Origin of the sequence: Cytobacillus sp. BC1816, assembly GCF_051353635.1 — a bacterium.
GTDB lineage: Bacteria > Bacillota > Bacilli > Bacillales > Cytobacillaceae > Cytobacillus > Cytobacillus oceanisediminis_C.
Genome location: NZ_CP195611.1, coordinates 4,454,951 through 4,570,293, shown reverse-complemented (window position 1 = coordinate 4,570,293; position 115,343 = coordinate 4,454,951). Strand labels below are relative to the sequence as shown.

The window sequence follows — 115,343 nt, the reverse complement described above, 5'->3', positions numbered from 1 at the left end:
CGGGAACTGGATTTGCCCTATTTGTTTGTGACGAATAATTCGTCCAGAACACCTGCCCAGGTAGCGGAGAAGCTTGTGAAGTTTGGCATCCCTGCTGAAGAGGGGCAGGTTTTTACAACGAGCATGGCTACTGCTAACTACATATATGAAAAGCAAACCGATGCTTCGGTATATGTAATCGGAGAAGAAGGAATAAGGGAAGCGCTGGCTGAAAAGGGGCTAAGCTTTGCTGAAGAGCATGCGGACTACGTTGTGGTGGGGATTGACCGCTCCATTAACTATGAAAAGCTATCCATCGCCTGTCTGGCTGTCCGGAATGGAGCAGCATTCATTTCCACAAACGGAGACATTGCTATTCCGACAGAAAGAGGGCTGCTTCCGGGTAATGGGTCACTAACCTCTGTCATCACTGTATCGACACAAACAGAGCCTGTGTTTATCGGAAAACCTGAATCGATAATCATGGAGCAGGCTTTAAAGGTGCTAGGAACAGCTAAGGAAGAAACCCTGATGGTTGGGGATAACTATGATACAGATATTTTAGCAGGAATGAATGCCGGTATGGATACCTTGCTTGTCCATACGGGTGTAACAACGAAAGAGTTATTAAAGGGTTATAACAAAAAGCCTGACTATGTGCTCGATTCATTAGCGGATTGGGACTTTAAATAGAAAAGGATGGAGAAAAGCTCTCCATCCTTTTTTATTCCGCATTTTCGGCACTGTGTGCCAGCCTGCTCGAAGCTGCTGCAGCGATAGCTCCTACAATATCATCGAGGAAGGTATGGCATCTTCCTGAACTCTTATCGTTCAGATCCTTCAGAATGCCAGGCTTCAATTTATCGATATACCCAAAATTGGTAAACCCGATGGAACCATATACGTTTACAATAGATAAGGCCAATACTTCATCCGCTCCGTATAAACCCTCATCTGTAGCGATAATCGACTGCAGCGGCTCTAAAAGTTTCTTTTCCTCAGCCAGCATATCAAGCTGAATACCCGTTAAAATGGCGTTTTGGACTTCTCTTTTTGATAAAACACGCTCAACATTATGAATGCAATCTTTCATTTGTAAATCGGGGTGATATTTCTCTTGGAGGAAGAACACTAAATCAGCTATATCCTGAATTTCTACCCCTCTTTCATGGAGCCATTTACGTGCTGTCTGCTCTGTAACGTTAACTGCTTTTTTTTCTTCATTCATTGGCTTCACCTTTTCTGGTTATTAAATAATTGCGTGAAAGTCCAGTCCTAGCGTAAGGTCCTGTGTTTTAGATCTTTCCACTATGTATATACCCTTTTTTTATCAAATATGCCCGATGCCGCTGAAACAGAAAAATTTCATTTCCTATATCATTTCCAAGGTACACAGTCTTATCCAAGAAAACAACAAGTTTTAAAGTCTTCTATCATATATATCCTTTAAGGATCTCTCTAAAATGAGGTGGTATAATGTTTAGAAAACTTTTGAAAGAACAATTTGGCATAGAAGCAGAGGATACGATGAGAATCGGAAAATATGATGCGTGCCGAAAGCAGGGACAGCTCTATTTGCTTGTGCCTGCGGGTCATACAGATGAAGAAGAACTCAAAGAACTGGACCAAATGGCTGAACACCTTTCCAATTGCGGGGATAGGAACATAAGCACTTTTTTGAAAACGAAGGAAGGTAATCAGTCAATTGATTGGAACGATAGCCGCTTTTGCATTCTGGTTAATCGGCATACACTGAGCAGAAAACAAAATCAGTTTGGGCGAAAGCTGGCAAAGTTCCATTACAGAGGCAGGAGCATTTCGTTTCCAGTGAAAAAAACGAGCAGAATCGGGCAGTGGAAACAGCTTTGGGAACAGCGGCTGGACCAAATGGAAAAGGTGTGGAATGAGATGCTCTTTCAAAAGCCTGAAAATGATTTTGAGAGAATGTTTTTAGAGTCGTTTCCATACTATATGGGGCTTGCTGAAAATTCTATTCAATACCTTGTGGATACAGAGCTTGATGACGAACCCGGATTGGCAGACAGCGGAACCGTTTGTCATATAAGACTAACATCGGCCACCTGGGGAGACAGTTATTATATGAAAAACCCATTTGACTGGGTATTTGATCATTCATCCAGAGATTTGGCGGAATGGACGAGAGAGAAATATTTCCATAATATAAAAACGTATCAGCCGGATCTGCGGCAATTTTTATCCGAATATCAAAGTGTAGGGCCATTATCCTCCTTTTCATGGCGGCTATACTACGCTCGTCTATTATTTCCTCTCCATTATTTTGAAACAATAGAAAATTATTATGGTGCAGATTCTGAACAGCAGAAGCTTGGGCTTCAGGAGCGCCTGCAGAAATATCTCTGGCAGTCTGATGATCATGAGCGTTTTCTGGGCGGATTTTTTGAATTTGCCGAGGTCCCCTTCAAAAAGCTCAGGATTCCTCTGGTGAATTGGATCAAGAGCTGAAAAAAGGCAGGGAAATGCCTCTTTCTTGGCGAATGGAACATAAAGCTGAGAATGTAAAGAGGGGATATTTTAATGAAACCATACGTATTTATCAGCAGGAAGCTGCCTGAAGATGTTATTGCCATTTTAAAAGAAAAGTACAGAGTTGAAATGTGGGATCGAGAAGATGTGCCGGTTCCTTACGGTGTATTCTTACAGGAGGCAAGAAAAGCAGATGCCCTTTTAACTATGCTATCAGAGCCGGTGAATGAGGAAGTTCTAAAAGCAGGGGGGAAGCTGAAGATCATAGCCAATATGGCTGTCGGCTATGATAATGTGGATGTTGAGACAGCAAAAAGTCTCGGAATCACGGTGACCAATACGCCAGAGGTATTAAATGATTCAACTGCCGACCTGACGTTTGCACTTGTGCTTGCTGCTGCACGCAGAATGGTGGAGGCTGCTGAGTTTGTGAAGAAAGGCAATTGGAAGAGCTGGAGTCCGCTGCTTTTGGCAGGGCAGGATGTGCATCATAAAACAATCGGAATTGTAGGGATGGGGAATATCGGGAAAACAGTTGCAAAGCGTGCAGCTGGATTTGATATGGAGATATTATATCACAATCGTTCGAGGAAGCCGGATGCGGAACAGGAACTGGGAGCCCAATATGTCAGCTTTGATGAATTGCTCGAACGCTCAGATTTCGTTGTCTGCCTGACTCCTTTGACAGAAGAAACAAGGAATTTATTTAACCGAAATGCTTTCCAGAAGATGAAAGACATGGCTGTTTTTGTAAATGCCTCTAGAGGGCCGGTTGTGAATGAACATGATTTATATGAAGCACTGAAGGCAGGAGTTATTGCAGCGGCAGGATTGGATGTTTTTGCGGAGGAGCCAATTGGCGAAGACCACCCTCTGCTGGAGCTGAGGAATGTAGTGGCTATGCCCCATATCGGAAGTGCCAGCATTGAAACGCGCTATGCCATGATGCAGCTGTGTGTGGAAAACATTGATCTAGTCCTTTCAGAAAAGAAACCGAAGACACCAGTCAAATAGAAGTGATGAAGGCACCCCAAAGCAGGGTGCCTTTATTGATAGATAAAAAAAATAAAAAATAAAATCGCAATATAACAGTGTGTTAAGCGCTTCCACTCATTATTTTCGGAAAATTGCCTATTGTAAAAACCCCGCTCGAACCCTATAATGTCTACTATACAAATACAAATGTACTTTCATAGCGAACACTGAAGGGGGAGCTAGCGTGGAATCAATCTCAATCGGTTTATTAGGATTAGGAACAGTTGGATCAGGTGTGGTGCAAATCATTGAGAAGCACCAGGATAAACTCATGCACCAAGTCGGCTGTCCGGTTGTTGTAAAGAGAGTTCTTGTTAAAGATGCAGATAAAGAAAGAGCCGTTAAAGTGGACAGGGATCTGCTGACGCTAAATCCTGAAGACATTTTAAATGATGCTGATATAGATGTAGTAATTGAAGTAATGGGCGGCATAGAAGAAACAAGAAATCACTTAAAGAAAGCTTTGGATAATGGCAAGCATGTGGTGACGGCAAATAAGGACCTAATGGCTGTTTATGGACCTGAATTGCTGGCTGCTGCCACGCAAAATGGGTGTGACCTCTTTTATGAGGCAAGTGTGGCCGGCGGCATTCCCATTTTAAGAGGGCTGGTAGATGGTTTGGCTTCAGACAGAATTACAAAAATGATGGGAATTGTGAATGGGACAACAAACTTTATTTTGACAAAGATGAGCAAGAATGGGAGCGCTTATGAGGAAGTTCTGAAAGAAGCCCAGGAGCTGGGATATGCGGAAAGCGATCCGACTGCAGATGTGGAGGGCCTGGATGCAGCAAGGAAAATGGCTATCCTGTCAACACTTGGTTTTTCCATGAATATTGACCTTGATGATGTAAAGGTTAAAGGCATTACAGATATTACAGAAGAGGACCTGCGGTACGGCAAGCAGCTTGGATACACCATGAAGCTGATCGGGATTGCCCATCGGGAGGGGCAGAAGGTGGAGGTAAGCGTTCAGCCGACTTTGCTGTCCGAGTCTCACCCGCTTGCATCGGTTCAGGATGAATATAATGCTGTATATGTTTACGGTGAAGCGGTAGGGGAAACAATGTTCTACGGACCTGGGGCGGGCAGTCTGCCTACAGCTACAGCAGTGGTATCGGATCTCGTGGGTGTCATGAAAAACATGCGTCTTGGGGTAAATGGAAAAAGCGCGGTAGCCCCTCAATATGATAAGAAATTAAAAGGTGCAGATGAAATTTATTCGAAGTATTTCTTAAGATTGCATGTCAAAGATGAGGTAGGGACTTTTGCAAACATCACATCCATATTTTCAGAGCACCATGTCAGCTTCGAAAAAATCCTGCAGCTTCCTTTAAAAGAAAAAGGGCTTGCAGAGATTGTGCTGGTTACCCACCAGGCATCTCTTAAGGATTATGAGGATATATTAGTAAGTTTAAGAGATTTACCGGCAGTCCAAACAATCAAAAGTTCGTATCGTGTGGAAGGGAGTGCCAGAGTATGAGATGGGAAGGCCTTATAAAAACATATAAAGATTTTTTGCCTGTTAATGAAAATACACCAATGCTTACCTTAAATGAGGGCAACACTCCCCTGATCAGGCTGGATAAACTCTCAAGGGACTGGGGCGTTGACCTTTATGTGAAAACGGAAGGAGCAAATCCAACAGGGTCATTTAAAGACAGAGGCATGGTTATGGCTGTTGCAAAGGCGAAAGAAGTAGGAAGTGATGCCATCATCTGTGCCTCCACCGGCAATACCTCTGCAGCAGCCGCTGCATATGCAGCCAGAGCCGGCATGAGATGTGTGGTTGTCATCCCTGAAGGAAAAATCGCTATGGGAAAGCTGGCGCAGGCAGTTATGTATGGAGCGGAAGTTGTATCTATTGAAGGCAACTTTGACCAGGCACTGGCAATGGTGCGGAAAATAAGCGAAACAGAACCTATTACTCTCGTAAACTCGGTTAATCCATATCGTCTAGAGGGCCAGAAGACAGCGGCCTTTGAAATCTGCGACCAGCTTGGTGGCGCCCCGGATATCCTTGCCCTGCCTGTGGGCAATGCAGGTAATATTTCTGCCTATTGGAAAGGGTTCAAAGAATATAATGAGCTGCGAGGCACTGGTCTTCCAAAAATGCATGGAGTACAGGCTGAAGGTGCAGCGGCCATCGTTCATAACCGTGTGTTTGAAAATCCCGAAACGATCGCCACAGCCATCCGAATCGGAAATCCTGCGAGCTGGCTCTTAGCCAATGCAGCATTATCAGAATCAAATGGGAAGATTGAAGAGGTCAGCGATGAAGAAATTCTTTGCATGTATCGTAAACTTGCTTCTTCTGAAGGGATTTTTGCTGAGCCAGCTTCATGTGCTTCGCTTGCGGGAATATATAAACAGCTTCGCAATGGGGAGATTCCGCATAAAACAAAGGTTGTGGCCATCCTGACTGGGAATGGGCTTAAGGATCCTAATACAGCCATTGATTGCAGCCCTGTGAAGCCAGTTTTGCTTCCTAATGATGAAAAAGCAGTAGCGGATCATATTAAAGGAGCCGTTCACATATGAGCGAAGGTGAAATGGTTGTCATCAAAGTACCGGGCAGCACTGCAAATCTTGGGCCAGGCTTCGACTCGATCGGTCTCGCATTAAATTTATATTTGACGCTTGAAGCCGAGAGGGCAGATAAGTTTCAAATGATTCCTTTATCAGAGCCGCTAAGCATCTACCCTGCAGATGAATCGAATTTTATTTTTCAAGTTGCAATAGATACCGCAAAGAAATATGGAAGAGAGCTTCCAGGATGCAAAGCTAGAATTGCAAGTGATATTCCCTTAACGCGCGGACTTGGATCAAGCGCTGCAGCCATTGTAGCGGGAATTGAATTGGCTGACGCTCTTTGTGATCTTCAACTGAGCCAGTATGAAAAGCTTGAACTGTCATCACGAATGGAGGGGCATCCTGATAACGCTGGAGCTTCCCTTCTCGGAGGCCTTGTTATTGGCTGCATGTCAGAGGAAGAGGTTTCTGTTCAAAGCATTAAAAATATAAAATTTGAAGTTATAGCAGTGGTGCCAAAAGAAGAGCTCCTTACAAAGGAATCCAGAGGAGTCCTGCCTGAAGAATGGTCTTTTAAAGAAGCCGTACAGGCTGGGGCAGTCGGCAATGTCATGGTAGCAGCACTGCTTAGCGGAAATTATTCCCTGGCAGGAAAGATGATGAGTGAAGATTTATTCCACCATCCTTACCGAAAGAAAATGGTTCCCCATTTGGAGGCCATAGAGAAAGCAGCACCAGGACTCGGAGCATTTGGAGTTGCCTTAAGCGGTGCCGGACCGGCGGTTCTCTGCCTTGCTGAGTCGGAAAGTGCTTCAGCAGTGGCTGAAGGGCTTCAGCGGGCTTTCCCGGAAATGGAAATCCTTTGCCTCAAAATTGATCAGGAAGGCAGCACTGTTTTAAAAAAAAGCCTAGCTGAGCTGGAGTTCGGCCATACAGTATAAATAAAAAAAAGCGATGTCATGCCGACATCGCTTTTTGTAAGGTAAAATTAAAATACTTGTTCTACTTCGACTACACCAGGTACTTCTTCCAAAAGAGCGCGCTCAATACCGGCTTTTAACGTAATCGTTGAACTTGGGCAGCTGCCGCATGCACCAAGAAGGCGCAATTTAACGATGCCATCTTCAACATCCACCAATTCACAGTCCCCGCCATCGCGAAGAAGGAATGGGCGTAATTTATCTAATACTTCCTGAACTTGTTCAGTCATAGTCGTTTGTTCTGCCATGTGAAATCGACTCCTTTCCATATATTTATTATAATCAAATCAGTCTTAAAAATCTATTCCAAGAGCGTAATTTCCACTCACTAGGAGAATATTTATTAGGTTTGCTCTTTGTTAATGTTGTAAAATGAAGGTAAGAACAAGTTTTGCTAGGGGGAAAGAAGATTGAAAAAAGAGATTGAAATCACTGTGTATGGTGCGGAACAGCTTTGTCCAAGCTGTGTGAATCTCCCATCATCCAAGGAGACATATGAATGGCTGGAGGCGGCTGTATCCCGCAAATTTGCCAATCAGCCTTTTAAAATCGTGTATGTTGACATTCATAATCCGCCCGAAGAAGAGAACAAAAAGGAGTTCGCCTTGAGAGTGATAGAGGAGGATATGTTTTACCCGGTTGTCCTGATTGAGGATGAAATTGTCGGTGAAGGCAATCCGAAATTAAAAACGATCTATGCGGAAATGGAAAAGTACGGATACCAGGCAGTTTAATAAAAAATGGGCATCGAAAGGGATGCTCATTTTTTTATTTGGAAAGATTTTTTATATTATCAGCTGATTCTGCTGCATTAGAGGTTAGATTCTAACTTTTTTTGACAGTAGTGATTTCACCTTTTTGTTTTCGGCTGGATATTGCAGTCAAATTTTCATCTCTCCGGCATTTATATCAGAATACCGGTCAGATTTTGATTTTATCGGTCACTTTCTTTCAAATCAATTTTTCAGCAAAGTCATGGTGCAAATATAAATTAATCTTTATCGTTATCCGCTATGGGTTAAAACATAAAAAAAAGAGCCCGCAATGGGCCCTCTTATCCATTATGGTATTTATACATCCATAAAATCCCTGATTTTAGCAGGCGGGCAACGCGTCCTGTGATAGGGCGTTCTGCGACTAGACCGAAGCCGTGCTTTTTGCCCAATGATCCAAGAACTCCTTTAAGCTTGATTACCGGCAATGTTTCAGGGAGTTCCTCACCTTTCCAGCGTTTCAATAGGATTTGAACGATTTGCTCTGCCTGCCCTTCAGCAAGCTGGGCACTTGGTGCATGCGGAAGGCTTGCACAATCCCCGACGACATAGACATGTTCATTTCCAGGGATATTGTGATGCTTGGTTAAAACTACACGTCCTTGCTGATCCTTTTCCACATTCATATCACGAACCACTTTGTTTGGCTGGATGCCGGCGGTCCATACGATGGCATCACAGTGGATGGCTTTGTCATGATTATAAAGGGTTTTTTCTTCTACTTTAGTAATGTTTGACTGGTTAATTATTTCTACATTATGTTCTAAAAACCAATTTTCTACATATGTGCTTAATCTTTCAGAGAACGCAGAAAGTATGTGCTTCCCTCTATCGAACAATTTGACTTTCAAATCTGGACGGCTTTCATTCAATTCAGAAGCCAGTTCGACTCCGCTTAATCCTGCACCGACAATTCCAACAACAGAGCCTGGTGAAAGATTATTTAAAGCTTCATACGTTCTTCGGGATTTTTCTATTGTTTGAATGCTATATGTGTGAATGTCGGCTCCCGGGACATTATGGTATTTATCTTCGCATCCAAGGCCTATTATTATATCATCATACGAAACAGGTTCTTCGCCTTGAAGATATACCTTGTTTTCCTCGATGCTGATTTTTGTCACTTCACCGTATTTAATGGTCAATCTTTGATGTTCAGGGAAGGATACACGCACATGCTGATCGGAAATGGTACCTGCAGCAAGAGCGTAATATTCAGTTTTTAAACAATGATAAGGCACACGATCTATTAGTGTAATGGAGACATCATCAGGAAGCTGATTAGGCAAAAGTCGGGCAAGCGCCCTCATACCGCCATAACCTCCGCCAAGTATCACAAGATTTTTCATAGTATATTTCCCCTTTATGTCCGTACTGTTTACTTTCGCCGAACTCAAATAACGTTAATTAGTTATCTTAAAAAAATAAATAAATGATATTAATAACCTCAAACCCATAAAAAGTATAACGAAATTGTGTCAAAATCACAACACATATCAGCAGGAAACTTGACAATAAACGACATGAAGTGGTAAATATGTGCACTTTTAAAGGAGAGAATGGAATCCATTTCTTGCACAATTCAAGTAAAAAAGGTAGCATTAACATGGTAGAGAGGTGAAAGATGTGATTAAGCCAATCATCGAATTTTGCATCAGCAATTTGGCCAGCGGCTCTCAAAAAGCGCTTGAAAAGCTGGAAAAGGATTATGACCTGGATGTCATAGAATATGGCTGTCTTGGGTATTGCGGCAAATGTGCAAGCACTCTTTTTGCGCTTGTGAATGGAGAAGTGGTTACTGGAGAAACGCCAGATGAACTGGTTGAAAATATATATCAATATCTGGATGAAAATCCTATGTTTTAATATAGAAAAGGAGCGATTAAATTTCGCTCCTTTTTCTTGTTTCAAAAGTTAGAAAACAATAATTTGAATAACTGTCTAGCTCCAGTGCCTGCCCCTAGAGAAGCCGGGGGCGGGCAGGGTTCTTCTGCTTTCCTTAATTGGCGGCAGCTTTTTGTTCCTGTCTCATCTCATACCACCGTTCTCTTGCCATTTCAATTAATTTAGGCTCAGTGGAGCGGCTTTGCAGTTCAATTACTTTCGAAAAGTATTTAACAGCCTGTTCAGACTGATGTGTCCTTCTGGATAACTCTCCGATCAGATAGAAAATCCTCGTTTCAGAAATGGATGATCCTTTAAAATCATCAGACATATAAGACTCCGAATATTCTTTTAGAGCAAGTTTCAAAAATCTTTGTTCCTGATTATCATTCTTTATACTCCGGAAGAGCCAGGCCAGTCTGATATATAAACCAGCCATAATAATATGCTTCTCCCTTTTTAAAGTTCCGCAATAAATAGCAAGCTTATAGGTGTTGATTGCAACAGTGATGGTGCGGTCCCTGCAATAATCCTGGGGTATCCAGGCATCCACAACTTTAGAATTGATCATGTCCAGGGCTCCAGGCGGAAAATAAGGGGAAAAGTCCTCTGATTCTGAGTAGCCGCAATGAGGGCAAGTATTAATATGATATAAAAGAGGATTCATGTATTCATCAGAATAATTTGGGCAAAAGTCACTGTCATAATTAAATACCTTTACAAATCGGGAGCGGATTTTTTTTGTGGTGAAACTTTCTTTGCAGACTCTGCATCCGCAATTTTTATCATAAGTAGGCTTTAATTGCTGCATAGAATGCCACCTCCGAAGATAATGATTATGACTATTATACCATTAATCGTTTGATTTGAGGGCATAAAGAACTATTTGTTGAACACTGTTCAGAAAAGACAATAAAAAGAAAAAGCCTCTTAAGTTGAGCACATACCTTTTAGTGTATATACTATTAATATAGAAGTATCCTTACATGTACAGGAGGGAATAACATGGAACAAGTTGTGGATATAACAGAAGCAGCAGCTTTGCATATAAAAGAAATGATGAAACAAAATGAGGAAGAAGATGCATTCTTGCGTGTAGCCGTTAAAGGAGGCGGGTGCAGCGGACTTTCCTATGGAATGGGGTTTGCCCATGAAGTCGAGGAGGATGATATCCAGGCAGAGCACTATGGTATCCAGGTTCTTGTCAGCAAGGAAGACGCACCCATCTTAAAAGGCACAAAAATTGATTACAAACAATCTATGATGGGCGGCGGATTCACAATAGACAATCCCAATGCCATTGCATCCTGCGGCTGTGGATCCTCTTTTCGTACCGCTTCAAATACAGGTACTCCGGAAGAGTGCTAAATACAGCATTTTACGCTTCAAGACAGTTACTGGACCAATTTCGAACTATCTCTCTGCTGCCTAATTAAAAGGACGGTCCCTGAAGGGCCGTCCTTTTCTATCGAAAACTTCGTTAACTGTCCAGCGCAGACAGCCAGTCTCCTCGATGTATCGGAGGTAAGCAAGGCGCTTCCGCTTTTCTTTATTTGCCAAACATGGAAGAGCTGTGCATCGGCTGAACTTTCGCTTTTGGATCGATGTAGGATTTTGCGTGGTTTACTGCAGTTGGCGCTTCACCGAAACCACAGGCAATAAGCTTCACTTTTCCATCGTATGTACAGATATCACCGGCAGCATATATGCCTTCGATATTTGTTTCCATTCTTGAGTTTACAACAATGGAGTTCTTTTCGATTTCAAGACCCCATTCTTTAATTGGGCCAAGGGAGGAAACGAATCCGTAGTTTACGATCACAGCATCAACATCGAATACCTCTTTTTCCTTTGAAGTAACACCTTCCAGGACGACTTGTTTGATTCCTTCGCTGTCACCGATAAGCTCAGCAGGCACATAAGGTGTTTTGATTTCGACTTTAGAGTTCTGAAGATTTTCTACACTGTGCTCATGCGCGCGGAATTTATCGCGGCGGTGAACAATCGTTACTTTTTCAGCGATAGGCTCAAGCATTAATGCCCAGTCTACTGCAGAGTCCCCGCCTCCGAAAACAACTGTTTTCTTGCCGGCGAATTGATTTAAATCATCAATGAAGTAATGCAGGTTCCTGCCTTCGTATTGAGCTGCGCTGTCAAGTTCAAGACGGCGAGGCTGGAACGCGCCATTCCCGGCAGTGATAATGATGGTTTTGGAGTAATGTACTTCTTTATTGGTTGTAAGCTTAAATGTTCCATCAGCTTGTTTCTCTAATTTTTCGACAGATTGTTCAAGTGATACAGTAGGCTCGAATTTAGCCATTTGTTCCTTAAGGTTATCAATTAATTCCTGGGCGCGGACTTTCGGGAAGCCGGCAACATCATATATGTATTTTTCAGGATAAAGAGCAGATAACTGTCCCCCAAGCTGCGGCAAGCTTTCAATAATCTTTACTGATGCTTGTCTCATGCCCCCGTAGAAAGCAGTGAATAAACCAGTTGGCCCCCCGCCAATGATGGTTATGTCATACACCTTTTGATCTTCTTTCATGCAATATCCCCCCGCGTATGTATTGAAATTCCACTCTTTATTCTAACATAAATCGTTTAAAACCTCATCAACCGAGGTAAGTATTATGAATAATTGGAAGATTTAAAATGAAGAAGGTGAATTAAAAACCCGTATATTCCCTTAAGTTTTCCTAAGATTTTTAAGTTTTTCGTCTATTTTTTTAGGCTTGAAAAACTATATGAAGTAGAATAAGATGTAATGGAGGAATAATGTTAATATTTTATGACAATTTTGTTGAGTTTTTTTGAACTAGTTCGTGAATAACATCACAAAGTTTTTTTATGTTTTTTGCTATAAAAAATATAAAGCAGTGGAAGATAAGAAAACATTAGAAAATACTTAAAAAAGGTGGAAGTGATACACTTGAGAAAGCCAAAGATTGTTATCCTCGGTGCAGGCTACGGCGGTTTGATGGTTGCAACCCGTTTGCAGAAATCTGTAGGAACAAACGAAGCGGAAATCGTTTTAGTGAACAAGAATGACTACCATTATGAAACAACATGGCTGCATGAAGCATCAGCCGGAACACTTCATCATGATCGTGTACGCTATGATATAAAAGATGTTATTGACCGCAACAAAGTTGAATTCGTTCAGGGAACTGCTCTGGAAATTAAAACAGAAGAAAAGAAAGTCATTTTGGAAAGCGGCGAAATTGACTATGATTATTTAGTTGTTTCTCTAGGAGCTGAGCCGGAAACATTCGGTATTAAAGGACTTAAGGAACATGCATTTTCTATTGTCAATGTAAATGCTGCGCGTCAGATTCGCGAGCATATTGAATATCAATTTGCTACGTACAATACAGACGCCGAGAAAAAAGACGAACGCCTGACAATTGTAGTCGGCGGAGCAGGCTTTACCGGCATCGAATTCCTTGGAGAATTGGCAAACCGTGTTCCTGAGCTTTGCAAAGAGTACGATGTGGACTACCACAAAGTGAAAATCATTTGCGTGGAAGCAGCGCCAATGGTTCTTCCTGGCTTCGATCCTGAGCTTGTTAATTACGCTGTTTCTCACTTGGAGAAAAAAGGCGTACAATTCATGATTGGAACAGCTATTAAGGAAGCTACGCCTGAAGGCATCATTGTTGGTAAGGGCGAAGATGAAGTAGAAGAAATCAAAGCTGCAACTGTTGTCTGGGCTGCGGGTGTACGCGGAAATTCTATTATTGAGAATTCCGGTATTGAAGCAATGCGCGGACGTGTAAAAGTACAGCCTGATTTGCTTGCTCCTGGCCATGATAATTTGTTTATCATTGGAGACTGCTCATTAATCATCAATGAAGAAATTAACCGTCCATACCCTCCTACTGCACAAATCGCTATGCAGCAGGGTGAAGTATGTGCAAGAAACATTACTGCTTTAATCCGCAATAAAACTGAACTTGAAACATTTACTCCAGATATTAAAGGTACTGTATGTTCTCTTGGTGAACACGATGCCATCGGTGTTGCATTCGGTAAGAAAATGGTTGGTACGAAAGCTTCATTCATGAAGAAGATGATCGATAACCGTGCTCTTTACATGGTTGGCGGGCCTTCACTTGTATTGAAAAAAGGTAAATTCAACGTTCTTTAATAAATCGGCTATCATATATAGTAAAGGGATGGACTACCTAGTCTGTCCTTTTTTTAATGGACAAATTTTCGTGATAGAATTAGTTAAAAAGGAGGCTATAGGATGGGAGTGGAACATAAACGGGGAAAGGTATGGCTGGCGGTTTCAGGGCTCGTTATTTCACCCGAAGGGTATTGGCTTGTCGTTAAAAAGAAATATGGAGGCCTTAAAGACAAATGGTCTCTGCCTGCCGGATTTGTCGAGCCGGGCGAAACAGCTGATGAAGCTGCAGTTCGGGAAGTAGAAGAAGAGACAGGGATTAAATGTTCAGTGAAAGGCTTACTTGGATTGCGAACAGGTGTGATCAAAGGGGAGGTCAGCGATAATATGGTTTTGTTTTTGCTGGCAGCCGAGCCTGGACAATCATTAAAAGTTCAGGAAAGTGAACTTTTTGACGTGCAGTATCGCGATCCAAAAGAGCTCGCTGATGACCCGGATGCGTCAGTTCTTTTAAAATACATATTGGATCCTTCTGAATCCTCCATAAAACCTTTAATTAACGGCATTAATCCCGGAGATACTTTCGGATACACAGCATATAAATTATTTTTATAATTTTCTGAAATTTTGAGATAAAACGAGAAATAAGAAGAAAACAATGCTTGTATGCGTTTCCAACGACGGTTTTTCATGAAATATGGTGCTTTTCATTTCTTCATATCCTTGGTATATTATCAGAAAATTCAGTTGAAAAATTCAAAAGGAGATGGATGAAATGACAGCTAAGAATTATGAAAATAAAGAGTGTATGTATTGTTCAGGGAAAGGGTATTTTCAATTATTGTTAGGTGGATCTGAAACCTGCAGCTGCTGTGGCGGTACAGGAAAGAAAAAGGAATAAACCAAAAACTTCGCGGAATGCGAAGTTTTTTCTTTTCAAAAGGATAGAAGTGTATAAATTCATAAGTTAAATAACTGAGCAGCCTATCCCCGAGGTGCCGGGGGGTGGGCAAGGCGCTTCCACTTTTTAATTAGCGGCATGCTGGCACCACCCGCTTTTCTTGTTGACTCCCCAATCAACATTAAAGTACACTAAATATTGATGTGCTAAGGGAGGAAACAAGTTCATGCAAATGACGATTTTCGTTTTGCCTATTTCGATGCTTCTATTTTTTGTGCTGTTTTTTGGGATAGGTTTTATATTAAATATGTTATTAAGAATGTCTTGGATCATGGCTATTATTTATCCTATTATCGCCATCTTTATCATCGATAAAGTTCGTTTTATTGAGTATTTTCGGGACCCGTGGGAATCGTTTTCCAGTCTTGGCGCTGAATTATCCAGCCTTGCTCTGGCCGACATCCTCATATTAAGCAGCGGAATGGCAGGCGCCATCGTTGCCGGAATTACCATTAGGCTTCTACGTAAAAAAGGATATCGGATGTTTTAAATTTATTGTGTTGTGAAATCTCTGCTGGCGGCAGGGATTTTTTATTTTTTTGATTAGTGTGATCAAATCGCCCAAGCCTATGGTATTACTGGCTTAAGCCTGTCTGGAAATGGATGCCCGGAGGCTTCTGCTCCCGTTAGTTATGAATATTTCTCTCAAAGATGGGAAATGAATAACTTTGGGAGGAGTGTAATAGATGAGCAAATTAAAAATATGGATGAAACGTTCAGTAATGTCAGCCTTATTTGCAGGTGCATTATTGACAACCTTCCATTCGATTTCCGGAGTGGAAGCCCGATCAATTGTTCAGCTGCATCAAAGTGATGCTGAACGAGCTGGCGAAGATGGAAATTCAAAGTTTGACCATACATTAAAATCGGTTGGCGTAGCATTTAAGTTTTTGAAGCAGGCAGTGAGTCTGGAACCTAAGATTTCTGCGAGTGAAGCTGTGGCAATTGAACAGCCGCCGACACTGGAAGATTCGATTGACTGGTCGCAGTATCAGAAAAAACAAGTAATAGCTACTGGATATACGGCATTTTACGAGTCGACAGGCAAAAATCCGGATCACCCGTCCTTTGGCATTACATACTCAGGGGTTAAAGTTAAAAGAGATTTATACTCTACAGTTGCAGCAGATTTAAATGTTTTTCCGATTGGAACGATCCTGTTTGTCCCGGGTTATGGATATGGTGTTGTAGCCGATAAAGGCGGTGCCATTAAGGGGAATAAATTGGATCTCTATTATGAAACGGTTGATGATGTTTATAATAACTGGGGAAAGAAAACACTCGAGGTTTACATCGTTGAAATTGGCGATGGAACCCTGACCGAAGAAGAATTAAAGTTACTGAATGAAAATGAATCCATGCAGGTATTTAGACAGCAATATATTAAATCTGAGAAAAAATAAATACGGAATGCAGGCAAATCCGCGGGAATAATCGGATTTGCCTTTTTATTTTTACATCATAGAAAATGCCTGCGGGTGAATTTTTTTAGCTAATTTTATGGCTCCTTCAATCAGCCGAGGTGAAGGCCTGCAAAAAAGTTCTTCTTCCAGAACCAGAATTCTGTTCTGCTTAACTGCGTCCATTTCACTCCAGCCTGGACGTTTCAGGACAAGTTCTGGATTTATCTTTTCTCTTCTGACACCCACCCAGGCGAGACAGACATAATCCGGCTGCCGATTCAGGACATCCTCCCAATCGGTCTGGACACTCGCAAGCTCAATGTCCCTGAATAAATTCATTCCACCGGCAATTTCACTGATTTCCGTCAGCCAATTGACCTTGCCGGGTGTAAATACGGGCTTAGGCCACCATTCCCAATAGAGGCTTGGTTTTTTTTCAATCCTGCTTGAGATGAGCTTAAGTGCCTCTATTTTTTCCGCAAACTCTTTAGCAGCCAAAATGCCTCTTTCAGGCTTACCGATTTTTTCAGCAGTAAGAATCAGGTCCTGTTCAATATCTGCCAGGCTTTGAGGATTTAACACAATGTGGGGAATCTGCCTTTTTTCAAGCTCCGCTACATTTTTTTCCATGCCGGGAACACTAAGGGATGCCAGCACAAGATCAGGCTTCAATTCCTCTACTTTGTCCATATTAATAGACAAGTCAGGGCCCAGCCGGGGCAGAACGGATATTTGGTCCGGCCAATCGGAATAATCGTCCACTCCCGCGAGCATATCAGTAAATCCCAAGTATTCCACTAATTCCGTGTTGCTTGGGCATAAGGAAAGGATTTTCACTATAAATCACACCTTCAGGAAAATAAATAATGAAGTGCTAAAGTCAATAGGATTCCAGTCAGGCCGCCAAATAGAACTTCTATCGGCTTATGGCCAAGCAGCTCCTTCAATTCTTTCTGTTTTTCTTGGCCTTCTTTCTTCTGCCATGTCTTTGCTTCTTCAACAAATTTATTGAAGTCGGCTACAAGCTGGTTTAATACAATCGCCTGTTCACCAGCCTGACGTCGTACTCCGGTAGCATCAAACATTGTGATAATGGCAAATACGGCTGAGACAGCGAAAACAGCGGATTCCATTCCGGTCTCTAATGCAACTCCGGTTGAAAGGGCAGTTACTGCTGCTGAATGTGAGCTGGGCATTCCTCCAGTACTTGTCAAAAGGGACCAATCTACTTTCCGGGTGGCAATAAATTGAATGGGCACCTTTACAAATTGGGCAAAGAAGATGGCTGCCAATGCAGACCATAAAGGAAAATTTGTCAATAATTCCATATGAGACCACCTCATGAGTTGTATGATACTCCCGCTGCAGCTTCAAATAGGCATTTTTTAAGGAACTGCCGAAAGCTATACTAACTAATATTCTCCAACAGATTGTTCCTTCCTGCAAGCTGATCTATTTTAAGTTTTTGTTAAACGATGCTTTTTTTGAAAATACGAAGTTGCTGTCAGGGAAAGCAAAAGAAGCCACTCAAAGGCATTCACTGCTGCTGCACTTTCAATTGGAATATCAATGGCGCTTCCGATAATCATCAATACAGCTCCGGCAAAAAACCAGAACCAGCCCTGTTTGCGCCAAATAACAACAGATGCCGCCAGCAGCACAGCAGATACGATCAGCACCATAATGGGAGGGCTGTCTGGTGCCTCTGTATCTGAATAGCTAAGAACACCATATTCCCACCTTGCTTCCAGTTTAAGTCCAAATACCTCAGAAGAAAGTTCCAGAATAATTAATCCTGCAGTAAGCAAATAAGCAATCCATTTAAATGTGCCTGTTTTGGCCCATTCTAAATCTGCTTGTTTTAAAGTATTCCAGGAGTATAGAACAAGCAGCGGAGTGAAAAAGGCATGAATCAAAAAACGGGCATAATTCAGATGCTTTAAAGTATTGCCCTCCCCGATAAAACGGCCAGCAGCCAGAATTCCGTTATCGTAAATTAATCCGAGAAGTACAGGAAGCAGGAAGACAGCACTAATGAGGCCACTGTCCCTGACAGTGCTTAGCGCCCAGAAGAACAACAGGATATATCCTGCTGAGAAGGCGGCAAATAATAGAGGATCCATAGCATTCTCCTTTCTGTCTCTATTTTCTTTACCCAATTATTAAAGAATATACTTAAGGATTGTATGTATAGGATAATCTCTATTCTTTTTGTTAAAATGAAAGTGATAGGAAGTCCAGAACATGGGGTGGTTTCATGGAAGATTATCCTCTTGAATACTACGAATTCTTTGTCAGCTTCAATGAAGGTGACTATTACACATGCCATGATCTTCTAGAGGAAATGTGGATGACGGACAAAGGAAATTTATTTCTGAAAGGCCTTCTGCAAATGAGTGTCAGCATCTATCATTATGAATACGGCAATGTCAAAGGAGCAAGACTGATGATGCAGGCGGCGCAGGAATACTTGCAGTCTTACCGGCCTATACACTGGGGGATTAATCTTGAGCATGTGTATGGGTTTATTGAAGAATGCCTTTCTATTTTTCCGGAAAATATCGATCGGCTGCCATTTGAAATGATAGAATCCCTTCCTAAACTGCCGCAGCTGGTACTATATTTGGAAGATTAGCAAAAATAGAAACGCCATAAAATTAGATAGTCGAAATAATTCAGTATTTTCGATATAATAAGATGAAAAAGATATTATGGGGGTGCCAGAATGTTTTCAGTAAAGAAAGAATTTGACTTCTCAGCCGAACAGGAATGCCTGATCGTTGGTGTCTTCGATAAACCAGCCAGGTTTGAAGGTGTACTGTCCCGTGCAGATGACCAATTTGACGGCCAGCTGACAGAACTGGTCAAAAGCGGGGATATTTCTGCCAAGAAAAAAGCCATTGCAAAAATACATACTTTTGGAAAAATTGGGGCCAAACGATTAATTACAGTAGGCCTTGGAAAAGAAAAAGAATTCAGCTTTGAAGGATTGCGTGAAGCATTGGGCAGGGCATTTAAGGAAGTGAAATCGTCCAAGCTTCAAAATGCGGGTGTTTATCTTGATACATTTATCGGAGGAAATGTAGATGCGCTTGATGCAGCCCATGCAGCCAGCGAGGCGTTTGCGCTTTCCACCTATAAGTTTGAAGATTACAAACAGAAATCGAATGAACCCGAAAAAGATATTGAAAGTATTGCTGTTTATTGCGAAGCCGCAGAGGAGGAAGAGGTAAAGGCTTCCCTAACAGTAGGGTATGCACACGGGAAAGGAACGAACTCAGCCCGTACATTGGTCAACCTGCCAGGTAATATGCTGACCGCCACTGATCTGGCAAATTACTCTTCTGAACTGGCATGGAGATACGGATTTGAAGTGGAAATACTTGAAAAAGAGGATATGCTTAAACTGGGGATGGGTGCTCTTTTGGCAGTTAATCAGGGATCAGCAGAGCCTCCTAAGATGATTGTCATTAAATATCAGGGCAAGGAAGAATGGAAGGATGTCATCGGCCTGGTGGGCAAAGGGATTACCTTTGATACAGGAGGCTATTCCATTAAACCGAAGGATGGCATTGTCGGGATGAAAACCGATATGGGCGGTGCGGCGGCTGTGCTTGGCGCAATGGAAGTCATAGGCGAACTGAAGCCTGAACAAAATGTTGTCGCTGTTATTCCTTCAACAGATAATATGGTGAGCGGAACAGCGTTTAAGCCGGATGATGTCATCACATCCATGAGCGGGAAAACCATTGAAGTTCTTAACACGGATGCAGAAGGGCGTCTGGTTCTTGCTGATGCAGTAACATATGCAAAGCATCATGGAGCGGACTACCTGGTGGATGTTGCAACTCTGACTGGAGGTGTCATTGTTGCACTGGGGGAAGAAACAACAGGTGCATTAACCAATAATGAAGAGTGGTTTGAGCAGGTGCTGGAAGCATCCTATGAAGCTGGCGAACCAATCTGGCGCCTGCCTCTTTTTGAAAAAGATAAAGAAAGAATCAGAAGCAGTAAAGTTGCGGATCTTAACAATTCACCAGGACGTGCCGGCCATGCCATAATGGGCGGAGGATTTGTCGGTGAATTTGCCGAGAACACACCATGGGTGCATCTTGATATTGCCGGTACAGCCACAACAGCAAAAAGCCATGATCTTGGACCAGACGGCGCTACAGGCGTTATGGTGCGTACATTGGCACTGCTGGTTGAAAGATTTGAAGCAAAATAATGATGAATTCAGAACTCTGGAGAGATCCGGAGTTTTTTTTATGCAGTTTTTAGCTAAAATTCGCATTGGAACGGTAAGAAATGAGTTTTACCGGCTGGTTAACCCGAAATAACTGCCAAAACCCTCATCTTACCGGCCAAGATCGGCAATTTACCGGCCCAATTCCTAAAAAATACCGGCCAAAGCAGTGTCTGGCGTAAACTCCCATTTCTGAATCTGCCCGAAATCATTGACACGAAAAGTGGAAGTATGATAGTTTTATATTTGTATTTTAGTTCTCTACCGATTTAGCAGAGTAAAGTATAATGAAATATACGTATAGAAAGAGGGTATCATCATGAATGCAGTTATACTTGCAGTTTTAATCATGCTTGTTCTCAGCCTTCTGCGTGTCAATGTTGTTCTTGCCCTTGTGGCTGGCGCATTGGCAGGCGGGCTGGCAGGCGGTTTAAGCATAGATAAAACAATAGAAGTTTTTTCAAATGGGCTCGGCGGCAGTGCAGAGGTTGCATTAAGTTATGCGTTATTGGGCGGATTTGCCTTAGCCATTTCCGCAACCGGACTTCCGAATCTATTAGTAGAATGGGTCCTGGCAAAGGTCGGAAAAAACGGGGAATCCAGAGGGAAAACCTTATCAAAGGCACTCATCATATTTTCCATTTTATTAATGTCTATTTTTTCTCAGAATCTGATTCCAATTCATATTGCGTTTATTCCGATATTAATTCCGCCTTTATTGAAGGTTATGAATGAGCTCCAGATGGACCGCCGGCTGATAGCATCTGTATTGACATTTGGTTTGACAGCTCCGTATATTTTGCTTCCTGCGGGATTTGGACAAATTTTCCAAGGGATACTCGCTGAAAATATGGAGAATAGCGGGCTGGCAGTAGAAATGGCAGACATCCCGAAAGCCATGCTTATTCCTGTTGCCGGCATGGCAGCTGGTCTTATAGTTGCATTATTTGTTTATCGTAAAAAAAGGGATTATCGTCCATCAGAATTAATGGAGACAGAGAAAGGCAATTATTCAAAAAAGGGCATTATTTTTGCCTTCATTGCGATTGCAGCAGCTCTCATTGTGCAGCTGCAGCTGGATTCAATGATCTTTGGGGCGCTGACAGGTATTTTCGTTATTTATATCAGCGGTGCTATTAAATGGAACGAGGCAGATCAGCTTTTAACAGAGGGCATGAAGATGATGGCATTTATTGGATTTGTCATGCTGGCTGCATTTGGATTTGCCGATGTATTAAAAGAAACTGGCGATGTTGAAAGCCTTGTTGAACAGGCAGCCGCAATCATTGGCGATAATAAATCACTTGCAGCATTGCTTATGCTTCTAGTCGGCTTACTTGTTACAATGGGGATTGGGTCTTCATTCTCAACCATCCCGATTATTGCAACGATATTTGTGCCGCTTTCACTAGAAGTTGGCTTCAGCCCGATCGCAACAATTGCTCTAGTAGGGACAGCCGCGGCTCTTGGTGATGCCGGTTCGCCTGCATCAGACAGCACATTGGGGCCAACAGCGGGCTTAAATGCAGATGGACAGCACAATCACATCTGGGATACTTGTGTACCAACATTCCTTCACTACAACATTCCGCTCATCCTGTTTGGATGGCTGGCGGCAATTATCTTATAAATGTAAGCAGCTTCCATAATGGGGCTGCTTTCTCTTTGCTTTTATCAATCCATCAAGTAGGGTACGATAAAGGAAAAAGAACAGAGGTGGCTTCAGTGTATTTTGGAAAAATCAGAAAACAGACCTCAAGCCGGGTACCGCCAAATCAAAATGTGACGACTGCCTTTCCTGTACTGCACTATGGAAATGTACCGCACTATAAGGATATGCATGAATGGAATCTGCAGATATTTGGGGAAGTTGAAAAGGAATTATCCTTTTCGCATGAGGAGGTAATGAACCTTCCTCAGACACAGTACAAAAATGATATCCACTGTGTTACGGGCTGGTCAAAGCTTGATAATGTTTGGGAGGGAGTCTCCGCCGCTGAAATTGCCAGGCAGACAGTTGTAAAAGAAACCGCCCAATTTGTAATTCTCCATGCGGAAGAAGGGTGGACAACGAACCTTCCCATTAAAGATTTTTTAAAAAGCACTAGTCTGCTTGCCCATACTCATAACGGTGAGCTCCTGACTCCTGAGCATGGATTTCCACTAAGGGCTGTGATTCCGCATCTTTATTTTTGGAAAAGCGCAAAGTGGATTAGAGGCATCGAGTTTTCTGAAACTGACAAACCTGGTTTTTGGGAGAAAAATGGCTATCACAACTATGGTGACCCCTTCCTTGAGCAGCGATTCAGCTGGGATGATTAATAAACATAAAAGCGTTACAATGCCGTAACGCTTTTATGCCTTAAAATCCAAATAGCATAGTAAAAATATTTTTCTTTTTTAATTTCTTCCTGGGTTTCTCCTGATCAAAAACCAAAAGGGTGTCAGCGGGGATGCTTCGGCTCTTTACAGCTGTCCTAGCTTCAAGAACGTCAATCCGCTTAAGCAGGCGTGCATTCTCCTTTTGCAGCTCTTCTATTTCACTGCGGTGCTGCAGCAGCTGATAGGAGACAACATCATCCGCTTTTCCGTTCAGCCGCTGCTCAAGCTCGCTGATCTTCAAATAAATTTTCTCCATGGCTGGTTCAGCTGTTTCCCCTTGGACCGTACCTTTTCTGGCCTTTTTGCCATTTACCGTAACGTCCTGCAATATAATCCCCTGGTTCAGCTGGTCCTGCACCTGCTTTAGCAAGTTAATGTCTTCTTCGGTAAATAAGTAATGGCCTAATTCATTCCGTTCCGTCCGGAGCCCCAGTTGTTTAACCCATCGCTGAATAGTGCTAGGCGAAACTCCTAACAATTTGGCTGCAGCACTTGTATTCATTCTGATCCCCTCCCGTTTTCACAATTGATTCTATCCGGATAACGGAAAGTCCTTCATGGCTGACAAAACAAGTTTTCTTTCGGCAAAGAAAGTGCGGATTTTACATTTTTTTATCATCCTGATTTCCTTCTTTTGAATTCAGATGTAAACATTTTTCTGTCATCCAGCCTATTGTTCCTCCAATAAGGGCACCGCCCATTACATCGGAAGGGTAATGGTGGCCTGCCCAGATACGCGCGAAACCTGTAAGAGATGAAACCAACAGCAAAATACGGCCTATAAATCGATTGCCGTAAAAAATGACGATAGAAGCAGCAAACGACACTACTGTATGTTTGCTTGGAAAACTGGAATCTTTTTTGGCTGGGATCAATATGCCAACCTTGTTTTTTATGAAGGGGCGGGGCTTAAAATAACAAATTTTAATGATCTTGTTAACCAGGATAGCGATCAGGGAAGCTATAGCAGCTTTTTTTGCGGCTGTTTTGGAGGGACCTTTTGCCAGCCACATGCATGCCAATACGAATAAAAATAAATACCTTGCCCTATTTGATATAAGAATCATTAAAAAGTCCATGAAAGCAATACGTCCGGACAACCGGTTGATTGCCTTAAAAATCTTCATGTCCATTATTAGTCTCCTTCTGTTCTTGTCATTGGGCAGATGCCTCTCTCAGGCGCTCTTTTTGGAGGGGACTTCTGCCTTTTGTTCTTTTTTTATTATTTGCAACTCAGAACTTAAAAACACAATTTAGTAAAGATATTAAAATTAATAAAACCATGCAGCAATTGCATGGTTTTAAAAGCTATACATAGAATAAGTCTTTAAACACAAATGAAGCAAAACCCATATAGGCACTGATAGTGTGGTCACTTATAATATAACTTGGATAATTCCATAAAATCATTAAGATACCTCCTTTAAAAGTGAATCCCCTGCAGAGACAGGGGAATTTGAATATTATATTTGTCCTGAGCGCGACGACAGCCATTTGTCCAGATAGTCAGGAACTTTTCCTTCAGAAGTAAGATTGGCATGCCCCCCCTGAAGCAGATGGAAAGTTTTATCAGTACTTGAAGTCAGGTTCATGATAGGAAAAATCTGTTCTTTTGGGACAAGGCGGTCATGATCCGAAGCGACAGCGAGTAAATTGGCTTTGATATTGCGTAGCACTGCCTTCCTTTCACCGACGGTTAATGTGCCATTCACAAGCTTGTTTTCTTTCAAAAGATCATGATTGATTTGCTTTAGTGCTGCCCCGGCAAATGGAATATGGCCATCGGTCCAGTGGCTGAAACGTTTCCACCGGGAGGCGTATGCTTCATCGTCAGCCCTGGCCAGAAGCGACAAATAAGGGGAGTAATAAATAGGTGAAGTAAATAGCCGCATTCCTGATTTGATGGCAAAGGGTGGTATAAGTCCCCATGCTTCAAAAATGGAGTCCAGGCTGCCTTCTCCATTCCGCAATTCTTCTGCCCATTTATCAAAGACAGGGATGATGCTGAAGTCAACTGGTGCGACTGACAATACTAAGTTTTTGACCGGCTCATCCGCAATGGCCGCATAAATGGCTGCAAAAGTGCCGCCCAGGCAAAAACCCATGACGGTTATTTCTTCTGCTTTGGCGTGATATAAAGCTCTTTTTACCCCCTTTTGGATGTATTCAGTAATATAGTCGTCCATCGTAATCTCTTTGTCCTCATAACCCGGAATCCCGAAATCCAGCAAGTAGACATCGTATCCGCTGTTGGTCAGAGCCTCAATTAAACTGTTCTGCGGACCAAGATCTAAAATAAAGGGCTGATTGACGAGCGAATATACAAGGAAAACCGGAATTTTGTATTTTTTACTGGAAGGGGCATAGTGCCAGAGTGTAGCCTTATTTCTTTTCCAAACTGCAGTCCTTGGAGTTGAATTGGTGTCCGGATCGGGCTGGAGAATGGTCTTAAAGAATCCATTCAGTTTTTTGGAAGCGGTATTATGTTCCATTTATTTTCCCGCGCTTTCACTGCTGCTGGAAGATTCCGATTCCTGATTCAGTGACTGCGTTAAATCAGATAGGACTTGAAGAATATTATCTGGGTCTGCTTGAGAATTTGAGGCAGGGCTGCCAAGTGCCTTTTTTATTTCCTCTACTGATTGAGCCAAAGCCATGACTTTTTCGTCAATCAGGTCCATTTTTTCTTCAGCCTGCACAGTTAATTTCGCTGCATTTGCCACGTCAGTTTTGGTAGGGAAATTAAGAGGGATGGAAAGTGTCTCAATGGCTTCCTGGAGTTTTTTCATGCTTGCTGCGGTCACCTCGGAACGGGTGATTAGATTTTTAAATATTTCTTCCTTGTTAATAGAGTTCTGAATGGATTCATTCAGTTCTCTTTCCACTTTTGTCCCTAACTTTTTTATTGCCTGTAATAAGGCTTCAGTATGGTTAATAGACATAAACATTCTCCTTTCTATGAAGTCAACCAGGAAATCAACGGGCTTAGAGGGATACTGTCATTCCTCCATCTACGACTAAAACCTGTCCTGTCACGTAATCAGATGCATTGGATGATAAAAAGACAGCTGCTCCTTTTAAGTCATGTTCATTTCCAAATCTTCCGGCAGGAATTTTTCCAAGAATAACTGGACTCGATTTTTCCAGGACCTTTGTTATTCTGGTAGGAAAGAAGCCTGGAGCAATAGCGTTCACTTGAATGCCGGCAGGTGCCAATTTTACAGCTAAATCCTTTGTAAGTGCGATAACAGCTCCTTTACTTGTACTGTAGGCAATTGCATCAAGAAATGCGGAATGAGTACCTCTCATTCCATTTACAGAAGAAATATTAATGATTTTGCCGCTCCCCTGCTTCGTCATCACTTTTGCCGCAGCCTGTGAAAATAAAAACAGCCCCTTTAGATTCACATTCATGACTTTGTCCCATTTATCAGCAGGCAGTTCAAGAAATGGCGCAACCCAGGATGTCCCGCTATTATTAATGAGAATATCGATGCTTCCAAATGTCTCTAGGGTCTTGCTGATGACCATTTGAATGTCTTCCTCATTGGTTATGTCACATTCAATCGCCAGAGATTTAATTCCCTTTGCTTCAAGGCCTTTTCTGACATGCTCACATGCTTCAATGCTGCGTGAGCAGATGACAACATTTGCTCCTGCTTCCCCAAGTGCATTTGCCATTTGCTCGCCTAGTCCTCGGCCACCGCCTGTTACAATAGCTGTTTTATTGCCTAAATGAAATAACTCGTTCAAATCCATCGTTATCCCTCCCTTAGTCTTTTTAAAAATGTATCCTTCTGAATAAAATAGACTTCGATATAGTATAGACAAGTTGACCCCATGTGGTGCTAAAATTGTATATTTGCCTTGTCCCAAATGTATAAAGAAGTTATAAACAGAAAAGGATGGATAACATACGAGGAGGGAGGCTTAAAAGGTGGAAAGGGAGCAAATAGAGGAACTTTTTGAAGAAAGCGGATATCACGGTTTAAACAGCAAACTTGCCTATAAAGTCTGGATGACCGGGGTATGGGATGAAGAGGATGAAGACAAAATAGAAGCTTTTATAGATGCTTATTCTTTTGAAGGAGAAGGAATATTAACTGACGATCTTCTCTATCACTATCGAATATTTGCCTATATTCATGGGAAAAATGAAAGTTCGCTATTTCAGCGGCAGATATTTTAGGAACACAGCTAAAAAAAACAAACACAGATCAAGGACCTGTGTTTGTTTTACATTTACAAAATAAGAAAGAATAAAACTTTGAACTTCGATAATTGTCTAGCCCCAGGCGCCATCAGCGATAAGCAGGCACCTTCCGCTTTTTTTTATCAGCCAGCATTCTTAAGCTGCTTATTGGCTGCCTTATAGTGATTTTCAAAGAATTCATTAGTATCTTTAACAACCACTTTGCTTAAAAGGATTAATGCAATTAAGTTAGGAATCATCATTAATGCATTTGCCATATCTGCGAAAGCCCAAACGGTCGTTAAGTTGGCAACCGCACCGATGCCAGTCGCTAAGATGTAAATGGCACGGTACCCCATAATTCCTTTTGTGCCTACCAGGTACTCAAAGCATTTTTCACCGTATACATACCAGCCGACGATTGTTGAGAAACCGAAGAATATAACAGAGAATGCAACGATATATTCACCTGCTGTTCCAAGAACATGGGAAAAGGCTGCACTTGTTAATGCCCCGCCGTCAAGGCTGCCGTCATGCGCCACTCCAGAGATCAATCCGCCAGTTGTGTCCCAGAAACCAGTCATGATAAGTACCAGTCCAGTCATCGTACAAACAACGATTGTCACAATAAATGTACCAGTCATCGCAACCAGAGCCTGTTTTACAGGGTGGTCGGTCTTTGCGTTGCCTGCGATAAGCGCGGCTGTACCAAGACCGGCTTCGTTAGAGAAAATACCCCTTGAAACACCATTCTTGATTGCTTCAGATACTACAACACCGACAAAACCGCCAGTCGCTGCAACCGGATTGAAGGCATAGTGGAAGATAGTCTGGAAACCAGGGATGATTTGATCATAATTAACGGCCAGAATAATTAAAGCACCGCCAATATAAAGCACCGCCATGACTGGTACAAAAAATCCAGCAACAGTACTAATACGCTGAATGCCGCCAAAGATGATTAAAGCAGCCAGTACAGCAAGAATGGCACCTGTAACCCAATTATTAACTCCAAAAGAAGTATCCATAACGGCTGCAATCGTATTCGATTGAACACTGTTTCCGATGCCTAGTGCTGCAAAAGCGCCAAAGACGGCAAATGCTACTGCAAGCCATTTAAACTTTTTGCCAAGACCGCGTTCTACATAATACATTGGTCCGCTGGAGTACTCGCCATTTGTATTTTTTACACGGTATTTCATTGCCAGCAGCGCTTCCGCATATTTGGTTGCCATTCCCAGCAGACCAACGATCCACATCCAGAAGATAGCTCCTGGTCCGCCAAGTGTAATCGCAGTGGCAACACCGGCGATATTGCCATTGCCAATGGTTGCTGCCAGTGCTGTCATAAGCGCCTTAAAGTTACTGACATCGCCCTCATCATTAGATGAAGCCTGTCCTTCTTTGGTAAAGCCTAATTTAAATGCATATATCAGCCTTCTGAATTGAAGGCCTTTCAGCATGAATGTTAAAAGAACACCAGTACCAAAAAGCAAAATCAAACTTGGTGTGCCCCAGAGCACCCCGTTAATTTTATTAAGCGTCTCAAGCATAAATTCGTCGCCTCCCAGATGTTAACGCTTTCAATTGCTGTGAATAAAACTATTAATATATGATTTTTTTTGTGAGCATTTCCTATTGTAAAATTATCTGAATATAACTTCAAGTCAAATTTAAAAAGTAAAACTATTAGAAATTTTTTAAAAAATATGTCAGGTAACGCTCGAATTTTGCCGTATGGACTTGATGGCTTTGGTAGAGTACAGGGAGGACCTGAGGTATAATATAATAGGATACAAAAAGTTAAATGCCGTTTAAAGGAGTTTTACGATTGGGTGATGATAAATTGGAAAAAGATCCGTTTAAGAGGGCATTTAGTGATCTGGAGGAATTGGTAGATAAGATCCGCGATGTCCTGGAATGCCCTGTTACAATAGAGGATGTTAACCATCGCCTGCTGGCCTATAGTACACATGATGATCAGACAGATACCGCGAGAATCGCAACGATTATCAGCAGAAAGGTTCCTGAAAAAGTGATTAATCGTTTATGGAAGGAACGTGTGATTCCGCAGCTGATGCAAAGCGGGGAACCGCTTAGAATCTCTGAAATAAAGGAAATAGGACTTGGAAATCGAGTAGCCATTTCCATACGCAATCATAATGAAGTACTAGGCTACATATGGGCAGTTGAAGAAGAAACCTTCTTGACAGAAAGCAAGCTGGACCTGCTGAAGCTTGCTGCGCAGTCTGCAAGGACGGAAATGCTGAGATTAAACGCCCAAAAGAAAAAAAGAGCTAAGGGATACCGGGATTTTTTCTGGGAGCTGTTAACCGGCCATTTCCATAGCCATGCTGAAATTGCAGAAAGGTTTGACGAGTTAAGCATTAAACCGCCATCGCCGTTTGCTGTACTTGTCTTTAGGTTTAAAGAAGAAGTTACCTCTAAAATAGAACAAAATATCATTTATCTGATTACGACGAGCCAAAAGGTTCATATCACCTTTCATGCAGCGATGGGAAATGAATTTATTATTCTGGCAGCGCCGCCGGATCCTGCTTTTTCTGAAAGTGCTTTTATAGAATTTATCCATTTTTTCATCGATCAAATGAAGACGCGGTTCAGCATTGATCATATTAGCGGGGCAACTGGAACAACTTATCAACACTATGAAAAAGTTGAAAAAAGCTATCAGGAGGCACTGCAGGTCCTGCGTCTTAAAGAACAATTTCCCGAAGAGATTCATCATGTTTATAGCTATCAGCAGCTTGGCATTTTCCGCTATCTTGATGCCATTCTCGAAAAGAAAAGGCTGGAACCATATGAGCATCCTGCTATCGAAAAGCTTAACAAATATGATCTTGAGCATCGGACCAATCTGCTCACTACTCTGGAAGCCTTTATTGATCATGACAGCAATGTGAATGAAACAGCTAAAAAGCTGCATATCCATATGAATACATTGAATTATCGCTTAAAGAGGATAACCGATATCGGGGAAGTTGATCTGAAGAATGCAAATACAAAACTTTCTTTATACCTTGAGCTTAAAATCCGGAGAATCGAAAAGAAGAGCCTCCATTTGTAGATTTTCACAAATGGAGGCTCTTTTATTTTACCGATTCAACAATGACAGCGCTTTACTAAAATTATTATACTGACAATAGTAAATATCATATTTGGTAGATTGAAAGGGGATTTTTCCATGATTATTGGAGTACCTAAAGAGATTAAAAATAACGAAAATCGCGTTGCTGCGACACCAGCAAGCGTTGATGCATTAGTAAAAGCCGGACATAAAGTACTTGTAGAAATCGAGGCAGGAATTGGAAGCGGTTTCACTAACGAAGATTATACAGAAGTAGGAGCTGTTATCGTAGATACAGCTGCAGAAGCATGGAATGCTGAAATGGTTATGAAGGTTAAAGAGCCTCTGGCTTCTGAGTACGGTTATTTCCGTGAAGGTTTGGTTCTATTCACATACCTTCACCTTGCAGCAGAGCCCGAGCTTGCAAAGGCGTTAACTGAAAAAGGTGTTACAGCTATCGCGTATGAAACAGTAGAAGTAAACCGCACATTGCCTCTTCTTACTCCAATGAGTGAAGTTGCAGGACGCATGTCTGCTCAAATTGGAGCTCAATTCCTTCAGAAGACAAATGGCGGAATGGGTATTCTTCTTGCAGGCGTTCCAGGTGTTTCACGCGGAAAAGTTACCATCATTGGCGGCGGTGTAGTTGGAATCAACGCAGCGAAAATGGCAATCGGGCTTGGCGCACAAGTTACGATCATCGACTTAAGCCCAGAACGTCTTCGCCAGCTTGATGATATTTTTGGAAACAGCATCCAAACTTTAATGTCTAATCCTTTCAACATTGCACAAGCTGTTAAAGATGCTGACCTGGTAATTGGTGCGGTTCTAATCCCAGGAGCTAAAGCACCTAAGCTTGTAACGGAAGAAATGATTAAAACAATGAAGCCTGGTTCAGTAGTTGTTGACGTGGCGATTGACCAAGGCGGTATTTTCGAAACAGTTGATCACATTACAACTCATGACAATCCAACTTACGATAAGCATGGCGTTGTTCACTATGCTGTTGCGAACATGCCTGGTGCCGTTCCAAGAACTTCTACAATTGCTCTTACAAACGTTACAATCAACTACGCGCTGCAGATTGCAAACAAAGGTGTTGCAAAAGCTATTGCAGACAATGCAGCACTTAAGCTTGGCGTTAACGTTGTAAACGGCAGTATCACATACCCAGCGGTTGCGAAAGATCTTGGATATGAGTATGTTTCTGTTGAAGATGCATTTGCTAAAGTAAAAGCAGCTAACTAATAGATCAAATCCCCTTGGCCAAAAGGCTAAGGGGATTTTGTTTTATGAAGCCAAGGCGCCTTCCGCTTTTCTAATGCTGTCTAGCTCGAGCGCCTCCCCCCCTTGAGGTGTCGGGGGTGTGCAAGGGACCTCCGCTTTTCAAGTACTGTCTAGCTCCAGGAGTAATCGGCTCGAGGTCATAAGCCGTTTTCTTCCAGAAGGAAAAAAAACTTCTTACAGGGACCGTCTTATGCTTGTTGTCCCTGGGCAGTCGCCTCAACAATTCTTCAATCCGTCCAAAAGGTTAAAGAGCAACCTTTTAGCCGGCTCGTCTTAGGCCTGTCGCCGATAGGCGGGCGCCTTCCGCTTTTCTAATGCTGTCTAGCTCCAGCGCCTACCCCCTCTAGGTCACAAGCCAAGCCTCCCAAAAAGGCAAAGGTCGCCTATCCGTGAGGCCCGTCTTGTGCTTGTCGGGGGTGGGAAAGGCGCTTCCGCTTTTCTTGTAGCCCACTCAAAATGCGGACATCTGCATATTAAATAGAGAAGGCATTGAAAATTAAGGAGGTTACCCTGCATGTATTATTATAGAGGCCCATATAGAAACGGGGGCGAAAGGTTCTTCTTTTTAGGAGCTCCTTTTGTCGGCGGCCTGCTCGGCGGTTTCCTGGGAGGGGGGCTGGGAGCAGCATTATTTGCTCCCCGTCCATTTTACGGCCCTCCGCCGCCATTCTATGGCCCGCCAGCTGCACCATATGCTCCTTATGGCGGAGGCGGATACCCTGGCTATGGACCATATGGAAACCCTTATTATCGCTGAACAGGTAAAAGCTCTCTTGATTGAGAGCTTTTTTGTTTGCTTACATCCATCTCAGTTTTAGTGTAAGATCACAGCATTTCTGGGTATCCTCTTTATCAGATTCGAAATGGAGGCTGAGCCCGTCAGGTGTATAGGACACCGCAGGAATTCGGGAAATACCTGTTGATTTTATCATTTTTTCGACTGCATCCTTTTTTGACTGCTGAGCGGCTGCCATAAGTTCATATGAAAACTTTTTTGATTCTGCCATTTTTACAAGCAATGTGCTGGCGTCCCTCATGAGGACTTCCATTTTTTTAGCGGAGCTCATGAACAGTTGAGGATTAACAGCGGGAAAGGTTCTGTAGAAATGGACAGGATGATAATAAGACTGATATGCATGCGGATAATTCCAGCAGTTTTGAAGCTGAGGATTGTATCCAGGCTTTGGGTAGCGAAAATAATAATAGGGGTACATCCGGTTCTGCCCCTTTCGATTAATAATTAATGCACGCATTCCCAATATATGAAATGAAGGCTATTCCTATGAGAAAACAAAATGAAATGCTTTCTCGCAAAAATATGGCTTACACCTTGCATAGATAAAAAGGGTTTGCATAGTGTGCATTAGAAAGGCAATTTTTATAAGGATTGATATAATTAGAAAAGGGGTAAAAGAACCGCATGAAGAATATATTAATGTAATGAATATAAATAAGTGAGCACTGCTTGCATAGATGGGAGGCCCCGGATGGAACTGGAACTGATATTGGAGATCATTGAGAATAACGGATATTTGGGGCTGTTTCTTTGGCTTTGGGTAGGGGTCTTTATTTTTCCTGTGCCAAATGAAGTGATTGTAATGACTGTTGGCCTTTCTTCCTCTTTAAAGACACTTCACCCTGTGCTTGCTTTCATTGTCATTTATCTTGGCATCTTGGCTGCATTGTCAACCTGTTATACAATCGGGCGTTTGATCGGGAGGCCACTGCTGAAATACTTTCAAAAAAGTAAAAGAATGTCTAAAATGATTGATGCTTCTTTAAAACTAATGGAAAAGTATCATGCCTTTTCCCTCTCCTTCAGTTATTTTGTTCCGGGTATCAGAAATTTCCTCCCTTTCTTATACGGCTTCAGTAAATTGCCATTTAAAAAATTCGCTTTATTTGCCTACAGCGGCGCTCTGATCTGGCTGTCAGTGACTTTCACGATCGGCTATATATTTGGAGATCATATTGATGCCATCATCAAACATGAAAAAGAATTACTGCTTGGCCTGGCAGGCTTTACTTTGCTCTTTCTCATTTTCCGCTTCACCAGAAGAAAGCGCGGGAAGGAGCAGGAAAAACTGCATGATCAGGGGTTGGGACTGTAATATAAAAAGGCAGCCTGGAAAGCTGCCTTTTTTATTTAATACTGATTGCGGTGCTCAACCAGGTCGATGGCTCCCAGTACAATATGGGCGAGCCCGAAACCAACGATGGTATCTGATAACATGTTATTGGTTCTGCGGTTTTGTTTCATTGCATATCCAGCCGCAGTAACAGCGGTGCCGAGAACAGTTGGAATTAATCCTTCGCGAACGCGATTCATGACGGTCACCTCTTTTTTATGATTGTCCTACAGGACATACATAGTTTGTTCTTATATAATGAAGTATAGTATGACAACATTTTACATATGGAAAGGGGATAGGGGAATGGAGCTGAAAGATACATTAATCGAAACACTCGGAATGGAAATCGTGTCACTTGAAAAGGGCCGTGTAGTTGCTACCATGCCTGTTGATGAACGCACCCGCCAGCCGTTTGGCCTGCTGCATGGAGGGGCGTCTGTCGCCCTTGCGGAAACTGTTGCAAGCATTGGAGCATTTGAACTTTGCGACAAAGAAACGGAATCTGTTGCAGGGCTTGAAATCAATGCCAACCATATACGTGCTAAAAAGGATGGAATTGTGACGGCCGTTGCAACAGTGCTGCATCAGGGAAGAACCACAATGGTATGGGATATCAAAATAACGGATGAAAATGACAAGCTGATTTGTACATCCAGATGCACAATGGCCGTAATTAAAAGAAAATAAAATAAAAAAACCGCAAGAGGATTTCTTGCGGTTTTCCTATTTATGATTGTTCCTTGCTGCCTGCCTTTTTCATATGTGGTGCATCTTTTAAGTCATCCTGTACACTTTTATCCCATAGCTCTACACCGGAGTTATAAGCTGCCCGGGCGATTAAATGCCCGGCTACAGGTGATGTCATGAAGATGAATATAATTCCGAGCAGCACTCTGGAATTGAAAAAGCCATCTTTAATATAAAAGAACAGCAGGGCTCCGAGCAGTATGGACATAACCCCCAGTGTTGCGGACTTTGATGCCGCATGGTTCCTGGTATAAATATCAGGAAGCCTGATAACACCATATGCTGCGACAAGGCTTAAAAAGGCTCCCAGAATAATCAGCACAATAATGACAATATTAGCGATCTCGATCATTTTCGATAATAACCCCCTTCTCCAGATATTTAGAGAAGGCTACGGTCCCAATAAAGGCAAGGATCCCGATCAGAAGGATAACCTCCACATACGCACTTGTATTAAGGGCGATCGAAATCAATGCAACAATTGCAACAAGATTTATGCCAATTGCATCAAGTGCAACCACACGGTCTGGTGTGGTTGGCCCTTTAATCACTCTGTAAACCAAACCGATGGTGGCAGCCGAAATGATAAGGATGGCACTTAGAACAATAGTATTCAGCATTATCGGCTCACCTCCAAGATTGCTTTTTCAAACGAGTTTCTTATTGAATCAATGGTTTCCTCTGCATCTTCAATATCAATTGCATGAATGTAAAGAATCTTATTATCCGGGGATACGTCTACAACCAATGTCCCTGGAGTTAATGTGATCAAATTCGATAGCACTGTAATTTCCCAGTCCTTTTTCAGGACAGTGGGGTAGGCAAAAATGCCTGGACGCATATCAAGCTGGGGTCTTAACAATACTTTGAGCACCCCGATGTTCGCTAAGATAAGCTCTTTGATGAAAAGAAACAAAAGATTGATTACTGCCACAACTCTTAATAGATAAAAGCGTGAATCGAAAAATCTTCTGAAAGTAAAGATGATGAGCAGGCCAAAAAGGTATCCTTTAAGGAACGCAACCGGTTCGTATGATCCTGTTAAAAACATCCACATAAACCCAAGGAACACATTTAATAATATTTGAAATGCCATACTCAATACTCCTTTAAAACTGCTTCAATATATATTTCTGGATTTGCAAGAGTTTCAGCAGCCTGTAAGATATACGGATAAACATACTCCGAGCCGGCTCCGTAGAAAACGGCAATGACAACAAGGATAACTGGGGCAATCATCATTTTGCCGACAGGAACTTTGTCTTCCCCTTTATAGGCGCGAGGTGTACCCCAAAAGCCATTAATAAAGATTTTCATGATTGAAAACAGCACAAGAAGACTGGACATTAAAACAATCCCTGCTCCCCAGTAATGTTCTGCTTCGAAACCGCCTTTAATAATTAGAAGCTTTCCAACAAAGCCGCTTAACGGCGGGATCCCCGCAAGTGCAAGCGCTGCGATGAAGAAGGTCCAGCCCAGACCAGGATAGCGCTTGATCAACCCGCTTATCTTATGCAAGTTGCTTGTACCCGCTATCGCTATAATGATGCCGGCAAGTAAAAATAAAGCCGCCTTAATAATCATATCATGAATCAAATAGAAGATGGACCCGGTAAGGGAATCAGTCGTCATCGCTGATACTCCAAACAAAATCGCCCCTACAGCAATGATGATATTGTAGATGATTATTTTCTTAATATCCCAGTAGGCAATTGCTCCAATGACTCCGGCGATGATCGACATAATCGCCAAAAAGCTCAAGAGCTGATGGGTAAAGCCAGTATCATGATAAAAGAACAACGTATAGGTTCTTGTGATGGAGTAAACTCCGACTTTTGTCAGCAGAGCTCCGAATAAAGCCAAAACAGGAGCAGGCGGTGCATAGTAAGAGCCCGGCATCCAGAAATATAAAGGAAAAATGGCTCCTTTCAATCCAAATACGATTAAAAATAGCACAGCAATCACTGTTATGATTCCTGGGGGATTCCCTTGGCTGGCTTCGCTGATGCGGACGGATATATGCGCCATATTGAGCGTTCCTACAACAGAATAAAGATAGGCTACAGCTATAACAAACAGTGCAGAAGATATAACATTTACAAGGATATATTTAATGGACTCCCTAAGCTGTGCCTTCTTTCCTCCCAGTACAAGCAAAACATAGGAAGCCATCAGCATAACCTCGAAAAATACGAAAAGGTTGAAGATATCTCCAGTTGTAAAGGCACCGTTTACGCCAACAATTAAAAAGTTGAATGCAGCATAATAGTAAAACTTCTCCCTGGCTTCCCCGATGCTCCAAAATGAATAAATCAAGCATAGAAATGCGATTATACTGGTTGTCAGCACCAGCAGAGCTGACATCATGTCAGAAACAAGCGTGATCCCAAACGGAGCCTCCCAGCTTGAAACATCCAGCGTTTGTATCCCGTCAACTCGAACCTTCTGAACCAGCAAGGCAGAAAGAATGATCGCAATCACTGATGAAATGCCTGCAATCCACCTTTGCAGCATGATTCTTTTAGCGGCGAAGATGAGAAGGACACCCGTAACTAAAGGGATCAGGATGGGCAATATCAAAAAGTTAATCATTTCCTTCAGTTCCTCTCATTCGATCCATATTATCAGTGCCAAGCTCCTGGTAGGCACGGTATGCCAGTACAAGGAAAAACGCGGTGACCCCGAAGCTGATTACAATTGCCGTCAGGATAAGAGCCTGGGGAATCGGATCGGTATAGGGTGCGTTTTCACCCAGCAGCGGGGCAGATCCTGTTTTTAAACCGCCCATCGTTAAAATCAGCATATGTGCCCCATGACTTAAAAGCCCGGTCCCGACAATAATGCGCAGCAAGCTTTTTGACAGCATAAGATAAGTAGCTGACATAAATAAAATTCCAATTACGAAAGCCATTAATATTTCCATTATTCATCCTCCCCTATCGTTTGAATAATGGTCATCGTAACGCCAACAACAACCAGAAAAACACCCAGGTCAAACAGTGTAGCTGTATGGAGGGACGTGTCCCCTAGTACTGGCAAGTCAACATGTCCAAAAGCATGGGTAAGGAAAGGGACATTAAATAGCAATGCTCCCGCTCCTGTACCAATTGCAAAAAGCAGTCCAACTGCAGTCATGTGTATATAATTGACAGGAAGAATCTTTGAGACTGTTTTCATGTCGAAAGCCAGCAGCAGCAGCACGATTGCCCCCGATGTCAGCAAACCGCCAACGAATCCGCCGCCAGGTGTATAATGGCCGGCAAAAAAGATATGGATAGAGAAAAGAACAATGAGAAACAAAACTACTTTCGTAGCAGTCTGCAAAATAATATCATTTGTTTTCATTTTTCTTTCCTCCTTCCAGGCGAAGTTTAATCATAGCGAAAATGCCAAGAGCTGCAATTCCAAGAACCGTAATTTCAAACATGGTATCAAACCCCCGGAAATCAACAAGAATAACGTTTACCATGTTTTTCCCGGCTGCTTCCTTATACGTATTCTCGACGTAATATTTTGCAATTGAAGGAAACATCTTATTGCTGTGGGCAGATAGGGCAATCATCGTGACAATCGCACCTACCCCGACAGAAATAAGGGCATTCGTCATTTTAAATCTTATCCGCTCCTCATGCCGAAGCTTAGGCAGATGGTAGAAAGCAAGCAGGAATAAAGAGACAGAAATCGTCTCGATTACAAGCTGTGTTAGTGCAAGGTCAGGCGCACGGAAAATAACAAAGAACAATGAAACGGTATATCCGACTGCCCCAAGCAGAATGATGGATGTCATTCTGGATTTTACAAAAAGAATGGAAACAGATGCAGCAGCGATGACTAATGCCAGCAGAACCTCAGCATAATGGATGGTGGCCACTTCGCTCGTATCGAATTTAAAAGCATCTTTCAGAACCAGTGTGGCAGCCAAAGCCACAATAAAAAATGAAAAAATATACACAAGATAGGTTCTGATAAATCCGTTCATATATAATTTTGTTAAGTTGAAGGAAGCCCTTTGTGATACTTCCAGCATAGAATCGTAAAAGCGATTTAGCGCCAACTTCTCAGGGAACAAATTATACACACTTCTCCACTTCGGCAGAGTGACAAAAAGCAGTATGCCCAATGTAATAACACCCAAAGTCATGAACAGCTCAGGCGTGAATCCATGCCAGAAGTATATATGAGTATCATACACATACCCTTCAACAGGCATGATGGCTGCCTGTGCAGGAGAGATGAGCGTGTTTGAAATAATATTAGGGAAGAAACCGATAATGATCACTAGTGAAGCCAGGATAATCGGTGATATGAGCATCCCGATTGGAGCTTCGTGCGGTTTCTTTTCTAATTGTTCAGGCTGGAACTTGCCTGTGAACGTCTTGAATACAAGAATCATGCTGTAAATAAATGTGAATACACTTGCCACCCAGGCAAGAACAGGGAACAAGAAACCCCATGTATCCAAATTGAAAATATCCATTTCAAGAACACGGACCATTCCTGTGAAGAACATTTCCTTACTTAAGAACCCATTAAAAGGAGGAAGTCCGGCCATGGAAAATGTGCCGATAATCGCCAAAGTAAAGGTAATCGGCATAAAATTCATCAGACCGCCAAGCTTGCGGATATCACGGGTGCCGGTTTCGTGGTCTACGATTCCAGCAACCATGAATAGACTTCCTTTAAAGGTGGCATGGTTGATCAAATGAAAGACAGCAGCTGTAGTGGCAACCGTAAAAATACTGTCTTCTACTGTTTCGAAGTGAAGTGCTGCAGCGCCAATGCCGAGAAGGGACATGATCATCCCCAGCTGGCTGACTGTTGAGAAAGCCAGGATGGCTTTAAGGTCAGTCTGTTTGACAGCTGAGAAAGAACCCCAGAATAATGTTGTAATGCCAAATCCTGCAATGAGCCAGAGCCAGAGCGAGTGCTCCGCAAATACCGGACTCATACGTGCTACTAAATAAATGCCTGCTTTAACCATGGTTGCCGAATGCAGATATGCACTGACGGGTGTTGGTGCTTCCATGGCATCCGGGAGCCAGATGTGAAATGGAAATTGTGCAGACTTGGTAAAAGCCCCAAGCAAAATGCAGAGCAAAGCAGGAACGAATAATGCGTGTGAAAATATCTCATCTGATTGAGCAATAATTTCGGAAATGCTGAAAGTACCTGTCATCAAATAAAGAAGTATGATGCCTCCAAGCATAGAAAGACCGCCGAAAACCGTGATGATCATCGACTTCTGTGCACCATATCTTGATTTCTCTCTGTGGTACCAGTACCCGATTAGCAGGAATGAAGAAAAGCTCGTAAATTCCCAGAAAGTATAAAGCACAATCAAGTTATCCGAAAGGACAACTCCAAGCATAGCTCCCATAAATAGAAGCAAGTAAACATAGAAGGTGTTCAGTTTTTCTTTACTTTTATCCAAGTAATAGATGGAATACAGAACAACCAAGGCTCCTATTCCGGTGATCAGCAAAGCAAAAAGCAAACCAAGACCGTCTACTTTTGCCGTGAAATCGATTCCAAGAGTGGGAATCCATGAAAAAGATTTTGTGACGGATTGCTGATTGGAGGTGATGGATAAATAAGAGATAAAATAACTGAATAAAAGGATTGGCAGAGGAAGTACGAACCAACCCGTATGTATCTGCCTAAACAGCTTGTACGCAATAGGCACAAGGATGGCAAGCAAAAATGGTGAAATTATTGCCAGGTGAAGCAGAGACAAAACATTACCCCCTTTAAATTAATTGTGTGTTAACCCAACAAAGCATCCTAGTATGCAGCTTAATGAAACGGCTATATGGCATCTGACAGTTCAGCATATTTGGAAAACTGTATTTTTCTTCCGCAGCATGTATAAAACTTTTTCCGCGATAAAAGCGCTTAATAAAAGTTTTTCCACCTTCCCCCATATTATCCAGACAGGGCAGGCAAGACAGGCGTGCCATAATCGTCATTACTATCCGCTCATGCACCTCAGAACAAATTATAACCTAAAAATAAAGACTGTGCATTCTTCAAACCCTTATCAGTAAAGGATTTATCCATTCTTATTAAATAGGTAGAAACACGAATTAATCAGGAAAAATTTTTTTAAAAAAATGTCTCTAAAAACAGCATTTTTGTATAAAAAAACATTGATCAACGCACACTACTTTTAGGTGGTGTTGTGCATGATTAAGCATAAAATTTCAGCAGCCATTACAATCTTTGCCCTTCTGTTTGCAGGCGCCTGGATATTGGACCACCAAACCAAAAGGGAATTCTATATTCCGGCAGACGAAGAAGAAGTGGTAGAATTATTACCGGCAAATTACGAAATGGAAGCTGAAAATAAGCAAAAGCTGAAGGTGTTTGAACCGAGAGAATATGTGAGGATACAGACAGCATCATAACAAGAAGAGGATGAGATATGACTCATCCTCTCTTACTGCTGTATTAAAATTTGCTTTGGCCGCGGTTATGAAAGATCATGATGAATAGCGGGACAGTAATGATGAAGGAAAGAAAGAATAAGATGAGAAATTTGGAGAAGGGCGTAATATTTTTCTCAATATCGTCTGCATACAGTTCAAAAAAATCCCTGATTGATTCATTGCCGAGTACATTGGATGCTGTCAGGAATTCATTATTGTCATAATCATAGTATAAGAAATCCTTTTTCTTAAAAATAAATAAGCCATCTCTTTTTTGTTCTAATTCCAAAAAAACAATTCCAATATGAGATGAATATTCTTCAATTTCCTCTTCATTTTCTGATGTTTGAGGGTCATCAGATGTAACAATCTTTGTTACTTGCCCCTGCATCCCGTATGCATCAATAACTGAAAAAGAGTCTTCGCTGTAATAATGGACAGTGCTGCGAAGCTGTTCTTCAAGTATGTCCTCGAACTCTTTTTCAGCATCAGCAGCTTTTGCTGGCATAAGGTACTGAACTGACAGCAAGACGGCAAACAAAAAACAGCATATTCCTTTTTTCATTTCCTTCCCCCTTTTTCTCTATTAAATGCAAAACTTACTAGAATATGGTTTATGTCTATGCCGGGAAACATGGAAATATACAGATTGGATAGCTATTGTAAAAATTATGAAAATATCTGATAATAGATAGCTAGAGCAAAGAAAGACATATATGGATGGGGAAAATGAAAAATACATATCTGACGAGTTATTTTCCGCTCTTGGCGATTGTTTTGTTTAGTACTTCTCTGGCATTAAAAACTCAGATGGAATTAGTCTATTTCCTGGAAAAGACAGGGATTTACCAGGGGATGCTAGAGTTCTTTTCAGAAGGCGGCGTAAAGCTGTCACTTACGGTCCTGCTCCTGGTCCTTTTTTTTATGGTGTTTGCAGCCTTGAAATTGGTGGCGGATACAATCAATGGACTGTCACTTCTGTTCTTTTCTAAAGATCTGGAAGGGGAAAGTCTGACAAAGTCAAGGCAAGGTTCGGCCATCTATTTTATTGGAGGCGCTTTCTCGCTTTTGAGTTTGTTCAGTTATATCGGGATTGGCATCTTTTTTGCGGCCGCTACCTTTCTTTATTTCAGTTATTTTGTTTATAAAGCCAGTTCTTCATTGACTGCAGCAGGCATTGCTGGTGTGATTTTTTTTCAGGTTATAGTCTGGTCTTCTCTTTTAACAGGGATACTCTATCTTTCTTTGAAAATATACAACAGCATCATGGCCAGTCTGCCGATATAGGAAAAGGAGGCCGCAGAAAGGGCCTCCTTTTTAAGGTAAACAATTCAATTTAATCAGACATTATATCCTTCCAAATCAGCAGCTGGGGAGAAGACGTTTCGATAGCAGCCAGATTGCCGGGCCGATCTTTTCCAACCCAGACACCTGCTGTATACTGGCCTGTTAAGCCCACGAACCAGTAATCATGATAGCCATTAGTGGTTCCTGTTTTGCCGCCGGCATATCCAATTGGCAGACGTGCTTTCCGTGCAGTGCCGGATTGAACGGTCCTGGCCATTAAATCCCTCACTTTTTCTATCGTTTTTTCGCTCCAAACTTGCGTTTTAGAATCCTCCCAGCTATAAAGCAATTTTCCTTTCAGGTCAGTGATTTTACGGATGGCTCTTGCAGGCTGGTAATAACCATCATTTGCAAACACAGTATATGCTGATGTGAGCTCAAGCGGTGTCATTCCGTATGTAAATCCGCCTATAGCTGCAGAAAGAGCATGATCCTTCTCTGAAACCATTTTAAAACCAAACTTATCTAAGTCACGAAAACCATTTTCAATTCCAATGTCGTCCAGCAGTCTTACTGCAGGTGTATTATATGAATAAATAAAGGCTTTTTCGAGTGTGGTCAATCCATAGCGGGCACCGCCATAATTCTGGGGGCAATACCCATTTTTGCAGAAAGGGCCTGCATTCACTTGATCATGAATACCTGCGCTGGTGTGCTCAAAATAGGGTGCATAAACAAGGAGCGGCTTAATAGCGGAACCAGGCTGCCTGTATGCCTGAAAAGCTCGATTAAAGTTATATTTCTTATAATTTTTTCCGCCTGCGAGAGCTGTAATTTCATGTGATCCATTATCGATCACGGCTGCTGCACCTTCCACATCCTTGTAGGTCAGGCGCTTATTAAGGGAATTTACAGCCTTTTCCTGAAGGGCAGGATTCAGGGCAGTTTCAATGATTATGCCTTGCTTCATTATTTGGGATATTCTCTTATCAAGCTTGGCGCTCAATGATGCTTTTTCCTGTTCACCTGCTTTAAGGAGCTTATCCTGATAGCCTTCTTTAATAGAAATTAAATCCCGCAGCTCCGCTTCGACATATGAAACATAATCTGGATATAAATCTATTCTTTGTTTGACCTGAAGCTGAATCCGTTCACTTTTCATCGTCTCTGCTACCTTAGAGGAAATCAGCTGTTTTTCCTTTAGTTGATCAATCAGCCGCTCTTGTCTTTCTTTTGTATGGTCAAAGTGTTTTATAGGATCATATAAGGATGGATTGTTTGGGATGGCGGCCAAAAAAGCTTCTTGAGCTTTGGTCAGGTCTTTGGCGCTTTTTTTAAAATAAAGCTGGGATGCAGCCTCAATTCCGTAAGCTCCATTATGGAAATAAATTGCATTAATATACAAATCCAGAATTTTTTCTTTGGATAATTTCCGCTCCAGCTCATATGCATATAGGAGTTCACTGAGTTTGCGGTTATAGGATTGTTCATGACTCAGAAAAATATTACGAGCCAGCTGCTGAGTAATGGTGCTGGCACCCTGTTCGATATCACCCGATTGGATGTTGATGGCCAGGGCACGTCCAATGGCAGCGATATCGAATCCGGCATGATCATAAAAGTGCTGATCCTCCGCTGTGATAAATATATTTTTAAGAAAAGGGGAAATGTCACCTGGCGATAGGCTGATTCTGTTTACCGGATGATCCATTTCAGAGATTACTTGGCCGTTGCCTGCTTTAATATAACTTGTCTGGGGCAGGATGGCTTCTTTTATTTCAAGCTTTTCATCCAGCAGCTCATGAAACCCCTGGACCTTTTGCGATTCAGCAGAGACAGCAAATATCAGTAAAGAAAAAATAGGAAGCAAAAGAATGATAATCATAAATCCAGACCAGGAACGCAAAGGAATCCGCCTCCGATATTTTGAACTTCTATCCTATTTTTCGGCTTTTTTTCTAAGGAGTTAAGTTTTTTTAAAGAAGACAGACCCTGCTGAAAAATTCCGGTTTAAATGCAATTTACTCAGAAAATTGAAATATTTCATGCTATAATATAAGAAATTATGTGCGTGAATTTTCAATGGAAAGCAGGTGAAAACATGGGGGAGGAACACCAATATCTATTTATTGATTTTGAATTTACCATGCCTGAGAAAGGCAGTGCTTTCAGAGGGTTTTTTCCGGAAATTATCGAAGCGGGAATTGTATCAGTCATCAGCAATCAAGTTTGTGAAGAGTTCTCTTCATATGTAACTCCTATCCGGTTTCCGAAATTGTCCGAGCGTTGCAAATCCTTTCTCCATATAACACAGGAACAGGTAGACCAGGGCATCGATTTTCTTGAACTGGTGAAAAAAATGATGGATATGAACAGGAACCGTCCATGCACGATCGTTACGTGGGGAAATATGGATATGAAGGTGCTTAGAAATAATTGTGCCCACGCTGGAGTTGACTTTCCGTTCAGAGGCAGGGAAGTGGATCTTTCGATGGAATACAAACGTTTTTTCGGGGATCAAAACCAGACAGGATTATGGAAAGCCGTTCAGGAATACGGCAAAGAAGGAACAGGAAAACATCATCGAGCTTTGGATGATGCTTTAACGACTTACAATATTTTCAGATTGGTAGAAAAAGATAAGAAGTATCTGCAGAAGCCGGAACCTACTACAATTGGCGATCGGGTGGACTTCTCAAAACTGTTTAATAAATTTGCCTGACAAGCCAAATCCATCAAAACGATTTGGCTTGTTTTCATTTACTTAAAATAATCCTTCTCCAATGAGTCTAGATTCCTTATACTTTGTTCTGCCCAGGGTGAAGAATCTCCTTCCAGCTCCGTTCTCATTTTATCCAAAGCTATTTGCAGCGAATCCTTATAATCTGGTATTTCTTCTTCAAAAGGCTTTACCATCTGCTTAGGCACATTGGTCTGCTCTCTGAATGCAAGCGCGCGGCGCTCATGGAAAAGCATCACGTCTGCCTCTTTAGGATTATGCAAATCGCCCTGCATTGGATGCTTTATGACCGCAAGCACTCTGACCAGGTAATGCTGTGGCCGGATATCTGTAACTTCCCCGATATATTTGCCTGTTTTATAGATGGCTGTTACTTTGTCGCCGATCTTTACTTCTGCCAATCTAACCTCTCCTTTTCATTTTTCTTTAGCCCTATTATGAAGCTTGAAAAAACAAAGTGCAAATTTTCAATAAATCAGGTAAGCTAAAAAATGATTAGTTTTTTCATAGGAGGATGAGAAAATGAAATGGCGTTTTCTAACACCGCTTCTTTTTCTGATGCTGATTCTGGCAGCATGCGGGACAAGCACTGAAAAAGAAGAGGACAAGGCAAATGGCTCTGCTGCTGAAGAAAGCCAGACAGATAACCAGGCAAGCGAAGAAGCACCGGACAGCTTTCCGCAATTAACCGAAGAAGTCGAGGGAAATGAAAGACTGGTGGAAATGCAGACATCAAAAGGGAATATTAAAATTAAACTTTTCCCGGATCAGGCTCCCAAAGCGGTTGAAAATTTCATTAAGCATAGTGAAGATGGCTATTACGACGGCTTGATTTTTCACCGGGTCATTCAGGACTTTATGATTCAGGGCGGCGACCCTGAGGGAACCGGCATGGGCGGAGAGAGCATTTACGGTGAAGCATTTGAGGATGAATTCTCCAATGAGCTTTATAATATCCGCGGAGCTTTATCCATGGCGAATTCTGGTCCCAATACTAACGGAAGCCAATTCTTTATTGTTCAGAACACAACGCTTGATCCAAGCTTGAAAGAGAAAATGGAAAAGGCCGGTTATCCGGAAGAAATTATCAAAGCTTATGAAAAAGGCGGTACACCTTGGCTTGACAATAAGCACACCGTTTTTGGACAGGTTGTTGAGGGAATGGATGTAGTCGACAGTATCGCAGCAGTGGAAACTGCTGAACAGGACAAGCCTGCGGAAGATGTGGTCATTGAAAAGATAGAGGTTTTAAAATAAATGTATAAACATTGGACTGTGTAATCATTGCTGATATAATAATTCGGGTGGACACTGCTTTTAGCAGAAAGGATTGATTAGGATGTTGCAATGGTATGTACTGTCGCTGTTTCTATATTTTCCGGAAGATAAATCAGAATATGGCCCTGCAGCTGTAACGTTTGCCATCTTTTTAGTTGCGGCCATTCTTACAATGAGATTAATTATCCGTGTGTCAAAGCGCGAAGCAGCCAAGGCGAAAGAGCTTGAAGAGCGCATCGATAGGCAAAATAGACAAGGGGGGAACAGCTGAGCGGCTGTTCTTCTTTTTTTGTTTATTGATAAAGTGATTGGGCAACACTAAAGACAAAATGTCTTGATGGAGGATTTAATTATGAGAAAAGCGCTGATGCTTGGTTTTGTTCTTCTTCTGTCCGGCTGCGGGGAAGAGAACATTACGAATACGGAAGTGGAAATGTTTAATGCTGCAGGCGATTCATTAGGCACAATTAAGGTGCAGGAACAGGCGAGCGGAGTAAAATTGAGCGGGGATCTAAGCGGACTTCCGCCGGGGGAACTTGCCATACATATCCACGAAGAAGCAAAATGTGAACCACCTGATTTTAAATCGGCAGGAAATCATTTCAATCCTGACAATAAGGAGCATGGGCTGCTTCACCCCAAAGGATCACATGCGGGTGATCTTCCCAACCTGATAGTTGAGGATGACGGCAAGGCTAAGATTGACTTTATGGCGCCCCAGGTCACGTTAAAAGAAGACAAAAACTCTTTGCTGACAAAGGAAGGGACCTCCATTGTCATTCATGACGGACCAGATGATGGCATGACTCAGCCGGCAGGAGACTCAGGAGAACGCATTGCCTGCGGCCGGATTTCAAAAGATAAAGAAGAAGAAGGACAGAAAAAAGCACAGGACGATCAATCAACAGAAGAATAAATAATTGAAGGCTTTCCTGGGAGGGGGAGCCTTTATCACTGGGAATTTTCCCGAAGGATTCGTATAATGGAGTTAAACCTTATAATGGAGGTTGGTTAAATGGGAATTTTCGATGGTTTTATCGGCAATGCATCTGAAGCGGACATTAATGAGGTTCAGGAGGAATTTTCAGCAGTCCTTGCCCCGAGTGAACAGGTTGAAAAAGCCTACAGGCTCGTCCGCGATTTATTCATTTTTACAAACAAGCGCCTGATTCTGGTGGATAAGCAAGGAATTACAGGGAAAAAAATCGAGTATCATTCCATCCCTTACAAAAACATCACCCATTTTAGCATTGAAACCGCAGGCAGCTTCGATCTGGAGGCCGAATTAAAAATTTGGATCTCAGGATCAGGCGAACCACTTGAAAAGCATTTTAATAAGAACTTGAACATATACGAAGTGCAGAGCGTGCTTGCTGAATATGTACTATAAATCCCCTTGTTATTAAAACCAAGGGGATTTTGCTTATAGTCATGGTGGAATTTTCATAAAATTAAATTATCTTAATGAAGGATGTGAGTGATGATAAACAGACTCCGTTTCGAACCAAAGGAGCTGGAAATGCTCCGCTTTCTGTCCCGCCGCCTGGAGCTGCCTTTGAAAAATGAGAATCAGTATCTGCATTTAGAGAAGGGCTATGCAGGCGAGCTGCATTTTGACAGGGAGCTTCAGGACTTGCCGGGCTCCTGCATTATTCTAAATGATCTATTGCTGGAAAACAGCAATACCCATTTCCAAATCGATACACTCCTTATCGCCGGCGGCACTATATTCGTCTTTGAAGTTAAAAACTACGAAGGGGACTATTACATAGAAAGTGAAAGATGGTATTCCCTGCTATCCAAAACAGAAATAAAAAATCCCCTCCCTCAGCTGCAAAGAAGTGAAACCCTTTTACGAGGCCTTCTTAAAGAATTCGGCTACCATCTTCCCATCAAGTCACATCTGATCTTCATTAACCCCGGCTTTCAGCTTTATCAAGCTCCTATCACTATTCCTGCAGTATTTCCTGCGCAGATTAAACGATTCCTGGAGAAATTAAAAACAATTCCTAATGCGGCGAAATCGAGAAACCTGAAGCTGGCTGAACAGTTAAATGCCCGCTGCTTGAAGGAGAACCCCTATGTGCGAATTCCGGAATACACTTATGACCAATTGAGGAAAGGGATAATATGCAGTTCGTGTACTTCGTTTTTAGCCCCCTTTACTCAAGGCTACTTATCCTGCAGAGAATGTGGATTGAAAGAAAAGGTAGACACTGCGGTACTGAGAAGTGTAAAGGAATTTGCGGTTTTGTTTCCGGATAGGAAACTGACTACAAATACAATAGTGGATTGGTGCGGTGGTATTGGTTCTGGGAAAGTGGTGCAGAGGATATTGGGGAAAAATTATGAGAAAAAGGGGAGGGGGAAAGGTTCTTATTACCAAGCATGCCAAATGGAAGAAAAAGTGAATGGAGGTCACAGAGGGATGAACGCCGAAAATAAGGACTGCAAGAGATAAATGGTAGTTAATCGGATGGATTAACGCCGAAAAAAGGAGAAGGGAGAGAAAAATGGTAGTTAATCAGAGGGATTAACGCCGAAAATAAGGACTGCAAGAGATAAATGGTAGTTAATCGGATGGATTAACGCCGAAAAAAGGAGAAGGGAGAGAAAATGGTAGTTAATCAGAGGGATTAACGCCGAAAAAAGGACTGCAAGAGATAAATGGTAGTTAATCGGATGGATTAACGCCGAAAAAAGGAGAAGGGAGAGAAAATGGTAGTTAATCAGAGGGATTAACGCCGAAAGGGAGAGAAAATGGTAGTTAACCAGAGGGATTAACGCCGAAAAAAGGAGAAGGGAGAGAAAATGGTAGTTAATCGGATGGATTAACGCCGAAAATAGGAGAGGGGAGAGAAAATGGTAGTTAATCAGTGGGATTAACGCCGAAAATAAGGACTGCAAGAGATAAATGGTAGTTAATCGGATGGATTAACGCCGAAAAAAGGAGAAGGGAGAGAAAATGGTAGTTAATCAGAGGGATTAACGCCGAAAATAAGGACTGCAAGAGATAAATGGTAGTTAATCAGAAATATTTACGTTACGGAAAAAGAGAACCAAGAAAGAATGGCAATTATAAAAACCGCAAATATCCAGCACACAAAAAAAGCACGGCCTCAGCCGTGCCTCCACAAACACTATCACCCAAAAGCTCTTTTCAGCCTCTCCAGCCCTTCTGCCAATACCTCATGAGGGCAGGCGATATTCATTCGAACAAATCCTTCGCCGCCTGGACCGTATTTCGGGCCTGGTTCCAGGGCTAGTTTCCCTTTTTCCAAAAGGCTTTGACGCAGGTCGTCATCAGTTAATCCCAATCCTCGGCAATCAAGCCATAGAAGATATGTGCCATCTGGCTCCATCAAGCGAATACCCGGAAGGTGCTGCCCAATAAATTCTGCAGCAGTCCTTTTATTTTCTTCCAGATAATCCATTAAACCATCAAGCCATTCCCCACCATGGCGGTAAGCTGCTTCCATGCCGATAATTCCAAAAGCGGACAGCGTGAAGAATCCTTGCTTGTGCTGTTCTGCCTGAAAAGCCTTCCGCAGCTTCTCATTACTTATAATGGCAGCTGAAGCTTGAATTCCGGCAAGGTTCCAGGTTTTTGTGGGAGCTATGCAGGTGACTGTGAGTTCTGCAAATCGCGGATCCAGTGAAGCAATGGGATAATGCTTATGGCCTTTATAAATTAAATCAGAATGGATTTCGTCGGATAGAATAAGGCAATCATATGTAACACATAGCTCCCCTATTTTCCTCAGTTCCTCTTCTGTCCACATTCGGCCGCCCGGATTGTGCGGATTGCAGAGAAGGAATAGTTTCACGCCCTCTTTCAATTTGTTTTCAAAATCGGCAAAATCAATCTCGTACCGGCCATTCTCGAGTTTCAATTGAGAATTAACGACAGTGCGTCCATTCTGTTTAATCATCTCAATGAATGGAGTATATACCGGAGACTGCAGCAATACTTTATCCCCTTTTTCAGTGAAAGCCTGGATGGCAGTTGCGATGGAGGGAACCACTCCAGTGCTGTATAGAATCCACTCATTTTTGATTTTCCAGCCATGCCGCTTGTTCAGCCACAGTCCGATAGATTCTGCAGTTGAATCCGGCGCATACGTATATCCGTAGACCCCATGAGCCATTCGGTCTTCAATGGCTTTCTTTACTTCTTCGGGAGGCTGAAAGTCCATGTCTGCTACCCACATGGGCAATACATCGGATCTGCCAAAAACATCCTTGGTCAGATCCCACTTAACAGAAGCTGTATTTTCCCTGCTGATTTTTTGATGGAAATTAAAACGATTCAATCCTGTCACCGCCTTAAGAATTCTTTTATGTACCTTGACTCTATGATATGATATTGATACTAAAAATTAAAATATTGCGGCTTCAAATCGGCCGAATAATAAAAAGGTGATATACATGGAAAATCAGCAAACGAATCTTTTGCTTGTCTACACTCTGGATCAGTGGGATCCATTTGGAGCGGGGCCGGGCAATTATGATACTGAAATTGCGGATTCAGTCCAGGCAGTCCATGATTTAAATGATTTAATGAAATTGGCCAGGAAGATTCAATCCATTTATGAATTCTCGTTTGAGGAAATCATTCCTTTGGAAAAATGCAAAGAAATTTCCGGGCGTCTTCTGGAAATCAAGAATAATGGCACCTGTGCTATTTAAGATAAAAAACGGCAGCTCTCAGACCCTGGGGGCTGCCACTTTTATTTACAATACTATACACTCTCCTCTACCCGAATGGTATTCATAAAACTCCTGATGTGCTGAAGAACATCTTCCGGCCGCTCTTCCGGCACAAGATGCCCGGTATCTTTTAATACTACCAGCTTGGAATTTTTCAGATCCTTATTCAGCCGTTTGCCGATATGAAGCGGGACGACTCTGTCATGTTCTCCCCAAATTAATAGACAGGGCGTTTCTATTTTCTTCAATGCAGAGGCTGGCATATCGCCTTCCCTGTCGCGGATCATCCTGGTTAAAGCCCGGAAAATATCGTCTTCTAAAAATGGCGACAAATATCCGTAAAGCATTTCATCATCAATCATGGAATGATCGTAGACAACATTTTTTAAATTCTGCTTTACCCCTGAGCGTTGAAGATATAATTTAACATACAGATGAAAGAAAGGTATGTAGCTTGAAAAGATGATATGCGGCTTCATTCGTTTCATATATCCGGAACTGCAAAGCAATACTGCCTGGCCTACGAGTTCAGGCTTGGAGTGTGCCACATTTAAAACAATCTGTCCACCCATGGAATGGCCTATTAAAGTGACTTTTTCAAAGCCCAGCTTTTCTGATAAGCGGATAACCGTATCCGCCAAATTTTTGTAAGAATAGACGAACTGCTGGGATTTCCCGCTTTTGCCGAAGGGCGGTAAATCCATTGATACCACATTGAATTCCGTTTGCAGCAGAGGAATCAGCCTGCGATAACTAAAGGTGGATGACAGAAAACCATGAAGCAGCACCAGGGTATCCCTGGAGGAATCATGTTTGTAGTATTCATAATAAACATCTGTTCCATTAATAGGCTCTGTTCCTGAAAAGGTTGCTTGTTCCATTGGCCTTCCCCTCCTAGTCCCGGATTTACTTTATTTTCCCCTTAAACTTAATCTTGACACATATGATTTTAAAGAAATTAATAAATAATGAAAGTGACACATTTATTTTCTGCAGATTTTGCTATAATGTAACTATTTTATAGAGTAAATCACTAAAGGATGGGAGCGACAAAGGTGAAATTAACTGAAAAGCAAATAGAGGTTTTGGAAATTTTAGAAAACAACAGTGCGCGAATCCCTGTGGAAGACATTGCGAAAATGGCCGAATTAAGTATGGCGGAAACTGAAACTATTTTAGATAAACTCGAGGAAATGAAAGTGCTTGTGCGTTTTAATTCCGTTATTGACTGGTCAAAAGTCGATGGTCATGAAGGAGTTACCGCTATGATTGATGTGAAGGTCGCTCCAAAGCGCGGAGTGGGATTTGATGAAGTTGCACAGAGAATTTACCGTTTCAAAGAAGTAAGGTCTGTCTATTTAATGTCCGGTGCCTATGATCTTTCTGTCATCATCGAAGGACGTTCCATGAATGAGGTTGCCCGATTTGTATCAGAAAAGTTATCGACCCTCGATTCTGTCTTATCGACAACCACACATTTTATTCTAAAAAAGTATAAGCATGACGGCACTATTTTTGAACAAAGTGAAGACGACAAACGAATTGTGGTGTCACCGTAATGAATGGAACTAAGTCTTATTTATCCAAAACGGTAGAAGAGCTGAAACCTTCCGTGATTCGCCGCTTTTTTGACCTTGCTGCAGGAATGGAAGGAGTCATTTCCCTTGGGGTGGGGGAACCTGATTTCATCACACCATGGTCAGTGCGTGAAGCAGCCATCCTATCGCTTGAGCAGGGATATACATCTTATACGGCTAATGCTGGGTTACTGGAGCTTCGGGAGGAAATCGCAGGATATATGGAGAAAAGCTTCGGCGTTTCTTATTCTCCCCGGAGTGAAATAACCGTGACGGTGGGAGCGAGCCAGGCGCTGGATATTGCTCTTAGGGCGATCCTCGATCCAGGCGATGAAGTAATTGTAATCGAACCAAGCTTTGTATCCTATGTGCCATTAGTGTCTCTTGCGGGCGGTATGCCTGTTCAGGTCCAAACTTTAAAAGAGAATGGGTTTAAGATTCTGCCTGAGCAGCTGGAAAATGTAATCACTGACCGGACTAAAGCCATTATACTTTGTTCACCCAATAATCCGACTGGCACCATGTTAAGCGGAAGTGAACTGGAGGCAGTAGCCCAAATAGCTGAAAGATACGATCTGCTGGTTCTTTCAGATGAGATTTATGCTGAGCTTGCTTATGATGGCGAGTATACGAGTTTTGCCGCAATCAGCGGAATGAAAAAAAGAACCATCCTAATCTCGGGTTTCTCAAAAGGGTTTGCCATGACAGGCTGGAGATTGGGGTTTGTCTGCGCTCCTGAAGCAATTTCCCAGGCGATGCTGAAAATTCACCAGTATGCGATGATGTGTGCGCCCACGATGGCCCAGTTTGCCGCTCTTGAAGCCTTGAAAACAGGCAGATCAGATGTTGAAGATATGAAAAAGAGCTATAGGCGCAGGCGGAATTATTTTGTTCAGTCCCTAAATGAACTGGGATTAACATGCCATGTGCCGGGCGGAGCCTTTTATGCTTTCCCATCTATTAAAAGTACGGGACTTTCCTCTGAAGAATTTGCAGAAAAGCTGCTGCTGGAGGAAAAGGTAGCGGTGGTGCCAGGCAATATTTTTGGGGAAAGCGGGGAAGGCCATGTGCGCTGCTCTTATGCCACATCCATGGAATTGCTGCAGGAAGCAATTAAGAGAATCAGCCATTTCTTAAAGCGAAACCAAAAGGCATAAAAAAAGGACAATCTGCAACAGATTGTCAACTTCAAAAAGGGGGGAATACTAGAAAGCCTTACACTACAAGGCTAACCAGTATTCCCTTTTGATATACTCTCTTTTATAAAACTTTTTGATCATATTTGATTTCAAATAGCATTTGCATGACACGGAGGAAATCTTCCTCGCTGAATTCCTTTGCTTTGCGCAAGATGAGCTTAGCTTTTTTGGTGCCAATTTCACGCACAAGCTGTTCGATTTCATAATCGATTCCTGACTGGCCCTTCTGAAGTTCCTGTTCAAGCAGCTCAGAAGCTGGAATATCGAGGGCGGTTGAGATTTTTAAAACAGTCTGGGTATCAGGAATCTGGTCTCCGTTTTCATATTTTGCAATCGTCCCCGTTCCAACTCTCACTTTCAAAGCGAGCTGCTGCTGGGTTATATTTGCGCGTTCGCGGCAAGCTTTAATGTTATGGCCGATATTTGACATATCCATCACTCCCACTGTCAATTTCTTCTATCTATATTTTATCATGAGAAACGTAAGATCCTCTCTTTACTTCATGAACATTTCGTTAACAAACAAAAAGGATGTGTACATATTGTTTGCGGATTGCTTTATTATAATGAATGGCTGTCATAATTGTTTTATGGGATAAAATGGATGTGAATGCCAACAAATCATTTTTGATATTTTTATGAAGTTATGATATAATTTCTTATTGCGTATAAAGAGATAAAATTTGAATTTAAATAGGAGTGTTTTCATGTCAGAGAAAATCGAAGTAGGCAGTGTCATTACAGGAAAGGTAACAGGTATTCAGCCATATGGTGCGTTCGTGGCATTAGATGAGAATACACAGGGATTAGTGCACATTTCGGAAGTGACTCATGGTTTCGTTAAAGATATCAATGAGCATCTTAAAGTGGGCGATGAAGTAAAGGTGAAAGTGTTATCTGTTGACGAAGCAGCAGGTAAAATTGGTTTATCAATCCGTGCAACAGAAGAAGCTCCACAAGCAGAAGCGAAAGCTAGAAAGCCTCGCAAGCGCCAGGCTGCTCCAATCAAAATGGAAGACGAATCTGCACAGGGATTCAACACACTTAAGGATAAGCTTCAAGAATGGATTGACCAGTCCCAGCGCGAAGATCTTATTAAGAAGTAATAAAATGGATAAACCGGGTTTCCTGCCCGGTTTTTTATTTTCAGTGAGATGCAAAAAATATTTGCTTTCTCATGCAAAATGAGCGGGCGCTCGACAAATTTTTTTGCATGCTCAGCTACATAAGACAGAAGAAATTTATAATTTTTAAGATAAATAGTCTGAAAAATGTTGGAATTTTATATCTTGGCATTAATCTTGCAATAGTAAAACCAACTGCAACTTTAAAAGGAGGAACATACATGCAAGAAACAGGAAAGAAAATCCCTTTCTGGTTTTCAGTGCTGCCGCTGCTGGTGATGATTGCTGCCATGATAATTACAATTGTTAAGTTTGAGGGAAGCCCTCATGTGCCTTTAATTACCGGAACAATTGTATCCGCTTTCATAGCCTGGCGTTTTGGCTATAAATGGAACGATATTGAGGAAGGCTTCTATAAAGGCATTAAGTTAGCGCTCCCGGCTATTCTGATTATTATAATGGTCGGTTTGACAATTGGCTCCTGGATAGGCGGGGGAATTGTAGCGACCATGGTCTTTTACGGTTTAAAACTGATGACGCCATCTATGTTTTTAGTCTCAATTTGTATTATCTGTGCCATTGTCACTCTGGCAATCGGAAGCTCATGGTCTACAATGGGAACGATTGGCGTTGCCGGAATGGGAATTGGAATCAGCATGGGCATCCCGGCTCCAATGGTGGCGGGAGCTATCATCTCAGGCGCCTATTTCGGAGATAAAATGTCACCGCTGTCCGATACGACTAATTTGGCTGCGGGAATCACAGGCACGGATCTTTTTGAGCATATAAAAAATATGTTTTACACAACCCTCCCGGCGCTGGCCATTGCTATTATTGCTTATTGGTTTTTGGGAAGGCAATTTGGCGGGGATGATTTGAATAATGAAAAAATTACTGGTGTCATGAATGTTTTATCAGAGAACTTTATCATCTCTCCTTGGCTTTTACTGGTACCTGTTATTGTTATAGGGTTAGTGGCAAAAAAGGTACCTGCACTGCCTGCGCTTGCGGTTGGTGTTTTCCTTGGCTGGCTATGCCATATTTTTGTCCAGGGCGGTGCTGTGGGGGATGCCGTCAACACTCTTCAGGGCGGATTTTCAATTGAATCAGGCAACACAATGGTGGACGAGCTTTTCAATAGAGGCGGCATTGACGATATGATGTACACCGTGTCCCTTACGATTGTAGCAATGGCCTTTGGGGGAGTTATGGAGCAGACCGGCATGTTAAAAGCCATAGTTGAACAGATTCTGAAATTGGCCCGTTCAGCAAGAAGCTTAGTAGCAACTACCGTACTATCTGCCTTCTTTACAAATGTGGCGGCCGCAGAGCAGTATATTTCCATTCTGCTGCCGGGAAGAATGTACACACAGGCATTTAAGGATAAAAATCTGCAATCCAAAAATCTTTCACGGGCACTTGAAGATGGCGGTACGGTCACTTCTGTTTTTGTTCCATGGAATACTTGTGCAGTGTTTATCATGTCCACACTGGCCGTTCATCCCTTTGAATATGCACCTTACGCGATTTTAAATTTCACTGTGCCAATCCTGGCTATTATCTTTGCCATGCTTGGCTACAAAATAACTTTCATGAGTGATCAGGAACGAAAAGAAATGGAAGAAAAAGATCAAATAGCATCATAAGGCTCCGACCCTTCGGAGTCTTTTGTTTTTTGGGAAAGCGATAGGGTAAAGTGAAGGGGAGAAGTCCCTGTTCCGATTTATGAATAGGGACTTTGATTTAGTCAAAGAATACATTTTGTGTTGAAAGGAGAGATATTATGGCAGAACAGACACTTTACGAAAAAGCAGGCGGAGGAGAAGCCATTGAAAAGGTAGTTGATTATTTTTACGAGGAACTGGTATTAAAGGATCCGACCGTCAATCAGTTTTTTGAGAATACGGATATGACTAAGCAAAAACGTCATCAATCCAAGTTCATAAGCTATGCATTGGGCGGTCCTAATCAATATTCAGGCAATTCCATGGCAAAAGCGCATGAGGGTATGAACCTGCAGCCCGAACACTTTAACGCGATTGCTAAACATCTGCATGATGCGCTTGCTCATTTTGGGGTGAGTGAGAGGGATATCGATGAAGCTTTGACTCGCGTTACAGCTCTTAGGGACGATATTCTATACAAATAAGCTCCCCGGAGGGAGCTTTTCGTTTTTATCTGCCAAAATTAGAATTTAATCGAGATAATCAACTTTTATCGCGAAAAATTCATTATATCTGCGAACCAATTCTTCTAAACCTTGAGAAACATCAATCAGCTGTTTCTTTCCTGACTCCGTATTTTCTTAGCCGGTATTGCAGGTTTTGCCGGCTCATGCCAAGGGATTTTGCGGACTGGGTTATATTATTGCCATGGTGTTTAAGGACTTTCTTTAGATAGTAGGTTTCAGCTTCCTGTATATATTGTTCGAGTGTTTTTATAGGCTTGTTTTTCTGAATAAGCAAATCCTCCAAATGACCGGTTTCGTTCGGTTCCTCCTTGAATTGAGGCTTATTCCGGAAATGAAGAGGCAAATGCACATAGCTGATCGCTTCTTCCTGATCAAGCAGATTCATGGCCCCTTCGATTATATGCTCCAATTCCCGTACATTGCCCGGCCAATCATATTGCTCGAATTTGTTCATTACTTCTTCATCGATTTCCGCTACATTCATCCCAAATAGCTGATTGTATTTTTCTATGAAAAATTGTGCAAGATCCCGGATATCCTTTCTTCTCTCACGCAGAGGCGGAATGAAGAGGGAAACAACACTTAGCCTGTAATATAAATCTTTTCTCATACGGTCTTCTGAGATAGCATCAATCGGGTCTTCGTTAATGGTTGCTATAATTCTAACATCTACTGTCCGGTCTTTCGTATCACCGACCCTTCTGACCGTTTTTTCCTGCAAAACTCTCAAAAGCTTTGCCTGCAGGGATGGATTAAGTGAATTGATTTCATCCAGCAGCAGTGTCCCGCCATTTGCCTGTTCAAACAAACCTGGCCTTTCAATGGAGCCTGTAAATGCCCCTTTTTTTGTACCAAATAATAGACCCTCTATCAGACTGTCCGGAAGAGCAGCGCAATTTTGGGAGATAAATGGTTTTGAAGAGCGGCTGCTGCCATTATGGATGCTTTGGGCAAAGAGCTCTTTCCCTGTGCCCGTCTCCCCGATAATCAGGACAGAAGAACTTGTCCGGGTTGCTCTTTTGCTCGCTTCAATCACTTCATGGATCTCGTCGCTGCTGCCAATAATACTATCGAAAGTATAGCGGGTGTCTCCGCGTTTATTCATATTTTCTCTGATCAGTTTTTCAAGCTTGGTCACATCACGTGCGATTTCCATAGCACCAATCTGTTCACCATCTTCCATAATTGGAAAGGTATTATTGATCGTGGTGATTTCCTGCCCCTTATTGTTAAAATAGGTTTGTTTGGCATTTTTAATTTTGCTGCCATTTTTGAGCGCCTGAAGCAAGGTGCTGTCTTCGTCCTGATTGAAAGAAAATACATCCAGCAGATTTTTATCCAATACATCTTCATAATCCATGCCTTCTATTTGGGCCATTTTTTTATTGTAGAATGTAGTTCTTCCTTCCTCATTCACTACATGGACACCAACGTCAATTTCATCTAATATCCGCTGAAAGAACTTGCTTTTCAATTGGAGCTGTTCAAATTCTCTGTGATTCATTGTAATCTCCTTCACTCGGCAGTTTATTCAATAGTATATACTAATTTGAATATATGCAATGAATATTTGCACCAATAACTATTAGTGATTAAAAAAGAGCAAAAATATTTTGCTTTCAGCTTATAAAAATAGTCATTTATCAGCTTTTCATATTTGGCACACTTCTTGCATTATAAAATGGAGGATGAGAAAACGAATTTATTAAAGGGGGATGGCATCATGGTACAGCCGTACAAACATGAACCTTTCACAAATTTTAAAACAGAAGAAAACCGTGAAGCATACTTACAGGGACTAAAAACAGTCGAAAGCTACTTAGGACAAGACTATGACTTATTAATAGGCGGAGAAAGAATCTCCACTGATGAAAAAATCGTATCCATCAATCCTTCTAATAAAGAAGAGGTAGTTGGCCGTGTTTCAAAGGCAAACCGCGAGCTTGCGGAAAAAGCGATGCAGGCTGCTGTTGAAGCATTCAAAACATGGAGAAAAGTGAAGCCGGAAACACGCGCAGATGTTTTATTCAAAGCTGCTGCGATTATCCGCCGCCGCAAGCATGAGTTTTCTGCCCTTTTAACAAAGGAAGCAGGGAAGCCTTGGAATGAGGCAGATGCTGATACTGCGGAAGCCATTGACTTCCTTGAGTACTATGCACGCCAAATCTTAAAAATCAAAGACGGGGTTCCAGTCAACAGCCGTCCGAATGAATATAACCGTTATGACTATATTCCACTGGGAGTGGGCATCATCATCTCTCCTTGGAACTTCCCGCTTGCGATCATGGCCGGCACAACTGTTGCCGCTATCGTGGCAGGAAACACTGTTCTATTAAAACCAGCTTCTACCACACCAGTTGTGGCTGCAAAATTCGTTGAAGTGATGGAAGAAGCAGGCCTTCCAAAGGGTGTACTAAACTTCGTGCCGGGCAGCGGTGCAGAAGTGGGCGACTATTTGGTTGACCATAAAGACACTCGTTTCATCTCCTTCACAGGTTCACGCGACGTTGGTCTTCGCATCAACGAGCGCGCTTCTAAATTGAACGAAGGCCAAATCTGGCTGAAGCGTGTCATCGCTGAAATGGGCGGTAAGGACACAATCGTTGTAGACAAGGATGCAGACCTTGAATTGGCAGCTACTTCAATCGTTGCCTCTGCTTTCGGATTCTCCGGCCAGAAGTGTTCAGCATGTTCACGTGCGGTTGTAGTAGAAGATGTATACGATCAGGTTCTTAACCGTGTGGTTGAACTGACTAACGAATTAACGCAGGGCAATCCTGAAGACCAGAGCAACTACATGGGTCCAGTGATTGACCAGGGCGCATTTGACAAGATCATGAGCTACATCGAAATCGGCAAAGAAGAAGGCAAGCTGATGACAGGCGGAGAAGGAGACAGCTCGAAAGGATTCTTCATCAAGCCGACTGTATTCGCTGACCTTTCCCCGGATGCACGCTTAATGAAGGAAGAAATCTTTGGACCAGTCGTTGGCTTCACAAAGGCAAAAGATTTCGACCATGCGATTGAAGTCGCCAACAACACCGAGTACGGCTTAACAGGTGCTGTGATCACGCAGAACCGTGAGCACATCCAAAAAGCGCGCGAAGATTTCCATGTTGGAAACTTATACTTCAACCGCGGCTGTACAGGTGCGATCGTTGGATACCAGCCATTCGGCGGATTCAACATGTCAGGAACGGACTCCAAAGCGGGCGGCCCTGACTACATTCTTCTGCACATGCAGGCGAAGACTACTTCTGAAATGTATTAAGATTTGTAAAGGCATGTACGGGATTTTTCATATCCTGTGCATGCTAAAACCCTAAATAGTTTAAAGAAGAATAGCTTAACGTTACAATAAAAAGGACTATTCTGAAAAAGGAGGAATTTTAATTGACTGAAGCGACAAAATCACATTCACTTATCGAACAAACTGAAAAATACGGTGCAAACAACTATCACCCGCTGCCAATCGTTATTTCCAAAGCGGAAGGTGTTTGGGTGGAAGATCCTGAAGGCAATAAATACATGGATATGCTAAGTGCCTATTCAGCAGTAAACCAGGGGCACCGCCATCCGAAAATCATCCAGGCTCTGAAGGATCAGGCTGACCGCGTAACGCTAACTTCACGTGCTTTCCATAACGATCAGCTGGGGCCTTGGTATGAAATAATTTGCGAACTGACAAATAAAGAAATGGCCCTTCCGATGAACACAGGTGCGGAAGCGGTTGAAACGGCAATCAAAGCTGCACGCCGCTGGGCTTATGATGTAAAAGGCGTTGCAGATAACCAGGCAGAGATCATTGCTTGCATAGGTAACTTCCATGGCCGTACAATGACAGCGGTTTCGCTTTCTTCTGAAGAAGAATATAAGCGGGGCTTCGGACCTATGCTTCCTGGCATTAAGCTGATTCCTTACGGAGACCTTGACGCTCTTAAAGAAGCAATCACTGAGAATACAGCGGCTTTCTTAATTGAGCCAATCCAAGGTGAAGCTGGAATTGTGATTCCTCCGGAAGGCTTCCTGAAAAAAGCATATGAAACTTGTAAGGAGAACAATGTATTATTCATTGCAGATGAAATTCAGGCTGGCCTTGCGCGATCCGGAAAAATGTTTGCATGCGAATGGGAAGATGTAGATCCTGACATGTTCATTTTAGGGAAAGCGCTTGGAGGAGGAGTATTCCCGATTTCGTGTGTGGTTGCGAATAAAGATGTTCTTGGGGTATTTAATCCTGGATCACATGGTTCAACATTTGGAGGAAACCCAATGGCTTGTGCCGTATCTGTTGCTTCCTTGAACGTATTGGTTGAAGAAAAGCTGGCAGAACGTTCTCTTAAACTGGGCGAATATTTCATGAGCAAATTAAAAGAAATTAATAATCCTGTCATTAAAGAAGTGCGCGGCCGCGGCTTATTTATTGGTGTTGAGCTGAGTGAGCCAGCCCGAAAATATTGCGAAGAGCTTAAAGAACAAGGATTGCTTTGCAAAGAAACGCATGACACGGTTATTCGTTTTGCCCCTCCTTTAGTCATTTCTGAAGAAGAGCTTGACTGGGCAATTGAAAGAATCAATAAAGTATTAAGCTAATACAATTATACGGACAGTTGGCCCTTGTGTCTGAATTTGTGATGCAGGGCCGCCGGTTATGGAGTATTGCTGTAATTTTCCTAAATATTAAAATCAAGAGGTGCCATGATGGGAGCTGCAGGAGTAGCTGGTAAAGAAGCTGAACAAAAAATGGAAGAGTCTTTAAATTTATTTACTTCAACTCAAGTTGTGATCAAAGAAGCTTTGAACAAGCTCGGTTATGCAGATGAGATGTATGAGCTGCTGAAAGAGCCGCTGAGGATGCTTACGGTAAGAATTCCAATAAGGATGGATGACGGGTCGATAAAAATTTTTACCGGATACAGATCACAGCATAATGATGCGGTAGGACCGACGAAGGGCGGTGTCCGTTTTCATCCTGAAGTAAATGAGGATGAAGTAAAAGCTTTATCCATGTGGATGAGTTTAAAGTGCGGAATTGTGGATCTTCCTTATGGAGGAGGTAAAGGCGGCATCATTTGTGATCCCCGTTCCATGTCAATGGGGGAGCTGGAACGCTTGAGCCGAGGATATGTAAGGGCAATCAGTCAGATTGTTGGCCCTACAAAAGATATACCTGCTCCGGATGTTTATACGAATTCACAGATCATGGCCTGGATGATGGATGAATACAGCCGACTTCGTGAGTATGATTCCCCAGGATTTATCACAGGCAAGCCGCTTGTTCTCGGCGGATCGCAAGGAAGGGAAAAGGCAACTGCACAGGGTGTAGTGATCTGCATTGAGGAAGCTGCGAAAAAGCGCGCCATTTCCATTGAAGGAGCACGTGTGGCTGTTCAGGGATTTGGAAATGCAGGAAGCTTCCTGGCAAAATTCATGCATGATGCAGGCGCTAAAGTGGTCGCCATTTCAGATGCCTATGGTGCTCTATATGATCCAAATGGACTGGATATTGATTATCTTCTTGATAGGCGCGATAGCTTTGGAACGGTAACGACCCTTTTCGATAACACTCTGACAAACGAAGAATTGCTTGAGCTGGAATGCGATATCCTGGTTCCTGCGGCTGTGTCCAATCAGATAACCGCTGCAAACGCCCATAATATTAAAGCTTCCATCATAGTAGAGGCAGCAAATGGCCCAACCACTCTTGAAGCTACAAAAATTCTTTCAGACCGGGGAATCCTGCTTGTTCCTGATGTGTTAGCCAGTTCAGGCGGTGTGACCGTATCCTATTTCGAATGGGTACAGAACAACCAGGGGTACTATTGGACTGAAGAGGAAGTTACAGAAAAGCTGAAAAAAGTGCTTGTTCAGGCTTTCGATAATGTTTACCAGACTTCACAGCAAAGAAAAGTAAATATGCGTCTTGCTGCTTACATGGTCGGCGCGAGAAAAATGTCTGAAGCATCCCGCTTCAGAGGCTGGGTGTAATTCGGTAAAAGGTATATAAATACGGATCAATAAAAAAATCCTTGCACACAATGTGCAAGGATTTTTTGCATGCATTTAACGGGTTGGCCTTGCTTCAGGTTCTCTTTCCAGCTCTTCATTTGGTTTGAAGAGAAGCCCCAGATTGATTAAGCCCGCAATGCCCACAAGACCGTATATTATTCTTGAAAGGGCTGAATCCTGACCGCCAAAGATAGCTGCCACAAGATCAAATTGGAAGAATCCGATTAAACCCCAGTTAATAGCGCCAATAATTGTTAGAACCAGTGCAATACGCTGTATGCCACTCATGATGTTTCCTCCTTGTAGTATAGGTTCATTATTATATTGCTGCACGGAAATAAAAAATATTCATCGTAATAATCGTTATGAGCCATAATGAAAAAGATGATTCTGAGAAACCGGCATATACAATGTTCGCCTTTCGAATCGTACTTTTTGCAATAGCTGAAAGTTTGAAAGATAATGATGTGGAAAAGGAGATGGTGATATGCAAAATTTTACCTTTTATAATCCGACTAAATTAATTTTTGGGAAAGATCAGCTATCCCAATTGCAGACTGAAATCCCGCAGTATGGCAAGAAAGTTCTTGTTGTGTATGGCGGGGGAAGCATTAAGCGCAATGGTTTATATGATAAAGTGAAGGAACAGCTTCATGAAATTGGAGCTGAAATGTTTGAACTATCAGGTGTTGAGCCTAATCCAAGAATATCCACTGTCCGCAAAGGTGTTGAAATCTGTAAAACTGAAGGCATTGATTTCCTGCTGGCTGTTGGAGGCGGGAGTGTAATTGACTGCACAAAAGCTATCGCAGCTGGTGCCAAATATGATGGCGATGCCTGGGATTTAGTCATTAAGAAAGCATTTGCTGCAAAGGCTCTGCCGTTTGGAACCGTTCTTACACTAGCGGCAACCGGTTCTGAAATGAATGCAGGATCTGTCATTACAAATTGGGAAACAAACGAAAAGTATGGCTGGGGCAGTCCTGTGACTTTCCCTAAATTTTCAATCCTTGACCCTGTTAATACGTTCACGGTGCCAAGGGATCAGACGGTATATGGAATTGTGGACATGATGTCCCATGTACTGGAGCATTATTTCCATCTTGAAGAAAATACCGATTTTCAGGATCGCATGTGTGAATCGCTGCTGATTACCATTATGGAAGCAGCTCCTAAGCTCCTTGAAGACCTTGAAAGCTACGAACATCGTGCTGCCATATTATATTCCGGCACAATGGCATTGAACGGTATTCTGAATATGGGCTACCGGGGAGACTGGGCTACGCATAACATTGAGCATGCTGTATCAGCCGTTTATGATATTCCTCATGGCGGGGGTCTGGCCATTCTGTTCCCGAACTGGATGAAGCATAACCTGAACGTGAAGCCTGAGCGATTCAAGCAGCTGGCTATCCGTGTATTTAACGTGGATCCGGCAGGGAAAACAGATGAGGAGACTGCGCTTGAAGGCATTGAAAAGCTTCGTGAATTCTGGAACAGCATTGGTGCACCTTCACGCCTGGCTGATTATGATATCGACGACAGCAAGGTCGAATTGATGGCGGACAAAGCGACTGTCAACGGAGAATTCGGCAATTTCGCGAAATTAAATCATGAAGACGTGGTTTCAATCTACCGCGCTTCTTTATAAATACCAGGGACTCTGCCAAAGCAGAGTCCTTTTACATTTTTCCCCGAAAAATTACAATCACCATTTGCGCGTAAAAAATATGTCAAAATTGGACACGCTTACATTAGAGGATGATTCTTGATTAACTTTAAGGCTTTCGTTAAAGTGGTATAAGGATGACAGCCAGAATTACTGCAGGCTGTTTAAATTTGAGAAAAATTGGAGGACATTCATGACACACGTTCGTTTTGATTACGCAAAAGCACTTCCTTTTTTTGGCGAACATGAAATTACATATCTGCAGGATGCCGTTAAGGTAGCCCATCACTCCCTTCATGAACAAACTGGAGCTGGCAGTGACTTTTTAGGCTGGATCGATTTGCCTGCAAATTACGACAAAGATGAGTTTTCCCGCATTCAAAAAGCTGCTGAGAAAATTAAAAGCGATTCCGATGTTCTTATCGTAATTGGAATTGGAGGTTCCTATCTTGGAGCGCGTGCAGCTATTGAAATGCTTCAGCACAGCTTCTATAATGCACTTCCAAAAGAAAAGCGCGGCACTCCGCAGGTATTATTTGCGGGCAACAATATTAGTTCCGCTTATATGAAGGATTTAATGGATCTTCTTGACGGCAAAGATTGGTCCATCAATGTTATCTCCAAATCAGGCACAACGACTGAGCCTGCATTGGCTTTCCGTATTTTCCGCAAAATGCTGGAAGAAAAATATGGTGTGGAAGAAGCGCGAAAACGAATCTATGCTACAACCGATAAAGCAAGAGGTGCTTTAAAGACTCTTGCGACAGAAGAAGGCTATGAGTCATTTGTTATTCCGGATGACGTAGGAGGCCGCTATTCAGTCCTTACAGCAGTAGGTCTTCTGCCGATTGCAGTCAGCGGTGCAAGCATTGAAGATATGATGAGCGGTGCTGCACAGGCACGCGAGGACTTCAGCAAATCTGAGCTTCAGGAGAATGCAGCATACCAGTACGCTGCAGTCCGCAATGTTCTATATAACAAAGGCAAAACGATTGAAATGCTGATCAACTACGAACCAGGACTTCAATACTTTGCAGAGTGGTGGAAGCAGCTGTTCGGTGAAAGTGAAGGAAAAGACCAGAAAGGAATTTTTCCTTCTTCAGCAAACTTCTCCACTGATCTGCATTCATTAGGCCAGTATGTGCAGGAAGGCCGCCGGGACCTTTTCGAAACGGTTATCAAGGTGGAGGAATCACGCCATGAGCTGACCATTGAAGAAGCAGAGAATGATCTTGATGGCCTGAACTATCTTGCGGGTGAGACTGTCGACTTTGTAAATAACAAAGCCTTTGAAGGGACAATGCTTGCACACACAGACGGCGGAGTGCCAAACCTGATCGTATCCATACCAAAAATGGATGCCTACACATTTGGCTACCTGGTTTACTTCTTTGAAAAAGCATGTGCCATGAGCGGCTACCTGCTGGGAGTGAATCCGTTCGACCAGCCTGGTGTAGAAGCATATAAAGTGAACATGTTCGCCCTATTAGGAAAACCAGGATTTGAAGAGAAAAAAGCTGAACTTGAAAAGAGATTAAAGTAATTGTGAAAAGCGTCTGCCTGCGGGTGGGCGTTTTTTTATTGGAGAAAAAGATGCCGCTTCTAATTCGCATTCATGATATCCCTTACTTTGGAGAAACTAAGCAAAAAGCGTAAAAGGGGATGGATTCAGTGATTGAGATACCTTCAAAAGTGGAAGGAAAGCATTTTGATTTATATAAGCTGGAGCAGGCTCTAAAGCCGGTGGGCTATTCGATTGGCGGGAATTGGGATTATGATCACGGGTCCTTTGATTATAAAATTGATGATGAGGTGGGGTACCAGTTTTTAAGGGTCCCATTTAAGGCAATTGATGGGCAGCTGGATGATCCAAGCTGTACGGTGGAAATAGGCAGGCCGTTTCTGCTTTCCCATAAGTACCAGCGCGGCCTCGATGACCACGCCTATACAGGGAATTTCAGCGCCTCCTTTGATCAATTCTCGGAGCCTGTTGATAAGGATGCCAGTTTTCCGGAAGAATTAATTGATCTTGGCAAAGCGCTTGTCGAAGAGCTGGAGTCTATATTATTAAGAGATTAACCGAGTATAATAATCAGCTGATCCTGCTGAAGAATTCTAAAAGGCTGGGGAGGATTAACCAGAGTTTCTTCCCCTCTTTTAACACCCAAAAGCAGAATGCCTTCTTTCATAAGCTCAGCACTAAGTTCAGCAAAAGTCTTATTTTCTACTTCTTCTGATGCAGGCTGAAAAGTTAATTTGCGTTTATCAAGCTGTCCCAGCAAATCAAGGAATGAAGTAACAAGCTCCTGGGAAGAGATGCTGTTGATCATGACAAAGCTCGTAAGAACATTCGTCTGAACAATTTCATCGGCTCCCGCTCTTTTGGCGTTGGCTGCCTGTTCTGAAGTTAATATTTCAACAATGCATTGAACACCCGGGTTTAATCCTTTGATTGCCAATAAGGTTAATATTGAATTCATATCAGCATGCAATTCATCTTTGTTCTGATCAGCTGTTATAATTACTTTTTGGGCATCAAATATATTTGCCTTCACGAGTACATCATCTCTGTTAGCGCGTCCCTGAATAAAATGTACATTATTGTGGGGAACAGGGTTTGCTTTTAGAGTTTCATCTATTAAGGCAATCGAATGGTTCATCCCATCGCCTCCAAGAGTATTGACGATCTCCCTTGAGCGTTCGTTCCAGCCGATCACAACAATATGGTTTTGACCCCGGTATTCGATTTTCCCTTCCAGGAAGTCATTCTGCCTGGTAACTGCTGCTGTTGCTAGTGAAATAAAATAGGTAGACAGAAAGCCCGCTCCTGTAAAAATAAGCGCAATGCCCACTATTCGCCCTACAGTGCTTTTTGGATAAAAATCTCCAAAACCGACAGTTGAAGCGGTTACAACCGCCCACCAGATTCCATCAAAAAATGTCGGAAAGGAGGAGGGTTCAATAATATGTATTAATCCGCCAAATAAAAAAATCACCATCAGGGCAATCAGCAAAATTCTGATTACTAAGGGCAGACGTATGAAACTGTAATAAATGTGCTGAGGCATATTACCCCTCCTAAATTTCAAAAGGTTTCAGCAGCTGACTGCTAAAAAATGCCAGCTGCATAGAATATAAAAAAAAGCCATGCCAGCATATACTTTAATTAAGTATATCGTCTATTGCACGGCTCAGCAGTTGAATATCCTTTGATATTTCATTTTTCACGTCGTCAATCTCGCACCTTTCATATTCATCCATGAGAAGGGAGAGTTCTCTTTGTAGTATGACAGCCTCGTGTTCAAAATCCATGATGACTCCCTCCTTTAGGGATATATAGGACTATCGGGCAGATAGTAAATTCCTTTGTAATGTTACATTTATGTTACCCGATTTCTTTTCCATTTAAACGGTAAATCCCTTAATAATTTGAACATGAAATTTAGAACGAATATAATTTACCCTCATATTTTGTACGTAAACACATTGTTTATACTAAATAGCTGGAAAGTAAAAAAACGAAAAAAAACCCCCGGGGAAAACCCGGGGATTTTTTAAGTCAATTCTATTTTCGAATTAAGCTGTAAACCGAAGCGCCTATTAGATCACCGGCTTCTTTCATCCGCTCGGCACTAATGTGCTCGATGGAATCAAGAGGTGTATGGTAATACGGTTCAAGAGCAGCAGTAGCAGGTTCTCGTCTGATAAAGTTGACAGCCGGAATTCCTGCATCATGAAAAGAAACATGGTCTGAAGCTCCGCGCTGATATAGAACCAGCTCAGATGAGGTGCCAATCCGCCCGGCTGTGGCAATGGCGGTTTCTGTTGCGATATTTGCCTGGCCATCAAGGGTATTCATGTAAATCGCAGTTGCATTTTCCCATGCTGTGCCTACCATATCCATATTGAAATTTGCGATGCTTCGCCCTATTTCATTGCTGCTCAGCTGGCTCACATAATACTCAGAACCAAGAAGACCAATCTCTTCTGCCCCTACAAATGCAAAACGCAATTCTTTGTCAGCGGGATAGCTTTTCAGGACTCTGGCCAGCTCCAAGGCAACAGCGGTTCCGGATGCGTTATCGCTAGCCCCCGGAGCAAATGGTACACTATCGAAATGTGCAGAAATGTGGACAATGTCAGTTTCCGCGCCTTTATTAGGCTTAGGGTGCTTGGTGGCAATAATATTTTGCGATCTTATGTTTTTAAAGCTCTTGACAATTAGTGTTACCGTTTTGTTATGTGCCGCAACATCTTGAAGGAGTGCTTCCCCGCTTGCCTTCGTTATGCTTCCCACCGGAATGTCATATGGGCCTCCAATTGAAGGGTTCATGGGTGCTGGCTGATCCGCATTGTTATAAATTAGAACCCCCGAAGCACCGGCATTCACTGCGTTTGTAACTTTTTCTGAGAAAGTAATCTCTCCGCGTGAAATAAGTGCGATTTTCCCTGAGGCTTCCCTTGTAAAATCAGCTGGCCTGCCTAATCCAGCATCATATAATTCAGAGGTAATTCCTTCTTCAGGCGTTGATCCTGACCCGGAGGGAATGGTTATAAGGATCTCCTTCAGGTCACTGGTGTGCAAATCTCCCGCCATTTTATCCGGAATGCTGAATTCTTGTGTTTCGACTGTGTAGCCATAGGTCTCAAGCCGTTTGCGAATAAAATCAGCTGCCTGCTTTTCTGCTTCCGTTCCTGCAACACGCGGCCCTATAGTTTCAGATAAATAGCTGACATCCTCCATCATGCGAGCTGCATCTACCCTTGCAATTACCTTCTGATCAAATGCTTTGGAGCCAGGATCTCCAGCTTTGCTTTGTGCCGCTTCTGCAGTCTGCACAAATTGAACAGGCACTGCATACAAACTTGAAGCTGTCAGAACGGCTGCAAGCATAATTGAACTAGCTTTCTTTCCAACTTTCATCTTTTATTCCCCCTCGACTAGTAATCCAGCTTTATGTATTCGCTTACATATCTCTCCTTCCTTTAATAAAGAGTTAAAACGATTCTATTAGACTAGCAGATTTTTCAAATGTGGGAGAAAAGAAAGACTTAAACTTTCCAAATTGTAAAAAATGGCAGATTAAAAGTACCGGATCAAGAGAGCAGCCATGTTAAATCATGACCTTTGAAGGAGACCAATAGTTAATTATTAAATGCAGCTTGAAAAATACAGGTCTTTCGGCTATCGAAACTTACACGGTTTTACTTTATTCTGAAAATTACAACATTAATTTATTTAGGGGGATTTTTATGAAAAAAGCTGCATTAAAAGTGTTCATAGCCTCAGTTATCGCTTACCCGCTAATTGCCGGAGGGGCATTGCATTCAGCAGGTATAGACAGTCAAAGCAGCATGGCCTCGGCTGAATCTCGGATTAAAGTCGAAAATGGCATGACACAGCCCATTTTTTCTCTGGATGATGCCATTGTCGAAAGAGTATTTGTTGAAACAGCAACTGACAGTGATGGAGATGGAAAGCTGGATCGAATACGTGCTGATATTATCAGGCCAAAGGAAACAGAGGAAGGTTTAAAGGTTCCTGTTATTTACGAAATGAGTCCTTACCGTTCTGGAATTAAAGGTGTCCCGGTTTATGACGTGGATGCAGAACTGAACTCTGTACCCAAGAAAGGGAAAAGTAAAGGTGAAAAAGGCAGCCCTCAGGCAAATCTCCCAGGTTATTATGATGACTATTTTGTACCAAGAGGCTACGCGGTTGTACTTGCAGAAAGTGTAGGGACAGGCTTGTCGGATGGATGTCCTACAACCGGCGATGAGCATGAGATACTTGGAACTCGTGCTGTAATCGATTGGCTGAATGGCAGAACGAAAGCTTTTAATGCAGAGGGACAGGAAATACAAGCTGATTGGTCAACAGGGAATGTGGGGATGACAGGAGTATCTTATAATGGAACACTTCCTAATGCTGTGGCTGCAACAGGAGTTGAAGGCCTGAAAACGATTGTGCCAATAGCAGCCATAAGCAGCTGGTATGACTATTATCGTTCGAATGGTGCTGTGATTGCGCCAGGAGGATACCAGGGGGAAGATGCGGATAACATGGCCGAAGCCATTTTAACGAGGCAAAACCCTGAAGCATGCAGCAATGTCATAAAGGGATTAACGGAAGGCCAGGACAGGGAAACCGGGGATTACAATGAATTCTGGAGTAAAAGGGATTATACAAAGGATGCTGATCAGGTTAAAGCAAGTGTCTTTATTGTCCATGGGTTAAATGACTGGAATGTTAAAACAAAGCATTTTTCAGATTGGTGGCAAGCGCTTGGCGAGAATGATGTTCCCAGAAAAATGTGGCTTCATCAAGGCGGCCATTCCAGCCCCTACAGCTTCAGGCGCGATGTATGGCTTCCAACTTTAAATAAATGGTTTGACTACTGGCTCTATGATATTAAAAATGATGTCATGGATGAACCAGTGGTGGACATTCAGAGGGAGGATAAGACATGGCATACAGAGGCAAACTGGCCTGCTAAGGGAACTTCAGACGCAAAATTGCATTTTAAGCCGGCTTCCGATGGAGGCGGCAGTTTAGAACTGCATCCTGTACCGAACAAGAATAAGGAGAATCAGCAATTTATGGATGATGCCACAATCAAGGCTGAAGAATTGGCTGTGAATCCTGATTCTTCTTTACCTCATAGGCTCGTCTATTTGACGCCTCCTTTAGAAAACGACATTCGGATGAGCGGAACCCCGGAAATTCAAATTCAAGCAAGCATTGACCGGAAAACGGCCAACTTAACGGCCCTCCTTGTTAAATATGGGGAAGGAAAGCCGGAAATTGTTACCAGAGGGTGGATGGATCCGCAAAACCTTCACAGTGAAAAAAGATCTTCAGGACTGACGCCGGACCGTGAATACACTTTTACATGGGATATGCAGCCGGATGATTATGTGTTTAAAGAAGGTGATCGTCTGGGAGTAGTAGTTCTATCAAGTGATTATAACTATACAATCAGACCGAAGGCAGGCACGAAAATAACCATCGACCCGGAGAGAAGCCATATAATGCTTCCTGTGCAAGGTGGAGTTAAAGCATTTAAGTAGAAAAATAGAAGGGATCATTTCTTGGTCCCTTTTTTCTTGTTAAATAGCCTTTTTTAGGAAAATAGTTGCATTGCCACAATTGGATATCTTGAATTAAAATAAACCATATCTCATAAATATACAAAACTACTGCACCTGGAGGTACATAATGAATAAAAAGAAAGCTTTATCAGGAATTCTGGCAGCGGGTATTTTGGCATCTGTTCCTTTAAGTGCTGCTCATGCTATCAGCCCAAAGTGGGTCAATGTTAATGTGTCAGAGGAACAGGACGGAAGTTTATTCAATAGCGAAAACTATGACTTTATGAAATTCTCAGTAATAGGGACAAAACTTGCAGAAATTGATAAACAGTCTAATAGAGTGAAGGTGGAGGTTAAAGGTACTTCCGCGGATGGATACCCTCTATATGTCGTGACCATTGCAGATCCGGGAGCTCAGGGCAAGTTCGGTAAAATTCAGGCCTTAAGGAAGCAAATGTTCAAAAACCCGGAGAAAGCCCAGGATTGGATTGCTGATAACCCGGACTTTAAAGTGCCAATCATGATCAATGGATCGATTCATGGGACAGAGTTTGTGGGAAGCGATGCAGTGATGCAGCTGATTGAACGTTTTGCCACACAGAATGACGAGGAAACAAAGGAGATTCTGGAAAATAACATCCTTATTTTTAATGTGGTGCAGAACCCGGATGGACGTGTGGATGCGACCCGTTTTAATGGCGAAGGAATTGATTTGAACCGTGATTTTATCACGCAATCACAGCCTGAAACGCAAGAAACCGTGTCTCTTATTAAAGAGTGGAATCCGATGGTCTTCCTGGATACTCACGGATATGTGAAAAATTATGCTCCAAACAAACAGGGGTTGATTGAACCTTGTACACCTCCGCATAATCCTAACTATGAATATGATTTATATCAAAAATGGGCTAATCACCAGGCAGAAGCAATGGAAGCTGAAATTATGGGGGACAAGGCTCTTTACACAGGCACCCTGTATAAAGAAATGGATGGCGCATATATTCCGCAGCGGGATGATTCCGCTGGATGGGACGATTATCCGCCAATTTTCACACCGATGTATGCCATGTACCATGGTGCTTATGGACATACGCTTGAAGCTCCTACAAATGACGAAGACGGCGTCCGCTGGATGTACAATGCCATTATGGGAGCACTGAAATATTCAACCGATAACAAGGAAGTAATGATTACAGATCAAATTGAAATGTTTAAGCGCGGCATTAATTTTGATCATCCTTTCCATGAAGAAGGCCATTTCCCGAAAGCATATATTCTTCCAGTGAATGAGGAAGATCCAACCGCAGTAAATAAAGCAGTAAATCATTTAATTAAGAATGATATAGATGTTATTCAGGCATCAAAAGCATTTGCAGCAGATGGCAAGTCCTATCCAAAGGGCACTTACATCGTTCCAATGGATCAGGCAAAGGCAGGTCTGGCAAACACCATGCTGTGGGATGGTGAAGATATAACAGATGATACACCGGCCATGTATGATATTTCTGCCTGGAGTCTTCCGGAGCTATGGGGCTTTGAAGCAATCGCTGTTCAACATGATGTAAAGGCAACGGCAACAAAGGTAAATAATGTAAAAGAACAGGGGTCACTAAGCGGAAAAGGGCCATTTATCATTCCGAACAGCTCAGTGAAAGCTGTTCAGCTTGTGAACGAATTGCTAAAGCAAGGGGTTATGGTTCATCGTGACAGCGAAGGAAACTTCTATGCTGAAGGATCAGCAAATGCTATTTCAGCGGCTGTTAAGGATTCTGGACTAAGTATCATGTCAGGAAGTGTTCCTGCAGATGCAAAGACAATTAAAGAAGTGAATGTAGGCATTTTAAAAGATGGAGGGATGAACAAAGCGCAATCACACTCTGGCACCAAATTGGCTCTTAAGAGGCTAGGCTTTAATGTGACGGAATTGTCTCCATCAGAAGTCGCTAATAATGGCCTTGCTTCCCATGATATCTTTGTTTACAGCGGAACGGAAAATTTAATTTCTCTGAATTTAAGTAATGCCAACAAAGAATTCGGCCTTAAAAGTCAGGAAGAACTGGCTGCATTTAAAGCAAATGTAGAAAAGTTCGTTTCCGAAGGAGGAAAATATATAGCTGTAGGTGCGGGTGCTTCCCGTGCAACAAAGACTCTGGGCCTGACTGATGATATTATCAATACTGGCGGATCCAACAGCAACGGAATCATTAAGGTAGATTATCAAGGCACTGGTGCTTCAGCAGGCTACAGTGAAGATGATCTTGGATTTGTTTACCGTCCAGTCTGGTATACAGGCACAGAGAATGATGACGTGCTTGCAGCCATTGCTGATGAGGAAGACTTCTTCGTAGCGGGACACTGGAAAAATCGCAGTGCTGCACAAGGCCAGGCCATCATGGTGAAAGAGCAGGATAAGGATGTTACACTAATTGGCATTGAAGCCGGCTTCCGTGATCATACTGATTATCTGTTCCGATTGCTTTCAAATGCCATTTATGAAAAGTAAGACCAGCTTTGACGAAATCTCCTCAGGTTCCATGGCGGTATTATTTGACTAACGGGTGAATGAATCATATAATTAAGTTAACAAAATAGTTCGGATTCTTCCTAAAGGGGAGTAGCTGTCAAGTAGAGTCGTCAATACGAGATGATGAATCTCCGGCTTTACTGGCAACACAACGTTGCTTGCGAGACCTTTACCATTTATTTGGTAAGGTCTCTTTTGTTTATAAGGCACTGAGACCAATAAATGGTTCAGTGCCTTTTATTTTTAGGGGAGAGTCTGGAACAGGGAGGGTTAAAGATGAAATCATATCAACAGTTAGCAGATAGCGTGAAATTTTCCAGAAGCCTTAATTGGACCAGACTTATTGAGAAGGACGACAATCTGGAATTTATAGGAGCAGGGAGAAGTGCATTTGCTTTTAGGGTAAAGGGAACCAATCTTGTATTAAAAGTATTTTTTCCTGAGTTTAAGAAAATTGCCAGGGAAGAGGCAGAAATTTACAAGGCGCTCCCTGACCACCCATACTACCCATCTTTGTATGGGTCTGGAGATAACTATATTGTGATTGATTATGTACAGGGTTTGACTCTCTTTGAATGTCTCGCAAAGGGAGTCCCGATAGAAGAGGAGAAAATCAGGCATATAGATGAGGCTTTAAAGCTGGCGAGGGAAAAAGGGCTGAACCCCTCAGATATCCACCTGCGCAATATTATTCTTACAGATGATGGCCATATTAAAATCATTGATGTTGCCCGATTTAAACAGACGAAGAATTGTACACAGTGGGACGACTTGAAGCATGCATTCTATAAATTTTACAGAAAAAAATATTTTCCAAAGAAGATTCCTGTATTAATCATGAATACGATTGCGGCTCTTTATAAAAAACGGATTGTCCGGATGGGTTCCTAAACAGTTCATTTGATATGGCATTTGTCTTTTGGAATAATAAAGATTACAAAAACAGAAAGGGGCAGGTATCCATGAAAGTTCTAATCGTCGGAGCAAACGGACAAATCGGAAAGCAGCTGGTAAAGCTTATGAAAGAAGGCAAAAAACATACAGCAAAAGCAATGATCAGAAAAGAAGAACAGGCCCCGCAATTTGAGGAAATGGGTGTGGAAACAGCAGTTGCAAGCCTTGAAGGAACGGTTGATGAATTGGCTGAAGCAGCCAAAGGCTGTGATGCAATTGTGTTTACTGCAGGTTCAGGCGGACATACAGGCTATGACAAAACTCTGCTGATTGACCTTGATGGAGCTGTAAAAACAATAGAAGCGGCGGAGAAGGCTGGTGTGGACCGGTTTGTAATGGTCAGCGCCATACAGGCGAATAATCGTGATAAGTGGAGTGAAACGATCAAGCCTTATTACGCTGCAAAGCATTATGCCGACAGGATTCTGGAAAACAGCAGCCTGAATTACACTATCGTTCGTCCAGGCGGCCTGACAGATGAAGCCGGAACCGGCAAAATCAAAGCAGCAGAAAGTTTAGAGCGGGGCTTCATTCCCCGTGAGGATGTAGCTAAAACCCTCTACGCTGTCCTGGATAAAGTGAACACCTATAAACGCGCATTTGACCTGGTATCAGGTGAAGAAGATGCAGAAACTGCAGTGAGTAATTTATAACTCTTGCCCGGTGTTTATGCCCCGGGTTTTTTATTGGCAAAATCAAGTATACATTGTGTCATTTAGAGAAGATTAAATTAGAAAACACAGGTGTCTGCAAAGGATATGAAAAGGGTAAAATTATGTTGCTTATGGCTGCTATACGCCAAAACATATAAGTTACAGGCATTGGAAATTCCAATGTCCTTTTCGTTTTAATTGCTTCTTAAAAGGGAATAGGAAGCTGTAAAAGGGATTACATAACTTTCACATTTTCCTCATATAAATGTTGTTTAAGTGTCACAGCTTTTAGTCCGGAACTGTGGAATAATGTGATGTAGTGAGCATTCTGGAGGAGTGAGTGAATGTATAAAAAACAGGAACGCATATTAATGTGGCTTGCTTTTACAGTGGCTATCATTATGGGGCTTTCTTTTATTGGCCGCATTTTTGCAGGATAGGAAAAGGAGAATGTTAAATGGGAAATGAAGAATCTGTCTTTTTCAGCCGTGTCTTAACTGAGCTGACATTATCCTTCCACATCATTTACGCAACCATTGGTGTCGGCATCCCGCTCATGATTATGATTGCACAATGGGTGGGGATAAAAAAACAGGATGAACATTATATTCTGCTCGCGCGAAGATGGACGCGCGGTTTTGTCATTACGGTGGCGGTCGGTGTTGTTACGGGCACTGCCATCGGCCTGCAGCTTTCGTTGCTGTGGCCAAACTTTATGGAACTCGCAGGCAATGTCATTGCACTGCCTCTTTTTATGGAGACATTTGCCTTTTTCTTTGAAGCGATTTTCCTTGGGATTTACCTGTATACATGGGACCGGTTTGAGAATCAGAAGAAGCATATGCTTTTATTAATCCCGGTTGCAATAGGGGCTTCATTTTCAGCTATTTTCATTACCATTGTAAATGCTTTTATGAACGCACCTCAGGGATTTGACATTGTGAACGGGCAGCTTGTAAATATTAACCCGATACTGGCGATGTTCACTCCCGCCATGCCAACGAAGGTAGCGCATGTGCTTTCAACAGCCTATATGACATCAGCGTTTGTTCTGGCATCAATAGGAGCCTTTCGGCTTCTAAAAGGATCGAATCATATCTACCATAAGAAGGCATTGCTGCTTACAATGAAGATCGGATTGATTTTTTCGATCGCTACAGCGGTAATTGGAGACTTCTCCGGAAAATACCTTGCGGAATACCAGCCTGAAAAATTGGCTGCCGCCGAGTGGCATTTTGAAACAGAAGAAGGGGCGCCGTTAATGCTCTATGGGGTTCTGGATGACGGTGAAGTGAAATATGCAATTAAGATTCCATATGCACTCAGCATCCTTGCGCACAGTAATCCGAATGCTGAAGTGATCGGACTGGATCAGTTTCCGGAGGATGAAATTCCGCCGCTTTATATCCATTACCTGTTTGACCTGATGGTGACCATCGGCATGTGGATGACGGCACTTTCACTCATCTATGTCTTAGGCACCTGGTTTAAAATGCGGTTTGTTACGTCGAAATGGTTCCGCTGGCTGATCGTTCTGGGCGGCCCTTTATCCATCATTGCGATTGAAGCAGGCTGGTGGTTTGCGGAAGTGGGCCGGCAGCCGTGGATTCTGAGAGGCATCATGCGTACTGAAGATGCGGCAACCTCAAGTGGCCAAGTAGACTTAATGCTTATTCTGTTTGCAGGCTTATATCTCGTGCTGGCAATCGGGAGCATCATTGTCCTCACCAGAATGTTCCGTAAAAATCCGGTCGAACAGGAATTGACCGACCGTGAGCTGGAGAAAGAGGGTGAGCTGAGATGACGCTTGAAATCATCGGAATTTCCGTCTTATGGCTCTTTCTGTTTGGCTACGTCATCGTTGCCTCCATTGACTTTGGAGCGGGGTTTTTCAACGCTTATAGTTTATTCCGTGGAAAACAGCATATTTTAACCCGTATTATTCAGCGTTATTTATCACCGGTTTGGGAAGTTACAAATGTGTTCCTGGTGTTCTTCTTCGTAGGGATTGTCGGATTCTTTCCAAAAACAGCCTACTATTATGGAACGATCCTGCTGGTGCCGGCAAGCATTGCAGTAGTCCTGCTCGCCATCCGCGGATCATATTATGCCTTTACCACCTACGGCGGGCTAAGGCAAAAAAGATGGACTTATCTGTATGGACTTTCAGGTCTTTTCATTCCTGCATCCCTGTCCATTGTCCTGACCATTTCTGAAGGCGGATTCGTTAGTGAAAAATCAGCGGGACTGGAGCTTGATTATTGGGCATTGTTTACCAGTCCGCTGACATGGAGCATCGTTGTGCTGAGTTTGGCATCGGTATTATATATATCCGCAGTTTTCCTGACCTGGTATGCCAATAAAGCAAACGATGAACCAGCCACTGAGCTTCTGAGAAAATACGCTCTTATTTGGGCGGTGCCTGCTATCGTAACAGCGACAGGCATCATTGTTGAACTGAAGGATCACAATCCTGAGCATTTTAGCAGATTAATGGACCTATGGTGGCTGTTCGGCATCTCATTCATCCTTTTTGCCGGTACTGTCTATCTAATATGGAAGCGTAAATTGTACGGACTCTCATTTGGGCTCTTAGCAGGACAATTCCTAGTGGCGTTCTTTGCCTACGGAGTTTCGCATTATCCGTACCTGCTTTATCCATACCTGACCATTTATGACGGTTTTACAAACGAAGCTATGGCCATCGCCCTGATCATTGCCTTTATAGCAGGACTGGGATTGCTGCTGCCATCTCTCTACCTGCTGCTTAGACTGTTCCTTTTCAATAAAGACTATGTTCAGGGAAATCGGGACGATCATGCATAGGAGGGAAAAATCATGGCGGAATTTGTAATGTTTTATGCACCGTTCATTGTGATCATTGCTTCCATTGCCGCCGCTTTTTGGCTGGCGGGGAAGGATGAGAGAGTGGAGGAATAAAAAAATTGCAAGGTCTGAAGCAGGCCTTGCAATTTTTTGTTTTTATGGAGAATTGGGGACTAGAATCCCTGATCTTAACAGATTAAATAATAAAAGGTGCTACAAAAAGAGACAATACCCTTAATAAAGCGGCTGCTGGTTATGACAAGGCGGAAAACCATTAATATCCTGAATCATAAAGGCATCATATTGTTTTAGGGCAAATTGAGCTTGATACAAGTATTCTATAACAAGAACCTTTGAACCTGATACTCCGCATAAAACCCCTGTTGCACCTTGCCCATTGGTGAATGAAATCCCAACAGGCTGGCCGGTTAAATATCTTATTTTTTGCTGCCAAGGCATTGCCATCACTCCTTCTGTATATCCTATTATATTTTGAAAAAATGGGTGCCTGTAAGATTTACCGTGTTTGAAAACAAGCTGCAGCTGAAATCTTTATAATAGTACAGGCTTTAAGCAGACAAAGCTTGGGGAAAGGCTTAAGTATTATAGACTGGTTATTTTGGCACGCTTTGGTTATCTGCGCATATTTTTCAGAAGTTTAGTCCCTAGATCCTGGATTTTTAGGAATGAACACCTGTATCTTCTTGAGTAATTTCTCCTCTTAAACCCCCAATACAACAACTTTTAGAACTGTGCAATAATGTAATTGCGGATCAGAATATTGGTTAGACTCTGATTAAATCTTTCGATGTTTTTAAAAATCATTTATACAGGAATAGAGGGTGAGTATTGGAAAAAGTAATGATTTTAGTCAATGAGGAATTTAAGAAACATGCTGAGCAAAAAGGTGTAACCGTAAAACTAACTGAACCAGCGGTCAGTACAGGAAGCGTTAAAGTTGGAGCCTCGATTGATCAAAATGAGTTGAAAATCGATAAAGATCTTCCATTCTTAGAGGTCACGTTTAAAGTCATTGGCGACAAATACTACGCCCCAGAGGACTTGTCTTTTGCACCAAGTGCGTTCAAATATAAGAAGACATCAAACTCAAATCCTGTAAATATCCGTGTATTTAAAGATAAGTCATTTACGATTCTGGCTGGACACTCTGTCGTGAATGGAAATATTCTGCCTGAAGCTTTCTATAAAGAAAATGGACAATTGGATTATTCAATTGACTATTCTAAGCTTGGGGCGAAAGTCTATGCAAAAGCGGCAGATGGTAATACCTACGAAGCATCTGAAATCTTTGCTAATGGATACTTTACAATCGATAACCTTCCATTATCAGAAAAAGAGTATGAAATCTATGTTAAAGTACCAGGCCACCTTACAAGCAAATTAACGACAAAACTTGTGCAGAATGTCGATGGAGAACTAGCAGGGGTACGACTGTTAGCGAAAATGGATAAAAACGCTGCAGGTGATGTCAATGGGGACATGATGGTTGATATCCAAGATGCGATCATCTCCGTTTTCTCATACGGAAAAGAAAACGCTGGAGTAAATAAAGGAGACGTTAACCAGGACGGAAAAGTAGATGAAACCGATCTTCGATTCATCGAGAAAAATTTCTTGGAAAAAGGACCTGATGCCAAAGAGAATAAAAAGCCAAAAGAAAAACATGGCAAGGTTACATTGGAAAAATTATTCCGTTCCATTGGTCTTGAACTAATAGATTGACAAGCATTCAAAAATGCCAGGATGATATTCCTGGCATTTTTGAAAAAAATAGTATTCTAATATAGTCCGAAATCCCCTTTATCAGCCAGAATTAATTAAAATGTCCGCCAGCTCAAGTGCTTTGCCTTTTTCGTCGGATTCCAAATAATAATTAAAAAGTTCCTTTTCGTATCGCTGTACTAAAGTTACATAACCACACTTTTTTAAATATGGTAAGGCGTCAGAACTTAAGTAACTAAAATATTCACTCTGTTGATTGTTGATCAAATAGAGAAGAAGCTTGAAACTGATTAGATATAAATACTGGTTAATCTCCCTTGCCACCGATAAACCATCGCGGCAAAGGGTTATTAATTCATGTTCCGATAATAGATTCCCTTCAAAACAGCTGCGAATGAACCCTTCTAGGGAGGTTAAGTATACTGCTGATTTTTTTTTAAGAACCATTGATTGTTGATACATTCTGCTGGCATCTTCGTATTTGTGCCTGCTATAGTGTTCAAATGCTAAGTTGTGCAGCAGTCTTGCCTTTTTATCGGAGGCTTTGCACTGCTCGCAGGTATGGATTAGTGCTTTATACTGCTCGACTATTTTTTGAAAATCACGGTGTCCTTCACTTTCGCGTGTCATCAGCATGATCATTTCTGCATCAATCATTTTAAGTATATTATTAGTTTTAATAAAATATTGCAGAGATTTCTCTGCATAGTAGTAGGCCATTATTTTTGAATTTACGGCAAGATAAGAAGTGGAAAGGTTTAGATAATACTCAGGATTCTTATAATCTTCAGGGTTAATTGTTTTTAATATATTGACAGCTTTTATCATATCCTGTTTAGACAAGTAAGAAATACCTAAAAGATGCTTAAGTAAGTTACTCTCGTAGGGTGGTAATTTTTTATTTTTAATTTGTATCACTTTAATGATTATATCGGCCTGCTCTAAATTATTATGCATAAGATAGTATCTTGCCTTTAGCAGTTCAAAAAGAATTTGATAATCTGTGATCTGAAGTAATGGTTCTTTTTCCAGCTCGTCTTTAATCTTTTTAGCTTCATCAAATAGTTCCTTTATGATTGCATCATGCCAGTGATTTAAAAGCTTCTTTATATTTTTATATCGCTTTACCTCCTCTTCAATATTAATTCCGAGCCGTTTCGAAAACAGCGAGGTGATTTGCCGGGAATAATCTGTCATCCCCCTCTCAATTTTACTAACATGTGTATCAGAGCAAATCCCCTCACCAAGCTGCTGCTGTGTTAATTTAGCTTTCTCTCGATAAAATTTAATAATTTTTCCTTCATACATGCAAAATTCACCCCGTAGCTGCAAGTAGAATTTTTAAATATTAGTCTGGTAATTTGAATTCTTTATATCAGTGTTGGTTCTATTATATTGGGATTTGATGTAATTATATTTTTTAAAAATTCTATCAAATTAGCAAATTTTTCGCTCTTAAAGGAAGGAGTTAGAATGTCCAGAAAGAAGTGTTACGTTACAGTTCTTTTAATAGTTATGTTTATAGGTGGTTGTCAGGGCACTAAAGGAGATAATGCCTATCAAAAAGAAGACAAGGTGGTGGAAAAAAAGATGCATTCGTCAGCCAAGGTAGATCCATCCATTGACCTTTCAAGCAATCAGTACGTCCCCATTATCATTGAATTCAAAACCAAGCCTGCGAAAATAGCTGTTTTGGAAGCAAAAGAGAAAGGAATCACACTGACATTAGAGGAAGCTAAAAGACAAGTTGAACAAAATCATCAAACGTTTCGGAAACTATTAACAGTATTAGATGAAAAAAATATCCCTTATAAGGTCAAACACACTTACAAAACTGCGTTTAACGGAGTTTCCATGGAAATGCCAGCTAATGAAATAAAACGATTATTGAGTTCTTCTGTTATTTCTAAAATTTATCCTAACAAACAAATTCAGCTTGACCCGCCTATTAATCCTTCAGAGCAAATGTAAGACAGATCTGTCAGGTGTTCAACTTGGGGAAATAATAAAGAAACCCAGCTAATCTTATGTGAAGAATAGCTGGGTTTTTGGTGTTAATCTACTTTTTTATAATCCTGCCCTTTTGAAAGTAAACTATAGCTCAGCCATTGATTTTCAATTCCATCTGTGATCTTTTAATCCTATTGAGATATAATGATAGGTTTATTGGCATGACTCTTTTGTCTCGTTGAATGGCCCATGTAATTATTTCCACGCATTCTCTAACTTAACTGCCATTTTACTATTTTTTTCTAAATCTGGGATTATATTTATTTGAAAAAATAGAATTTGATGAATTTTTTCAAAAGTTAAATTTCATCAAATTTAAATAGAATGGATTTATCACCAGACATGAAAGAAGGGAAAGACGAATGAAAAAGAAGATTACCAAAAATGTCGCATTGTTGGCACTTAGTACAGGTCTTGCATGCAGCAGCCTTGTGCCTGTCACCTTTTCACAACAGGTTCATGCACAGTCAGCTTCAGGAATTGAACAAGTGCTGGCAAAGCTTACCCCAGAACAGCGTCAAGCGATTAAACAATTACAAACGAATGCCCAAGGAGGGCTGCAGCTATCTCCTGAAGTAGATCAAAAGAGCAGCGATTCCATTTCTGTCATTGTTCAATTTAAGGACATGCCGGAAAAGACGGCGATGCTGGAAGCGGAAATAGAAGGAAAAACCCTGACTAGCACAAAAGCAAAAGAAAAAGTAAATGCATCGCATGAAACCTTTCAAAAGGATCTGCAAACGATTTTTAAAAATGAGTTAAAACAAAAGAAATCACCTTACAAAATCAAGCGTGCATACAAGCATGCATTTAATGGTGTGGCGATGACGATCCCTGCCAACAAGGCAAAAGCGCTGCTTGAATCTAATGAGGTAAAGGCTGTTTGGAGTGATTTGGAAGTTCAAGTCGAGCCGCCTGTAACAGAACAACAAAAATCACAGGACAAAGCAGAACCAAATAGGACGATTACGTTTCCTGGCATTGAAAAGCTTCATCAAGAAGGCTTTACGGGCGAAGGTGTGAAGGTAGGGATTCTGGATACAGGAATCGATTATAATCATCCTGACTTAAAAGATGCCTATAAAGGCGGATATGATTTCGTGGATAACGATAATGATCCGATGGAAACAACGTATGATGATTGGGTGAAAGCTGGAAAACCATATGGAGTACGAGCCTATTATACCCAGCATGGAACTCATGTGGCGGGAATCATTGCTGGCCAAGGGACGAACGAGTCTGACACTGCAGTAACCGGAGTAGCACCGGATGCTGATATTTATGCATATCGTGTGTTAGGTCAATACGGTACGGGCAGTACTGGGACGATCTTAGCCGGCATCGACCAAGCAGTGGAGGACGGTATGGATGTGCTGAACATGTCGCTTGGTGCGAACTATAACGACCCGCTTTATGTGACGAGTATTGCCGTGAACAATGCCGTGCTGGCAGGCGTAACAGCAGTGGTGTCAGCAGGAAACTCAGGGAACGGAATGTATACACTTGGTTCACCTGGCACCTCTCCATTAGCGCTTACAGTCGGGGCCAGTGACACTTCTATCACGATTCCTACATTTAAAGGAACGCTTCATGCAGATACAAATGTATCCGCGGATTTAAAGCTGGTTGCTAAAGGGCTTGACGACAAAATAGAAGAATTAAAAGGACAAAATTTGCCGGTTATTGATGGAGAGAACGGTTCTTATAATGGCAAAGATTTGAATGGAAAAATTATCCTTGATACACGCGGATATATTGATCTTCGCTCTATGATAAATAATGCGAAAAAAGGAGGGGCGAAGGCTCTCCTATTATACAACGCCTATCCGCTGGAAGATGTGTATTTAGGAGAAGGGTTTAATTCTATCCCTGTATTCTCTCTAAGCGATGAACAAGGAAATGCAATGAAGCAAGCACTAGCTTCAGGGAGTGCAACATTCTCCTTTGATGCAATGGGTGACCCAGTTGTGACTGGAGGAGACGTATTAGCTGACTTCAGCTCTCGCGGTCCATCCCGCGTATTGTATGATATTAAGCCGGAAGTAACCGCACCAGGGGTATCTGTCATGTCAACAGTACCGTCTTATATGCATGGAGAAGATCAAATCGGTAATTATCAATATGCATATGAATCTTTATCTGGTACATCCATGGCAGCGCCAAATGTTGCAGGAGTAGCTGCACTTTTAAAACAAGCTGATCCGGACATGACGCCAGCAGATATCAAAACGAGGCTCATGAATACAGCGGATCCATTAAATGGAGAATATAGCGTATTTGAAGTAGGCGCAGGACGAGTGAATCCGCATAAAGCGGTTCATGCTCAAACAAACATTCAAGTAAATGACGAGACGGAAACGAGTAATGGAGGAGCCGCCACTCTTGCAGATGAAGGAATCCAAACGATTAAAGAGACGACCGGTGCCCTCAGCTTTGGCGCACAGACAATAGATGGAAAACATATAAGAGAGATGCGCTCTGTCACGCTTTACAACAACAGCGAAGAAACAAAAACATACGAAGTGAATGTTGAGTTCCAAACATTGGAAGGAAGGTTTGCCAACGATTATTCCCGCGTAGCCAATGATGCGGCTGCCAACGGTGTCACCGTGGAGACAAAGAAAACGGTGAAAGTGAAAGCGGGTAAGAAAAAGAAAACCGCGGTGACGATGCTAATTCCAAAAACGGCTGAATTAGGAAATTATGAAGGATACGTTGTGTATACGAATAAAGACGATCCAAATGAAACTTATCGAGTCCCATTTGGCATTCATACAGCGGAAGAGGGCATTGATCATATTGAGGCAAGTCCTCCTGCCTTTACAGTAGCGAGTGAAGCAGGCTATAACGGATTAAAATGGGGTGTTGGACTTTACTTCCAATTAAAATCTCATATGCGTTCATTGGATCTATTCTTGGTCGATCCGAAAACGAATAAAGAAATCGGATTCCTTGGCTCCTTTGACGGCATGGGTGCAGATGAGCAGATTGAATATCGTCTAGGCGGCGCTATGAACGAGGGGTATTACTATCCGTTGACGGGAGATCCGGATAACCCGATTGCGTATGATACGGCACAAACTAAACCAGGGTTATACAAAATCAAGATGGTTGGGACTAATGATCATGGGAAAACCTTTAGTTCAGATACCCCGGTTTACTTTAGCGTTACACAGCCAACACTTGATCTAAATGTGGACTCTGGTGTGGTTGAATATAGTCCGGATCAAACAACGGTCCCATTAACAGGTTCTGTGTACGATCCGGGTGTGGAAGAAATGAAAGCCGGCGGCATGGATATATCTCAAGCCAATAATAAATTTGTCTACCAGTTTGGTAGATTCACAACCGAGGTTCCATTAGACGCTGACGGAAACTTTACGTCAGAGCTATCACTGATCCCGGGTGTATCAGTGCTTCCGGTGACCATGTATGCAGAAAACATGGCGACAGTTCGGAACTATTCTAGCGTTAAACATGTATATTATGTGAAACAAGGTACTCAGTATGGGACAGCTATTCCTGATAAACAGAAAGTAACAGCGGGCGATACGGTGACGCTTACCATTTCGATGAACAATTTGACTAACATGAAGCAAGCGATATATTCATTTATAAATCCACTATCGAACGCCGAACTGATAAGCATTAAACCTCACTCGTCTTTGAATGGGAAAGTGGATATTCAGACAGTGAATACGGATGTAGAAATGGATGGACGTACGAGGAAGAAAACAGACATTACCGCGACATTAACCGATGATGCGGCACAAACAGGAATAAGCGGATCGTTTCCGATGGTGGATGTCACATATAAAGTGAAAGAAGATGCTCATAGTGGAGAAATAAATTTAGAACAATTCAAATCATCTTATACCAATACAGATGATACTATGAAATCCGTAGATAGCATCACGATTCCTTACCAGGTGGAACGAACGCATTCCGTTCTGAAGTCTTGGGTCAACCCAGAAGCATTCGGGAATCCTTATATTCCTGGGGAACCATTATCACAAATTGATTTCGTAAAAGCGGGTGCAAAAGTGAACGTAACAGATGAAGCCGGAAATGAATATCCAAACACGCTTGGAACTAGTGTTTTTGGTTGGTCTTTCCATTCAAAATTACCGCTAACGGATAAACCATTCACGGTAGAAGTAGATATGCCAGGACATTTCACTGTGAAGAGAACCTTTACAGTCGGCTTGAAAGAAAATGGTGAAATAAAACCTTTTACAGAAACAGTTTATTATAGACCTGCACATGCCGGAGATGTGAACAAAGATAATGTGATTGATGTAAAAGACGCACTTTCCATTCAATCGAATTGGAGCACAGACAAACGCGAAGCAGATATCAACTTTGATGGTGTAGTAGACGCAAAGGATATGCAATATGTCATCAATAATTACTTGATGCAAAACCCTTGGATGGATAATTCACCAACACCGGTTAAAACACATAATGGACAAACATTAGATAGTGTGTTGAAGGCATTAAATATACAGTAAGAAAAATACGGGAGCAGCGGCCAAAAGGCCGTTGCTTTTTTATGAGGTTCCTGTAATAAAGAGCAGATAAATCCCTTTAGGGGCGAGGGGACAGGTGCATTGTCCGGAAGGATCACTTTTCTTGGACGTAGATCCCGTCACTTTGTCCTTCACATAATGTTAATAATTGAAATTAGCTGTTTCAAAGGCTATTGTTCAAGAAAATAAATGTTTTCGAATCTTTTGCAGATTATATTCGTAAATTAGAAAGTGTGAGGAAGCGGGGTGATGATATTGACAAAAACGAGAAAAATGATGACGGGCATTACATCAACGGCACTTATGCTTGGTCTTTCCGGCTGTGGGTCAAAGTCTCAGGGAAATCCTCCTCTGCCTGAGGATTCGAGCTGTACTGATTGGGAGTGGGACGAAGATGACGGTGTATGGGAATGTGATGACAGCCGTTCCAGTTATTATAGACATTATTATTATGGAGGCCAATATTTTAAAAACAAAGCAGCTTTGTACAAAAGCAAGGATTTCCTAACCTATAAAAATAGCTCGTCTTTTAAAGGGGGAAGCAATTCTGAATCGGGACAGAAAAGCTCTGGGTTTGGAAGTGGTTCAAAGAGCTATGGAGGATAAGGCTTAGGGTAAAGAATTGATTGAAAGGGAGTATGTTTATGAACTTATATGTAAATTTTGCTTCGTATTTAGGAGTAGCGCTGCTTCTTTTGGCTGCCGGAATTGTTCTGTTTATGATCAGTACACCAAAATTGAAGGAAATTAGCTTAATTGCAGAAAAGAATGTTTCGGCAGCATTGGTGCTTGGAGGAAAGATTATTGGTCTTGCCATTGTTTTGGGGGCTGCAGCTGAATACTCCATCTCACTTTTCGACATGGTCATATGGGGAATAATCGGCATCGTTTCGCAGGTAATCGTATTCATTTTGGCAGAAGTTATCACCATTCGTTTCAGTATCCATAAGGCAATCGAAGATGATAACCGTGCTGTAGGTGTCATGCTGTTTTCCTTATCATTGGCAATCGGCTGGATCGTGGCAAAGTGCCTATCTTACTAAGAAAGCTGGTTAATGGATGAAAAAGCTGACGTATTATATCGACAAAGGGAAAGGCGAATACGAACCTTTTTATGAGTATACCACTCAATCTGTGGGAATTGATGAATTATATGCCAGGCAGCTATGCACTTATTTTATCATGAGAGGCCAGCAGTACGAGCTTATTTCCAACGAGATGGATGGAGAAGAGGAGATTCTCGTCATTAAGGACATAGGAAGAAATCCACATGTGCTGGATGAAAAAGTTTTCCGCGGAAAAGGGCTGAATATCGAGTTTCGCAGATACCGTGAAATGGAGAATTATAAACTGCTTTCCATTATCCCCTGTCAAACTCACTTTGACATCATTCGCTATCTTTTAAAAGATATTGTTGATATTCCCGGAATTGGGCAAAAGCAAGTGACCTCTACGGAAATCGACGAGGATCGGGGCGTATATGTTCTATATATCAAGGACATAGGAGAGAAGGAATAGTGGATAAAAAAGCCTACCATGAAAAAAGAAAAAGGTTTTACCGCAAAATAAATCATTTCTGGGCCGATCTATATGGGGAAGAATATGCACTATATGATATTGCCTATATCGATAGAACCGAACTTGAACGTATTCGGACTGTCAGTGATAGAATTGGCAAAATATTTTTTAAAGTGTGCAGCCTGCTTCGAGAAGTGCCAGATCGGACACTTATTGAAATGGGATTTCCGAAAGAAACGCTTTCGTTCATCAGACTGAAAAGCGTTGCCTCAGACAGCGTTATTGCCCGGCTTGATCTAATCCCATACGGAGCTGGCTATAAATGCATCGAAATCAATGCAGATACCCCAACATTTATTAAAGAGCTTTTCCGTGTCAATAGTGAGGTGTGCAAAGAATTTGGAGCAGAAGACCCAAACGAGGAAATGGAATTTCTACTGAGTAAAGAAGTTTATGGAAGTATTGAACAATATGCTCGGAAATTGAATTTGAAAACACCCAATGTTGTCTTTACTGCCCATGAAGACAATCTCGAAGACCGGGAAACCGTCCGATATATTCAAGAGCTTTCCGGTGTGGCTTCTAATTTTATCCCTCTTCACAAGCTGCAGATTCAAAGAGGAATTGGGCTTTTTGATGAGAAGGGATCCAGAATTGATATATTATACCGCCAGACTTTCCCGATTGAGAACTTAATTTCCGATAAGGATGCAGATGGAAACAGGATTGGTTTATGGCTCCTGGAACTGGTCGAGGCGGAAAAGCTTGCGATTATTAATCCCCCTTCCGCATTTTTGCTGCAAAACAAAGCGGTACAGGCGGTTATTTGGGGATTGCACATGGAAGAACATCCATTTTTTACAAAGGAAGAGCATATATGGATTGAGGAATCCTTCCTTCCGACCTATCTTGAACCGGATTATTTTATTATGTCAGGCCTGCCATATGTCAAAAAGCCTGTATTTGGAAGAGAAGGTGATACGGTTGAAATATATAATCAGGAAGGTTTCCTTACCCATGCTGACGTCCAGCAATCATATGCTGAATATCTGCCAGTTTACCAGCAATATGCAGAGCACCCTGCTGCCCATTTCAATAGTGAAAAGGGAATACAGAAGGGCAGACTTTTATTGGGAAGCTTCCTGCTTAACGGGAAACCGTCAGCTGCAGGATATAGAATAGGAGGAGCGATTACAAATAATCTCTCCTATTATTTGCCGTTCGGGATTAAAAAAGGGGGGTGAAAAAATGTGGATTCTACATAAAGTTTTTTTGAAAATGACGAAAATAAGTATATTGCAAGCATTGGCTCTTGCGCTATTTCTCATTGTCTTCAGCAGCATTACGATGAGGGCAGCCGAGCCGGAAACATTTCCGCGTTTTATTGATGCTCTGTGGTGGACGATGACCACACTTGTCACAGTAGGGTATGGAGACTATTTTCCGGTAAGTGATTTTGGGCGAATCTTTACCATGCTGCTTCTTTACACATTTGGTATTGGCGCAATGGGTATCATCATAGGGAAGGTCTTTGAAAGCTTCAGCATGTACCGGAAATGGAAGGAGGAAGGAAAATTGACTTATTCGGGAAAAGGGCATTATATACTCATTGGTGCATCAAAAGAAAAATTGGAAAATGTGGTGGAGGAGATCCTTCACAGCAAGCAAAAATGTGATGTTGTCATTGTTGACCATTCTGAAAGAACACCCATGGAGCATGAGAGGATCCATTTTGTCAGCGGAAATCCTGCTGAAGAGGATGTGTTAATGAAAGCCAATATTCTGGAAGCAAAATCAGTTGCCATTTTTTCGGATGACCGAAATGACCATGCTGAATACTCCGATGGAAAAACACTTCTTATTGCTTCCAGGGTTGAACATATCTCAAAGAAAAATGAGAAAAGCATCTACACCATTGTTGAAATTAAAAAGGATAAGCACGTTTCCTTGTTTGAACACGCAAACGTTGATGAATTAATCCTTTCAAATGACTCTATCTCCCGTCTCATGGCTCATGCGGCCATCAATCACGGTTCAAGCAAGCTTTTTAATCAGATGCTGAGCAGCTCTGAAGGAGAGAATCTCTATGAAATTAAGGCTAAACCGCATTGGAGCACATACAGGGATGCAGCGATGGAACTTTTTGAAATAGGAGCGACTTTAATTTCGGACGGCAGTTCTCTTGATTTAGCCCGCCGTCATCATGAATTAATTCCTGAATCAGCGAAATTATTTGTGATTTGTGATGAGACTACATATCAAAAAATTATTTCATAAAGATTTATTGTATTAGTCCTATTTTACGCTTGAAAAATTATACGAATCTTTCACTTTTACTTGTAAAAGGATGGTGATCATAAATCTTTGCAGTAAAGGCACATATGAGAATGTTACGCCCTGCAGCGGAAAACGTTATTGTACGAATCTCAAGTTAAGTCGAATACACCTCACAGCAAAAAATTATCAAATGCTGCTTCCATATCAAGGACGTCTAGAATTCATTCTCAATATCCTTACATATTAACTGATTAGCATAGGATATAACTATTATTTATTATATTTTTGTTCTGCAATCAAATTCTGTTTAAAGAGTTTGGAAAAACGTTATCATAATTACTATTGAACTAATTTCAATTTTCCTGCCCTGGATCTTGATAAACCTTTGACTCTGTCCCATTGTGGACAGAGTTTTCTTTTTTAATATGGACAAATTTGGATTGGATTTTATAGAAATACATACCCATAAAAATTGTAAATATTGACTGCCTTTTTATTAGTAAGTGGAATAATAGTTCACCCGCATTGTAAATACTAAGCAATATTTAATGCCGAGGAGTAAAAAATGAACCTAAAAAAATCAGCACCGCCGTCCAAGGAACAATCAATTTCAAAGGACATCGACTCTAATAAAAAAAGCTATGCATTTTACAGATGAAATCAAGGAAAGAACGATAAATATCCAGAAACAAAAGCTGGTGATTGTTTACATGGATTCCATGGTAGATAAACAATCATTGGAGACTAATGTAATTGGACCGATTATTGAAGCATATTCAGAACAAACTTTCAGTAAAAATGGTTTGCAAATCTCTATTATGTCATTAATCAAATCGGCGGAAGTTAAATGTTCAACTAATATAACTGATATCGTAAATGGGCTGCGTACTGGAGCCAGTATTCTATTAGTTGAAAATGATGAAGCAACAGTAATTGCATCTGTACCAACTGCTGAAGATCGTTCTATTCAAGAACCTGAAAATGAAAAAATTATTAAAGGGCCCCGAGATGGTTTTACGGAAAGTTTGAATAAAAACATATACCTTTTACAAAAGAGAAACAAATACGAAAACCTGGTTGCGAAGAATTTTGAAGTCGGAGAAAAGTCGAAAACAAAAATTTCTCTACTTTACATGGATGATTTGGTGGACCGGGATGTATTATCTGAGGTGATACATAGAATACAAAAAATCAAAGTGGAAAGAGTGCAGTCTTCAGGAGAATTGGAAGAATTAATCGAAGATCGAAGCTTTACCATTTTCCCTCAAGTGTTAACAACTGAAAGGCCTGACCGTGCAAATTCCTATCTATTAGAAGGTAAAGTAATCATCATTGTCGATGGAAATCCTCAAATTTTAGTATTGCCAATCACATTTATCAGTTTTTATCAATCACCTGATGATTATAACAACCGCTGGCTTGTAGGATCCTTCTTTCGACTGGTTAGAATGCTGAGTTTTCTTATCGCCATCAGCTTGCCGGCAATTTATATTTCGGTGGTTTCCTTTCATTCCGAAATTCTTCCTATTGGCTTGCTTTATGCTCTTAGAGTCCAAACGGAGTTTATTCCCTTATCACCGTTTCTTGAAGCTATTCTTATGCAAATCATTTTAGAAATATTGAAAGAAGCAGCTATACGGCTTCCATCACCAATCGCTCAAACGATTGGTGTAGTGGGGGGGCTTGTGATTGGTACAGCAATTGTTGAAGCCGGGATTGTTTCGAATGTCATGATTGTTGTGATTGCGTTGACGGCGATAGCTTCTTTTGTTGCCCCTGTTAATCAAATGGGCACTGGGGTAAGAATGCTTGCTTTTCCAATTATGTTTTTAGCGAACTTTTTTGGGTTCTTAGGGATAACAGTATCCCTAACTATGTTATTGACACATCTTTGCAAATTGGAATCGTTCAAGAAACCTTATATGTATCCGATTGCTCCTCTGGACTTTAAAGGCATTAAAGATACATTTATACGTCCAAAGAAGAAAATTCATTTATAAATAGATCTTCATATCAATAAACTATAAACATGAAATCTAATGAGGACTGAGAGTTATGGAGTCAAAACTTGGTTTATCAAAAATGCAAATATTCTTCTTGGTTGTTAATGCACAAGTAGGTATTGGAATGCTCACTTTGCCGAATAAACTGCAAGAAACTTCAAAGCATGATGGCTGGATATCCATTATTTTAACGGGATTATGTATTCAATGCATTTTATTCATATATTGGCTCTTATTAAGACGCTTCCCCAATTCCAATTATCATGAAATTACTAGGAGTATACTTGGAAAACATTTGGGGAAACTTTGTAACTTGGCAACTTTTATCTATTTAATCATGACAACAGCTTACTTGCTGCTGGTGTCTGTAAAATTGATTAGGGAAATCCTATTGGACCGTACACCTTCATGGGTATTAGGCCTATTAATTTTTACAATGTGCATGTATCTATGTACCAGCAGCATCCATGTTTTTGCTAGAATCATTCTTGTCCATTCCGTTTTATTTTTATTTTTATTCATTCTATCGTTTTTTCCGTATACCCTTAACATGGATTTCAGGAATATATTCCCGATAGGAAGTTCGGGTTTGAAAAATATAATTTTCGGATTTAAAGAATCTTATATCTCTTTTTTGGGATTTGAAATTATATTGTTTTTATACCCGCTGGCTGCTGATAAAAATAAGGCATTTTTAAAAAATATATCATATATAAATTTATTTGTTAGTGGCTTAACCGTTTACTTAACAATCCTTGCGACACTGGTTTTTAACAGTAATCTCTTAGCTCAATTGAAATATCCTATTATCTATATGTTTCGTCCTTTACAGTTTGAAGCTTTAGATCGAATGGACCTGATTTTCTTTTCTATGTGGGCCATTCCATTGGTATTATCTGTTTCCGTTTTTCTTTTCTTTTCAAATGTATTTCTGAAATATGATGGTAAACACAGATCGTTTCCTGTCACTGGTATTCTGATTTTCGCATTATTCCTTCTGGCTAAAAAGTCAAATGTCATGCTTGATTATTATTTGAATTTTGTTACATTATATAGTTATTTTATTATTGGTATTATCCCATTAACTCTTTTACTAATATCTGCCGTCTTAAGAATTAAGGAAAAGGGGGAGACGATTTGAGATCGTTTCATTTGGGTGTTGTATTAATAGCAATAACATTATTACTAGCAGGGTGCTGGAATCAAAGTCCCTTAAGAGATAAAGTTATCATAAATGGTATAACCTTTGACACTTCTGAAGATGAACCTGATATGCTTCAAACATCTGTCCGGGCATTAAATATACAAGGATCTGGTGGAGGAAAGTTTACCATTAAAGATGAAATGGCCAAGTCACAAGGGAAAAATGTAATTGAAATTGATATTAATTATACGAATAAAATTCCTGGGGAGCTGGATTTAAGCAAGGCATACGTCATTGTGATAGGGGAGGAATTAGCGAAATCAAAAGGGATTTTGCCATTGTTGGAACCGATTGGAAGATCGAGGTATGGAGATATTACTTCAAAGGTGATGATTGCAGAAGGAAGAGGCACGGATATCTTGTCCATTCAAATGGAGAATAGTCCATTAGCATTTAGATTATTAAAGATGTTCGGAAACGCTGAGGAAAGAACTCACATACCAAAAGAAAACACTTTTTCGATATGGAATAAGATTACAGACCATGAAGATTCCATAATCCCACTCGTAAGAAAATCGGGTCCCAATCAGATCGAAATTTCAGGTACTGCTCTTTTTAATGGGGATAAATATACCGGATATTCTCTGTCACCTGAGCAATCCACTTTACTATTAATCATGGACAACCGTTTTAACAAACTCAATTTTTTTAATATAGACCATGACAATAAAGAGATGAACCCCTTTGCCATTATTATTAATAGAATCAAACACCAGACAAATCTAAAGCTGGATGAAGATAATAAAGATGGGGAAATTGTCTTTGAGGTAGATATCAAATTAGATGCAGAAATCAATTACTATGAAGGCATAATATCAAATAATGACATTAAAAAATTTAACAGACTTGCTTCTGATTACTTAACTGACCAAGCAAATAAAGTGACAAATATATTAATTGATGCTGAAAGTGACGTACTAGGTATCCAAAAGGAAATATCAGTTCAGTACCCGCAATATCTTAATAATAAAGAATGGAAAAATATTTATAGTGAAATTCAAATTAAACCAAATTTTAGTGTTGAAATAACGGGTACCCAAAATATAAAGTAACTTTCAATTTTATACAATAATGTAATTGAACAAAAGTGAATTAAGTTACTCATTGATAATAATGGGAGAGGAGATTTTTCAGAACTTTGAATTAGAGGGATTAGTGGAAAAAGGGGACCAGAAACTAACGAAGCTGTTGAGCCAATATTTCACTAACCGCTTAGAGGATCTCCAGAATATGTCCATGCCGATTGTTGTAGGAATAGGAATCCAAAACAATGAGATGTAGCAATGTAAGATAGCGCTTCGAAAGTATTACTTTCGAAGAGAAAGTGCAAAATGCAAAAGCCGCGATTGTTTATTACCATTTGATGTTGAAATAGCAGTTAGTCAGGAGAAGTGACTAATTAAACTTCTGACTTTAGTGTAAAAATAATGAGTCGCAAAATATAAAATAACCAGTTAGAATAGATTGTATAATTGATATTGTAGAATTGATAATCCCCTATTTGTATACATCAATATAAAAGTTCTGGTGATCATCGCTTATTATTGATTCCAAGAGAAAACCATTTTACCTCATTTTAAATATTCTTTTCACTGTTTTCTTTGGGACGTTCACTTCCTTCTGCAGTGACCCTCTATACTGTCATTCGACTCTAATAAAAAGTCATTAACAAGATATTTTCTTATTTGAAGAAACAAGAAAGCAGTCAAGGCGAAAATAGATGCTATCACTTAGGATCAAGCCATGAAGGGTGGACTTTATTATTGGCAAAAAGGAAAAGGTGAATAAATCATGAATGTTGCTCTATTTCAAGAAATTCAAAAATATATGCAATTAAAAAATTGGAATAAAACACAACTTTCAAAGGAATCCGGTATTCATATTAGCGAGATTAGCCGGATACTGAATAATAGGCAGCCGCTTTCTCTGCAAAATTTAGATGCCATTACACATGCTCTCGGCCTTTCTGAAGGTTTACTGTATTCATACTATATAGAAGAATGTCTAAACGAAGGAAATCGCATTGATAAGCGGAGAAGTATACAGTTCTTGTATAAGTGTGCAGCAGAAGGGCGTAAAAAGCATTTTAGTAATTTGATAGATTTAATGCTGGAAGAAAATTCAAAAACATTTAGAAAGAAAAATTTATTATACATCTTTTCTGTAGCCGAAGAGCTATTTCAGGCAGGAAAAGGGGAGCAGGCTCTTCCACTCTATGAAGTTATTATTGAGAATGATTCCGATCGTTTTTCTGAAAATGTAGCAATCAGCTATTTCAGGAGATTTTATATCGTAAGATTGACAGACAAAGGCCAGCATGCACTGACTCATGTACTAGATCAATTGGCATACATGCCAATTGATATTAGGAAAGAAGCATACATGTGGATCATGGCAGATTACTATCGGCGGGAAGATTGGGGGCAAGTACTGATTTATGCTGAAAAATTAAAAAAAATGGAAGATGGAGGCGAGTATTATGGACGGGCTTTGATGTATAAGAGTTTTGCTCTGACAAGATTAGGTGCCTCACTTGAAGAAGTATTGGACCTTATTAAAGAATACGCACATATAAACGAATTCTTTTCAGATATAGCTGTTGGAAATCGCTTTGTTGCCCTTTTGGATTTTGGACAGTTGCAATATGTGGATGAATATCTTTCCTGGCTGGAACATAGGGACGATATATATGCCGGTCTGCCGAGGATATTGGAGTCGTATATACAGTTAAATCGATTAGGGGATTCAAAAAGATTAATAGAAAGATTCAATCATGTCATTAAAGATATGGCCATAAGCAAGGAACCGTGGCTAAAAGAAAAGATGTATTGGGATTTTCGCTACGCTCATGCTTTGCTTCAATGTAAATGCAATCAATTTGAAAAAGGTTTAATGGATCTATTAGAAGTGGCAGCAACATCAAACAAAATAGGTAACATAGAAAGGTTTAAAAAGTGTCTGTTAGCCTTTTGGCAATACAGAATTTATGCTGATGCCCTCCATGAAGAGAAATATACCCAGTTATTAATGACTAATCAAGTTGAAGCTAAGTAGTTCAAAAAATTAATCTTTTATCTTAATAAAAAGCCAAGAAAATCCACAATCAGGATTCCTGGCTTTCTTTTATTAATGCTTTACTGTGATTTTCTTAGGTTCAGATGTTAACGATAAACCTTTTTCATCTGTCCCTGTAACCGTTACATAGTAGTCTCCATTTGGATATTCTTCACTTGGATACCACTTCAAACCGTATATTGAATGTTCATCTTCGATATCTGCATATTCCAGCATATTTCCTTCTGAGTCAGAGATTTCAATGTGCCAGTCCAATCGCTTGTAACCAAAAATGAGCATAGATGCTGGTTTTGTTTCATTAATGTTGGATCCCGATACTTGCCAGAAATTGATGAACGGGTCTGCGTGAAGCAGCTCTTCGTTCCCCCAATAGTTCACCCCTACATTGTGTACTCCATCAAGGGCGGATATCATCACGATCTCAGGTTTTTCATCTGATATATACTCCATTGTTCCCGCCTCAAGGGATTTTCTCTTGCCATTCATCCAGAGCATACTTCCGGTATACCCGGTGTTTTCTTCTTGTACATCCCAAGTGATTTTATAGTTGCCATCTTCTTGATCTTCCACTTGAATGTTCTCAACTCCAGGGGCAGCTCCGTCCATTTTGAATGGGATTTTCGTCTGCTGCGGTTCTGCTCCTTCATAATTTAAAGTGCTTTCATACACATAATAATAATCACCATCAGGCAGTATGTTGCCTTCATTGTCCCTTCCGTCCCATAATATGCCATCAAATCCGTAATAGAAGTCTCTGTAGGCCATGATATTTTTCCGGAACGCATTAGGACTGCCGTCTTCTGTGTATTCACTGAAATTCGTAATATCCGCGACGGTATTTCCGTCTTTATCCTGGACACTTAAGGACATTTCCTTCAAATTTCTGAAGGCTGTAAAAGAAGGATAAATTCCTGTCACAATTGAGTTTGGCGAATACCCAATCTTTTCAGGATTGAATTTGCCAGTGCTGTTGTCATAGCCCATTGGCAGGTTCAGCAGATCATTCCAAAGGACTGTATAAGGAAGATATGCATCGCCGTTTACAGGGCTTTCATCGATGTTGTCAAGTGAACCCCAATTGCCGTAGAAGCCCATGAATGGCATGGTCAATGTAGACAGATCCTTTACAGAGCTTCCTTTTGGAACGAAGCGGACATAACCTTCCACAAAGCGATCTTTACTCAGATTCTCCGGAAGAGTCACAGAGATTGTCACTTCGTCATCGCGGTGTGGCTTGTATTGGATCTTGCTTTCGCCTTGGGTTCTGCCGTTAATCTTTATAACAGCGTCTTCAACCGGGAAACTGTTTAATGTCAAGTACTCTTTATTCTTTCCTTTTACGGATCTCGTTTCTGTTTCATCCGTCAGTACATCTACCTGAATTTCAAATTGGTGATTCGCTTTTTCCAGCTTCTTCGCCAGAGGTTCTACATCCAGTGTAAAATCGAATGTTCGTCCGACTTCCTTAAGTGCTATAGATGCTGCCTGCTCGAGCGGTACACCAATCTGTTTTAATAGATAAGGTGTCTCTACTGCCTGTTCAATCTTCATGAGGCCGGATCCTTGGCGCCTTGGTGAATAAGGTGTGTTTTCATGCTTCGGATTTTTCAAAATGTCAGATGTGTTCATAAGAGCCATTTTTGCCTTCAAGACGGTTTCTTCATTTTTAGGCAGCCCTACTTCCTGGTAGTACTTTTGCAAAAGCAGTGCTGCCCCTCCCGCTACTTGCGGACTCGCCATGGAAGTACCGCTCATAGCTTCATATTCATTATTCAGGACAGTTGAGGTGATTTTTCCGCCAGGCGCTGTAATTTCCGGTTTAAAGCTCAAGTCTGTCGGTGCCCCGTAAGAAGAGAAATCCGACATCGGCTCTGTAGCCGGGTTCTGTACCCACATGCCTTCATCTGAAAGACCCACTGTAATCCTTTCACCACTTTGAAGTCTTTCCATCAGTTTATTTCCTTTTTTCAGCTCAGTCGTGACAGCTGGAATGGAGTTCGGCGAGAATCTAAGGTTTGGGAAATCTGAAAGTTCGTCTGGAGGGATTACAATAAGTGCTTCCGCTCCTTTTTTGGCTACTCCATATTGAAGAGTTGTATATGTAGAATAAGATTGAGCTGGTTTGGCGACGGCAATCTTGCCTTCGAGGTCTAATCCATCAAGATCATCACCGAAACCTTCGCCGGCAAAAACAAGCTCATATTCTGTACCTGCTTCAAGTCCTTCAGACAATTTTTTAGCAGATGATTGATTTTGGTATGCCAGCATGGTTTCATCGTTCAGCATAAGGGATTCGACTCTCATTAAGTCATTTTCGGAAGATGCTACTTGAAGCGCTGAAGGTGTAATCCCAGGATCACCTACCACCCCGATATCCGGATTTTTCGCCAATGGCAGGTCAGTGGTCGGCAGCAGGTTCTGCTTCGTGCTGTAAGAAGAATTACCTGCTGAAGCGACTACCAGAACACCGTTATCTGTCGCAAATCTGACTGCCCGCTGAACCGGATCGTTTGGGTCAACCATTCCTGCATCAGATCCCAAGCTCATGTTGATGACATCTGCTCCTGCTTCTACTGCATGATAAATTCCTGCTGCAATGTCATCGTCGTATGCGTATCCCCTCGAATCAGAAAACACTTTCTCAGCAATCAGCTGGACATCCGGCGCTACACCGACTGCTTTTTTCTGAGATTCTTCAAAAGCTCCGACAATTCCGGCCACATGTGTGCCATGCTTATTACTTGCCGGTATGACATCCGTATCTTTATCGGCCCAGTCATAACCTGTAGGGACTTTATCTGAATACCAGATGTCATTTACTTCCGTTTTATTCAATGTTGTCTGGATATTGACTTCATTGTATTTCGCATGTTTCTTTCCGTTTTCGGTAAGCTGAAGCGCTTCATGACTGTGATCGATTCCCGAATCCACAATTGCGACGACCATTCCGTCCCCTGTGTAATTGTATTTGGTCCATACATTCATTGCTTCAACAATTTCATTGCTATTTATATCGTGATGCTCATATGTTTTCGAGATGCGGATGTCCTTAACGCCAGCCGTTTTTTGGATCTTTTCTGCTTCTCCAATAGTTGTCTCCATACTGAAGCCGTAAAAACCTTCAGAATATGTATGAATTACTTCTGAGGCACCGCTCCTTTTTTTCATAAAGCTGCTCTTTACTTGTTTGACCTTCTGTTCAGGTTTTTCTGTTTTGTCTACTTCTACTTCAACTATTAATCTTATATTCTCTTTAGGATCGAACTTGTTTAGGCCCTGTCCGTATATTGGGTGATCACTTGCACTATCTTTCCATAGGTTATCTAATTCAGACCTAGCCTGTTTTGACAGAGGTATTGCCTGTCCATTCTGTTTTGGCAGTTCAAACTCTGCGCCAGCCGGTGTTGTAATGCTTCCGGCAATTAGAGCAGAAATACCGATTGCAGACATTTTTCTCTTAAAGGAACTCTTCATCTTCTCACCCTTTTTCATATTTTTTTTGAAGATACATAGATTTTTATCCCCTGTGAATTCTCCCCCCTTTGTTTATTGTTCAATTATTCATTTCTATTAATATAGAAATATCCCTATTGGGGGAATTTTTCAGTCCATTATGTCGAAAGCCAATCTATAGTTCCTTATTATTCTGTGAAAATAGATTTTCCATTTTCCTGATAGTGAAGAAAGACCGGTAAAGCCAAGGTGGTGATTGGGGGAATCCGCCTGCACACTATTTATGAATTGCTAGAAAGGCTGGTTCACAGATAAAAAATAGGGAGATACTCCTGGAAACAAAAGTTCTCTCCGCTATAATCGAATGTAATGGCAGTGCATCAAAAATGACAGGTTAAACAAACGGGGCAGAATGCTTCAATAAAATTTTGTATAATGAGTATATAAAAAAACAAGTTTGGGGTGATTTGGTGTCAATAGTAGGCATTAATCATTTTTTATTTTCAGTTTCCAATTTAGAAACTTCTATTGAGTTTTATAAAAATGTGTTTGGTGCAAAGTTGGTAGTTAAAGGAAGAAGTACTGCCTATTTTGATTTAAACGGTATATGGCTTGCCCTTAATGAAGAAAAGGATATACCTCGTACTGAAATTTGCCAATCATATACACATATAGCTTTTTCGATAGAAGAAGCTGAATTTGATAATAAGTTTCGTAAACTAAAAGAATTGAAGATAAACATCCTGTCAGGTCGTCCAAGGGACGAAAAAGATAAAAAGTCTATTTACTTTACTGATCCGGATGGGCATAAGTTTGAATTTCATACAGGTACTTTACAAGACAGACTAGATTATTACAAAAAGGAAAAAACACATATGGAGTTTTACAATTAAATGATTATGCACAAATTTGCTGGGTTGAATCAGCTGCCTATTTCTGGCCGCTTTTTCTTTTTAAACAAAAGGGGTAGGTTGTCCGATAGGTAATATTCACCACTGTGTAATTCAGACGCAATTTATTCCAATAAAAAAACCGCATAACTGCGATGATTGTGCCATTCCTGCTTTCTAATATATCCCGTTTAAATTGGTACAAGAAAAGGCTATGAACAAACGAGATTACTGGATGAAGAAAGAATCTCTTTATTAACGAACATGTATAACAAGCTGAAAAATGCCAATCTCCTCAATTGATACTTTTTTCTGCAATTGATCTCCAAGTTGTTCTTTTAGATTCGCTACACGTGTATCAAAATCATTCAGTACTTTATTGCCAGTTTCTTCATTGTTAATGGCTTTAGCATAGTGTTTGCAGTTTTCTTTCCAATCCCCACCAAGGTTTTCAGCAAACACTGTTGGTGCAATTTGACTTAATTTGTCGTAGATAGCTTCTTGACGTACTTTATTTCCAATAATTAAGTCTGGTTTTAATGACATGGTGGTTTCTAAACTTGGCTCCAATTCAGTTCCAACGCTTTTAACATTTTTCATTTTTTCTTGAATATGGTCATACCAAGGATTACCTAACCAGGATTCAACTGCCCCTACAGGCGTTATACCCATAGAAAGTAATGCTTCTGTCCCTTCATTGTTAAAATGACTATTCGTTTTGGTGTACCTTGAATTTAAGTAGAACCCATTGCAATCTCTTTTTGCTCATGGTAATTTTCACTTTACTTCTTCTTTCAGCATGTGGAAACACAAGTAATAAAACTAGCAGTAACGGGAAAGATAATGAGCAAAATAATGGAGGGAATACATACACAGTGGAACATGAAGAAGATGCTACGGATGTCACCTATATGATGTTGGGCAGGAATTGGGAGTCTAAGCGATATGAAATATTGTGATATTGTATTCAGGGAAAAAAATTGTTACTATAAAGATACGATTTATGAGAGGATTGATGGATGGACAATGATTAACTGATCTATATTTTTATTTGAAATGAATAAGTTCAAACATCAAAATATAGGGTTAGTCTATCCATTTTTATAATACACTTTTATTTGTCATGATTCCGTTGGCAAATTGGAGCTTCATGAATATCATTGAAAGACTAATCCTTCCAATTATAAATGGGAGGTTTTTTTATAGATCAAAGATAAGATAGGTAGTATTAAAATTTAATCTGAAAAATAAAGGAGACAGAGAAATGAGCACTTCAGACACTATTGTTACGCATGTAATACTCCGTATAAGTCGTTAGTATCCATCAAACTTATACGGGGAAAAAGCAGAATAGATGGGTATGCCGACTTTGTATAAAAAGAAAAATGAATTGATATACAAAGGAGGAATAATTATGTCGATGATAAAGGTACAAGACTTAACTTTTTCTTATCCAGGAAGCTTTGACAATATTTTTGAGGGTGTAAACTTTCAAATAGATACAGATTGGAAACTTGGATTTATTGGGAGAAATGGACGAGGTAAAACAACATTCTTTAATTTGTTATTAGGAAATTATGAGTATAGCGGGACAATCATCTCTTCTGTAGAATTTAATTATTTCCCTTATCCCGTATCGGATAAAAATAAGTATACGCATGAAATCCTAGAAGAGATTTGCCCACAGGCAGAAGATTGGGAATTTTTTCGTGAAATATCCTATCTAAATGTTGATGCAGAGGTCATGTACCGCACATTTAAAACATTATCAAATGGGGAACAAACAAAGGTATTGCTTGCTGCATTATTTTTGAATGAGGGCCAATTTCTTTTGATTGATGAGCCAACCAATCATCTGGATACTGATGCGCGAAAGGTGGTCTCTGATTATCTAAGGAAGAAAAAAGGATTTATTTTAATTTCACACGATAGAATCTTTTTAGATGGCTGCGTTGATCATATCTTATCTATAAATAGAGCAAATATTGAAGTACAGAGTGGTAACTATTCTTCATGGAAGCTAAATTTTGATCGGCAGCAAGAACACGAAGAGGCGGCAAATCAGCGTTTGCAAAAAGACATTGGGAGATTAAAGCAATCTTCAAAGCGTTCAGCAGGCTGGTCTAATCAAGTGGAGTCTTCCAAGAATGGGACAACGAATTCGGGCTCTAAGCTGGACAAGGGGTTTGTAGGACATAAAGCAGCAAAGATGATGAAAAGAGCAAAGAACCTGGAAACAAGGCAGCAAAAAGCGATTGAGGAAAAATCAAAACTGCTTAAAAATGTGGAAAAAACCGAATCATTAAAATTAGAGCCATTTGAATTTCAGTCCAATGAATTGATTTCTTTGGCTGATGTGTCTGTCAAGTACGGTGACCAAATAGTAAATAAGCCCATTAGTTTTAAAGTTGAACAAGGGGACAGAATTGTACTTGATGGAAAGAATGGAAGCGGAAAAAGCAGTATTTTAAAACTAATTCTAGGAACTCCGATTCAGCATACAGGCTCAATGAATGTAGGTTCCGGCCTTATCATTTCCTATGTTCAGCAAGATACCTCGAATTTAAAGGGGCTGTTATCGGATTTTATTGAAGAGCATAAAATTGATGAGACTCTATTTAAATCCATTTTGCGAAAGATGGACTTTGACCGGATACAATTTGAGAAAGATATTGCTCATTATTCCGGCGGCCAAAAGAAAAAGCTGCTTATAGCTAAAAGTTTATGTGAAAAAGCTCATTTATATATTTGGGATGAACCGTTAAATTTTATTGATATATATTCGCGAGTGCAGATTGAAGAGCTTATTCAAAGATTTAATCCCACAATGGTTATTGTTGAGCACGATCAGGCATTTCAACAAACAGTTGCTACAAAAATAATATTTATGTAGCAAAGAAGGAGAATTGAATATAAACCAGGTTAATAAACAATGCTATCTTTCTTTTAAAACCGGCTGTGATTGCAGCCGGTCTTTTTATTCAATAATTGGGGAAGTGTCCGAATTTCTTGAAGTTGTGAAGAGTTGTATTTGCATTTATTAAGCCAAATTTACGATATAACGGTAGTATTAGAATAAATAATACTAGAAATTTCTCATGAATGCACCGGGGATTTAGTAGAAGAGTTGCGTTTATTTGAACGATATGACCAATTTTTGAAAAAGAAAAGGAAATAATAGAAAATGGATATAATTTAATATATATCTGCATGCTAACTTTTATTTAGGAGTGGGAAGATGAGAGATATTTCGATATTAATTGCTGATGATGAGGAGGACATTGCTGATCTGGTTTCCATTCATTTAGAAAAAGAAGGGTATCATGTTATTAAAGTTTCGGATGGACAAGAGGCTGTTCGTGCAGTCGAGACTCAATCGATTGATCTGATGATTTTGGATATTATGATGCCGAAAATGGATGGATATGAAGTAACCCGCCGCATTCGCGAACAGTATAATATGCCAATCATCTTTTTGAGTGCTAAAACATCTGACTTTGATAAAGTACAGGGACTGGTCATTGGAGCAGATGATTATATGACTAAACCATTTACCCCTATCGAATTGGTTGCCCGTGTAAATGCCCATCTCCGGCGTTTTATGAAGCTAAATCAGCCTAAAACAGATAATAAAAACAGCTTGGAATACGGCGGGTTAGTCATTACTCCTGATCAGCGCACAGTAACCCTTTACGGTGAAAGCATCGTGCTTACGCCGAAAGAGTTTGACATTTTGTATTTACTTGCGAGTTATCCAAAGAAGGTATATAGTGTGGAGAATATTTTTCAACATGTATGGGGAGAAGCATACTTTGAAAGTGGCAACACTGTCATGGTACATATTCGTACGCTGCGAAAAAAACTTGAAGAAGGCGAGCAGAACCACAAATGGATTAAAACCGTGTGGGGAGTTGGGTATTCCTTCAATGGTTAAAATGGTGCACAGCTTTCGTTCAAAGATGGTGCTCTTATTTGGTTTAAGTATGATTTTTTCTGGACTTATAACGTTTATAGCCTTTAAAGCCCTGCAATTCTATTATCACGCAAATGCCCAATATGGTGACCGGCTGGAATATTATCGGAAAATCATGAAACAATTTGGCGACATTAATGTCTTTTTACTGCTGTTCATCCCGCTTTCGTTCATATTCTTTTATTTACTCACGAAGCGCTATTCCAGCTATTTTAACGAGATTTCAACCGGAATTCATCATCTCTCCCGGGGAGACTTTTCACATCATGTTCAAATAGAGTCAAATGATGAATTTCGAGATATTGCCCATGATATTAATTTGGCAAGTGAAAAATTGAAACAAGCTGTAGAAAGAGGAGATTTCTCGGAAAGCAGCAAGGATCAATTAGTCATAAATCTAGCTCATGATTTACGGACTCCGCTTACCTCTGTTTTAGGATATTTGGATTTGGTTCTTAAGGATGAGACCTTGACTAAAGAACAAGTCAGACATTTTTTATCAATTGCCTTTACTAAATCTCAGCGTTTAGAAAGACTAATTGATGAATTATTTGAAATAACTAGAATGAACTATGGTATGCTTCCAGTTGAAAAAAGGAGAATAAATTTAATTGACTTGCTTAATCAATTAAAGGAAGAATTGTATCCTGTATTTAAAAAGAATCAACTGGCTGCCCGGATGGATAGTACATCCCATCTACCTATTTTGGGCGATGGAGAATTGTTAGCACGTGTGTTTGAAAACCTTCTGACAAATGCTATTCGTTATGGATATGAAGGTAAGTATGTGGATATTAAAGGCTTTATTGATGCAGAAGAAGTGGTCGTTCAGGTTATGAATTATGGAGATAGCATTCCTCCGGATGAACTCCCGCATCTCTTTGATATGTTCTATACTGGTGACAAAGCACGAACGCAGCAAGAAGATAGCACTGGTCTAGGCTTGTTCATTGCGAAGAATATTGTGGAGCAGCATAATGGAACAATTACTGTTGAAAGCAGTGTCATCCAGACAGTTTTTGAAGTTCGTTTACCAAAGGAAAGTGAACCAATTAAAGAAGATTTGCTGTAAGTGTACAGGATTTAAGAAAAATTTAATATTTACCCTACTCTTTATTTTAATAGTTTTCCTTATTCTTTTAAGCAGAGAAGAATAAGGGGGAACTGAAGAATGAAGAAGTGGGGTTTTTTATTTTTATTATTATTGTGCTTAGGGTTAACTTTCGTTAAAATTGACCCTTTTTTTGAACCGAAAGTAGAAATACAAAACAATGATCAAAATGAAAATGATAAAGAAGGTAGAAGAACTTCTGAAAATATCCAAAAAGAGATTGAAGAAGAACAAATCTATCAAGGAAATCTGCTTTTGGTCAACAGTGAATATCCGGTTCGCCCGGAGAGTATTAAATCGGATGTCATCAATCTAGCAGCGTACAATGAATTGACAAAGGGCTACAGGCTGGTAAACAGCGAAATTTATTTGTCTGAGGACGTTGCCCGTGAATTTTCAGAGATGATCGCTGCAGCCGAAAAGGAAGGAGTTCGAAATTTCTCTATTACCAGCGGTTTTCGAGGCTTTGAAGAGCAAAGTGTGCTTTATCAAGAGATGGGTTCTGACTATGCCTTGCCAGCTGGATATAGCGAACACAATTTGGGCTTATCGCTTGATGTAGGATCCACTCAAATGAAGATGGCAGATGCACCTGAAGGAAAGTGGCTAGAAGAAAATGCTTGGAAATATGGATTCATTTTACGCTATCCAGAGGACAAGACCGACATAACAGGAATTCAATATGAACCGTGGCACATCCGCTTTGTTGGTTTGCCGCATAGTGCGATTATGAAGGAAAAGAATTTTGCTTTAGAAGAATATTTAGACTACCTGAAAGAAGAAAAACAAATCTCTGCTAGTATGAATGGGGAAAAATACATGATTACTTATTACCCGATTACTCAAAACAGGACGATTAGCGTACAGAAAAATAGCTATTTTGAGATTTCAGGTAACAATATAGATGGAGTAATTGTGACCATTCACGAATGATAAGTGAAAAAAGAAAACCGGCAGGATTGTTGAATAACATAAGCAAACCTTCAATAGATCAGAGGTGTTTTTCTAAGATATGACTAAAAAAACAGCACTTATTTTGACAACTATTCTTTTTCTTCCATTATTAATCGCCTATCTATGGTTTTATGGTCGATTTGGGCACTATTTGCTCAGGCTCATGTTTGGGATGGCAGCTTTTGATAGTATCTGGCCGGCCGCGGCTCTCTTTCTTTTGACCAGTCTGGTTATTTCGGCTAATATTTACCAGCTTTGCCGTGGGCAATTTTACAAATGGTTTGTATGGTTGGAAGGAATCTTGTATTTTCTAAGCAGCATGAATTTTATTCTTTTCAAGACTTACGGTGATGGCATTGCCAGAATTAATCTGCAGTGGCGGGCGGTCTTCTGGAATTCTAATGCAGAAACTTTGGCCAATATCCTGATTTTTATTCCTATTGGTTGGATGCTTTATCTTCTGTTTCGAGGTTTCTGGCGGACAATGTTCGTTGGATTGCCTTTGGTCCTGCTGATTGAACTCTCTCAATATGTTTTTCGTCTAGGTGTCACGGATGTCGTGGATGTGATGACCAACATGACGGGGATTTTGTCAGGTTTTCTGATCTTTGCTTTAATCAGGCTCTTTGGCGTCAAATTTTATGACAGAGGGATTTATTGGGCTTTTAGACAAGAAGGTTAGCAGACAAGACAAAAAGCGCCTTTTTGACACTTAATTAATTTAAGTCTTCGTAATAGGCGAACATGGCTATGTTGATGCAAGAGGTCGTCTAGAGTTTATAAAACTTACTTTAAGAACGTTTAAGATATTGTTAATAAACTTACACTTAAAAAGCTTCTTCTATATGAATCTAATTAAATAAGTATTTATATTTTAAGAAACACACTTTTTAATTGCCAAATACGTTCCTGTTTTAAGTTTATGAGGAAATTTACTTAAACGAACGGGTTCTTTTGTCTAATAAGGTGTCTTAATGATCTTCAACAATCGGGCAGGGCTTCTTACAGTGAATACCGAAGTATTTATTGAGGTGGAATTTAGCTATAAGGGAGGAATCTTTTATGGGAAAACATCATGCGTTAAAACTGTATGATTATCACGTTTGGGCGAATAAAAAGTTTTTTGAGCGCTTGAAAGAATTGCCCAAGGATATTTATGATCGGGAAATACAAAGTGTTTTTTCCTCGATTGCGAAGGCTCTTGTCCATATTTATATGACAGATACAATATGGCTTGGTGTAATGCAGGAGAATAGTATGGAAGAAGTTCAAGCTTCTATTGCCATTGCTCAAGAAAAGACAAAGGATAAAAGTCTTGAAGAAATGGAAAAGCTGTTTCAAAGTTTGTCAGAGGAATATCAAAAGTTTCTTAACAATGTTAGTGATTTGGATAAAGAGATTACCCCAGTGCATCCTAAATTCGGGCGTTTGGATACTCATTTTTCTGAATTGGTTCAGCATGTTGTTAACCATGGCACTTATCACCGCGGAAATCTTACGGCAATGATACGACAACAGGGTTATTCAAGTGTATCTAATGATTATGTTTTTTATCTTTATGATAGCACGAAAAAATAGGTTTTTGCTTAACTTTGTTTCGAAAGGTAAGTAAGATTTTGGATCTAATTAAGACCTGAAGGAGATAAGACAAAAAGACAGAGTCAGAATTGGCAATGTACATTCACAGGATAGCAATCTTAGAGGTGGATTCTCATGAAACAAATTTCATAATCCAGCGACAATAACTTTCTTACCGAATCGCCAAGTATTGAAGAAATAAAAAAAGCCTTGATAAACAAGGCTTTTTCCTATGGAGAATAGGGGGCTCGAACCCCTGACCTCAACGCTGCCAGCGTTGCGCTCTCCCAGCTGAGCTAATCCCCCGAGTAGTGGTACAAGAAAAATTATAACCACATCGGAGTTATCTTGCAAGAGGAATTATTAAAAAATTTTACTGCATACTATCGATTTCCATGCACTGCACTCCAGGAATACTTGAAACGCTGTAATAAACATCCGTAGTTCTTCTTTTGTAGTCGACGGCAACTATCAGCTGTACCAGATGCAGATGTTCATCTTCCAGGTCTTTAATGCGAATATGTTTTATAGATATATCAAGGTCTTTTACCGCTGGGATGATGTCAGCAATATTTTCTTTATCCCTTACCTTCAGCTGCAGGTTAATTTCTTTTTCTCTTAAGCGTTTGGGACCAATTAAGCCCATAATAAAAGGAATTACCTCCACTGAAATAATCAGCAGCGCCACTCCGGCCATTGCTTCAATATAAAAGCCGGCTCCTACAGCAATTCCGATTCCTGCTGCACCCCAAATTAAAGCGGCTGTTGTAAGGCCCGAAATACTGTCATTTCCCCTCCTTAAAATAACGCCTGCACCCAAAAAGCCGATGCCTGAAACAATCTGGGCAGCTAAACGGAGAGGATCCATCGTTATGTTGATGTCATCATTGCCAGGAAACATATAAGCCGATTCTATAGACACGATAGTCAGCAGGCAGCTTACTATGGAAATAACTAAACTTGTCTTTAAGCCGACCGGCTTTCTTTTTAATTCTCTCTCCAGGCCGATAACAAGTCCAAGGACTGCTGAAATCCCCAGCTTCATTAATATTTCTATCTCTAAACTGCTCATAATATCTCCCGCTTTTTTATGTATTGTATATCCAAAATATGATTTTAAAAATCCTGCTATAATAAAACCATAGTAAAAGTTTGACTACACGTTGTAAAATGAAATATACCCTAATTATTAGGGAACAGAAACAAGGAGTATTAAAAATGTCAGATAAAAAAATAAATCCCTATGTTGCCCTGGCAATTGGTGTAATTTCTGTCTCAACCTCTGCTATATTGGTGAAAGTATCCAGCGCTCCATCGGGAGTCATTGCGTTTTACCGGTTATTATTTTCCGTCCTATTCATGTTGCCTGTATTTCTTATAAAATATGTTCCGGAACTTCGTCTTATTACACGGAGGGATTGGATCTATTCCATCATCGCCGGTGTGTTTCTTGCCTTTCATTTTATTCTTTGGTTTGAGTCACTGAACTACACCTCTGTAGCCAGTTCTACAGTCCTTGTAACACTACAGCCCTTATTTGCATTTGCAGGCACATATTTCTTTTTTAAAGAAAAGTTTACCTGGAAAGCAATATTAAGCGGGCTTCTCGCAATTGTGGGCAGTGTTATTATCAGCTGGGGAGATTTTCAAATCAGCGGGACTGCTTTGTTCGGGGATATACTTGCAATCATTGCCTGCGCCCTGGTAACGGCTTACTTAATGTTTGGGCAAACAGTCAGAAAAAGGTTGTCGCTCGTTACCTATACTTTTGTTGTCTACAGTATAAGCACTGTTACATTGTTTTTCTACGTGTTAATCGTTAATGAACCGTTAATCCCATACGGAACCAGTGACTGGGTATATTTTATATTACTGGCCCTAGTTCCAACCCTGCTTGGACACACATTATTTAATTGGTCACTTAAATGGCTAAGCACCTCAACTATTTCTATGGCCATCTTATTTGAGCCGGTTGGTGCTGCAGTTCTAGCTTATTATTTACTTCAGGAGTCGATTATATGGACACAAGTTCTTGGTGGAACAGTCGTAATTGGAGGAATAACTCTCTTCTTATTAGATGAGAGAAGGATTCGGATGAAAGAATGGAAGAAAAAAACAACGATTTCCGGATAAACGGATAACCTATCTATAGTTATATAAGATAGAAAAATCTCCCTGAGAATGGGGAGATTTTTTTATCTAAATACATAAGTCAGAGCAGAAAAAATAAATGCGGCTGTAACTGAAAAGATGAAGGTGCCACCATAGACCTCTTCATCTGAATTTGCAATTTTAAGGCCTTCTGCATATGCATAAGCAAATAAAAATATGGCCATGATTACTGATAGATATAGTGCTGCGGTTTCCAGTGTCATTCACACACCTTCCGTTTAGATTAGAGTTAATAGATTTTATGAAAAATAACCAAAACTATTACTATTTCTTTGTATTGATAGTTTATTAAAACTTTATTTTTCATCCTTTTGGCGGTTAATCAATAAAATAAGTATAAATTTAATTATTGTTTTAAAAAGCTTATAAAAGTGTGGAAAAGTGAACAAAGTTATCCACATGCTGTGAGTAACTTTGTTGACAACTGTAATAATAAGTGTTTGGTCGTGGATAAGTTTGTGGGTATGTGAGGTGAATGGTTCCGGAAATATGTTACTAATATAATGAATTGTCATAAGCTCTGGTGAAATGCGTATAAAATTGGTGTTAAGAAAATGTACACTTTATTAAATCTGGCTGCAGAACAATTTAAGTAAATGCAGTTTCATAATGGCACCGTTTTTATTTGGTTCCAGAACAGTAATCTCTAATAGAGAAAGGATATATGATTAATATGTACTGAAAATATAAAGATAAACATTTTTAAAAATTATATTGCAAACATTTAATAAGTCATGGTATATTAATTCTTGTCCTCAACAAGGCGAGTTAAACTGAGAAAAAACATTTTAAAAAGTTATTGACTTGCTAATGGATAACATGTTATATTTATAAAGTCGCTTCTGAGCGATAAGGTAAATTATAGCAAAGATAAATTGATCTTTGAAAACTGAACGAACAAAAACGTCAACGTTAATTCATTAGTCTTTTTTGAAAAGACAACTTATGAGCTTAATCAACTCTTATATGGAGAGTTTGATCCTGGCTCAGGACGAACGCTGGCGGCGTGCCTAATACATGCAAGTCGAGCGGACAGATGGGAGCTTGCTCCCTGAAGTCAGCGGCGGACGGGTGAGTAACACGTGGGCAACCTGCCTGTAAGACTGGGATAACTCCGGGAAACCGGGGCTAATACCGGATAATTCTTTCCCTCACATGAGGGAAAGCTGAAAGATGGTTTCGGCTATCACTTACAGATGGGCCCGCGGCGCATTAGCTAGTTGGTGAGGTAACGGCTCACCAAGGCAACGATGCGTAGCCGACCTGAGAGGGTGATCGGCCACACTGGGACTGAGACACGGCCCAGACTCCTACGGGAGGCAGCAGTAGGGAATCTTCCGCAATGGACGAAAGTCTGACGGAGCAACGCCGCGTGAGTGATGAAGGTTTTCGGATCGTAAAACTCTGTTGTTAGGGAAGAACAAGTACCGGAGTAACTGCCGGTACCTTGACGGTACCTAACCAGAAAGCCACGGCTAACTACGTGCCAGCAGCCGCGGTAATACGTAGGTGGCAAGCGTTGTCCGGAATTATTGGGCGTAAAGCGCGCGCAGGCGGTTCCTTAAGTCTGATGTGAAAGCCCCCGGCTCAACCGGGGAGGGTCATTGGAAACTGGGGAACTTGAGTGCAGAAGAGAAGAGTGGAATTCCACGTGTAGCGGTGAAATGCGTAGAGATGTGGAGGAACACCAGTGGCGAAGGCGACTCTTTGGTCTGTAACTGACGCTGAGGCGCGAAAGCGTGGGGAGCAAACAGGATTAGATACCCTGGTAGTCCACGCCGTAAACGATGAGTGCTAAGTGTTAGAGGGTTTCCGCCCTTTAGTGCTGCAGCAAACGCATTAAGCACTCCGCCTGGGGAGTACGGCCGCAAGGCTGAAACTCAAAGGAATTGACGGGGGCCCGCACAAGCGGTGGAGCATGTGGTTTAATTCGAAGCAACGCGAAGAACCTTACCAGGTCTTGACATCTCCTGACAACCCTAGAGATAGGGCGTTCCCCTTCGGGGGACAGGATGACAGGTGGTGCATGGTTGTCGTCAGCTCGTGTCGTGAGATGTTGGGTTAAGTCCCGCAACGAGCGCAACCCTTGATCTTAGTTGCCAGCATTCAGTTGGGCACTCTAAGGTGACTGCCGGTGACAAACCGGAGGAAGGTGGGGATGACGTCAAATCATCATGCCCCTTATGACCTGGGCTACACACGTGCTACAATGGATGGTACAAAGGGCTGCGAGACCGCGAGGTTAAGCGAATCCCATAAAACCATTCTCAGTTCGGATTGCAGGCTGCAACTCGCCTGCATGAAGCCGGAATCGCTAGTAATCGCGGATCAGCATGCCGCGGTGAATACGTTCCCGGGCCTTGTACACACCGCCCGTCACACCACGAGAGTTTGTAACACCCGAAGTCGGTGGGGTAACCTTTTGGAGCCAGCCGCCTAAGGTGGGACAGATGATTGGGGTGAAGTCGTAACAAGGTAGCCGTATCGGAAGGTGCGGCTGGATCACCTCCTTTCTAAGGATATTTACATGAAACGTGACGCGTTTTGTTCGTTCAGTTTTGAGAGTTCAATCTCTCAATGAAAGATTCGTTCTTTGAAAACTAGATAATGTTAATGAAGAAGCAATAACCGAGTAATCGCCATCTTAGTTTTTTTCTCTTATTTTTGTTTTAAAACGAAGTAAGAGCACAAACCATGAGGGCAATGAGAAGCAAGAAGATCAAGGAAGCGACCGAGCGAGCACCGGAGCGTACGAGAGTACGCGAGGAGCACAGTGACGGAGCTGACGCAGAGATTCGCCGCTTATCATTGGCCGAAGTAGGTTAAGTTAGAAAGGGCGCACGGTGAATGCCTTGGCACTAGGAGCCGATGAAGGACGGTACTAACACCGATATGCTTCGGGGAGCTGTAAGTAAGCTTTGATCCGGAGATTTCCGAATGGGGAAACCCCCTATCCGTAATGGGATAGGATCTTTACCTGAATACATAGGGTATGGAAGGCAGACCCGGGGAACTGAAACATCTAAGTACCCGGAGGAAGAGAAAGCAAACGCGATTCCCTGAGTAGCGGCGAGCGAAACGGGATTAGCCCAAACCAGGAGGCTTGCCTCCTGGGGTTGTAGGACACTCTATACGGAGTTACAAAGGAACGAGGTAAATGAACAGGTCTGGAAAGGCCGGCCAGAGAAGGTAAAAGCCCTGTAGTTGAAACTTCGTTCCCTCCAGAGTGGATCCTGAGTACGGCGGGACACGAGAAATCCCGTCGGAAGCAGGGAGGACCATCTCCCAAGGCTAAATACTCCCTAGTGACCGATAGTGAACCAGTACCGTGAGGGAAAGGTGAAAAGCACCCCGGAAGGGGAGTGAAAGAGATCCTGAAACCGTGTGCCTACAAGTAGTTAGAGCCCGTTAATGGGTGATAGCGTGCCTTTTGTAGAATGAACCGGCGAGTTACGATTACATGCGAGGTTAAGTTGATGAGACGGAGCCGCAGCGAAAGCGAGTCTGAATAGGGCGAATGAGTATGTGGTCGTAGACCCGAAACCAGGTGATCTACCCATGTCCAGGGTGAAGTCCAGGTAACACTGGATGGAGGCCCGAACCCACGCACGTTGAAAAGTGCGGGGATGAGGTGTGGGTAGCGGAGAAATTCCAATCGAACTTGGAGATAGCTGGTTCTCTCCGAAATAGCTTTAGGGCTAGCCTCATGTAGTAAGAGTCTTGGAGGTAGAGCACTGTTTGGACTAGGGGCCCCCATCGGGTTACCGAATTCAGACAAACTCCGAATGCCAAAGACTTATCCATGGGAGTCAGACTGCGAGTGATAAGATCCGTAGTCAAGAGGGAAACAGCCCAGACCACCAGCTAAGGTCCCAAAGTATACGTTAAGTGGAAAAGGATGTGGAGTTGCTTAGACAACCAGGATGTTGGCTTAGAAGCAGCCACCATTTAAAGAGTGCGTAATAGCTCACTGGTCGAGTGACTCCGCGCCGAAAATGTACCGGGGCTAAACGTATCACCGAAGCTGTGGATTGACATCTTACGATGTCAGTGGTAGGAGAGCGTTCTAAGGGCGTTGAAGCGGGATCGCAAGGACCCGTGGAGCGCTTAGAAGTGAGAATGCCGGTATGAGTAGCGAAAGATGGGTGAGAATCCCATCCACCGAATGCCTAAGGTTTCCTGAGGAAGGCTCGTCCGCTCAGGGTTAGTCGGGACCTAAGCCGAGGCTGAAAAGCGTAGGCGATGGACAACAGGTTGATATTCCTGTACCACCTCTTTACCGTTTGAGCAATGGGGGGACGCAGGAGGATAGGGTAAGCGCGCTGCTGGATTAGCGCGTC

110 protein-coding genes, 1 tRNA gene, 2 rRNA genes and 2 pseudogenes (2 of these 115 running past the window's edge) are annotated in these 115,343 nt (G+C 41.4%); 74 read left to right on the top strand and 41 right to left on the bottom strand.

The window, feature by feature from the left end:
• Positions 1 to 672 carry the 3' portion of a TIGR01457 family HAD-type hydrolase gene (locus tag ACR42H_RS23215; protein ID WP_436373474.1) on the top strand. The gene continues 96 nt to the left of window position 1, outside the view, so only the last 672 of its 768 coding nucleotides appear in the window; the start codon falls outside the window, past its left edge; it ends in the stop codon at positions 670 to 672.
• Positions 673 to 703: 31 nt separating this feature from the next.
• On the opposite strand, the gene ACR42H_RS23210 is transcribed toward ACR42H_RS23215, so the two are convergent.
• Entirely contained in the window at positions 704 to 1,207 is a 504-nt protein-coding gene (locus ACR42H_RS23210; RefSeq protein WP_113883621.1) for a phosphatidylglycerophosphatase A family protein, read from the bottom strand.
• 248 nt (positions 1,208 to 1,455) lie between these two features.
• Between ACR42H_RS23210 and yutH the strand changes: the two genes are divergently transcribed.
• The 5 genes from yutH (at position 1,456) to thrB (ending at position 6,992) form a co-directional block, all read left to right on the top strand.
• A complete protein-coding gene (yutH, locus tag ACR42H_RS23205; protein ID WP_113883620.1) occupies positions 1,456 to 2,463 on the top strand; it encodes a spore coat putative kinase YutH in 1,008 nt (335 codons plus the stop codon).
• Between the two features lie 72 nt (positions 2,464 to 2,535).
• Complete coding sequence (locus ACR42H_RS23200) at positions 2,536 to 3,498, top strand: 2-hydroxyacid dehydrogenase (protein WP_436373471.1); 963 nt, start codon at positions 2,536 to 2,538, stop codon at positions 3,496 to 3,498.
• A gap of 205 nt (positions 3,499 to 3,703) precedes the next feature.
• On the top strand, positions 3,704 to 5,002 hold the full coding sequence (locus ACR42H_RS23195; protein ID WP_436373469.1) for a homoserine dehydrogenase: 1,299 nt from the start codon (positions 3,704 to 3,706) through the stop codon (positions 5,000 to 5,002).
• Positions 4,999 to 6,060: a threonine synthase gene (thrC, locus tag ACR42H_RS23190; RefSeq protein ID WP_436373467.1), complete on the top strand. Its 1,062-nt coding sequence runs from the start codon at positions 4,999 to 5,001 to the stop codon at positions 6,058 to 6,060. The genes ACR42H_RS23195 and thrC overlap by 4 nt, the downstream gene beginning before the upstream one ends.
• Positions 6,057 to 6,992, top strand: coding sequence for a homoserine kinase (thrB, locus tag ACR42H_RS23185; protein WP_113883616.1), 936 nt, complete (start codon positions 6,057 to 6,059; stop codon positions 6,990 to 6,992). The genes thrC and thrB overlap by 4 nt, the downstream gene beginning before the upstream one ends.
• A gap of 47 nt (positions 6,993 to 7,039) precedes the next feature.
• Here the strand turns inward: thrB and ACR42H_RS23180 are convergent.
• Positions 7,040 to 7,261, bottom strand: a pseudogene (locus tag ACR42H_RS23180) (NifU family protein); the annotation flags it as partial.
• Positions 7,262 to 7,441: 180 nt separating this feature from the next.
• Here ACR42H_RS23180 and ACR42H_RS23175 point away from each other — a divergent pair.
• Positions 7,442 to 7,765, top strand: coding sequence for a YuzD family protein (locus ACR42H_RS23175; protein WP_009331693.1), 324 nt, complete (start codon positions 7,442 to 7,444; stop codon positions 7,763 to 7,765).
• Between the two features lie 320 nt (positions 7,766 to 8,085).
• Here the strand turns inward: ACR42H_RS23175 and ACR42H_RS23170 are convergent, their stop codons facing one another.
• A complete protein-coding gene (locus ACR42H_RS23170; RefSeq protein ID WP_113883615.1) occupies positions 8,086 to 9,153 on the bottom strand; it encodes an NAD(P)/FAD-dependent oxidoreductase in 1,068 nt (355 codons plus the stop codon).
• A gap of 277 nt (positions 9,154 to 9,430) precedes the next feature.
• Here ACR42H_RS23170 and ACR42H_RS23165 point away from each other — a divergent pair, with 277 nt between their 5' ends.
• Positions 9,431 to 9,670, top strand: coding sequence for a YuzB family protein (locus tag ACR42H_RS23165; protein WP_009331689.1), 240 nt, complete (start codon positions 9,431 to 9,433; stop codon positions 9,668 to 9,670).
• Between the two features lie 133 nt (positions 9,671 to 9,803).
• Here ACR42H_RS23165 and ACR42H_RS23160 read toward each other — a convergent pair whose 3' ends face one another.
• Positions 9,804 to 10,499 (bottom strand): DUF2225 domain-containing protein, encoded by a 696-nt coding sequence (locus ACR42H_RS23160; RefSeq protein ID WP_113883614.1) that lies wholly within the window; start codon positions 10,497 to 10,499, stop codon positions 9,804 to 9,806.
• A 194-nt stretch (positions 10,500 to 10,693) separates the two neighbouring features.
• Between ACR42H_RS23160 and ACR42H_RS23155 the strand changes: the two genes are divergently transcribed.
• Positions 10,694 to 11,056, top strand: a complete 363-nt coding sequence (locus ACR42H_RS23155; RefSeq protein WP_113883613.1) for a HesB/IscA family protein — start codon at positions 10,694 to 10,696, stop codon at positions 11,054 to 11,056.
• Positions 11,057 to 11,237: 181 nt separating this feature from the next.
• Here ACR42H_RS23155 and ACR42H_RS23150 read toward each other — a convergent pair whose 3' ends face one another.
• On the bottom strand, positions 11,238 to 12,236 hold the full coding sequence (locus ACR42H_RS23150; RefSeq protein ID WP_113883612.1) for an NAD(P)/FAD-dependent oxidoreductase: 999 nt from the start codon (positions 12,234 to 12,236) through the stop codon (positions 11,238 to 11,240).
• 384 nt (positions 12,237 to 12,620) lie between these two features.
• On the opposite strand from ACR42H_RS23150, the gene ACR42H_RS23145 reads away from it, so the two are divergent.
• The 5 genes from ACR42H_RS23145 to ACR42H_RS23125 all read left to right on the top strand — a co-directional run bounded on the left by ACR42H_RS23145 (position 12,621) and on the right by ACR42H_RS23125 (position 16,181).
• On the top strand, positions 12,621 to 13,838 hold the full coding sequence (locus ACR42H_RS23145) for an NAD(P)/FAD-dependent oxidoreductase (RefSeq protein WP_436373463.1): 1,218 nt from the start codon (positions 12,621 to 12,623) through the stop codon (positions 13,836 to 13,838).
• Between the two features lie 102 nt (positions 13,839 to 13,940).
• Positions 13,941 to 14,432, top strand: coding sequence for an NUDIX domain-containing protein (locus ACR42H_RS23140; RefSeq protein WP_436373461.1), 492 nt, complete (start codon positions 13,941 to 13,943; stop codon positions 14,430 to 14,432).
• A 160-nt stretch (positions 14,433 to 14,592) separates the two neighbouring features.
• Entirely contained in the window at positions 14,593 to 14,718 is a 126-nt protein-coding gene (locus ACR42H_RS23135; RefSeq protein ID WP_019380032.1) for a YuiA family protein, read from the top strand.
• Between the two features lie 226 nt (positions 14,719 to 14,944).
• Positions 14,945 to 15,268, top strand: coding sequence for a YuiB family protein (locus tag ACR42H_RS23130; protein ID WP_113883610.1), 324 nt, complete (start codon positions 14,945 to 14,947; stop codon positions 15,266 to 15,268).
• 196 nt (positions 15,269 to 15,464) lie between these two features.
• A complete protein-coding gene (locus tag ACR42H_RS23125) occupies positions 15,465 to 16,181 on the top strand; it encodes a 3D domain-containing protein (RefSeq protein WP_436373458.1) in 717 nt (238 codons plus the stop codon).
• Positions 16,182 to 16,232: 51 nt separating this feature from the next.
• Here ACR42H_RS23125 and ACR42H_RS23120 read toward each other — a convergent pair whose 3' ends face one another.
• The 3 genes from ACR42H_RS23120 to ACR42H_RS23110 form a co-directional block, all read right to left on the bottom strand.
• A complete protein-coding gene (locus tag ACR42H_RS23120) occupies positions 16,233 to 17,018 on the bottom strand; it encodes a cobalamin-binding protein (protein ID WP_436373456.1) in 786 nt (261 codons plus the stop codon).
• 14 nt (positions 17,019 to 17,032) lie between these two features.
• Positions 17,033 to 17,509 carry a divergent PAP2 family protein gene (locus ACR42H_RS23115; RefSeq protein WP_009331680.1) on the bottom strand — a complete coding sequence of 159 codons (477 nt, stop codon included), beginning with the start codon at positions 17,507 to 17,509 and terminating at the stop codon, positions 17,033 to 17,035.
• A 129-nt stretch (positions 17,510 to 17,638) separates the two neighbouring features.
• Positions 17,639 to 18,304, bottom strand: coding sequence for a hypothetical protein (locus ACR42H_RS23110; protein ID WP_436373454.1), 666 nt, complete (start codon positions 18,302 to 18,304; stop codon positions 17,639 to 17,641).
• A 134-nt stretch (positions 18,305 to 18,438) separates the two neighbouring features.
• On the opposite strand from ACR42H_RS23110, the gene ACR42H_RS23105 reads away from it, so the two are divergent.
• From ACR42H_RS23105 to ACR42H_RS23090, 4 genes are all read left to right on the top strand, one after another.
• On the top strand, positions 18,439 to 18,816 hold the full coding sequence (locus ACR42H_RS23105) for a DUF309 domain-containing protein (protein WP_436373452.1): 378 nt from the start codon (positions 18,439 to 18,441) through the stop codon (positions 18,814 to 18,816).
• Between the two features lie 90 nt (positions 18,817 to 18,906).
• Positions 18,907 to 20,409, top strand: a complete 1,503-nt coding sequence (locus ACR42H_RS23100) for a leucyl aminopeptidase (protein WP_113883605.1) — start codon at positions 18,907 to 18,909, stop codon at positions 20,407 to 20,409.
• A 337-nt stretch (positions 20,410 to 20,746) separates the two neighbouring features.
• On the top strand, positions 20,747 to 22,057 hold the full coding sequence (locus ACR42H_RS23095) for a Na+/H+ antiporter family protein (RefSeq protein ID WP_436373450.1): 1,311 nt from the start codon (positions 20,747 to 20,749) through the stop codon (positions 22,055 to 22,057).
• 95 nt (positions 22,058 to 22,152) lie between these two features.
• Positions 22,153 to 22,749, top strand: coding sequence for a sulfite oxidase-like oxidoreductase (locus ACR42H_RS23090; protein ID WP_436373448.1), 597 nt, complete (start codon positions 22,153 to 22,155; stop codon positions 22,747 to 22,749).
• Positions 22,750 to 22,789: 40 nt separating this feature from the next.
• Here ACR42H_RS23090 and ACR42H_RS23085 read toward each other — a convergent pair whose 3' ends face one another.
• The 5 genes from ACR42H_RS23085 to ACR42H_RS23065 form a co-directional block, all read right to left on the bottom strand.
• Complete coding sequence (locus ACR42H_RS23085) at positions 22,790 to 23,311, bottom strand: MerR family transcriptional regulator (RefSeq protein ID WP_436373446.1); 522 nt, start codon at positions 23,309 to 23,311, stop codon at positions 22,790 to 22,792.
• 100 nt (positions 23,312 to 23,411) lie between these two features.
• Complete coding sequence (locus tag ACR42H_RS23080) at positions 23,412 to 23,942, bottom strand: undecaprenyl-diphosphatase (RefSeq protein ID WP_113883601.1); 531 nt, start codon at positions 23,940 to 23,942, stop codon at positions 23,412 to 23,414.
• A 330-nt stretch (positions 23,943 to 24,272) separates the two neighbouring features.
• A complete protein-coding gene (locus tag ACR42H_RS23075) occupies positions 24,273 to 25,301 on the bottom strand; it encodes an alpha/beta fold hydrolase (protein WP_436373444.1) in 1,029 nt (342 codons plus the stop codon).
• Positions 25,302 to 25,751 (bottom strand): hypothetical protein, encoded by a 450-nt coding sequence (locus tag ACR42H_RS23070; protein ID WP_436373442.1) that lies wholly within the window; start codon positions 25,749 to 25,751, stop codon positions 25,302 to 25,304.
• A 43-nt stretch (positions 25,752 to 25,794) separates the two neighbouring features.
• The gene (locus tag ACR42H_RS23065; protein WP_113883598.1) at positions 25,795 to 26,568 is read right to left on the bottom strand and encodes an SDR family oxidoreductase; all 774 of its coding nucleotides are present in this window, start codon (positions 26,566 to 26,568) and stop codon (positions 25,795 to 25,797) included.
• A 178-nt stretch (positions 26,569 to 26,746) separates the two neighbouring features.
• On the opposite strand from ACR42H_RS23065, the gene ACR42H_RS23060 reads away from it, so the two are divergent.
• Positions 26,747 to 26,998, top strand: a complete 252-nt coding sequence (locus tag ACR42H_RS23060) for a hypothetical protein (RefSeq protein WP_436373440.1) — start codon at positions 26,747 to 26,749, stop codon at positions 26,996 to 26,998.
• 146 nt (positions 26,999 to 27,144) lie between these two features.
• Here ACR42H_RS23060 and ACR42H_RS23055 read toward each other — a convergent pair whose 3' ends face one another.
• The gene (locus ACR42H_RS23055; protein ID WP_436373438.1) at positions 27,145 to 28,554 is read right to left on the bottom strand and encodes an alanine/glycine:cation symporter family protein; all 1,410 of its coding nucleotides are present in this window, start codon (positions 28,552 to 28,554) and stop codon (positions 27,145 to 27,147) included.
• Between the two features lie 278 nt (positions 28,555 to 28,832).
• Here ACR42H_RS23055 and ACR42H_RS23050 point away from each other — a divergent pair, with 278 nt between their 5' ends.
• The 3 genes from ACR42H_RS23050 (at position 28,833) to ACR42H_RS23040 (ending at position 32,133) form a co-directional block, all read left to right on the top strand.
• Positions 28,833 to 30,089, top strand: coding sequence for a PucR family transcriptional regulator (locus ACR42H_RS23050; RefSeq protein WP_436373436.1), 1,257 nt, complete (start codon positions 28,833 to 28,835; stop codon positions 30,087 to 30,089).
• 117 nt (positions 30,090 to 30,206) lie between these two features.
• Positions 30,207 to 31,337 carry an alanine dehydrogenase gene (gene ald, locus ACR42H_RS23045; RefSeq protein ID WP_436373434.1) on the top strand — a complete coding sequence of 377 codons (1,131 nt, stop codon included), beginning with the start codon at positions 30,207 to 30,209 and terminating at the stop codon, positions 31,335 to 31,337.
• A gap of 553 nt (positions 31,338 to 31,890) precedes the next feature.
• On the top strand, positions 31,891 to 32,133 hold the full coding sequence (locus ACR42H_RS23040) for a hypothetical protein (protein ID WP_019380049.1): 243 nt from the start codon (positions 31,891 to 31,893) through the stop codon (positions 32,131 to 32,133).
• Between the two features lie 40 nt (positions 32,134 to 32,173).
• Here ACR42H_RS23040 and ACR42H_RS23035 read toward each other — a convergent pair whose 3' ends face one another.
• On the bottom strand, positions 32,174 to 32,629 hold the full coding sequence (locus tag ACR42H_RS23035) for a hypothetical protein (protein WP_436373432.1): 456 nt from the start codon (positions 32,627 to 32,629) through the stop codon (positions 32,174 to 32,176).
• Between the two features lie 234 nt (positions 32,630 to 32,863).
• On the opposite strand from ACR42H_RS23035, the gene ACR42H_RS23030 reads away from it, so the two are divergent.
• Positions 32,864 to 33,487 carry a DedA family protein gene (locus ACR42H_RS23030; protein WP_113883592.1) on the top strand — a complete coding sequence of 208 codons (624 nt, stop codon included), beginning with the start codon at positions 32,864 to 32,866 and terminating at the stop codon, positions 33,485 to 33,487.
• 35 nt (positions 33,488 to 33,522) lie between these two features.
• Here ACR42H_RS23030 and ACR42H_RS23025 read toward each other — a convergent pair whose 3' ends face one another.
• Positions 33,523 to 33,705: a hypothetical protein gene (locus ACR42H_RS23025; RefSeq protein WP_009331661.1), complete on the bottom strand. Its 183-nt coding sequence runs from the start codon at positions 33,703 to 33,705 to the stop codon at positions 33,523 to 33,525.
• A 106-nt stretch (positions 33,706 to 33,811) separates the two neighbouring features.
• Between ACR42H_RS23025 and ACR42H_RS23020 the strand changes: the two genes are divergently transcribed.
• Positions 33,812 to 34,195 carry a hotdog fold thioesterase gene (locus ACR42H_RS23020; RefSeq protein WP_009331660.1) on the top strand — a complete coding sequence of 128 codons (384 nt, stop codon included), beginning with the start codon at positions 33,812 to 33,814 and terminating at the stop codon, positions 34,193 to 34,195.
• 40 nt (positions 34,196 to 34,235) lie between these two features.
• Here the strand turns inward: ACR42H_RS23020 and mnhG are convergent, their stop codons facing one another.
• From mnhG to ACR42H_RS22985, 7 genes are read right to left on the bottom strand one after another with little or no spacing between them, the layout of a single operon-like run.
• The gene (gene mnhG / locus ACR42H_RS23015; RefSeq protein WP_113883591.1) at positions 34,236 to 34,607 is read right to left on the bottom strand and encodes a monovalent cation/H(+) antiporter subunit G; all 372 of its coding nucleotides are present in this window, start codon (positions 34,605 to 34,607) and stop codon (positions 34,236 to 34,238) included.
• Entirely contained in the window at positions 34,591 to 34,875 is a 285-nt protein-coding gene (locus ACR42H_RS23010; protein ID WP_113883590.1) for a Na(+)/H(+) antiporter subunit F1, read from the bottom strand. The genes mnhG and ACR42H_RS23010 overlap by 17 nt, the downstream gene beginning before the upstream one ends.
• The gene (locus ACR42H_RS23005) at positions 34,875 to 35,351 is read right to left on the bottom strand and encodes a Na+/H+ antiporter subunit E (protein WP_113883589.1); all 477 of its coding nucleotides are present in this window, start codon (positions 35,349 to 35,351) and stop codon (positions 34,875 to 34,877) included. The genes ACR42H_RS23010 and ACR42H_RS23005 overlap by 1 nt, the downstream gene beginning before the upstream one ends.
• A gap of 2 nt (positions 35,352 to 35,353) precedes the next feature.
• Positions 35,354 to 36,847, bottom strand: coding sequence for a Na+/H+ antiporter subunit D (locus ACR42H_RS23000; RefSeq protein WP_113883588.1), 1,494 nt, complete (start codon positions 36,845 to 36,847; stop codon positions 35,354 to 35,356).
• Entirely contained in the window at positions 36,840 to 37,178 is a 339-nt protein-coding gene (locus ACR42H_RS22995) for a Na(+)/H(+) antiporter subunit C (protein ID WP_113883587.1), read from the bottom strand. Before ACR42H_RS22995 ends, ACR42H_RS23000 begins: the two co-directional genes overlap by 8 nt.
• The gene (locus ACR42H_RS22990) at positions 37,178 to 37,600 is read right to left on the bottom strand and encodes a Na(+)/H(+) antiporter subunit B (RefSeq protein WP_436373428.1); all 423 of its coding nucleotides are present in this window, start codon (positions 37,598 to 37,600) and stop codon (positions 37,178 to 37,180) included. Before ACR42H_RS22990 ends, ACR42H_RS22995 begins: the two co-directional genes overlap by 1 nt.
• On the bottom strand, positions 37,587 to 39,989 hold the full coding sequence (locus ACR42H_RS22985) for a Na+/H+ antiporter subunit A (RefSeq protein ID WP_436373426.1): 2,403 nt from the start codon (positions 39,987 to 39,989) through the stop codon (positions 37,587 to 37,589). The genes ACR42H_RS22990 and ACR42H_RS22985 overlap by 14 nt, the downstream gene beginning before the upstream one ends.
• A 448-nt stretch (positions 39,990 to 40,437) precedes the next feature.
• Here ACR42H_RS22985 and ACR42H_RS22980 point away from each other — a divergent pair, with 448 nt between their 5' ends.
• Entirely contained in the window at positions 40,438 to 40,659 is a 222-nt protein-coding gene (locus ACR42H_RS22980; protein WP_019380053.1) for a hypothetical protein, read from the top strand.
• Between the two features lie 43 nt (positions 40,660 to 40,702).
• Here ACR42H_RS22980 and ACR42H_RS22975 read toward each other — a convergent pair whose 3' ends face one another.
• Positions 40,703 to 41,245: a hypothetical protein gene (locus ACR42H_RS22975; protein WP_436373424.1), complete on the bottom strand. Its 543-nt coding sequence runs from the start codon at positions 41,243 to 41,245 to the stop codon at positions 40,703 to 40,705.
• Between the two features lie 164 nt (positions 41,246 to 41,409).
• On the opposite strand from ACR42H_RS22975, the gene ACR42H_RS22970 reads away from it, so the two are divergent.
• Complete coding sequence (locus ACR42H_RS22970; protein WP_436373422.1) at positions 41,410 to 41,967, top strand: DUF5366 family protein; 558 nt, start codon at positions 41,410 to 41,412, stop codon at positions 41,965 to 41,967.
• Between the two features lie 49 nt (positions 41,968 to 42,016).
• Here the strand turns inward: ACR42H_RS22970 and ACR42H_RS22965 are convergent, their stop codons facing one another.
• Positions 42,017 to 43,873, bottom strand: coding sequence for a transglycosylase domain-containing protein (locus ACR42H_RS22965; protein WP_436373420.1), 1,857 nt, complete (start codon positions 43,871 to 43,873; stop codon positions 42,017 to 42,019).
• 195 nt (positions 43,874 to 44,068) lie between these two features.
• Here ACR42H_RS22965 and kapD point away from each other — a divergent pair, with 195 nt between their 5' ends.
• The gene (kapD, locus tag ACR42H_RS22960) at positions 44,069 to 44,689 is read left to right on the top strand and encodes a 3'-5' exonuclease KapD (RefSeq protein WP_113883580.1); all 621 of its coding nucleotides are present in this window, start codon (positions 44,069 to 44,071) and stop codon (positions 44,687 to 44,689) included.
• 38 nt (positions 44,690 to 44,727) lie between these two features.
• On the opposite strand, the gene ACR42H_RS22955 is transcribed toward kapD, so the two are convergent.
• A complete protein-coding gene (locus tag ACR42H_RS22955) occupies positions 44,728 to 45,108 on the bottom strand; it encodes a kinase-associated lipoprotein B (RefSeq protein WP_113883579.1) in 381 nt (126 codons plus the stop codon).
• A gap of 121 nt (positions 45,109 to 45,229) precedes the next feature.
• Here ACR42H_RS22955 and ACR42H_RS22950 point away from each other — a divergent pair, with 121 nt between their 5' ends.
• The 5 genes from ACR42H_RS22950 to ACR42H_RS22930 all read left to right on the top strand — a co-directional run bounded on the left by ACR42H_RS22950 (position 45,230) and on the right by ACR42H_RS22930 (position 48,446).
• On the top strand, positions 45,230 to 45,964 hold the full coding sequence (locus tag ACR42H_RS22950) for a peptidylprolyl isomerase (RefSeq protein ID WP_436373418.1): 735 nt from the start codon (positions 45,230 to 45,232) through the stop codon (positions 45,962 to 45,964).
• 82 nt (positions 45,965 to 46,046) lie between these two features.
• On the top strand, positions 46,047 to 46,256 hold the full coding sequence (locus tag ACR42H_RS22945) for a hypothetical protein (RefSeq protein ID WP_009331645.1): 210 nt from the start codon (positions 46,047 to 46,049) through the stop codon (positions 46,254 to 46,256).
• A gap of 81 nt (positions 46,257 to 46,337) precedes the next feature.
• Positions 46,338 to 46,901 (top strand): superoxide dismutase family protein, encoded by a 564-nt coding sequence (locus ACR42H_RS22940; protein WP_113883577.1) that lies wholly within the window; start codon positions 46,338 to 46,340, stop codon positions 46,899 to 46,901.
• A gap of 99 nt (positions 46,902 to 47,000) precedes the next feature.
• Positions 47,001 to 47,375 (top strand): PH domain-containing protein, encoded by a 375-nt coding sequence (locus ACR42H_RS22935; RefSeq protein ID WP_113883576.1) that lies wholly within the window; start codon positions 47,001 to 47,003, stop codon positions 47,373 to 47,375.
• 90 nt (positions 47,376 to 47,465) lie between these two features.
• On the top strand, positions 47,466 to 48,446 hold the full coding sequence (locus tag ACR42H_RS22930; RefSeq protein ID WP_436373415.1) for a nuclease-related domain-containing protein: 981 nt from the start codon (positions 47,466 to 47,468) through the stop codon (positions 48,444 to 48,446).
• A 682-nt stretch (positions 48,447 to 49,128) separates the two neighbouring features.
• Here the strand turns inward: ACR42H_RS22930 and ACR42H_RS22925 are convergent.
• Positions 49,129 to 50,298, bottom strand: a complete 1,170-nt coding sequence (locus ACR42H_RS22925) for a MalY/PatB family protein (protein ID WP_436373413.1) — start codon at positions 50,296 to 50,298, stop codon at positions 49,129 to 49,131.
• 115 nt (positions 50,299 to 50,413) lie between these two features.
• Between ACR42H_RS22925 and ACR42H_RS22920 the strand changes: the two genes are divergently transcribed.
• A complete protein-coding gene (locus ACR42H_RS22920; RefSeq protein WP_113883573.1) occupies positions 50,414 to 50,674 on the top strand; it encodes a DUF1871 family protein in 261 nt (86 codons plus the stop codon).
• 53 nt (positions 50,675 to 50,727) lie between these two features.
• Here ACR42H_RS22920 and ACR42H_RS22915 read toward each other — a convergent pair whose 3' ends face one another.
• The gene (locus tag ACR42H_RS22915) at positions 50,728 to 51,576 is read right to left on the bottom strand and encodes an alpha/beta fold hydrolase (protein WP_113883572.1); all 849 of its coding nucleotides are present in this window, start codon (positions 51,574 to 51,576) and stop codon (positions 50,728 to 50,730) included.
• Positions 51,577 to 51,750: 174 nt separating this feature from the next.
• Between ACR42H_RS22915 and ACR42H_RS22910 the strand changes: the two genes are divergently transcribed.
• Together ACR42H_RS22910 and ACR42H_RS22905 are read left to right on the top strand one after the other, a co-directional pair.
• Complete coding sequence (locus ACR42H_RS22910) at positions 51,751 to 52,254, top strand: Lrp/AsnC family transcriptional regulator (RefSeq protein ID WP_113883571.1); 504 nt, start codon at positions 51,751 to 51,753, stop codon at positions 52,252 to 52,254.
• Positions 52,254 to 53,429 (top strand): aminotransferase, encoded by a 1,176-nt coding sequence (locus ACR42H_RS22905; protein ID WP_436373410.1) that lies wholly within the window; start codon positions 52,254 to 52,256, stop codon positions 53,427 to 53,429. The genes ACR42H_RS22910 and ACR42H_RS22905 overlap by 1 nt, the downstream gene beginning before the upstream one ends.
• 103 nt (positions 53,430 to 53,532) lie before the next feature.
• On the opposite strand, the gene ACR42H_RS22900 is transcribed toward ACR42H_RS22905, so the two are convergent.
• Entirely contained in the window at positions 53,533 to 53,901 is a 369-nt protein-coding gene (locus tag ACR42H_RS22900; RefSeq protein WP_113883569.1) for a helix-turn-helix domain-containing protein, read from the bottom strand.
• A 277-nt stretch (positions 53,902 to 54,178) separates the two neighbouring features.
• On the opposite strand from ACR42H_RS22900, the gene yugI reads away from it, so the two are divergent.
• From yugI to ACR42H_RS22885, 3 genes are all read left to right on the top strand, one after another.
• The gene (yugI, locus tag ACR42H_RS22895; RefSeq protein WP_035332058.1) at positions 54,179 to 54,577 is read left to right on the top strand and encodes a S1 domain-containing post-transcriptional regulator GSP13; all 399 of its coding nucleotides are present in this window, start codon (positions 54,179 to 54,181) and stop codon (positions 54,575 to 54,577) included.
• Between the two features lie 239 nt (positions 54,578 to 54,816).
• Positions 54,817 to 56,241: a Na+/H+ antiporter NhaC gene (nhaC, locus tag ACR42H_RS22890; protein WP_436373407.1), complete on the top strand. Its 1,425-nt coding sequence runs from the start codon at positions 54,817 to 54,819 to the stop codon at positions 56,239 to 56,241.
• A 137-nt stretch (positions 56,242 to 56,378) separates the two neighbouring features.
• Positions 56,379 to 56,744: a group I truncated hemoglobin gene (locus ACR42H_RS22885; RefSeq protein ID WP_113883567.1), complete on the top strand. Its 366-nt coding sequence runs from the start codon at positions 56,379 to 56,381 to the stop codon at positions 56,742 to 56,744.
• 121 nt (positions 56,745 to 56,865) lie between these two features.
• On the opposite strand, the gene ACR42H_RS22880 is transcribed toward ACR42H_RS22885, so the two are convergent.
• Positions 56,866 to 58,290 carry a sigma-54 interaction domain-containing protein gene (locus ACR42H_RS22880; protein ID WP_436373404.1) on the bottom strand — a complete coding sequence of 475 codons (1,425 nt, stop codon included), beginning with the start codon at positions 58,288 to 58,290 and terminating at the stop codon, positions 56,866 to 56,868.
• 219 nt (positions 58,291 to 58,509) lie between these two features.
• On the opposite strand from ACR42H_RS22880, the gene pruA reads away from it, so the two are divergent.
• From pruA to ACR42H_RS22865, 3 genes are all read left to right on the top strand, one after another.
• Positions 58,510 to 60,057 (top strand): L-glutamate gamma-semialdehyde dehydrogenase, encoded by a 1,548-nt coding sequence (pruA, locus tag ACR42H_RS22875; RefSeq protein WP_436373402.1) that lies wholly within the window; start codon positions 58,510 to 58,512, stop codon positions 60,055 to 60,057.
• Positions 60,058 to 60,179: 122 nt separating this feature from the next.
• Positions 60,180 to 61,379 carry an ornithine--oxo-acid transaminase gene (locus ACR42H_RS22870; RefSeq protein ID WP_113885006.1) on the top strand — a complete coding sequence of 400 codons (1,200 nt, stop codon included), beginning with the start codon at positions 60,180 to 60,182 and terminating at the stop codon, positions 61,377 to 61,379.
• Between the two features lie 108 nt (positions 61,380 to 61,487).
• Entirely contained in the window at positions 61,488 to 62,774 is a 1,287-nt protein-coding gene (locus ACR42H_RS22865; protein ID WP_436377050.1) for a Glu/Leu/Phe/Val family dehydrogenase, read from the top strand.
• Positions 62,775 to 62,849: 75 nt separating this feature from the next.
• On the opposite strand, the gene ACR42H_RS22860 is transcribed toward ACR42H_RS22865, so the two are convergent.
• Positions 62,850 to 63,083 (bottom strand): DUF378 domain-containing protein, encoded by a 234-nt coding sequence (locus tag ACR42H_RS22860; protein ID WP_009331627.1) that lies wholly within the window; start codon positions 63,081 to 63,083, stop codon positions 62,850 to 62,852.
• A gap of 199 nt (positions 63,084 to 63,282) precedes the next feature.
• Here ACR42H_RS22860 and ACR42H_RS22855 point away from each other — a divergent pair, with 199 nt between their 5' ends.
• The 3 genes from ACR42H_RS22855 (at position 63,283) to ACR42H_RS22845 (ending at position 66,543) form a co-directional block, all read left to right on the top strand.
• Complete coding sequence (locus tag ACR42H_RS22855; protein ID WP_436373400.1) at positions 63,283 to 64,446, top strand: iron-containing alcohol dehydrogenase; 1,164 nt, start codon at positions 63,283 to 63,285, stop codon at positions 64,444 to 64,446.
• A gap of 211 nt (positions 64,447 to 64,657) precedes the next feature.
• Complete coding sequence (locus tag ACR42H_RS22850; RefSeq protein WP_436373398.1) at positions 64,658 to 66,007, top strand: glucose-6-phosphate isomerase; 1,350 nt, start codon at positions 64,658 to 64,660, stop codon at positions 66,005 to 66,007.
• 128 nt (positions 66,008 to 66,135) lie between these two features.
• A complete protein-coding gene (locus ACR42H_RS22845; protein WP_113885002.1) occupies positions 66,136 to 66,543 on the top strand; it encodes a YugN-like family protein in 408 nt (135 codons plus the stop codon).
• Here ACR42H_RS22845 and ACR42H_RS22840 read toward each other — a convergent pair.
• The 3 genes from ACR42H_RS22840 to ACR42H_RS22830 form a co-directional block, all read right to left on the bottom strand.
• A complete protein-coding gene (locus ACR42H_RS22840; RefSeq protein ID WP_436373396.1) occupies positions 66,540 to 67,532 on the bottom strand; it encodes a potassium channel family protein in 993 nt (330 codons plus the stop codon). The two genes, ACR42H_RS22845 and ACR42H_RS22840, sit on opposite strands and share 4 nt — an antisense overlap.
• A 94-nt stretch (positions 67,533 to 67,626) precedes the next feature.
• Positions 67,627 to 67,776 carry a hypothetical protein gene (locus ACR42H_RS22835; RefSeq protein WP_009331622.1) on the bottom strand — a complete coding sequence of 50 codons (150 nt, stop codon included), beginning with the start codon at positions 67,774 to 67,776 and terminating at the stop codon, positions 67,627 to 67,629.
• 253 nt (positions 67,777 to 68,029) lie between these two features.
• On the bottom strand, positions 68,030 to 69,388 hold the full coding sequence (locus ACR42H_RS22830; protein ID WP_113885000.1) for a DUF4910 domain-containing protein: 1,359 nt from the start codon (positions 69,386 to 69,388) through the stop codon (positions 68,030 to 68,032).
• 329 nt (positions 69,389 to 69,717) lie between these two features.
• Between ACR42H_RS22830 and ACR42H_RS22825 the strand changes: the two genes are divergently transcribed.
• From ACR42H_RS22825 to cydS, 7 genes are all read left to right on the top strand, one after another.
• Entirely contained in the window at positions 69,718 to 71,535 is a 1,818-nt protein-coding gene (locus ACR42H_RS22825; RefSeq protein ID WP_436373393.1) for a Xaa-Pro dipeptidyl-peptidase, read from the top strand.
• Between the two features lie 148 nt (positions 71,536 to 71,683).
• Positions 71,684 to 74,059, top strand: a complete 2,376-nt coding sequence (locus ACR42H_RS22820; protein WP_436373391.1) for a M14 family zinc carboxypeptidase — start codon at positions 71,684 to 71,686, stop codon at positions 74,057 to 74,059.
• A 297-nt stretch (positions 74,060 to 74,356) separates the two neighbouring features.
• On the top strand, positions 74,357 to 74,971 hold the full coding sequence (locus tag ACR42H_RS22815; RefSeq protein ID WP_113884997.1) for a protein kinase family protein: 615 nt from the start codon (positions 74,357 to 74,359) through the stop codon (positions 74,969 to 74,971).
• A gap of 71 nt (positions 74,972 to 75,042) precedes the next feature.
• Entirely contained in the window at positions 75,043 to 75,687 is a 645-nt protein-coding gene (locus tag ACR42H_RS22810; RefSeq protein WP_113884996.1) for an SDR family oxidoreductase, read from the top strand.
• A 457-nt stretch (positions 75,688 to 76,144) separates the two neighbouring features.
• The gene (locus tag ACR42H_RS22805; RefSeq protein ID WP_436373389.1) at positions 76,145 to 77,491 is read left to right on the top strand and encodes a cytochrome ubiquinol oxidase subunit I; all 1,347 of its coding nucleotides are present in this window, start codon (positions 76,145 to 76,147) and stop codon (positions 77,489 to 77,491) included.
• On the top strand, positions 77,488 to 78,513 hold the full coding sequence (locus ACR42H_RS22800) for a cytochrome d ubiquinol oxidase subunit II (protein ID WP_436373387.1): 1,026 nt from the start codon (positions 77,488 to 77,490) through the stop codon (positions 78,511 to 78,513). The genes ACR42H_RS22805 and ACR42H_RS22800 overlap by 4 nt, the downstream gene beginning before the upstream one ends.
• A gap of 12 nt (positions 78,514 to 78,525) precedes the next feature.
• Positions 78,526 to 78,627 (top strand): cytochrome bd oxidase small subunit CydS, encoded by a 102-nt coding sequence (cydS, locus tag ACR42H_RS22795; RefSeq protein ID WP_372530258.1) that lies wholly within the window; start codon positions 78,526 to 78,528, stop codon positions 78,625 to 78,627.
• 120 nt (positions 78,628 to 78,747) lie between these two features.
• Here cydS and ACR42H_RS22790 read toward each other — a convergent pair whose 3' ends face one another.
• Positions 78,748 to 78,972 (bottom strand): hypothetical protein, encoded by a 225-nt coding sequence (locus ACR42H_RS22790; RefSeq protein WP_436373384.1) that lies wholly within the window; start codon positions 78,970 to 78,972, stop codon positions 78,748 to 78,750.
• 390 nt (positions 78,973 to 79,362) lie between these two features.
• On the opposite strand from ACR42H_RS22790, the gene ACR42H_RS22785 reads away from it, so the two are divergent.
• Positions 79,363 to 80,256: a dockerin type I domain-containing protein gene (locus tag ACR42H_RS22785; RefSeq protein WP_436373382.1), complete on the top strand. Its 894-nt coding sequence runs from the start codon at positions 79,363 to 79,365 to the stop codon at positions 80,254 to 80,256.
• 81 nt (positions 80,257 to 80,337) lie between these two features.
• On the opposite strand, the gene ACR42H_RS22780 is transcribed toward ACR42H_RS22785, so the two are convergent.
• A complete protein-coding gene (locus tag ACR42H_RS22780) occupies positions 80,338 to 81,564 on the bottom strand; it encodes a helix-turn-helix domain-containing protein (protein WP_436373380.1) in 1,227 nt (408 codons plus the stop codon).
• 165 nt (positions 81,565 to 81,729) lie between these two features.
• On the opposite strand from ACR42H_RS22780, the gene ACR42H_RS22775 reads away from it, so the two are divergent.
• From ACR42H_RS22775 to ACR42H_RS22720, 12 genes are all read left to right on the top strand, one after another.
• A complete protein-coding gene (locus tag ACR42H_RS22775; RefSeq protein WP_436373378.1) occupies positions 81,730 to 82,227 on the top strand; it encodes a protease inhibitor I9 family protein in 498 nt (165 codons plus the stop codon).
• A 401-nt stretch (positions 82,228 to 82,628) separates the two neighbouring features.
• Positions 82,629 to 86,777: a S8 family serine peptidase gene (locus ACR42H_RS22770; RefSeq protein WP_436373376.1), complete on the top strand. Its 4,149-nt coding sequence runs from the start codon at positions 82,629 to 82,631 to the stop codon at positions 86,775 to 86,777.
• Between the two features lie 267 nt (positions 86,778 to 87,044).
• Entirely contained in the window at positions 87,045 to 87,401 is a 357-nt protein-coding gene (locus ACR42H_RS22765) for an aminotransferase yhxA (RefSeq protein WP_113884953.1), read from the top strand.
• Between the two features lie 38 nt (positions 87,402 to 87,439).
• On the top strand, positions 87,440 to 87,838 hold the full coding sequence (locus tag ACR42H_RS22760; RefSeq protein ID WP_009331584.1) for a DUF350 domain-containing protein: 399 nt from the start codon (positions 87,440 to 87,442) through the stop codon (positions 87,836 to 87,838).
• A gap of 16 nt (positions 87,839 to 87,854) precedes the next feature.
• Entirely contained in the window at positions 87,855 to 88,313 is a 459-nt protein-coding gene (locus ACR42H_RS22755) for an RNA helicase (RefSeq protein WP_113884952.1), read from the top strand.
• On the top strand, positions 88,313 to 89,557 hold the full coding sequence (locus ACR42H_RS22750) for a glutathionylspermidine synthase family protein (protein ID WP_436373373.1): 1,245 nt from the start codon (positions 88,313 to 88,315) through the stop codon (positions 89,555 to 89,557). Before ACR42H_RS22755 ends, ACR42H_RS22750 begins: the two co-directional genes overlap by 1 nt.
• 4 nt (positions 89,558 to 89,561) lie before the next feature.
• Complete coding sequence (locus tag ACR42H_RS22745) at positions 89,562 to 90,590, top strand: potassium channel family protein (protein ID WP_113884950.1); 1,029 nt, start codon at positions 89,562 to 89,564, stop codon at positions 90,588 to 90,590.
• A 641-nt stretch (positions 90,591 to 91,231) separates the two neighbouring features.
• Complete coding sequence (locus ACR42H_RS22740) at positions 91,232 to 92,590, top strand: spore germination protein (protein ID WP_436373371.1); 1,359 nt, start codon at positions 91,232 to 91,234, stop codon at positions 92,588 to 92,590.
• 55 nt (positions 92,591 to 92,645) lie between these two features.
• Positions 92,646 to 93,734: a GerAB/ArcD/ProY family transporter gene (locus ACR42H_RS22735; RefSeq protein WP_436373369.1), complete on the top strand. Its 1,089-nt coding sequence runs from the start codon at positions 92,646 to 92,648 to the stop codon at positions 93,732 to 93,734.
• An 11-nt stretch (positions 93,735 to 93,745) separates the two neighbouring features.
• Positions 93,746 to 94,849 carry a Ger(x)C family spore germination protein gene (locus tag ACR42H_RS22730; protein WP_436373367.1) on the top strand — a complete coding sequence of 368 codons (1,104 nt, stop codon included), beginning with the start codon at positions 93,746 to 93,748 and terminating at the stop codon, positions 94,847 to 94,849.
• 61 nt (positions 94,850 to 94,910) lie between these two features.
• On the top strand, positions 94,911 to 95,078 hold the full coding sequence (locus ACR42H_RS22725) for a hypothetical protein (RefSeq protein ID WP_436373365.1): 168 nt from the start codon (positions 94,911 to 94,913) through the stop codon (positions 95,076 to 95,078).
• A gap of 510 nt (positions 95,079 to 95,588) precedes the next feature.
• Complete coding sequence (locus ACR42H_RS22720; protein WP_436373363.1) at positions 95,589 to 96,851, top strand: helix-turn-helix domain-containing protein; 1,263 nt, start codon at positions 95,589 to 95,591, stop codon at positions 96,849 to 96,851.
• A 72-nt stretch (positions 96,852 to 96,923) separates the two neighbouring features.
• On the opposite strand, the gene ACR42H_RS22715 is transcribed toward ACR42H_RS22720, so the two are convergent.
• Positions 96,924 to 100,364: a S8 family serine peptidase gene (locus tag ACR42H_RS22715; RefSeq protein WP_436373361.1), complete on the bottom strand. Its 3,441-nt coding sequence runs from the start codon at positions 100,362 to 100,364 to the stop codon at positions 96,924 to 96,926.
• A 431-nt stretch (positions 100,365 to 100,795) separates the two neighbouring features.
• On the opposite strand from ACR42H_RS22715, the gene fosM reads away from it, so the two are divergent.
• On the top strand, positions 100,796 to 101,218 hold the full coding sequence (gene fosM / locus ACR42H_RS22710; protein ID WP_113885007.1) for a FosM family fosfomycin resistance protein: 423 nt from the start codon (positions 100,796 to 100,798) through the stop codon (positions 101,216 to 101,218).
• Between the two features lie 294 nt (positions 101,219 to 101,512).
• Here fosM and ACR42H_RS22705 read toward each other — a convergent pair.
• Positions 101,513 to 101,949: pseudogene (locus tag ACR42H_RS22705) on the bottom strand (ABC transporter substrate-binding protein); the annotation flags it as partial.
• Positions 101,950 to 102,629: 680 nt separating this feature from the next.
• Here ACR42H_RS22705 and ACR42H_RS22700 point away from each other — a divergent pair.
• The 6 genes from ACR42H_RS22700 (at position 102,630) to ACR42H_RS22675 (ending at position 108,831) form a co-directional block, all read left to right on the top strand.
• Positions 102,630 to 104,108 (top strand): Lsa family ABC-F type ribosomal protection protein, encoded by a 1,479-nt coding sequence (locus ACR42H_RS22700; protein WP_113884945.1) that lies wholly within the window; start codon positions 102,630 to 102,632, stop codon positions 104,106 to 104,108.
• A 345-nt stretch (positions 104,109 to 104,453) separates the two neighbouring features.
• Positions 104,454 to 105,149, top strand: a complete 696-nt coding sequence (vanR, locus tag ACR42H_RS22695) for a vancomycin resistance response regulator transcription factor, VanR-F/VanR-M family (protein ID WP_113884944.1) — start codon at positions 104,454 to 104,456, stop codon at positions 105,147 to 105,149.
• A complete protein-coding gene (locus ACR42H_RS22690) occupies positions 105,142 to 106,260 on the top strand; it encodes a sensor histidine kinase (RefSeq protein ID WP_436377047.1) in 1,119 nt (372 codons plus the stop codon). Before vanR ends, ACR42H_RS22690 begins: the two co-directional genes overlap by 8 nt.
• A 99-nt stretch (positions 106,261 to 106,359) precedes the next feature.
• On the top strand, positions 106,360 to 107,232 hold the full coding sequence (gene vanY, locus ACR42H_RS22685) for a VanY-A/VanY-F/VanY-M family D-Ala-D-Ala carboxypeptidase (RefSeq protein WP_436373359.1): 873 nt from the start codon (positions 106,360 to 106,362) through the stop codon (positions 107,230 to 107,232).
• 79 nt (positions 107,233 to 107,311) lie between these two features.
• Entirely contained in the window at positions 107,312 to 107,935 is a 624-nt protein-coding gene (locus ACR42H_RS22680) for a VanZ family protein (RefSeq protein ID WP_113884941.1), read from the top strand.
• Positions 107,936 to 108,315: 380 nt separating this feature from the next.
• A complete protein-coding gene (locus tag ACR42H_RS22675) occupies positions 108,316 to 108,831 on the top strand; it encodes a DinB family protein (RefSeq protein ID WP_113884940.1) in 516 nt (171 codons plus the stop codon).
• A gap of 233 nt (positions 108,832 to 109,064) precedes the next feature.
• On the opposite strand, the gene ACR42H_RS22670 is transcribed toward ACR42H_RS22675, so the two are convergent.
• Together ACR42H_RS22670 and ACR42H_RS22665 are read right to left on the bottom strand one after the other, a co-directional pair.
• Positions 109,065 to 109,137, bottom strand: a tRNA-Ala gene (locus tag ACR42H_RS22670).
• Between the two features lie 67 nt (positions 109,138 to 109,204).
• Positions 109,205 to 109,903, bottom strand: a complete 699-nt coding sequence (locus ACR42H_RS22665) for an MgtC/SapB family protein (protein WP_009331578.1) — start codon at positions 109,901 to 109,903, stop codon at positions 109,205 to 109,207.
• 146 nt (positions 109,904 to 110,049) lie between these two features.
• Here ACR42H_RS22665 and ACR42H_RS22660 point away from each other — a divergent pair, with 146 nt between their 5' ends.
• Complete coding sequence (locus ACR42H_RS22660; RefSeq protein WP_436373356.1) at positions 110,050 to 110,964, top strand: DMT family transporter; 915 nt, start codon at positions 110,050 to 110,052, stop codon at positions 110,962 to 110,964.
• Between the two features lie 62 nt (positions 110,965 to 111,026).
• Here ACR42H_RS22660 and ACR42H_RS22655 read toward each other — a convergent pair whose 3' ends face one another.
• Positions 111,027 to 111,206, bottom strand: coding sequence for a hypothetical protein (locus ACR42H_RS22655; protein ID WP_113884938.1), 180 nt, complete (start codon positions 111,204 to 111,206; stop codon positions 111,027 to 111,029).
• 760 nt (positions 111,207 to 111,966) lie between these two features.
• On the opposite strand from ACR42H_RS22655, the gene ACR42H_RS22650 reads away from it, so the two are divergent.
• Positions 111,967 to 113,516 (top strand): 16S ribosomal RNA (locus tag ACR42H_RS22650).
• Positions 113,517 to 113,823: 307 nt separating this feature from the next.
• Positions 113,824 to 115,343: ribosomal RNA gene (locus ACR42H_RS22645) — 23S ribosomal RNA — on the top strand (it continues 1,416 nt past the right edge of the window).
• The 16S and 23S rRNA genes sit together here, the layout of an rRNA operon.

Bases quoted from the DNA above. Each gene is read 5' to 3' on its own strand.
- ACR42H_RS22950 (WP_436373418.1), top strand. From the start codon at position 45,230: ATGAAATGGCGTTTTCTAACACCGCTTCTTTTTCTGATGCTGATTCTG.
- ACR42H_RS23210 (WP_113883621.1), bottom strand. From the start codon at position 1,207: ATGAATGAAGAAAAAAAAGCAGTTAACGTTACAGAGCAGACAGCACGT.
- ACR42H_RS22700 (WP_113884945.1), top strand. From the start codon at position 102,630: ATGTCGATGATAAAGGTACAAGACTTAACTTTTTCTTATCCAGGAAGC.
- ACR42H_RS23020 (WP_009331660.1), top strand. From the start codon at position 33,812: ATGGAGCTGAAAGATACATTAATCGAAACACTCGGAATGGAAATCGTG.
- ACR42H_RS23140 (WP_436373461.1), top strand. From the start codon at position 13,941: ATGGGAGTGGAACATAAACGGGGAAAGGTATGGCTGGCGGTTTCAGGG.
- ACR42H_RS22830 (WP_113885000.1), bottom strand. From the start codon at position 69,388: ATGAAAGTTGGAAAGAAAGCTAGTTCAATTATGCTTGCAGCCGTTCTG.
- ACR42H_RS22945 (WP_009331645.1), top strand. From the start codon at position 46,047: ATGTTGCAATGGTATGTACTGTCGCTGTTTCTATATTTTCCGGAAGAT.
- ACR42H_RS23030 (WP_113883592.1), top strand. From the start codon at position 32,864: ATGGAACTGGAACTGATATTGGAGATCATTGAGAATAACGGATATTTG.
- ACR42H_RS22790 (WP_436373384.1), bottom strand. From the start codon at position 78,972: ATGCCTTGGCAGCAAAAAATAAGATATTTAACCGGCCAGCCTGTTGGG.
- ACR42H_RS22980 (WP_019380053.1), top strand. From the start codon at position 40,438: ATGATTAAGCATAAAATTTCAGCAGCCATTACAATCTTTGCCCTTCTG.
- kapD (WP_113883580.1), top strand. From the start codon at position 44,069: ATGGGGGAGGAACACCAATATCTATTTATTGATTTTGAATTTACCATG.
- yutH (WP_113883620.1), top strand. From the start codon at position 1,456: ATGTTTAGAAAACTTTTGAAAGAACAATTTGGCATAGAAGCAGAGGAT.
- ACR42H_RS22905 (WP_436373410.1), top strand. From the start codon at position 52,254: ATGAATGGAACTAAGTCTTATTTATCCAAAACGGTAGAAGAGCTGAAA.
- ACR42H_RS22770 (WP_436373376.1), top strand. From the start codon at position 82,629: ATGAAAAAGAAGATTACCAAAAATGTCGCATTGTTGGCACTTAGTACA.
- ACR42H_RS22940 (WP_113883577.1), top strand. From the start codon at position 46,338: ATGAGAAAAGCGCTGATGCTTGGTTTTGTTCTTCTTCTGTCCGGCTGC.
- ACR42H_RS23200 (WP_436373471.1), top strand. From the start codon at position 2,536: ATGAAACCATACGTATTTATCAGCAGGAAGCTGCCTGAAGATGTTATT.
- ACR42H_RS22720 (WP_436373363.1), top strand. From the start codon at position 95,589: ATGAATGTTGCTCTATTTCAAGAAATTCAAAAATATATGCAATTAAAA.
- ACR42H_RS22755 (WP_113884952.1), top strand. From the start codon at position 87,855: ATGAAAAAGCTGACGTATTATATCGACAAAGGGAAAGGCGAATACGAA.
- ACR42H_RS23160 (WP_113883614.1), bottom strand. From the start codon at position 10,499: ATGCAGCAATTAAAGCCTACTTATGATAAAAATTGCGGATGCAGAGTC.
- ACR42H_RS22880 (WP_436373404.1), bottom strand. From the start codon at position 58,290: ATGAATCACAGAGAATTTGAACAGCTCCAATTGAAAAGCAAGTTCTTT.
- ACR42H_RS23170 (WP_113883615.1), bottom strand. From the start codon at position 9,153: ATGAAAAATCTTGTGATACTTGGCGGAGGTTATGGCGGTATGAGGGCG.
- ACR42H_RS22825 (WP_436373393.1), top strand. From the start codon at position 69,718: ATGAAAAAAGCTGCATTAAAAGTGTTCATAGCCTCAGTTATCGCTTAC.
- ACR42H_RS23055 (WP_436373438.1), bottom strand. From the start codon at position 28,554: ATGCTTGAGACGCTTAATAAAATTAACGGGGTGCTCTGGGGCACACCA.
- vanY (WP_436373359.1), top strand. From the start codon at position 106,360: ATGAAGAAGTGGGGTTTTTTATTTTTATTATTATTGTGCTTAGGGTTA.
- cydS (WP_372530258.1), top strand. From the start codon at position 78,526: ATGGCGGAATTTGTAATGTTTTATGCACCGTTCATTGTGATCATTGCT.
- ACR42H_RS23150 (WP_113883612.1), bottom strand. From the start codon at position 12,236: ATGAAAGAAGATCAAAAGGTGTATGACATAACCATCATTGGCGGGGGG.
- ACR42H_RS23085 (WP_436373446.1), bottom strand. From the start codon at position 23,311: ATGAATACAAGTGCTGCAGCCAAATTGTTAGGAGTTTCGCCTAGCACT.
- ACR42H_RS22655 (WP_113884938.1), bottom strand. From the start codon at position 111,206: ATGACACTGGAAACCGCAGCACTATATCTATCAGTAATCATGGCCATA.
- thrB (WP_113883616.1), top strand. From the start codon at position 6,057: ATGAGCGAAGGTGAAATGGTTGTCATCAAAGTACCGGGCAGCACTGCA.
- ald (WP_436373434.1), top strand. From the start codon at position 30,207: ATGATTATTGGAGTACCTAAAGAGATTAAAAATAACGAAAATCGCGTT.
- mnhG (WP_113883591.1), bottom strand. From the start codon at position 34,607: ATGATCGAGATCGCTAATATTGTCATTATTGTGCTGATTATTCTGGGA.
- ACR42H_RS22735 (WP_436373369.1), top strand. From the start codon at position 92,646: ATGGAGTCAAAACTTGGTTTATCAAAAATGCAAATATTCTTCTTGGTT.
- ACR42H_RS22690 (WP_436377047.1), top strand. From the start codon at position 105,142: ATGGTTAAAATGGTGCACAGCTTTCGTTCAAAGATGGTGCTCTTATTT.
- ACR42H_RS23130 (WP_113883610.1), top strand. From the start codon at position 14,945: ATGCAAATGACGATTTTCGTTTTGCCTATTTCGATGCTTCTATTTTTT.
- ACR42H_RS22930 (WP_436373415.1), top strand. From the start codon at position 47,466: ATGATAAACAGACTCCGTTTCGAACCAAAGGAGCTGGAAATGCTCCGC.
- ACR42H_RS22970 (WP_436373422.1), top strand. From the start codon at position 41,410: ATGAAAAATACATATCTGACGAGTTATTTTCCGCTCTTGGCGATTGTT.
- ACR42H_RS23095 (WP_436373450.1), top strand. From the start codon at position 20,747: ATGAATGCAGTTATACTTGCAGTTTTAATCATGCTTGTTCTCAGCCTT.
- ACR42H_RS22885 (WP_113883567.1), top strand. From the start codon at position 56,379: ATGGCAGAACAGACACTTTACGAAAAAGCAGGCGGAGGAGAAGCCATT.
- ACR42H_RS23100 (WP_113883605.1), top strand. From the start codon at position 18,907: ATGTTTTCAGTAAAGAAAGAATTTGACTTCTCAGCCGAACAGGAATGC.
- ACR42H_RS22815 (WP_113884997.1), top strand. From the start codon at position 74,357: ATGAAATCATATCAACAGTTAGCAGATAGCGTGAAATTTTCCAGAAGC.
- ACR42H_RS23080 (WP_113883601.1), bottom strand. From the start codon at position 23,942: ATGGACATGAAGATTTTTAAGGCAATCAACCGGTTGTCCGGACGTATT.
- ACR42H_RS22860 (WP_009331627.1), bottom strand. From the start codon at position 63,083: ATGAGTGGCATACAGCGTATTGCACTGGTTCTAACAATTATTGGCGCT.
- ACR42H_RS22680 (WP_113884941.1), top strand. From the start codon at position 107,312: ATGACTAAAAAAACAGCACTTATTTTGACAACTATTCTTTTTCTTCCA.
- ACR42H_RS22975 (WP_436373424.1), bottom strand. From the start codon at position 41,245: ATGAAAAAAGGAATATGCTGTTTTTTGTTTGCCGTCTTGCTGTCAGTT.
- ACR42H_RS22760 (WP_009331584.1), top strand. From the start codon at position 87,440: ATGAACTTATATGTAAATTTTGCTTCGTATTTAGGAGTAGCGCTGCTT.
- thrC (WP_436373467.1), top strand. From the start codon at position 4,999: ATGAGATGGGAAGGCCTTATAAAAACATATAAAGATTTTTTGCCTGTT.
- ACR42H_RS23010 (WP_113883590.1), bottom strand. From the start codon at position 34,875: ATGCTGAATACTATTGTTCTAAGTGCCATCCTTATCATTTCGGCTGCC.
- vanR (WP_113884944.1), top strand. From the start codon at position 104,454: ATGAGAGATATTTCGATATTAATTGCTGATGATGAGGAGGACATTGCT.
- ACR42H_RS22665 (WP_009331578.1), bottom strand. From the start codon at position 109,903: ATGAGCAGTTTAGAGATAGAAATATTAATGAAGCTGGGGATTTCAGCA.
- ACR42H_RS22865 (WP_436377050.1), top strand. From the start codon at position 61,488: ATGGGAGCTGCAGGAGTAGCTGGTAAAGAAGCTGAACAAAAAATGGAA.
- yugI (WP_035332058.1), top strand. From the start codon at position 54,179: ATGTCAGAGAAAATCGAAGTAGGCAGTGTCATTACAGGAAAGGTAACA.
- ACR42H_RS22920 (WP_113883573.1), top strand. From the start codon at position 50,414: ATGGAAAATCAGCAAACGAATCTTTTGCTTGTCTACACTCTGGATCAG.
- ACR42H_RS22765 (WP_113884953.1), top strand. From the start codon at position 87,045: ATGATATTGACAAAAACGAGAAAAATGATGACGGGCATTACATCAACG.
- ACR42H_RS22715 (WP_436373361.1), bottom strand. From the start codon at position 100,364: ATGAAAAAGGGTGAGAAGATGAAGAGTTCCTTTAAGAGAAAAATGTCT.
- nhaC (WP_436373407.1), top strand. From the start codon at position 54,817: ATGCAAGAAACAGGAAAGAAAATCCCTTTCTGGTTTTCAGTGCTGCCG.
- ACR42H_RS22915 (WP_113883572.1), bottom strand. From the start codon at position 51,576: ATGGAACAAGCAACCTTTTCAGGAACAGAGCCTATTAATGGAACAGAT.
- ACR42H_RS22835 (WP_009331622.1), bottom strand. From the start codon at position 67,776: ATGGATTTTGAACACGAGGCTGTCATACTACAAAGAGAACTCTCCCTT.
- ACR42H_RS22800 (WP_436373387.1), top strand. From the start codon at position 77,488: ATGACGCTTGAAATCATCGGAATTTCCGTCTTATGGCTCTTTCTGTTT.
- ACR42H_RS22810 (WP_113884996.1), top strand. From the start codon at position 75,043: ATGAAAGTTCTAATCGTCGGAGCAAACGGACAAATCGGAAAGCAGCTG.
- ACR42H_RS22855 (WP_436373400.1), top strand. From the start codon at position 63,283: ATGCAAAATTTTACCTTTTATAATCCGACTAAATTAATTTTTGGGAAA.
- ACR42H_RS23125 (WP_436373458.1), top strand. From the start codon at position 15,465: ATGAGCAAATTAAAAATATGGATGAAACGTTCAGTAATGTCAGCCTTA.
- ACR42H_RS23000 (WP_113883588.1), bottom strand. From the start codon at position 36,847: ATGATTAACTTTTTGATATTGCCCATCCTGATCCCTTTAGTTACGGGT.
- ACR42H_RS22660 (WP_436373356.1), top strand. From the start codon at position 110,050: ATGTCAGATAAAAAAATAAATCCCTATGTTGCCCTGGCAATTGGTGTA.
- ACR42H_RS22775 (WP_436373378.1), top strand. From the start codon at position 81,730: ATGTCCAGAAAGAAGTGTTACGTTACAGTTCTTTTAATAGTTATGTTT.
- ACR42H_RS22840 (WP_436373396.1), bottom strand. From the start codon at position 67,532: ATGCCTCAGCACATTTATTACAGTTTCATACGTCTGCCCTTAGTAATC.
- ACR42H_RS22725 (WP_436373365.1), top strand. From the start codon at position 94,911: ATGGGAGAGGAGATTTTTCAGAACTTTGAATTAGAGGGATTAGTGGAA.
- ACR42H_RS23065 (WP_113883598.1), bottom strand. From the start codon at position 26,568: ATGGATTTGAACGAGTTATTTCATTTAGGCAATAAAACAGCTATTGTA.
- ACR42H_RS23155 (WP_113883613.1), top strand. From the start codon at position 10,694: ATGGAACAAGTTGTGGATATAACAGAAGCAGCAGCTTTGCATATAAAA.
- ACR42H_RS23035 (WP_436373432.1), bottom strand. From the start codon at position 32,629: ATGCGTGCATTAATTATTAATCGAAAGGGGCAGAACCGGATGTACCCC.
- ACR42H_RS23070 (WP_436373442.1), bottom strand. From the start codon at position 25,751: ATGTCTATTAACCATACTGAAGCCTTATTACAGGCAATAAAAAAGTTA.
- pruA (WP_436373402.1), top strand. From the start codon at position 58,510: ATGGTACAGCCGTACAAACATGAACCTTTCACAAATTTTAAAACAGAA.
- ACR42H_RS22850 (WP_436373398.1), top strand. From the start codon at position 64,658: ATGACACACGTTCGTTTTGATTACGCAAAAGCACTTCCTTTTTTTGGC.
- ACR42H_RS23105 (WP_436373452.1), top strand. From the start codon at position 18,439: ATGGAAGATTATCCTCTTGAATACTACGAATTCTTTGTCAGCTTCAAT.
- ACR42H_RS22820 (WP_436373391.1), top strand. From the start codon at position 71,684: ATGAATAAAAAGAAAGCTTTATCAGGAATTCTGGCAGCGGGTATTTTG.
- ACR42H_RS22990 (WP_436373428.1), bottom strand. From the start codon at position 37,600: ATGAAAACAAATGATATTATTTTGCAGACTGCTACGAAAGTAGTTTTG.
- ACR42H_RS22995 (WP_113883587.1), bottom strand. From the start codon at position 37,178: ATGGAAATATTAATGGCTTTCGTAATTGGAATTTTATTTATGTCAGCT.
- ACR42H_RS23040 (WP_019380049.1), top strand. From the start codon at position 31,891: ATGTATTATTATAGAGGCCCATATAGAAACGGGGGCGAAAGGTTCTTC.
- ACR42H_RS22805 (WP_436373389.1), top strand. From the start codon at position 76,145: ATGGGAAATGAAGAATCTGTCTTTTTCAGCCGTGTCTTAACTGAGCTG.
- ACR42H_RS22780 (WP_436373380.1), bottom strand. From the start codon at position 81,564: ATGTATGAAGGAAAAATTATTAAATTTTATCGAGAGAAAGCTAAATTA.
- ACR42H_RS23075 (WP_436373444.1), bottom strand. From the start codon at position 25,301: ATGGAACATAATACCGCTTCCAAAAAACTGAATGGATTCTTTAAGACC.
- ACR42H_RS23115 (WP_009331680.1), bottom strand. From the start codon at position 17,509: ATGGAATTATTGACAAATTTTCCTTTATGGTCTGCATTGGCAGCCATC.
- ACR42H_RS22740 (WP_436373371.1), top strand. From the start codon at position 91,232: ATGCATTTTACAGATGAAATCAAGGAAAGAACGATAAATATCCAGAAA.
- ACR42H_RS22745 (WP_113884950.1), top strand. From the start codon at position 89,562: ATGTGGATTCTACATAAAGTTTTTTTGAAAATGACGAAAATAAGTATA.
- ACR42H_RS23025 (WP_009331661.1), bottom strand. From the start codon at position 33,705: ATGAATCGCGTTCGCGAAGGATTAATTCCAACTGTTCTCGGCACCGCT.
- ACR42H_RS23005 (WP_113883589.1), bottom strand. From the start codon at position 35,351: ATGGCATTTCAAATATTATTAAATGTGTTCCTTGGGTTTATGTGGATG.
- ACR42H_RS23135 (WP_019380032.1), top strand. From the start codon at position 14,593: ATGACAGCTAAGAATTATGAAAATAAAGAGTGTATGTATTGTTCAGGG.
- ACR42H_RS22675 (WP_113884940.1), top strand. From the start codon at position 108,316: ATGGGAAAACATCATGCGTTAAAACTGTATGATTATCACGTTTGGGCG.
- ACR42H_RS22900 (WP_113883569.1), bottom strand. From the start codon at position 53,901: ATGTCAAATATCGGCCATAACATTAAAGCTTGCCGCGAACGCGCAAAT.
- ACR42H_RS22935 (WP_113883576.1), top strand. From the start codon at position 47,001: ATGGGAATTTTCGATGGTTTTATCGGCAATGCATCTGAAGCGGACATT.
- ACR42H_RS23110 (WP_436373454.1), bottom strand. From the start codon at position 18,304: ATGGATCCTCTATTATTTGCCGCCTTCTCAGCAGGATATATCCTGTTG.